This window comes from Streptomyces sp. NPDC001380, assembly GCF_042895785.1.
Taxonomy (GTDB): domain Bacteria; phylum Actinomycetota; class Actinomycetes; order Streptomycetales; family Streptomycetaceae; genus Peterkaempfera.
Genome location: NZ_JBIAWP010000003.1, coordinates 57,672 through 169,017 on the forward strand (window position 1 = coordinate 57,672; position 111,346 = coordinate 169,017).

The window sequence follows — 111,346 nt, forward strand, 5'->3', positions numbered from 1 at the left end:
CTGGCGGGTGTCGACCTTCGCGGCGGGGAAGAGCTTGGCCAGGTTGTTGCCGGAGGACTCCCCGGAGGTCAGCGCCACCCCGACCGGGGAGAACTTCCGCACCGAGGTGTCCCCCAGGGCGGAGACGTTGCCGTCGACGGCGGTGAGGACCAGGCGGATGCCCATGGCGCGGGTGGTGCGCATGGTCTTCTTCACCGCCTCCTGCAGGGCCTTCATCGTCGGGTCGCGGAAGGAGGTGGCGGACAGCAGCTCGGCGCCCTCGTCCACCACGATCATGATCTGCGGCACCTGGGCGGAGACCGGCAGCAGCGTGGTGTCCTCCCGGTCCATCAGGTCCTGGTAGCCGAGCTGCCGGGCGCCGTTGATGGCCAGCGCCGCGCGGAACATCCGCAGCGCCTCCTCCGGAGTGGCGGCCAGCCAGTCCACCCCGGGGCGGGTGTCCTCCGGGGGGCGCGCCGTCCCGGGCTTGGTCCGCGCGCGGCCCAGCGCCTCCAGCCAGGGGCGGACCCACGACATGCCCGCGGCGCCGGCCTTGAGGTCGACCAGGAAGGTCAGCACGTCGGTGCAGCGGGCGAACCCGGCCAGCACCACGTCGAGGAAGGTGGACTTGCCCGCCCCGGGCGGGCCGAGGATCAGCGCGCACGCCTCGCGCAGCACCACCTCGACGGTCTCGGAGTTGGGCAGCAGCCCCCACGGGATGCCGGTGAGGATCGACAGCGCCGAGTAGTCGTCGGGGTAGTCGTAGCTGCCCGCCATCACGTTGCGGGTCGCGATGTCCAGGACGACGCGGCCCTGCCGGTCGCCCTCCTCCACCCCGACCGTGCACCCCAGCGGCAGCCGCGCATCCGTTGCGAGCGCGCGGGCGGCGGCGGCGATGCGGTCCCAGGTGGCGGCGCCACCGGGCAGCTCGGCGGCCAGGGAGAACCCGGCGCCGGTCTTCCACTGCTCCACGGCAAACACCCGCACGTCGATGCCGGTGACCCGCTTGATGCGGGCCTCCCACTCCCGGGCGATCGCCTCGCGGCCGGCGGAGAGCTTGCGGGCGGCTTCGCGGGCCTCGGCGCTGATCCGCTCCTCCTCCACCGCCTCCTCCCAGATGGCGGCGTGGGAGGCCATCGCCCCGATCCCCACCCCGAGGGTCGCCAGCGTCCCGGCGGCGGCCCAGGACAGGGGTCCGGTGGCCATGGCCCAGGTGGTCCAGCCGCCGGCCAGCAGCCAGGACGCGGCGCGGGTGACCAGGGTCCGGCCGGTCATCCGCCGGATCAGGGTGTGCCCGACGCCGTGGCCCAGCGCCCCGGCGGCGCCGGCGGCCATCGGCCAGCCCGGCGGCATGGAGGTCGCGGCGCCGAACAGCGCGACAGCCGCGGCGCCGGTGGTCGCGGACAGGGCTCCGGTGACGGGACCGTGGCCGGCGGTCCAGTCCAGCGGCGGCATCCACTCCCGCCTGCGGCGGGACCGCTTGGGCGCGGGCTTGGGCAGGTTCGTCAGGTTCAGGGTGTGCTGCGGCTGTCCCATGCGGGTCTCCCGAGACGGGTCGTGGTGCCGGGAAGGGGGCGGGCCGCCCCGGTGCGCGGGGCGGCCCGTGGTGCTGGCGCTGTGCGGGTGGGGTGGGGTCACTGGTTGTTGTGGGTGTCCCACTTGTCCTCGCCGGTGCGGGGGTCCTCGTGGCGGGCGATGTCGCCCTCGTGCCGGGTGCGGAAGGTCTTGGCCACCTCCTCCGACGCGGTCACCGCCTGCATCAGCCGCTCGTAGACCTCGTTCAGCGCCTCGCCGACGGCCGAGTCGAGCGGGAACTCGGAGTCGCAGCGCTCGGCCAGGATGCGGAAGGTGTTCGCCACGGAGGTCAGGGCCTCGGGCATGGACTCCATGGAGGCCAGGACCTGCATCATGCCGTCGGGCTCGAAGGAGGTGGCCGCGGCGTACATCTCGGAGGCGGCCTCGTCGAAGTTGAAACCGGTGCTGGACACGTGCTCTCCCTGGGTGGACTGGGCGAGGTGGGCGGTGTGGTTCTTGGGGGCGCGCGGGACCTCCTCGCCGACGGGCGAGGCGTCCGTCTCCTGCGCGGCAGCGTCGGCGGCGGCCTCGGCGTCAGCGAGGTCGGCGCGGATCGCGGTGTCCCGCGCGGTGCGGGCGTCGCGGGCGGTGGCGGTCAGGCGGCGGTAGAGGCGGCGGCCGGGGTGCATCAGCCACGGCAGGTTCAGCCGGCGGCCGAGCATGGTGCTGAGGATGCCGAGCAGCCCGACCGGGCCGGCCAGCACCGCGGCCAGCAGGCGCCGGCCGTGGAAGCGGGCCGCGGAGCGGCGCAGCTGCTGGCGGGCGTACTTGCGGGCGGGGGCCTTGCGGGTCTCACCGCGAGCCGCGGCCACCTTGCCGAGCCGGCGCCGGTCGGCCGTCTCCCGGGCCTTGCCGCGGGCGGCCTCGGCGGCGCGGCGGGCGGCCCGCATCGGCTTGGCCAGGGTGCGGGCCGCCGCCCCGCGGGTGGCGGCCCGCTGGTCCCGGGCCTGGGCCTTGGCCGTGCGGCGGGCGTCCACCAGCTGGCGCCGCGCGGCGGTCTGCCGGGTACGGCGGTCCTGACGGGTCGGGGCCGCCGCCCGGTGGTCCCGACGCAGCGCCCGCACCGCCCCCACCGGGGTGCGGGCCGGCCGCCCGGTCCCGGTGCTTGCGGTCCGGTCGGCGGACCGGCGCCCGGCCGCGGTGCCGTTCTTGAGGGCGGAGAGCGGTCCGTGTCCGGCGGCGGACTTCCCGCCCGCCCGGGTCGGTGTGCGGTGGCCGGTGCTGGTGCTGATGGTGGGGCGGGCCTGCCGGGGCACGGTGCGGCTGCCCTGCCCGCCTCGGCCGGAGGGCCCGGCGGGGCGGCCCCCGGTCCGGACCGTCCCGGCGGGGGAGGCGGTGCGGTTCGCGGCGGCGCGGGTGGCGGTGCGGGTGAGGCGGGTGGCGGCGCGTCCGGTGCGGGCGCTGACTGCGGCGGTGGCCGCCGCCCCGGCCGCCGCCGTGAGGGCGGCGATCGGGCCGGTGGTCAGGGCGGCGGCGGAGGCCAGCGCGACGGCGGCGTTCGCGGTGGTCACCGCGAGCGGCACCGCGGGCAGCCCGCCCGTCGTCTGCCCGCGCGCCCCCTTCGGCGCGGATACGGCGACGGCCGGGGCGGCGGTCGCGGGATCGGCGGGCGGTGCCTCGGGTGTTGCGGTGCGCTCGGAGATGGTCTCTGTCATCGTGGGGAACGCCTCTCTCAGGAGGTAGCGGGGCCGGGGAGCCGGCAAGCGTCCGGCCCCGCACTGCCGGTCATCGTGTGGCGCTGTTTCATCAGGCCGCTGCTGCGGCGGAGTCCGCGCAGGGCAGGCAGGTGCCGTAGCGGGTGGGGAGCACGTAGCCCGCGTCCTGCCCGCACTGCGGGCAGGTGCGGCGGGCCCGCAGCGCCGCCGCGAGGGCGGTGGCGCGGGCGGGGGTCATCGGCCGGACCGGGCGGGCCCGGTCGACGCGGTAGAGGTAGGCGGCGCGCACGCCGCGGCGGCGGTTCTGCCAGAGGATCTGTGCGGCCACGTCCTGGCCGGCGGGCCGCAGCCCGGCGGCGCGGAGCTGGCGGCGGGTGGCCAGCCCTGCCGGGGCCATCCGCCACGGGTAGGTGGGCAGGCCGAACCGTTCCCCGTCGGGGTCCCAGAAGCGGGGGCGGCCCATCACTCACCGGCCGCGGCGACCGCCGCCGGCTCCGCGTTCGGGGCCGTGTCGGGGGCGGTGGTGTGCGGGTCGGTGACCAGGTGCAGTCCGGCGGGGGCGGCGGCGCGCTCGGCCTTCAGCGTCTCCCGCAGCACCCGCGCCTTGGCGGGCGAGGTGTGGACGGCCTCCCGGATGCGGTCGGCCGTCAGTCGCTCGACCGGCCACGCGGCGGTGGCGGTCCGGGCCTCGGTCAGCAGCTCCTCCGGCGTGCGGCGCGGTCGGGTGCTGCGGGCCGCGGCCGGGACCCTGCCGGTTGGTTTGCGCGGCCGTCGCGTGCGCGGCGCACCGGTCGGCCGATCGGCCGCCGCCGCCGGAACGCCGGCCTCGGGCTCCGCCGCCGGCCCCACCGGTGCCGCCTCGGTCGGGTCCGGTGCGGGCGCCGGGTCGGCCGACCGCTCGGCGGGCGCTCCGGCGGGCTGCCGCAGGTCAGCGGCAGACCGATCCGTGCCGGTTTGCGGTGCTTCGCCGGTCGCGGGGCGGTGGTGGAGGACCTTGGCGACCAGGTCGGAGCCGTAGAAGATGGAGCCGACCGGCAGCGAGGTGGCCAGCAGCACCAGGGCCCAGTTGGCGGGCGACCAGTCGGCCAGCCGCACCCGACCCGGGCCGTGCAGGCCGGGCACCAGACCGTGCACGTAGTTCAGCACCAGCGACGCCGCGGTGTACCCGGCCAGGATCCGCAGCGCGAACCGGCGGTCGCCCTCCGGCAGCACCAGGGCGGCGACCAGGGCGAGGGCCATCAGGCCGTCGACCACCAGGGGGTAGACGGTGGCGGCGACCGGGTCCGCGCCGATCGCGTGCGCGATGTCGCGCAGCGCGTTCCAGGAGACCCGGAACGCCATGCCGACCACGGCCAGCAGTCCGAGCACCAGCAGGATCTTCGGGCCGCGCTTCACCGGGCACCCCCGGTGGCGGCCTCGCGGGCCCGGCGGGCGGCCTCCGCCGCGGCGTGGGCGGCGGCAGCGGCGGCCCTGGCGGCCTCGGCGGCGCGGGCGGCGGCCTCGCGGGCGGCGGCGGTCATGCGGCCACCGCCGTCCGGGTCTGATAGCGCACGATCACGGCCGGGCGCTTGAGCGGCACCGGGGCCGTGGCCAGCAGGCGGGCGGCGTGGGCGGCCAGCTCCGGGTCCTCCCGGCGCAGGTCCGCCAGCACCGCGCCGGCCACGTCCAGCCTGGCCGCCCGCTCCTCGGGCGACTCGGGGCCGGCCGGGCCGGTGAACAGCTCGGTGTCGATGCCGAGCGCCAGCTCGGCGAACTCCGCCGCCGTAGCGGCATGCTGGCCTGAGACGATGTCCTTCATGGGTCGTGCGTCCTTTCGGCAGGAACGGCCCATACAGCGGCCCCGGTGTTGCAGCACCGGGGCCGCGCGCCGTTGAAGTCGGTCGATCCGGCTCCCCTCAGCGCCGCTCGTACGAGACGAGCGGCGGAGGCAACCGGCCGCAGCCACGCGGCTGCGGAGAGGTCGGGATGCGCTGTACCTCACGCGGGCAGAGCCCGCGTGGCCGCCTACTTGGCCGAGGAGAGGCGGCGTGATCCCCATGCAGTTGTCAAAGAGCCGGCGCTTCCTTCAGGGGGCTGTCACCCCACCCCTCCGGGCGCGTCTATGTGCAGGTCAGAGCAGCCCAAAGAAGGCGCCCTATCTCGCAGTCCTAGGACTGCGCTGCGACTGAGTAAGACGATGCACCATGAGCCCAGTGCTGTCAACAGTCCTAGGACTGTGCTTCACTTTGTCTAGGTGAGAGGAGCGGGTCATGGCACCCAAGTGGCGCGAACTGGCAGACAAGCTGGCCGAGCAGATCAAGAGTGGTGAGTACGGGCCGGGGCAGCAGCTTCCGCATATCCGGGTGCTCGTCGATGCAGGTGAGGGCTCTAAGGCAACAGTCCACGCCGCATACAAGGCACTGGAGGCAGAGGGGCTGGTCACCTCATCTCGCGGCCACGGAACCGTCGTGAGGCCGCAGACGCCGCTGAAGCGGCTCGGCATCGAGCGATACGACAAGGCCAAGTGGCGTGACGGGGACGAGGTGGCGTTTATCGCTGACCGTGTCGCCTCTGGGCGTGCTTACCGGAGGGGCGAGCAGACACAGACGGTCAGCCGCATCCTGGCTCCGCCGACTGTCGCTGCTGCTCATGGGCTGCCGGACGGTTCCGAGGTGTATGCGCGAGCCAGGCTCGTGAAGGAAGGCGAGCAGCCGACTCACGCACTGACCAGTTACTACCGACCCGAGCATGTCGAGGGAACGCGACTGGTCGACCCGACCCCGGGCCCGGCTGGTAGGGGCGGCGGCTTCAAGGTGCTATACGACGCTGGTTACGAGATCGACCGCATGACAGAGGAGCTGTTTGCGCGGGTGCCCACGTCGGAAGAGGTAAAGCTGCTCCAGTTGCCGGTGGGAGAGCCCGTGGTCGAGCTGCACCGAACCGCCTACACGGCCGACGGCACTGTGGTCGAGTTCGCCATTGGTGTGCATGCCGCCTCCCGCTTCGCATGGCGGTACGACTTCGAGGTTCCCGACTCGGCTCGCGGTAAAGGAGATGATCAGTGATCTCGACACAGGCGTGGGCAGATGCCCGGCTTCTGTGGGACTTCCATCAGATGGGCCACACGCCGCGACCCTGCTCGGTCGGCATCGGCCTCGGGAGTCACGATCTCGGCGTGGCCGACGCGGCGGTAGACCTCTACCGCCGCGGGATGATGCCGCTCATCGTCTTCACTGGCGCAACCAGCCGAACAACGCAGGCACTAATGCCTCGCGGAGAGGCCGCGCACTACCGGGAGAGGGCGCTAGAGCTAGGGGTTCCGGACTCAGCCATCCTTGTGGAGCTCCACGCCCGCAATACTGGCGAGAACATCACTCTGTCCCGAGCCTTGCTGGAAGAGGCCGGCGTCGAAGTTTCGTCGGTGCTTCTGATCAGCAAGCCCTACGAAGAGCGTCGAGCCTATGCCACAGCGCGCAAGCTCTGGCCCGAGGTGGAGTTCGTCATGGCGTCCACTCCCATGTCCTTCGAGGGCTATGTGGGGTCTATTGGGGATGCCCGGCTGGTCGTCGACATGCTGGTGGGGGCGCTGCAACGACTACTGATCTATCCGACGCACGGCTTCATGATCCGGCTGGCGGTCCCAGATCAAGTGAGGGAAGCCTATGAGCGGCTTCGTGAAGAAGGGTTCACCAGTCGACTGCTGATCGAGGACGAGGAAGCTAGATGTTAAATGCCAGCCAGCGGGGCGCAAACGGGGGCACGCTCCGAAGCAATGCGGATCGGGCTGGACGCTAGAGGATGGAAGCCGCCAAGGATCGCACGAAGTAGAAGGCATGGCGGGTAACAGTCTGCTGCGCGCTAGCGCGGGGGATGCATAGGGCCGTGCGGCTACACGAAAGCATTCGAGCAGGTCAAGGAATGCCCGCTCGAAAATCTGTAAAGCTGTCGTCGAGCCTGGGGTCAAGCTAGTAACCACTTTCTCTACGGATTCAAGCACCCGGCTGCGCTCCGCTCCGCCGGGCGGGCTTCCCGGCTCCGCTGGGGCGCCGCTCCTGCCTCCGGCCCGCTCCGCCCCCCGCTGCGCCCACGCCCGCCCCTGCGAGTGGGATAGGCCCAAAGGGCATGAGTCGAGACCGACGGCCGCCGGGTTCCTCTCTCGCCGAAGAGCTTCCGGCGGGGGTGCTCAGGCTCCAGGATGGAGGGACGCCACGCGCGAGTGCCGGCGGTGTCTGGCTGGGGGCGGGGAACTTCCATCCCGTCTGCCGTCGACCTAGGACAAGCTGAGCGGCCACGGCACCGAGCGTCAAGGTCGTTCGTACAGTGGCGCGCTCCACCTTGACGCCCGGCATCGCGGCCGCTCCACATGCGTGTGGGTCGACGGCAGGCGGGATGGGAGTGGGGGGCGAACTGTGGTGCCAGCTAGCCCCCGAAAGACCACTAGCCCCCTGACCTCGTATCTCGGCAGCTCAGATGTTATATGACAGCGAATCTTGAGTGCGTGCCCGGAAGGTCGCGTGGCTGTGTTATGCGCTTAGGCAAGCCACGACGAACTCGGTGAAACGGCCGGTGTCTGCGAAGTAGTTCGGGTACGCGTCGCGCAGCTGGCTGATCCGGGCGATGTTGATGAGCACCGCGTCCAGGTTATCGTCGTCCAATGCTTCCAACTCGGTGATCCGGTTCTCTGCGGCGGCCAGCGTCTCGTGTACCGTCACTGTGAGCCGTCCCTCGGTCCGCCAGAGCTCGAGGGTCAGAGTGTTCCGGCGGTCCGTCTTGGAGTGCTCGCCCACGATCGCCGCGTAGCTCCTTAGCCGCTCCAGAACGCCGACGTTCGCCTCCAGGCGCGCCAACTCGGCTGCCAACTCCTCTCGTGTCCCCTCGGCGCCGGGTACCTGAGTGGTACCTTCCTCGTACGCCATGAGCGAGCCGACCAGGACGAAGAATCTGAGCACGTCCGGGTCGCCCTTCCCGTACTTCAGCTCACTGCCCGAGAACAAATCCATGGTCTCGACGGCGGTCGCCCATGCGTGCTGGAGCAGCGTGCGCACCTGCAACTCGATCCGCAGTCCGTGGTATTCCTTTTTCGAGGCTCCGTACTCGTACACCAGGTGAACACCTCGGTAGCCAGAATCACGCGGCCCGGGGTCATCACGTAGGTAGTCGTAGACCTTCTTGACGCGGTTCTTGCTCCGTGGCAAGTCCACCAGGACGCTGACCAGCTTGTCCACCTCGGCGACGGTGCCGAAGACTACCCGGCAGCCCCCCAAGTCCTGCATGGTGGTCACGCTCATCGTGGGGTGGCGCTTCAGCTTGTCCAGGATCGTGGGCAGGCGCTTCCGGCGCTCGGCCACGACGGCGTTCGGGTTCACGTCGAGCGCTCGCTGGCGCACGGTCACGGTCACCGCGTTCAGAGGAAATGCGTGGGCGAGACGGTAGTTGCTCAGGACGTCCCGCGCCTCCCGGATCTCCTCCGGCGTGCCCGTCCCCTTACCGATCGTCCGGCTCGCGCGTTGGACGCGCTTGTTCGAGTTCTCAGGGACCACCCACTTCTTCATGGCCGCGACCGTACAGGGCCGCGCCGACACCCGCCTGCGGTTATCGCCGTATTCATCACGACCCCCTACGCGCCTGGCTTGATACAGCGGGCAGAACGCAGCGTAGAGCTGCCGCCCGGGCCGATCTGGGCAGTCGGGCAAAACCGTGACTGACTGCTTCCGCGGGGCAGGCACGGGGCGCCGCGTCTCCGAAGCCAAATCGCCGCTGGTCGGCGGGGTCTGGCGCGCGGTCTGTAAATCTGTCGCGCAAGCTACGCAGGTTCGAACCCTGCACCCGCCACTTGCAGCACGAAGGGCCCCTGACCGGCACCAACGGTCAGGGGCCCTTGGTATGCCCGTCGCCCGCTGCCTGCGGGCTCCCGCGTCTCCCTGCTGGATCCTGCGGCCACGGGCGCGCGGCGGGTACGTCTCGCCAGGAGGGCGCCGGCGGCCCGGCCCGCAGCCTCGGTCTCCATCGGCTCGGCAGCCTCCTCGTGCCCCGTCTCCCGCATGAGGCGCACAGCCTCCCCCGGAGCCGGGTCCGCGCCTCCGGCGAGCTGACGGATGGGCATGCACACGCCCGTCCCCGGCAGCGCAGCCTGTCACGGGACGGTTTACCGGGGCGTCCCCGGTCACTAGGGTTCCGCTGTCGTTCGCACGGGAGGGAGACCGCTGTGCCGCATGTCTCGATCAAAGCGCCCGTACCGGGCATCGGCGGACTGCTGGCCACCCGGCCGGACACGGCGCAGCCGTTGATGCTCCTGGCGGAGACCTTGCTGCGCGGTCCGTCGCCCCTGTCGCGCGGCGAGCGCGAGCTCATCGCCGCCTACGTGTCGGAGCGGAACGCCTGCCGCTACTGCGCGGACTCGCACGGTGCCTTCGCCGCCGAGCAGCTGGACGGGGGCATGGAGCTGGTCAAGGCCGTGCTCGCCGACTCCGCGACCGCACCGGTCGACGCACGCCTGCGTGCCCTGCTGCGCGTCGCGGACGAGGTGCGGGCGGAGGTGGCGCCGGTCTCCGACGAGGCGGTCGCCGCGGCCCGGGCGGCGGGTGCGGGGGACGCGGACCTCCACGACACGGTGCTGATCGCCGCCGCCTTCTGCATGTACAACCGCTATGTCAACGGTCTGGGAACGGAGCTCCCCTCCGATCCCGGGCACTACCGTGATTCGGCCCGCCGGATCGTCTCCCAGGGCTATCTGCCGCAGCAGCGCACCTGACCGCCGGGGCCGCCGGCGGAGCCGGCCGAGTAAGGCATTCACCCAGGCAGCCTCGGCGGCGGCCGGCTCCTGACTGCGGGGAGTGCGTGGGGCGATGCCGTCCCGGGACGGCATCCGGGCAGTTCAGGGGCAGTCCGGTGCGCGGTCTGGACATCGGTCGCGTCAGCTGCGCAGGTTCAAGATCTGTACCCGTCGCGGGCAGGGCGAAGGACTTCGGCCTCCGCGGTCGGGCCCTTCGCGCTGCCCTGGCTGCCGGTCCCCGCGGGCGGGAGCGTGCCACGGCTGCCGACGGGTGGTCCGGCGTCCGGTGCCTATCGGGGGAGCGGGCCTGCGCCGTCCGGGGCGGCCGTCCCTGTCTGCTGCGGGCGGGACCGGTCGGTGCGGCGTCCTCAGAAGAGCGTCGCGGCCGTCCCCCGGTGCTCGGCCACGCCGGGGAGCGGGTCCTGCCAGGCGGCCGCCTCGGAGAGCGCCATCTGCCGCATGCTGCCCTCGCACAGGAGGAGCGAGCGGCGGTCCTTCTTGTGGTCGTGGACGACGCCGTAGCCCGCCCGGCGTGTCGGCACGAGGGCGACCGGCCGTCCGCAGGTCGGGCACTGGACTCTGGGTGCGCGCATACCGACCAGGGTGCAGCAGGACACCGACAGGCGGCCAGGGGAGCCGCCCCGCCCGCAGGGGCGGGGTGCGGCCCGGTCCGTCGCACGGGCCGGCGGATCCGGGACCAACGGAACCTTGACGGGGCGGTCCTGGTCAGTACACGATCGGAATCCCGGGGACCACCACCGGGGCCTCCGGGAGAGGAGCAGGCCATGCACCGCAGCCGGCTCTCCGCGTCCGCCCCCTGCTTCGGGTCCGTCGTGGTCCTGCGGGGTGAACTGGACCTGCTGACCGCCCCTGCCGCCGACCGGCTGCTGCGGGAGGCCGCCGAGAGCCATCCCGGGTGCGACCTGCTGGTGGACATGCGCGAGGTGACCTTCGCCGACTGCGCGGGACTGGGCCCGCTGGCGTGCGCGGCGCGGCGGGCGCGGGAACGGGGCGGCACGGTGACCGCGATGGTCACCGCCCCCCGGCTCCTGGAACTGCTGGCCTGGACCCGTATCTCCGAGGTGGTGGCCGTCCTGCCCTCCCTCGACGGGACGCCGCAGACGGAGTCGCAGCCCCGACCGCAGCCGCAGCCCCGACCGCAGCCGCAGGGTCGGCAGCAGCCGCGGAAGCAGCCCCGGCCCGCATCCGCGGCCGGTCCCGCACCCGCGCCCGGCCCCGGGGCGCCGGCCCGGCGGCTTCCCGCGTAGGCCCGGCAGGGCCGCGCCCGGCATCCCGCCGCGCGCCCCCGCACGGCCGCGCGCCCCGGCGCAGCGGGGCCGTCCCGCAGAAACCGGCGCCGGGACCCGGCCGTACCGGCGCCCCCGCGCGTACAGAGGGCAGGGGGCGGAACGACGACTTCCGCGCGGTGGCCGGGCCCACGCCCCCGGGGGGAGGCACCCCCAGGGCCGGCTCCGCACAGTCTTTCGCTGCGCGCGGAGAGGAAGTACCGCATGTCCTCAGCCATGCCCTCCGGACCGGTCGACGACGGCGCACGTCCGGGAGGCGCCGATCCCGGACCGCCCGCACGCCGCCGCCGCCGCACCGCCTTAGCGGCCGCGTCGCTGCTGGCCTCCGGCCCGCTCGCCGCCGCCGCGCTGGTCGTCCTGCAGGCGACGCCCGCGGCGGCGTCCAGCCACCGCGAGGCTCCGCTGATCTCGGGTCAGCCGCAGTACGACAACACCGACCTCTACGCCTTCGTCAGCCCCGACAAGCCGGACACCACGACGCTGATCGCGAACTGGACCCCGTTCGAGGACCCGACGGGCGGTCCCAACTTCTACCCGTTCCCGACCGACGCCCGCTACGAGGTCAACATCGACAACGACGGGGACGCCCTCCCCGACCTCGTCTACCGCTGGTCGTTCCGGACCAGCACCCGCAACGGCAACACCTTCCTCTACAACACCGGCCCGGTCACCAGCCTGGACGACCCGGACCTCAACGTCCGGCAGACGTACGACCTGGAGCTCGTCCACCTCAGCCACGGCCACCGCACCTCCGTGCAGAAGCTCGCCGCCAACGCCCCGGTCGCCCCGTCCGACGTGGGCAGGGCGTCCATGCCCGACTACGCGTCGCTGCGCCACCACGCGGTCAGCAGGCTCTACGACGGCTCCACGGGCTTCGCCGGCCAGGCCGACGACCCGTTCTTCCTCGACCTGCGGGTCTTCGACCTGCTGTACGGCGGCGACCTCTCCGAGGTCGGGGACGACACCCTGCGCGGCTACAACGTCAACACGGTCGCCCTGCAGGTGCCCACGCACATGCTCACCGCCGACGCGCAGCACCCCGTGATCGGGATCTGGTCCACCACCTCCCGGCAGTCCGCTCTGAGCAAGGACTGGGAGCAGGTGTCCCGACTGGGGAACCCGCTGGTCAACGAGGTGGTCGTCCCGGTGGCCGAGAAGGACCGGTTCAACGCCTCCAAGCCGAGGGACGACGCGCAGTTCCTGCGCCGGGTCACCAACCCCGAGCTGCCGAAGCTGCTGGAGGCCGTCCACAGGATCCCGGCGCCCGCCGAGCCCCGCGACGACCTGGTGCAGGTCTTCCTCACCGGCGTGCCGAAGCTCAACGAGGTCGTGGGCGGCAGGCCGTCCGAGGTGCTGCGGCTCAACACCGCGGTCAGGCCCGCCGCCGAGCCCAGGCGGCTCGGCGTGCTGGACGGCGACACGGCCGGCTTCCCCAACGGGCGGCGGCTCACCGACGACGTGGTCGACATCGCTCTGCAGGCGGTGACCGGCGAGCTCAGGGGCGCCAGGAGCGACCTGGGCGACGCGGTCGACGCCAACGACGTCGACTTCGAGAAGGCGTTCCCGTACGTCGCCCTGCCGCACGCGGGCTCCGACGCACCCGGGGCCAGGGGCGCGTCGGCGGGCGGGGCCCCGCGGTCCGGCGCGTACGGGCAGGCGGCCGCCCCCGAGAGCGGCCTCGCCGCACTGGCCGGAGGCAGCGGCGGCAACGGGGTGGCCGTCGGCATCGGGCTGGGCGGCGCCGTGGGCGCGGTGCTCCTCGCCGGGCTCCTCGTGGGGCGCCGCAGGCGCCGCCGCAGCGGCGCGCACGCCCGCTGACCCGGTGGCGACCCGTCGCCCGGTGACGGTCCGCCGACGCGGTGAGGTCCGCCGACCCGGTGACGGGCCCGGGCGGCGCGGGTGCGGCCGGACCGCCGACCCGCGCTGCCCGGACCGCCGCACCCGCCTCCCGCCCGGGCCCGCCTCCCGCCCGGGCCCGCCTCCCGCCCGGGCCCGCCTCCCGCCCGGGCCCGCCTCCCGCCCGGGCCCGCCTCCCGCCCTGCCCTCGTCCTGCCCTCGTCCCCTGCCGGGCCCCGTCCGCCCGCCGAGCCCCGGCTGCCCGCCCCCGTGCGGAGCAGCACCGGGAGGAGACCCCGCATGCCGCCCCGCGCCGCCTCCGTCCGCCGCGCCGCCGCCCTGTGCGCCTCCGTCCGCCGCGCCGCCGCCCTCGCGGCCGCGGGCATCGCCGCAGCGGCCTCCGTGGCCGCCGTCGTCCTCGGTCCCGCGCCCGCTCCGCGGCCGCAGGCCGTCCGCCCGCCCGTCCCCGTCCGTGTCGCGCCCGCCGCGGCCCCCCTGGACCGCCTCGGCACGGGTGACCTGGCCCGGGGCATCGCCGCCCTGCAGGCCCGCCTCCGGGCCCGGCCCCGCGACGACGCCTCCTGGGCCGCCCTCGGCCAGGCGTACGTCGAGCAGGCCCGCACCACCGCCGACCCCGCCCGCTACCCGCAGGCCGAGCGCGCCCTGCACACTTCCCTGCGGCTGCGCCCGCAGGGCAACGACGCCGCCGTGGCCGGCCTCGCCTCCCTCGCCGCGGCCCGCCACGACTTCGCCCGCGCCCTGACCGAGGCCGACCGGGCGCTGGCCCTCAACCCGTACGGGGAGCGCGCCCTCGCCGTCCGCATCGACGCCCTGGTCGAGCTCGGCCGGTACGACGACGCCCGCCGCGCCGCCGAGGAGGCCGACCGCCGCCGCCCCGGCATCCCCGTCTTCACCCGCTGCGCGTACGTGCTGGAGCTGCGCGGCGACACCGCGGGAGCCCGCCGCGTCCTGCTGCGGGCCCGCGCGGCGGCCACCGCGCCGTCCGACGTCGCGTACACCGCGACGGCCCTCGGCGAACTCGCCCGCAGCCGGGCGGACCACCGGGAGGCGCTGCGCCGGTACGCCGAGGCGCTCCGCGCCGACCCCGGCCACCTCGCCGCCCTGGAGGGCCGGGCCCGCACCCGCGCCGCACAGGGGGACCTGAGGGCGGCCGCCGTCGACATGGCCGCCGTCGTGCGGCGCTTCCCGCTGCCCGACAGGCTGGCCTTCCTCGGGGACCTGGACACCGCCCTCGGCGACCGGGAGCAGGCCCGCCGCCAGTACGCCGTCACCGGCGCCTGGACCGCGCTCGCCCGGGCCGGCGGCGTCGCCACCGACCTGGAGACGGCCCTGGTGGCCGCCGACCACGGCGACCCGGCGGACGCCGTGCGGGCCGCCCGCGCCGAGTGGGGGCGGCGGCACGGCATCCACGTGGCGGACGCCTACGCCTGGGCCCTCCACCGGGCCGGCGACGACCGCCGCGCCCTGGACCTGGCCCGCCGCGCCACGGCCACCGGGTACCGCAACGCCCTCTTCCTCTACCACCGGGGGATCATCGAGAAGGCGCTCGGCCGCGACGCCGACGCCCGCCGCAGCCTGCGCGCCGCCCTCTCGCTCGACCCCGGCTTCGCCCCCCTGGACGCACCGCGCGCCCGGGCGGCCCTCGCCGCACTGGACGGCGCCGGCCCGGAGGGCACCGGGCCGAGGGGCGCCGGCCCGGGCCGTCCCGCCGAGGGGAGGACGCGGTGAGGAGGGCCGCGGCACGCGCGCTGCGGCTCGCCGGTGCCGCCGCGGCGGCGGCCGTGCTCACGGTCGCGGGCGCGGCGCCCGCCGTCGCCCACCCCCTGGGCAACTTCACCGTCAACCGCTACGACGGCCTGGCCGTCGGGGCCCGGCAGCTGGTCGTCGACCACGTCGAGGACCTCGCCGAGATCCCCGCCGCCCAGGTCCTGCCCGACGTCGACACCGACCACGACGGCACCGCGGCGCCGGCGGAGCTCGCCTCCTGGGCGCGGACGCGCTGCGCCGCGGCGGCCCGCGGCTCGGCCGTGGCCGTCGACGGCCGCCGGACCGTGCCGGTCGCCGTGGCCCGGTCCGCTGCCGAGCCGCGTCCCGGGCAGGCCGGACTCCGCACGCTGCGCGTCGAGTGCCTGCTCACCGCCGCCCTGCCCGCCGTGCCCGCCCCGTCCGGGACACGGGACGCGCCGGACGCGGAGCGTGCGCTGGTGTTCACCGCCGCCCGCGGCGACGGCGCGCCCGGCTGGCACGAGGTCACCGCCCGCGGCGACCGCACCGCGCTCACCGCCTCGGACGTCCCCTCCGCCTCCCGCACCGCCCGGCTCACCGCCTATCCCCGCGACGCCCTCTCCTCGCCGGCGGACGCCACCGGAGCGACGCTCCGGGTCCGCCCCGGCGGACCGGCGCTCGCACGGCCCGGAGCCCCTGCCGCGGCACCGGCCGGCATCCTGCCGCGCGGCGCCGACCGGCTGTCGGAGGCGCTGACCGGGCTGGTGGCCCGGCACCGCCTCACGCCCGGGTTCGCCCTGCTCGCGCTGGGCGCCGCGCTGGTCCTGGGCGCGCTCCACGCGCTCGCCCCCGGGCACGGCAAGACGATCATGGCCGCGGCGGCGGTCGCGGGCCGGGGGCGGCGGCGGACCCTGCGCGACGTGTCGGCCCTGGGCCTCACGGTCACCCTCACCCACACCCTGGGGGTGCTCGGCCTGGGCCTGCTGGTGGCCGCCGGCTCGGCCGCCGCGCCGTCGGTGCTGTCGTGGCTGGGCGTGGCGAGCGGACTCCTGGTCACCGCCGCCGGGGTCACCCTGCTCCGCACCGCGCTGCGGGACGGCGGCCACGGGCACGGGCATCACGACCACCACCACGACAGCCATGACGGCCACGGCCACGGCCACGACGGCCACGGCCACGACGGCCACGGCCACGGTCACGGCCACCGGGTCCTGGGCGGCGGCCGGTCCCTGCGCGGTGCCGTGGTGATGGGGCTGGCCGGCGGCATGGTGCCCAGCCCGTCCGCCGTCGTCGTGCTGGTGGGCGCGGCCGCCCTCGGGCAGGCGTGGTTCGGCGGACTGCTGGTCCTCGCCTACGGCGCCGGACTGGCGCTCACCCTCATCGGCGTCGGCCTGCTGGCCGTCCGCGCGGGGCACCGCCTCACCCGCTGGGCGCACGTCCGGACGCGCGCCCCCCGCCGCGCCCGTCTGCTGGGGGCCGCCTCCCGTCTGGTCCCGGTGGGCACGGCGGGGCTGGTCCTGGCGCTGGGCTGCGGTCTGGTGCTGCGGGGGGTGGCCGCCGCCGTCGGGTGACCGCGGTCCGCGCCGCCCCGCTGCTCCGGTCCGCCCCCGCCGATCCGCCGGCCGCCCTACGGCCGCGGCCTCCGGCGGGTACGGTGGCCGTGGCCCTCCCGCGCGGCACGTTTACTGACTGACCATCAGAAATAAACGTTCCCAGAGCATATGACGGTGCCGCATGGTAGAAAGCACCGCACGCGGGGAAGGCGCATGCTCGGAGGGGAGGCCGGGATGGGGGAGACCGTCGTGGTGCGGCAGGCCGGGCCCGCCGACGTGGCCGCCGCCGCCGACCTCTGGTACGCCTCCCACCAGGTGCGGCGAGGTGGCCGGGCGTTACCCGAGGAGCGGCACGAACTGGCCCAGGGCCGGATGGCGGACCCCGGCTGCCTCCTGCTGATCGCGGAGGACCTCGGCGCCCCCTGCCGGCCGGCCCCGCAGGACCCCGCGGCCGCCGGGCCGCCCCCGATCGTCGGATCCATCCTCGGCGAGCCCGCCCGCGAGGACGACGGGGCGGGCGGGCCGGTACCCGGCCTGCTGCACATCGCGCTGGTGTCCGTCCACCCCGACCAGTGGGGGCGGCACGTGGGACGGCTGCTCGTCGAGGCGATGCTCGCCCGCGCCGCGGTCCGCGGCTACCGCCAGGCCCAGCTGTGGGCGCACGCCGACAGCACCCGCGCCAACCGCCTGTACCGGGCGGTCGGCTTCCGCCGCACCGGACGCGCCCGCATCGACGACTGGGGCGAACTCGTGGTCCAGTACCGGCGCGACCTCGCACCCCGCCCGCCCGGCTGAGCGGACGGCCCGGACGGGCGGCCGCGCGGCCGGGCCCCGTCGGCGCACCCGTGTTCCGCGACCGCCGCCACCGCCTCCGCGACCGGTACGTCCCCGCCCACCAGTTCCAGCGTCAGCCCGGCCGTGCCCGGCTCGTCCAGGAGCGCCGCCAGCACCGCGGCGACGTCCTCCCGGTCCACCTCGCCGCGCCCCGTGGACCCGGCCAGCCGCACCCGCCCGGTCCCCGGACCGTCCGTCAGCCGTCCCGGCCGCAGCACCGTCCAGTCCAGCGCCGCCCGGCCCCGCACCGCGTCGTCGGCGGCGCCCTTGGCGCGCAGGTAGGCGCCGAAGACCGGGTCCCGGCCGTCGGGGGCCGCCGCGTCGGCGCCCATCGAGGAGACCATCAGGTACCGGCGCACCCCGGCCCGTTCGGCGGCGTCCGCGAGCAGCACCGCCGCGGCCCGGTCGACCGTCTCCTTGCGGGCCGTCCCGCTGCCGGGGCCGGCTCCCGCGGCGAAGACCACCGCGTCCGCCCCCTCCAGCAGGGCGGCCACCTCGTCGGCGGAGGCCTGCTCGAGGTCCAGGACGAGCGGTTCGGCCCCCGCGGCGCGGAGGTCGTCGGCGTGCCGCGGGTTGCGGACGATCCCGGCCACCGAGTCGCCGCGCCCGGAGAGGATCCGCTCCAGGCGCAGGGCGATCTGGCCGTGTCCGCCGGCGATGACGATGCGCATGGGGCCGAGCCTATGCGCGGGGCCTGCGCGCCGCCGTGCGCCGCGTCCGTCCGGCGCGTCGCCCCCCTCCCCACCCCGTCGCGCCACCCCGCGCCCGGAGGAGCGCCCGCCGGGGCCCGCCGTCCCGACCTGCCGCTCCTGCACACCGTTCCGACCTGCCGCTCCGACCTGCCGCTCCGGCTCAGCAGTCCGGCTCAGCGGTCCGGAGGCGTCCACTCCGGCGGCACGGCGCGGGTCTGCCTCGGGAGGGCGAGGGCCGTCGTGTCGGCGAACTCCCGGACCGCGCTCGTCCGGCTCGCCACCCGCCCGCCGTGCACCACCAGGCGGCTGTGGCCGCCCGCCAGCACCCCCGGCAGGCTGTCCCCGCGCACCGCCAGCAGCTCCGCCGGGAACCCGGCCTCCACCCGCACCTCCGGCAGCCCCAGGACCGCCCGGGCCCCCGTGCTCACCGTCTCGTACGCCGCCACCGCGTCCAGCCCGCCCGCGGCCGACAGCAGGAACGCCGCCTCCAGCGGGTCGGCGCGCCCCACCGGGTTGCTGGAGTCGCGCAGCGCCCCGCTGCCCGCGGCCACCGCCACGCCGGAGCGGCGCAGCACCCGGGTGGGGGAGGGGAAGGGGAACGCCGGCCGGGCGGGCGCGGGCGGCCCGCCGGACCCGGTGCAGGTGCCGCTCTGCGGCAGGCAGACCACGGCCACCCCGGCGGCGGCCAGCCGGTCGGCGCAGCGGGTGGCGGCCTCGTCGGGGAGCAGGCCGAGCCGGGTGCAGGGCCCGATGACGGCGCGCGGCCGCACCGAGCCCAGGACGCCCGCCAGCCGGGCGAGGCGCGCCGGGTCGCCGCCGTCGGTGTGCAGGTCGACCGGGCAGCCGAACTCGGCCGCGATGCCGGCCAGCTCCTCGACGTACCCGGTGGGGTCCGGGTCCAGGTCGGGGCAGCCGCCCACGGCGTGCGCGCCCAGTTTGAGCGCCTCCCGCAGCATCTCGCGCTCCGCCGCGCCCGCCGCGCCGGTCAGCAGCCGGGGCATCGCCACCGCCTGGAGGTCCACCAGGCCGCGCAGCGCCCGGCGGGCCTGGAGGACGGCCTCCAGCCGTGCCAGGCCGTGCACGTCGCCGATCCGGACGTGGGTGCGCTGGGCGGTGGCGCCGTACCCGAGCGCGGTGAGCGCCGCCTCGGTGACCCGGCGGAGCAGGTCGTGGCCGTCGTCGGGGGGCGGGCCGGCGTGGGCCGCGGAGTAGGCCGCGTCCAGGTGGGCGTGCGGTTCGGCGGGGGCGGGGAGCAGCAGGTAGCCGTCGAGGGCGACGCGCAGGGTGCGCGGCACGCCCGGCCCGGCGGGCGCGGGGCCGAGGCTCCCGGCCGTACCCACCGCCTGGATCCGGTCGCCGCTGATCCTGACGTCCACCACCCGGCCGTCCAGCAGCCGGGCACCGCTCAGCAGCAGGGTGTGCGGCGCGCCGTCCGCCGTCATGCGCGGCTCCTTCCGCCGTCCACCGGTGACCGGCCGGCGGGCCCCGGGAGGGGCCGGCCGGAAGATCGATGGGGCGAGCGTAGGGCGCGGGGTGCGCAACCGGCGGGAGGCGGGCATTAGTCGTACCGGTACGGGGCGCCCGGGCCCGGCGGCACCGTCCTGGCCTGGGAACCTGCGGGCCGGATACGGATTTCACCTTCGGCCCGGAACCGTGTAATCTCTTCCTCGGCCCGCCCCAATAGCTCAGTCGGCAGAGCGTCTCCATGGTAAGGAGAAGGTCTACGGTTCGATTCCGTATTGGGGCTCTGGTGACCAGGTCCTTCCTGGTCATCAAAGCGGTGTAGCTCAGTCGGTAGAGCAAGCGGCTCATAATCGCTGTGTCACCGGTTCAAGTCCGGTCACCGCTACCCCGCGTAGCCGGTCGGGGGGATCGCACTCCCGATCGGCTACTCTTGTTGCGTTCATCCGTCTGTTCCGAGGAAGGCACTCCTGTGGCTGCCACCGACGTCCGCCCGAAGATCACGCTGGCCTGCGTGGAGTGCAAGGAGCGGAACTACATCACCAAGAAGAACCGGCGCAACGACCCGGACCGTCTTGAGATGAAGAAGCACTGCCCCCGCTGCAACGCGCACACCGCGCACCGCGAGACCCGCTGACCCCAGCGTCAGGCCCAAGGCTCCAGGCCGTCCCCCGTGCGGGGGCGGTCTGGGGCCGTTTGGTGCGCCCGCGTCCGTACCGGTGCGCCCCGGCCCGATAGCCTCTGCCGCGGGTGCCGCGTGATCCGGGCGCCGGGGCCGTGTCCCCGGCGGCGCGGACCGCGGTGCCGCAGCCGTCACGCCGCAGGCGCCGTGCCGCAGCCGCCGCGGCCGTCGCACCGCAGTCCACAGCCAAGGGAGCTGCCCATGCCGCTGGACCCCTCCTTCATCGGGCGGTCCTACCCGCCCACCGCGCCGTACGAGGTGGGCCGCGAGAAGATCCGCGAGTTCGCCGACGCGGTCGGGGACGCCAACCCCGCCTACCGCGACCCGGAGGCCGCCAAGGCCCTCGGCCACGCGGACGTGGTCGCGCCGCCCACCTTCCCGTTCCTGGTCACCTACCGGGCCGCCGCCCAGGTGGTCGAGGACCCCGAGCTGGGGCTCGACTTCACCCGGGTGGTCCACGGCGACCAGCGGTTCGCCTACACCCGCCCGGTGCGGGCGGGCGACCGGCTGTCGGTGACGGTCTCCATCGACTCGATCAAGTCCCTGGCGGGCAACGACATCCTCTCGGTGCGCGGCGAGGTCCACGAGGCCTCCGGCGAGCACGTGGTGACGGCGTGGATGACGCTGGTGGCGCGCGGTACGGCAGGGGAGTGAGCGGAGCAGTGGCGACGAGCATCAGCTACGACGAGGTCGAGGTCGGCACCGAGCTGCCGGCGCGGTCCTTCCCGGTGACCCGGGCCGACCTGGTCCGGTACGCGGGGGCCTCGGGCGACTTCAACCCGATCCACTGGAACGAGCGGTTCGCCCGCGAGGTGGGCCTGCCCGACGTCATCGCCCACGGCATGTTCACCATGGCCGAGGCGGCCCGCGTGGTCACCGACTGGGCGGGCGACCCGGGTGCGGTCGTCGAGTACGGCGTGCGCTTCACCAGGCCCGTGGTGGTGCCCGACGACGGCGCCGGCGCGGTGGTGGAGGTGTCCGGGAAGGTCGCCGCCAAGCTGGACGGCCGGCGGGTGCGGGTGGACCTCACCGCGACCAGTGCGGGCCAGAAGGTGCTGGGCATGTCCCGGGCCGTGGTGCAGCTGGCCTGAGGGCCGGGCGTGCAGGCTCCGGGGGCCGGGGCGCAGCGGGGGAGGGGCCGGACGGCGGTCCCTCCCCCGTGTCCGTTCCGCCCCTCCCCTTGACGTCGTTAGTGATTGGCCAATAACTTGGGCGCATGGCGAGGACCACCACCCGGATGTCGGCCGAGGAGCGGCGCGAGAGCGTCGTCCGCGCGGCGATGACCGAGTTCGCCCGCGGCGGCTACCTCGGCACCTCCACCGAGGCCATCGCCCGCCGGGTCGGCGTCTCCCAGCCGTACCTGTTCCGCCTCTTCCCCAACAAGCAGGCGATCTTCCTGGCCGCCTCCCGCCTCTGCATGGAGCGCACCCGGCGCGCCTTCGAGGAGGCGGCCGAGGGCGTCCCGGACGACCGGGTCGCCGAGGCCATGGGCGCCGCGTACACGCAGCTGATCGCCGACCGCGAGGTCCTGCTGATGCAGATGCAGATGTACGTGGCGGCCGCCACCGGCGACGCGGCGGGGGAGCCCGAGGTGGGCGAGGCCGTCCGGGCCGGCTGGGCGGAGCTGTGGGACTGGGTGAACCTCCGGCTGGGCGCCGAGCCGGGCGCCGCCACCGACTTCATGGCCCACGGCATGCTGATCAACGTCCTGCTCGCCATGGGCTTCCCGCCGGACCACCGCGTGTGGGCCGGCTTCGAACCCGACTGCCTCTGACCGCGCGCCTCCGCGCGAGGCGCGTTCCGCACGCCCCCGAAAGTTATTGATCAATAACTAAGCAAGGGAGAACCGCGATGCGTTCCATGGTCTGGGCGCTGGTCATCACCAGCGTCGCCGGCTTCATGGCCGCCCTGGACAACCTCGTCGTCACCACCGCCCTCCCGGCCATCCGCCAGGACCTCGGCGGCGGTCTGACGGACCTCGAGTGGACGGTCAGCGCCTACACCCTCACCTTCGCCGTGCTGCTGATGACCGGCGCGGCCCTCGGCGACCGCTTCGGCCGCCGCCGCATGTTCCTCGCCGGCACCGCCGTCTTCACCCTCGGCTCCGCGGCCGCCGCCCTCGCCCCCGGCATGGGCGAGCTCATCGCCGCCCGCGCCGTCCAGGGCGTCGGCGCCGCCGTCCTGATGCCCCTCACCCTCACCCTGCTCACCGCGGCCGTCCCCGAGGGCCGCCGCGGCCTCGCCTTCGGCATCTGGGGCGCCGTCAACGGCCTCGCCGTCGCCACCGGCCCGCTCATCGGCGGGACCGTGGTCGAGCACATCTCCTGGCAGTGGATCTTCTGGCTGAACGTCCCCGTCGGCCTGCTCCTGCTGCCCTTCGCGCGGTTCCGCCTCGCCGAGAGCCGCGGCCCCGCCGGCCGCCTCGACATCCCCGGCACCGTCCTCGCCAGCGCGGGCCTCTTCGGCATCGTCTACGCCCTCGTCCGCGGCAACGCCGACGGCTGGACCAGCGGGCCGGTCCTCACCGGCCTGGTCGCCGGGTCCGCGCTGGTCGCCGCCTTCGTCGGCTGGGAGCTGCGGTCCCCCGCCCCGATGCTGCCGATGCGGCTCTTCCGCAGCCGCGCCTTCAGCGCCGTCAACGCCGCGAGCCTGCTGATGTTCCTCGGCATGTTCGGGTCCATCTTCCTGCTCAGCCAGTTCCTGCAGGGCGTCGGCGGCTACTCCCCGATGGAGGCCGGCGTGCGCATGCTGCCGTGGACCGGCATGCCGATGCTCGTCGCGCCGGTCGCCGGCGTCCTCAGCGACCGCGTCGGCGGCCGCCCCGTGGTCGCCGCGGGCCTGGCGCTCCAGGCGGCGGGCCTGGCGATGTTCGCCCTGATCGCCGCACCGGACGTCTCCTACGCCGCCGAGGTCCCCGCGCTGGTCGTCTGCGGCGTCGGCATGGCGCTCTTCTTCGCCCCCACCGCCAACCTGGTGATGGCCGGCGTCCGCCCCCACGAGCAGGGCATCGCCTCCGGCGCCAACAACGCCCTGCGCGAACTCGGCGGCGCCCTCGGCGTGGCCGTGCTCTCCGCCGTCTTCTCCGCCCGCGGCGGCTACACCTCGCCGCAGGCCTTCACCGACGGCCTCGTCCCCGCCCTGTGGACCGGCTCCGGCGCCATCGCCCTGGCCGCCGTCGCCGCCCTGCTGGTGCCCGGCCGGCGCCGCACCGCCCCCGCCCCGGCCGAGGCCGCGGCGGTGCCCCAGCCGGTCGCCTGAACGGCCCCGGACGGCCCGGCCGCCCCGGGCCGCCGGGCGGTGGGCCGGGGCCCCGGCACCCCCCGCCCGACCGCCCCCGACCCGCCCCCGCTCCGTCCCGGAGCGGGGGCGCGGCGTGCCCGTACGCTGTTCCCGTGCAGGTACTCCACGACGCCCCGCTCGCCCCGCTGACCACCTTCCGCCTCGGCGGCCCGGCCCGCCGGCTGGTCACCGCCACCACCGACGCCGAGGTCGTCGAGGCCGTGCGGGCCGCCGACCGCGCCGGCGAGCCGCTGCTGCTCCTCGGCGGCGGCTCCAACCTCGTCATCGGCGACAAGGGCTTCGACGGCACCGCGCTGCGGATCGCCACCACCGGCATCGAGCTCCGCGACGGCGTGCTGGAGCTCGCCGCCGGCGAGGTGTGGACCGACGCCGTCGCCCGCACCGTCGGGCTGGGGCTCGCCGGGATCGAGTTCCTGGCCGGCATCCCCGGCTCCGCCGGCGCGACCCCCGTGCAGAACGTCGGCGCGTACGGCCAGGAGGTCTCCGCCACCGTCACCGAGGTCACCGCCTACGACCGGCGCCTCGGCGGGACCGTCGCGATCCCCGGCGCGGAGTGCGGCTTCGCCTACCGGCACAGCCGCTTCAAGGCCGACCCGGAGCGGTACGTCGTGCTGCGCGTCCGCTTCGCGCTGGAGGACGCCGGCGGCCTCTCCACGCCCGTGAAGTACGCCGAGGTCGCCCGCGCCCTCGGCGTGGAGCAGGGCGAGCGGGTGCCGCTCGCCACCGCCCGCGACACCGTGCTGGCGCTGCGCGCCGGCAAGGGCATGGTGCTCGACCCCGACGACCACGACACCTGGTCCGCGGGCTCCTTCTTCACCAACCCCATCCTCGACGCGGCCGCCCATGCCGCCTTCCTCGACCGGGTCCGCGACCGCCTCGGCCCCGACACCGCGCCCCCCGCCTACCCGGCCGGGGACGGGCACGTGAAGACCTCCGCCGCCTGGCTGATCGACCGGGCCGGCTTCACCAGGGGCTGGGGCGCCGGCCCGGCCCGCATCTCCACCAAGCACACCCTCGCCCTCACCAACCGCGGGGACGCCACCACCGAGGACCTGCTGGCCCTCGCCCGCGAGGTGCGCGACGGCGTCCGCGCCGCGTTCGGCGTGGAACTGGTCAACGAGCCGGTGATGGTCGGCGTGGAGCTCTGAGGTCCGGGGCCGGGCCCCGGCCGCGTCCGCGGCCGGTCAGGACGTCAGCCAGGCGTCCACCCCGGCCAGCAGCCGGGCCCGCACGTCGTCCGGCGCCGTGCTCGCCCGCAGCGACTGCCGGGCCAGTTCGGCCAGCTCCGCGTCGGTGAAGCCGTGCGCCTCCCGCGCGAGGTCGTACTGGGCCGCCAGCCGCGAGCCGAACAGCAGCGGGTCGTCCGCCCCCAGCGCCATCGGCACGCCCGCCTCGAAGAGCCGCCGCAGCGGCACGTCCTCCGGCTTCTCGTACACGCCCAGCGCCACGTTGGAGGCCGGGCACACCTCGCAGGTGACCTGCCGGTCCGCCAGCCGCCGCATCAGCCGGTCGTCCTCGGCCGCCCGCACGCCGTGCCCGATGCGCGCCGCCCCCAGGTCGTCCAGGCAGTCCCGGACGCTCTCCGGGCCGGACAGCTCGCCGCCGTGCGGGGCCGCCAGCAGTCCGCCGCGCCGGGCGATGTCGAAGGCCCGGTCGAAGTCGCGGGCCAGTCCGCGCCGCTCGTCGTTGGAGAGGCCGAAGCCGACGACCCCCCGGTCGGTGTACCGGACCGCGAGCCGGGCGAGCGTCCGGGCGTCCATCGGGCTCTTCATGCGGTTGGCGGCCACCAGCACCCGGATGTGCACGCCGGTGGCGTCCGACGCCTCCCGGACGGCGTCCAGGATCAGCTCCAGCGCCGGGATCAGGCCGCCCAGCCGCGGCGCGTACGACGTGGGGTCCACCTGGATCTCCAGCCACGCCGAGCCGTCCGCCCGCTCGTCCTCCGCCGTCTCGCGCACCAGCCGGCGGATGTCCTCCTCGTCGCGCAGCACCGAGCGCGCCATGTCGTACAGCCGCTGGAAGCGGAACCACCCGCGCTCGTCGGTGGCCCGCAGCCTCGGCGGCTCGCCCGAGCTCAGCGCCTCCGGGAGGTGCACGCCGTGCTTGTCGGCCAGCTCCAGCAGCGTCGTCGGCCGCATGGATCCGGTGAAGTGCAGGTGGAGGTGGGCCTTGGGGAGGAGCCGTACGTCACGCCCGGGCGCGGGGGAGGAGTGCAGGTGGTCCATTGGGGGATTCTGCCGTGCCGGAGGCCCCCGCGGACACCGACCGCCCGAAAACCGGGGGCCCGGCGCCGCGTCCGGCGCCCCGGAAGGGCGGGCCCGGGAACGGCGGGGGCCCGCCGCCCCGGAGGACGGCGGGCCCCTGCGGGCGCGGGCGCGTCAGTCGCGCGCCTCGGCCAGCAGCTTCTGCAGCCGCGAGACGCCCTCGACCAGGTCGTCGTCGCCCAGCGCGTACGACAGGCGCAGGTAGCCGGGGGTGCCGAACGCCTCGCCCGGGACCACCGCGACCTCGGCCTCGTCCAGGATCAGGGCCGCCAGCTCCACGGAGGTCCGCGGCCGCTTCCCGCGGATCTCCTTCCCCAGCAGCGCCTTCACCGACGGGTAGGCGTAGAAGGCGCCCTCGGGCTCGGGGCACTCCACGCCGTCGATCTCGTTGAGCATCCGCACGATGGTGCGGCGGCGACGGTCGAAGGCGGTCTTCATCTCGTCCACCGCGGACAGGTCGCCGCTCACCGCGGCGAGCGCGGCCACCTGGGCCACGTTGCCCACGTTGGAGGTGGCGTGCGACTGGAGGTTGGTGGCCGCCCTGACGACGTCCTGCGGGCCGATCAGCCACCCCACGCGCCAGCCGGTCATGGCGTAGGTCTTCGCCACGCCGTTGACGACGATGCACTTGTCGGCGAGCTCGGGCACCAGCACCGGCAGGCTGTGGAACTCCGCCTCGCCGTAGACGAGGTGCTCGTAGATCTCGTCGGTGAGCACCCACAGGCCGTGCTCCGCCGCCCAGCGGCCGACCGCCTCGGCCTCGGCGCGGGTGTAGACGGCGCCCGTCGGGTTGGACGGGGAGACGAAGAGCAGCACCTTGGTGTCCGCGGTGCGCGCGGCCTCCAGCTGCTCCACGGAGACCTTGTAGCCGGTGGTCTCGTCGGCGACGACCTCCACCGGCACGCCGCCCGCCAGCCGGATCGACTCCGGGTAGGTGGTCCAGTACGGCGCGGGGACGATCACCTCGTCGCCCGGGTCGAGGATCGCGGCGAACGCCTCGTAGATGGCCTGCTTGCCGCCGTTGGTCACCAGGACCTGCGAGGGGTCCACCCGCCACCCCGAGTCGCGGAGGGTCTTCTCCGCGATCGCCTTCTTCAGCTCGGGCAGGCCGCCCGCGGGCGTGTAGCGGTGGTACCGCGGGTCGCGGCAGGCCTGCGCCGCCGCCTCGACGATGTAGTCCGGGGTGGGGAAGTCCGGCTCGCCGGCGCCGAAGCCGATCACCGGGCGTCCGGCCGCCTTGAGGGCCTTGGCCTTGGCGTCCACGGCGAGGGTCGCGGACTCCGCGATGGCGCCGATGCGGGCCGACACCCGGCGGTCGGCGGGCCGCGCGGCGGGGTCGGGCTGAGGAGCAGGGTGGGGGGAAGCAGCGCTCATGCCTGCATCGTCGCAGAACCGCCCCCGGCCGGGCACGGCCGTTCCACCATGCGTCCACGGGCGGGTGAACGGCCGGCCGGACGGGCGGCGCGCGGGAGGCCCCGCGCGCCCGTGAGCAGGCATCCCGACGCGCGGCCGTCGGGAACAGGTTCGACGCGGCGGCCCGGACCCCGTACACTCGTCGCTCGATGGCACCCCGTCACATGCAACCGGCCGGCGTACACCACGCAGCGGTGAGGATGCGGTAGGTTGGGAGGCATCTCGGCGCCGCGAGGCTCCGAAGGGCTATAGCTCAATTGGTAGAGCACTGGTCTCCAAAACCAGCGGTTGGGGGTTCGAGTCCCTCTGGCCCTGCAGCTGGATCCGCGCCGAGCCCGCCCGCTCCACCGAGCGTGCGGGCTCGCCGCGGAGATGGCCCCGACAGCACTGCGACCGGATTCAGGTGAGGACGAGTGACGGAGACCACGGGCTCCACCGCGACGCCTGAGCGCGGCCGTCCCGGGGAAGAGCAGAGCGAGCTGCCCTCGCGCCGCGACCGCAAGCGCGCCTCGAAGCAGAAGAAGGGCCTCTTCGCCCGTCTCGCCCTCTTCTACCGCCAGATCATCGCCGAGCTGCGCAAGGTCGTCTGGCCCACCCGCAACGACCTGGTGACCTACACCACCGTCGTGATCGCGTTCGTGGTGGTCATCATGCTGCTCGTCTCCGGCCTCGACTGGAGCTTCGCGAAGCTCAGCTTCTGGATCTTCGGCTGACCTGCCACGACCGCGCCGTCGGCACCGATCGGACAATCCCGCTACCGTTGACTCGGTACTGTTGAGTTTCCGAGCCGTACACGGACGCTGTTCGCATCGATCTGATTCGAGGATCCGATTCGAGGACTGGACAGGAGAAGGCAACGGCGCGGAACCGTTCCATCTCTCTCCAGGAAAGAAGCAGCCACCGTGTCTGAGTCCCCCCTGTACGACGCCGACGAGACCGTCCGCGAGGCGGACGACGCCGTGGAGCGCGACGCGGCCGGCTCGGCCGAGGCCGAGGGCGACACCGCGGAGCAGGTCGTCGACGCGGCCGACGCGGACGCGGACGAGGTCGAGGCTGCCGAGGCCGGCGCCCCGGCCGAGGAGGCCGCCCTGCACGTCGCCGGCGACGCCGAGACCGAGGCCGAGGAGGCCTTCGACGAGGGCCGCGACGCGGAGGCCGGCGAGTCCGGGGCCGCCGGGTCCGAGGGCGACGCCGAGGCCGCCGATGCGGAGGCCGGCGAGTCCGAGGCCGAGGACGTGGACCCCGTCGCCAAGTTCCGCGAGGAGCTGCGGCTCGCCCCCGGCGAGTGGTACGTCATCCACACCTACGCGGGCTACGAGAACCGCGTGAAGGCCAACCTGGAGCAGCGCGCCGTCTCGCTCAACGTCGAGGACTACATCTACCAGGCCGAGGTGCCCCAGGAAGAGGTCGTCCAGATCAAGAACGGCGACCGCAAGACCATCCGCCAGAACAAGCTCCCCGGCTATGTCCTGGTGCGCATGGACCTCACCAACGAGTCCTGGGGCGTCGTCCGCAACACGCCCGGCGTCACCGGCTTCGTGGGCAACGCCTACGACCCGTACCCGCTGACCCTGGACGAGGTCGTCAAGATGCTCGCCCCCGACGTGGAGCGCGCCGCGGCCAAGGAGGCCGGCAAGCCCTCGGTGTCCCGCCCGGTCGAGGTCCAGGTGCTCGACTTCGAGGTCGGCGACTCGGTCACCGTCACCGACGGCCCCTTCGCCACCCTCCAGGCGACCATCAACGAGATCAACCCCGACTCGAAGAAGGTCAAGGGCCTGGTCGAGATCTTCGGCCGGGAGACCCCGGTCGAGCTCTCCTTCGACCAGATCCAGAAGAACTAGCCGAACCAGGCCACAAAGAAGCCCCCGACCAGCGGCGTTCCGTTGGGCGGGGGCTTCTTCGTGCCTCAGGGGCCGTCTACGGGCCGTCCGGGTGCCTCCGGGCCGTCCGGAACATCTCATCCACGGCGCGCCGGGTGCGTGTCTCGCTGCTCGGCATCAGGTGCGTGTAGGTCCGCAGGGTGAATCCCGGGTCGGCGTGGCCCAGGTAGGCGCTGAGGGCCTTGATGTTCTCCCCGGCGTCGAGCAGCACCGAGGCGTAGAAGTGCCGCAGGGCGTGCATGCCGTCCTCCCGCGACTCCTTGTAGGGCTGGCCGGGCGCACGCTCGGGGATCACGCCGGCGGTGACCAGGGCGGGCTTCCATGCGTGGGTGTTGAAGTCGTTCCGGCGGATCGCTCCGAGTTCGGCCCCGGTGAAGTGCAGGAGCTTGGTCACCGGCGGGCCGTCCGGCCGCAGCCAGGGCAGGGTCACCTCCACGGGCGGGAAGGCCGTCATGTGCTCGGCCAGCACGGAGGCCACCGCATCGGGCAGAGGCACGTCCCGAAGCTTGCCGCCCTTCGGGGGAGCGAAGACCTGGCGGTGGCCGACCATCTTGACCTGCTGCGTGACATGCAGCACACCAGCGAGGGGGTCCACCTCGTCAACGGGCAGGCCGAAGATCTCACCCTGCCGGAGGCCGCACCCGGCTCCGAGATCCACCATGGCCCGGAAGCGGGCAGGCAGCCCGGCCCGGACGGCGAAGACCCGGTCGGCCGACCAGGGCTTGATCCGGCCGGGGGAGGGGGCCGGAGGCTTGATCGAGCCAGCACGGCAGGGGTTCCGGGCCAGGTGGCCGTCATCCACCGCAGCTGTGAGCGCAGCCGACACGTTGCCGAAGATCACGCGCCGGTAGGAGCTGGCCAGCCCCAGGTCTTCCAGAGTTCGGGCCCAGGCCCGGACGTGGGACGGCTGGAAGGAGCCCAGCGGCCGTGAGCCCAGGTGAGGGAAGGCGTGCAGTCTCAGCCGCCGCTCCACGGCCTCACGGGTGGACGGGTCGGTCGTCTGGGACGCCAGCCAGTCGAGGGCGTACTGCCGGAAGGTCACCCGCCCGGCCCGGGGGTCGATGTACTGGCCCCGGGACATGTCGGCCTCGATCTTCGCCAGCCATGCCTCTGCCTGCCGCTTCTGCCGGTCGGGGAAGGACTGGCTGCGTTCGGTGCCGTCCGGGCCGATGTAGCGGGCGCGGTAGCGCATGCCGGTGCCGTGCCGGTCGGTCTTGACCTTGACGGGCTTGCCGTCGGGGCCGGGCTCGGTCTTGTACCAGCGGTCCTGGACGTGCCCGGCCATCAGGCCACCTCCTCACTCAGCGACTCGATCCAGGCGTGCACCTTGGCGGGGTCGAAGCGCAGGTGCCGGCCGACGCGGAAGCCGGGCGGACCGATGCGCTTGCGCCGCCACTGGTAGACCGTCTCCACGCTCGGCAGGCACAGCAGGATGACCAGGTCCTCGGGGGTGAGGTACCGGTCCGGAAGTGCTCCCCTCACAGCCATGCGGATGCCTCCTCCTCTTGGGCCAGCAGTTGGGCCATCTCCTCTCGGGTGGTGGTGCGGTTCTCTTCGAGGTCCCGGGCGATGCTCGCGGCGAGCAGGGATTCCCCGGGGGTGTTGCCGGACCCGGCGAAGGCCCAGTGCGCGAGCACGAGGGTCTCGGTCTCGGGCAGGTCGTCCAGGTCGGGCAGTCCGGCGGCGAGCAGCCGTTCGCGGAGGTCTTCGCGGGCCTGGGCGGCGCGGTAGTCGGCGCGGACCTGGCGCAGGGCGCCGAGGGTGACCGAGTAGCGCGGGGACTTGCTGGAGAAGTGACCGCGGAAGCCGAGCATGTGCGACCACTGGGCCAGGCGCCGGTCCGGGTACAGGGCGTCGAGGTCCCAGCAGGCAGCGATCAGGCGCCGGGTGTGCTCGGGCACCTCCATGCGCTCCAGCTCGTGCCGCTCGACGATCCGGCGGTCCAGGGCGCCGGTGGCTTCGGTGGACTTGGTGGCGTACTTGGCCACGTACGCGGCTACCGCTTCTTCGGTCAGCTCACCGCTGGCCAGGGCGCCGATGGGCCGCACGTCCACCTGTGTCCCCCAGCGGAGCACCCGGGCCGGTTGGTTCCCGGCGGCCGCCACCGGGATGCCGGCGGAACGGGCGGCGGCGCGGATCGCGTCGTCCAGGAGCTGCACCGTGGCCCAGGCCGGGGGTGCGGTGTCGGCCCCGGCCGGGCCGTCGAGGCGGATCACGGCGTGGAAGTGGACGGCGCCCCGGCGCTGGTACTCGGCGACCTTGCCGAAGGACACCCGGGCGACCTCCCCGAGCCGGGAGCGGGGCACTCCGGCGCGGGCGGCGACCTCCCGCCGGAGGTAGATGGTGAAGCGGCGCCACAGGTCGGGGGCGTGGTTGTTCCACAGCGCCGCGTGCGCGTAGTCGTACCGGTCCACGTTCAGCGGCGTCCCCAACCGTGCATCGTGCTCGCCGTGGGTGGCGCCGCAGCGGCAGGTGCCCGTGTCGGGGCGGTTGTGGACCGGGCCGAACGACGGCGCCGTGAGCGTGGCGAACACCCGTGGGTGCTCCCGGACCGTGGCGGGCACGCCCTTGGACTCGTCGCCGATCAGCCCGGCGCGGACCAGGTGGAAGGTGTCGGCGGCGTAGGTGCGGGCGCACGAGGGGCAGCGCGAGGCCCGCCGGTTTCCGCAGGCCAGCTTGAGTCTGCCGCCGGGCTGGTTCTGGGTGGAGAATTCGTGCCACACGACCCCGGTCGGGGCGTGGATCAGCTTGCGCCAGCCTCGAACGTGGATCGGTTGGGCACAGCCGCCGGTGCGGCGGATCTGCTCATGAAGGGCGGCCAGGTCGCCCCGGGAGGCCAGACGCGCCAGGTCCAAGACCGTGAGGCGGTCGAGTCCCCCGGGGCGAATCGCTCGGTCGGTCACGCGGCCACCGCCAGCGGGACGGGGGCGGGGAGGGGCTCGGGTCCGGTGAGGGGTCCGAAGGTGGGGTCGGCCGGGCAGATCACGTCCCCGTCGTGGGTCAGCACCCGCACCCCGCCCTCACGCACCCAGCGCCAGCCCGGGGCGGGGGCGAGGCAGCGCGGGCAGCGGCCGGGAACTGTCACCCGGGCGCGGCGGGCCAGGCCCAGGAGGGCGGCGCGGTCGACGGCGGCCGGGGCGCTCACGCGGCCACCCCGGTTCCGGGCAGCGCCACCGTGGCGTGGACCGGGCAGGGCCGCAGGAACGGGCTGTCGTCGTCGAAGTCCTCCAGCGGAATCCTGACCCACCCGGTGAAGCCGCCGTTCTCCGGCCACACCGGCAGGTGGCACGGGCACAGGCCCCGCACCCCGAGGAGGGCGTCGGTGCAGCCGCACGGGACCATCGCCCCGGCCGTCCCGCACACCGACCCGTCCCGGTCGGGGTACCGCAGCGTTCCGGCGCAGTCCTCGCACAGGTCCACGTCCCGCCGGGAGAGCGGAGCCGTGAGCATTGCGTGCATGATGGAAGCTCCCTTGAGAGAGGGACCGGGGCGGCGCACTGGCTTGGCGGTTGGGGCGCCGCCCTTGGTGTGTCCGGAGACCCCCGGGAGCGGGCATCTCTAGACATCTACAGTGAAGGTGAGGTCTCTAGAGATGTCAATACCTCTCTAGAGATCTGTCAGTGGTGTGCGCTTGGGTAGATGCCGGGCGCTCACTTCGCCGGGCACGGCGAGGCGCCCTAGGATGTCTAGAGAAGAGGAGGTGTGGAGTGATGGCCACCAGCAGCGACGGCAATCAGCCCAAGTACCAGCGGATCGCCGACGCGCTCACGGCAGCCATCGAGTCCGGCGAGTACAGCCCCGGCGACCGCCTGCCGGGAGAGAACGACCTGATGGAGACCTACGGCGTGGCGCGGATGACCGCCCGCCAGGCCCTCAACGTGCTCAAGGAGGAAGGCATCGTTGAGGCCCGCCGAGGCGCCGGCGTCTTCGTCCGCGACTTCCGCCCGCTTCGACGCCGCGGCATTCAGCGGCTCTCCCACGAACGGTGGGGCTCCGGCCAGTCCATCTGGTCCGCCGACTTCGACATCGAGAGCCGCAACCTCGTCGTGGACCAGATCACCGTGAGCGAGGAGCCCGCACCCGAGCGGATCGCACGAGTCCTCGGCATCGGCACCGGTGACCCGACCTGTGTGCGCAGGCGCCGTTTCGTCCTGGACGGCAAGCCGGTCATGTTCGCCACCTCCTACCTCGCAGCCGAACTCGTCGCAGGCTCCGCCATCACCCAGGAGGACACCGGCCCCGGCGGCACGTACGCGCGTCTGGCCGAGCTGGGGCACAAGCCGGTGCACTTCCGCGAGGAGATCCGCTGTCGCATGCCCCGGCAGAGCGAGGCCGCGAGTCTGGCGCTCAGCTCCGGCACGCCGGTCATCGTGCTGTGCCGCACGGCGTTCGAGGACGCAGGCAACGCGGTCGAGGTCAACGAGATGACCTTGGACTCCGGCTCCTACGTCCTGGAGTACGACTTCGACGCCTAGGGCCGGGACAGAGGTGGAGTGGTTACGGATTTCGCTACTTCATCAAGGCTCGCTGCGCTCGCAGCGGCGCCGCGCGGCGCCGCTCGCCGTCGCTCCTGTCTTCGCCCCGCTCCCGGCGGCGGCCCGCTCCGCGCCGCAAGGCGGGAGTGGGATTGGCCGGCCGGTGGCTGGGGCGGGCGCCGACACGATCTTTAGCCACCTCCCCGGTCCGGAACCCGACGTCGAGCAAGACCAGGGGGCCGATCGGGCTAGATGCGGGCAGGCAGGAGCCAGCCCGATTCGCGGCCAGCGTACGGCCCCCTGGCCATGCCCGACCCCAGCCCGGGCAGGCCACCGGCCAAAGATCGCGCCAACGCCCGCGTGCGCCACAGCGGCTCGTACGATGCTCCCGTGAAAAGACGGATCTCGTCATCCACGATCACGTGGCTGGCCGCATGCTGGGTGATAACCACCCTCGTGATGTGGGGAGTCGGCGTCTTACTGGGTCTCTCTTTCCCGCTGTGGGGAATCGGTGGCTATGTAGCAGCAATGATGTTGGTCAAGGAGTGCGGAGACTGGGTGCGAGAACGACGGCGCATGCGGCGTGAGAGCAATGACCGAATGTGACGCGGAGTCCTTCGGGCCGTCTGTGGGCCGTTCGATGCTGCTCACGACCGGCCGACGATGACAGCCGTTGACGGCTCAGCCGCAGGTCAGCCAGAACCTCGCGCGTAACGTCGCAGATCCGGGCGATGGGGGTTCAGATCCAGAAGAACTGACGCGGATCCCCGCGCAAGGCCCCCGTCCGGCGGAAGACCGCCCGGCGGGGGCCTCCGCGTTCCGGGCGGGGCGCCGCCGCCGGGCGTCCGGCGGCGCCCCGCACCCCGCATCCCGGGGCGTGCGCGGGGCGGCCGGGCGCCGGGCCGGGGAATCCGTTTTTGGTGCGGGGGCCGGTTCGCGTTACCGTGGTCCGATGTGTGTGCGTGACCCCGGGCGCCGCCCGGTACCCCGCACACGCTGCCACTCAAGGCCCTGACGGCCGTCCGCGACGCCTCGCGCGTCCGGTCCCGTCCGTCGGGAAACACCTCTCAGAAGGACCCGGAGAGACATGCCTCCCAAGAAGAAGAAGGTCACGGGGCTCATCAAGCTCCAGATCAACGCAGGCGCGGCCAACCCCGCGCCGCCGGTCGGCCCCGCCCTGGGCCAGCACGGCGTCAACATCATGGAGTTCTGCAAGGCGTACAACGCCGCCACCGAGTCGCAGCGCGGCATGGTGGTGCCGGTGGAGATCACGGTCTATGAGGACCGCACCTTCACCTTCGTCACCAAGACTCCGCCGGCCGCGCGCCTCATCCTGAAGGCCGCGGGCGTGGAGAAGGGCTCCGGCGAGCCGCACAAGACCAAGGTCGCGAAGATCACCCGCGACCAGGTCCGCGAGATCGCCACCACCAAGATGCCCGACCTGAACGCCAACGACCTGGACCAGGCCGAGAAGATCATCGCCGGCACCGCCCGGTCGATGGGCATCACCGTCGAGGGCTGAGAACCCTTCCGGTTCTCGCAGTGGTAGGGCCAGGCGCTGGCCCGTCGCCACCACGACTCCACACAGATCACTCAGGAGCAGCAGTGAAGCGCAGCAAGGCTCTGACTGCCGCGGCCGGCAAGGTCGACCGCGAGCGTCTCTACGCCCCCCTGGAGGCCATCCGCCTGGCCAAGGCGACCTCCACCACCAAGTTCGACTCGACCGTCGAGGTCGCCATGCGCCTGGGTGTCGACCCGCGCAAGGCCGACCAGATGGTCCGCAGCACCGTGAACCTGCCGCACGGCACCGGCAAGACCGCTCGGGTCCTGGTCTTCGCGACCGGTGAGCGTGCGGCGGCCGCGGAGGCTGCGGGCGCCGACATCGTCGGTGCCGACGAGCTGATCGACGAGGTGTCGAAGGGCCGTCTGGACTTCGACGCCGTCGTCGCCACCCCGGACCTCATGGGCAAGGTCGGCCGCCTGGGCCGCGTGCTCGGTCCCCGTGGCCTCATGCCGAACCCGAAGACCGGCACTGTGACCCCGGACGTGGCCAAGGCCGTGACCGAGATCAAGGGCGGCAAGATCGAGTTCCGCGTCGACAAGCACTCGAACCTGCACTTCATCATCGGCAAGTCGTCCTTCTCCGACGAGCAGCTCGTCGAGAACTACGCGGCTGCCCTCGACGAGGTGCTGCGGGCCAAGCCGTCCGCCGCCAAGGGCCGCTACATCAAGAAGACCACCGTGTCGACCACCATGGGCCCCGGCGTCCCGGTCGACCCGAACCGCACCCGCAACCTCCTCGTCGAGGAGGACCCCGCGGCGGTCTGACGCCCCGAGGCGCCATCGCGGCAGCGCAGTACGGCGGGCCCGCACCCCTGGTCGACAGGGGTGCGGGCCCGCCGCCGTCCCCGGGTCGGTAGAGTCCCGGGCCATGCGCGCCCTCCTCCGCACCGCCGCCGCGGCCGCCACCGCCGCCGCGGTGCTGGCCGGTGCCGCGGCGTGCGCGGACCACCGGGAGCGGACCCCCGCGGAGGCGTTCCTGGCGGCCTCCCGGGTCATGCGGAAGGCCGGCGCCGCCCGGGTGGCCCTGCAGCGGCAGGACCCGGGGCAGGGCGCGGTGGGCGGCCGCGGGGTGCTCTCCTGGGGCGGCAGGCCCGCGATGGACCTCGTCCTGCGCGGCCCCTCGGGCACCACCGAGGTCCGGACCCTCGACGGCACCGTCCACCTCGGCCCGGACGGCGGCGACTGGACGGAGTACGACCCGGAGGACCCCGCGGCCGGCGGGCCCGGCGCGGCGGCGGCCGCCGTGTACTCCACCTGGAGCGAGCAGCTCGACCCGGTCGCCGACCTGGAGGCGCTGGCCGAGGTGGGGACGCTGGAGCGGATCGGCACGGAGCGGGTGGGCGGCGACGACGCCGTCCACTACCGGGGCACCGCCACGGTGAGGGCCCTCGTGGGCGCCTCCGGCGGCCTCCCGGCCGCGCAGCGGGTCTCCGTCCTCGGCGCGTACCTCAGGCAGGGGGCGACCGGCATCACCGCCGACGTCTGGATCAACGGCCGCGACGAGGTCGTCCAGGAGCGCAAGACCTGGCGGATGCCCCGCGGCGCGGCGACGACCACCACCCGCTACACGGACCTCGGCACCGAGGTGGACATCCAGGCCCCGCTTCCCGGCGAGACCGTCGACGCCGCGAAGGCGGAGAAGGACGCAACCGGATGAGCCCGGAGCGTGTCCTGAAAGGACGGGTGGCCGAACGGCCACGGCGGGCAGGAGCCCGTGCGGCCGGTCCGCCGGACCGGCGGCCCTGACGGCGGACGGCGGCGGACAGACAGCGACCCGACGAGCAGCAGCCGAGCAGGCAGACCCAGGGGGATCCCTTTGAAGCACATCCGTCCGAAGCACGTCCGTCCGATAGCCGCCGGCCTGGCGGTCGCCGCGCTGGCCGCCACCGCGGCGTGCTCCACCGTCGCGGAGAAGACGACGCAGAAGGCCGCGCAGCTGGCCCCGGCCGCCCTGCTGGACCTGGCCGGCCGCAACGCCGGCAGCGCCGGCACCGCCCGCGTCTCCATGACCATGGGGATGCCCGGCATGGCGGGCGCGGTGACCGCCGACGGCGTCATGGGCTGGGGCTCCAAGGCCGGGATGGACATCCAGTACTCGGGCAACGACGCCCTGAAGGGCCTGGACCCCGACGGCTCGGTGCACGCCCTCGGCAAGGGCCCGGTGGTCTACTACGAGCTGCACGGGCCCGCGATCTCCCGCTTCGGCGGCAAGCACTGGATGAAGTTCGACATGTCGGCCCTGGCCGGGGCGGCGGGCGCGGGCTCCGACGGCCAGCTCTACCAGGACCCCTCCGCGTCCGCGCGGGCGCTCACCGACGCCGGGGGCCTCAAGGAGGTCGGCAAGGAGACCATCGCCGGTGCCGAGACCACCCACCTCTCCGGCACGGTCGCGGCGCAGAAGCTGGTCGCGGCCCGCACCGGGCTGACCGCGGCCCAGCGGCGGCAGCAGCTCAAGGCCCTCGCCGCGGCGGGCATCGAGCAGACCGCCATCGACGTCTGGGTGGACGCGAAGCGGCTGCCGGTCCGGATCAACCAGTCGATGCCGACCAAGCGCGGCACCATCACGGTGAAGGCCGACTTCTCCGACTACGGGGCGCCGCTGAACGTCGCCGTCCCGCCCGCGTCCGACACCGCGGACCTCGCCGGCCTGCTGAAGAAGATCAAGAAGCAGGCCTGAGCGGTCGCGGGAAGCGGTCCTGAGCAGCGGTCGGCCCGCCCACCGGCGTGACCGGGGGCGGCCCCGGGAGGCGATTTGCCCGGGGCCGCCCCCGTCGCCTACTGTGGGCACTGCCAAAGACCGCTGGTTGTCGGCGTGCGCCCGCAAGGACCGCACGACGGCCGAAGGATCTGCGAACGAAGTGCAGACGGCCCGCGCAGGTGCGATTGGAGTTCGATCTCCGGCCCCGCGGGGCCGTCGAGGTCATGCGAGCCCCGTGCGCCTGCGCGCCGGGGCTCTTCTCGTTCTCCCAGCCCCCTTCCCGCGGAACCGGCGCACCAGGTCGACTCCCGAACGGTCGGCCGAGCATCGACATCACGGAAGGAGGCGTAAGCCTATGGCGAGGCCCGACAAGGCTGCCGACGTCGCGGAGCTGACGGACAAGTTCCGCACCTCCAACGCGGCCGTGCTGACCGAGTACCGCGGTCTGACCGTGGGGCAGCTCAAGACGCTGCGCCGCTCGCTGGGCGCGAACGCCCAGTACGCCGTGGTGAAGAACACGCTGACCAAGATCGCTGCCAACGAGGCCGGGATCACCGAGCTGGACGACCTGTTCGCGGGTCCGACGGCTGTCGCCTTCGTCACCGGTGACCCGGTGGAGTCGGCGAAGGGTCTGCGTGACTTCGCCAAGGAGAACCCCGCTCTCATCATCAAGGGCGGTGTCCTTGACGGCAAGGCGCTGTCCGCCGATGAGATCAAGAAGCTCGCGGACCTCGAGTCCCGCGAGGTGCTGCTCGCCAAGCTTGCCGGTGGCATGAAGGCGTCCATGGCCAAGGCCGCGGCGACCTTCCAGGCCCCGCTCTCGAAGTTCGTCCGCACCGCGGACGCCCTTCGCAGCAAGGTCGAGCAGGGCGGTGCCGGTACGCCGGCTCCCGCCGCCGAGGAGGAGGCCGCCGAGTAATCGGCGGGCTCACGCCCTCGCAGCGGGCCCGTACGCCCGCCGTTATGTACATCCGGCACCAGCCGAATTAGTGGAAGGACGCCCATCATGGCGAAGCTGTCGCAGGACGAGCTGCTCGAGGTCTTCGGCGAGATGACCCTCATCGAGCTCTCCGAGTTCGTGAAGGCCTTCGAGGAGAAGTTCGACGTCGAGGCTGCCGCCCCGGTCGCCGTCGCCGGTGTCGCCGGTCCGGCCGCCACCGCCGAGGCCGTCGAGGAGCAGGACGAGTTCGACGTCATCCTCGAGTCCGCCGGTGACAAGAAGATCCAGGTCATCAAGGAGGTCCGCGCCCTGACCTCCCTCGGCCTGAAGGAGGCCAAGGACCTGGTCGACGGCACCCCGAAGCCGGTCCTGGAGAAGGTCAAGAAGGAGGACGCCGAGAAGGCGAAGGCCGCCCTCGAGGGCGCCGGCGCCAAGGTCACCGTCAAGTGACCTCGGTCTCCTGACCGCAGTCCCGCAGACTGCAGCCCCCTCGCGGGGCGGGCCGGGGCGGCCACCCTCCGGGGTGGCCGCCCCGGCCTTCTGCGTGCCCCGGCCTTCTGCGTGCCCCGGCCTTCTGCGTGCCCCGGCCGCCCCTGTGCCCGGCCCCGCCGGCCCGTCGGCCCCCGCCGCCCCGCACCGCCGCCCTCCGGCGTCCCGGGGGCACGGGCCCTGCTTTTCCCCGCCGCCCGGCCCCGCGGGCCCTCCTGCGGCCCTGACGGCCCGCGGCGGGCCCCTTCCCGGACCGCCGCGCCCCTCCCGGCCCCTCCGCCCTCCGGGCCCGCCCCGCGCCCCGTGCGCCCCCCCCGGCGGCCACCGGGGGCGCTCCCGTCCCGGTTCCGTCCCGGTGCCCCGGCCCGCCGTCCCCGCCTCCGTCGGCGCCGCCCGGTATGGTGAGCGCAGTCCCGGCCGCACCGCCCCCACCACGGGTTCTCTGTCGGCACGGGGGCACCGCCGACCGGCGCCCGCGGCGATCCCCGCAGCGTCCGGCCCTTGACGAACCGCACGCCGCGCGCGATTCTCAGGACGCGCGGTCACTCCGTCCGGTCCGGCGTGCATGAACCGGGCCCGTGACGGGAAGTGAACACGGCGTGAGGTGTACGGCCTTTCCGAGGGGCCGTACGACAGGCAGGAACCGCCCTGCGGACCGCCCCGACGGGGGCGGTCGGCACGAGGGAGGGAGTCTCCGATTCGGCCTCCGGATCAGAGCTGGACAGCAGTGTGCCGAATGGCTACACTGTCCCTTTGCGCTGCCTGTTAGCTGCTCCGTGACTCGTCGCCCGGAGTTCGCACTGCCCTGAACAGGGGTGGCATCCCGACCGAAACTCTTCCCGACCAGGAGAAACCTCCTGGTGGTGAGGGGTCTGCGAGGTCGGGGGCCGGTCCTGGGAAGGTCGGGCCCGGTACGCGCGTAGTGAGTCCGAGCCCTCGGAAGGACCCCCTCTTGGCCGCCTCGCGCAACGCCTCGAACAACTCCGCCTCCACCGCACCCCTGCGTGTCTCCTTCGCGAAGATCCGCGAGCCTCTCGAGGTACCCAACCTCCTCGCCCTGCAGACCGAGAGCTTCGACTGGCTGCTCGGCAACGCGGCGTGGAAGGCCCGTGTCGAGAGCGCCCTCGCGAACGGACACGACGTCCCCACCAAGTCCGGCCTCGAGGAGATCTTCGAGGAGATCTCGCCGATCGAGGACTTCTCCGGCTCCATGTCGCTGACCTTCCGCGACCACCGTTTCGAGCCGCCGAAGAACTCCATCGACGAGTGCAAGGAGCGCGACTTCACCTACGCCGCGCCGCTCTTCGTCACCGCCGAGTTCACCAACAACGAGACCGGCGAGATCAAGTCGCAGACGGTCTTCATGGGCGACTTCCCGCTCATGACCAACAAGGGCACCTTCGTCATCAACGGCACCGAGCGTGTCGTGGTGTCGCAGCTGGTCCGCTCCCCGGGCGTCTACTTCGACTCGTCGCTCGACAAGACCTCCGACAAGGACGTCTTCTCCGCCAAGGTCATCCCCTCCCGCGGTGCCTGGCTGGAGATGGAGATCGACAAGCGCGACATGGTCGGCGTCCGCATCGACCGCAAGCGCAAGCAGTCCGTCACCGTGCTGCTGAAGGCCCTCGGCTGGACCAACGAGATGATCCTCGAGGAGTTCGGCGAGTACGAGTCGATGCGCGCCACCCTGGAGAAGGACCACACCCAGGGCCAGGACGACGCGCTGCTGGACATCTACCGCAAGCTGCGCCCGGGCGAGCCGCCGACCAAGGAGGCCGCCCAGACCCTGCTGGAGAACCTCTACTTCAACCCGAAGCGCTACGACCTCGCCAAGGTCGGCCGCTACAAGGTCAACCGCAAGCTCGGCATCGACGAGTCCCTGGACTCCGGCGTGCTCACCGAGCAGGACGTCATCGCCACCATCAAGTACCTGGTCAAGCTGCACGCCGGCGAGACCGAGTGGGTGGACGCCGAGGAGGGTCGCGACATCGTCGTCGAGGTCGACGACATCGACCACTTCGGCAACCGCCGCCTGCGCAACGTCGGCGAGCTCATCCAGAACCAGGTCCGCACCGGCCTGGCCCGCATGGAGCGCGTCGTCCGCGAGCGGATGACCACCCAGGACGTCGAGGCGATCACGCCGCAGACCCTGATCAACATCCGGCCGGTCGTCGCCTCCATCAAGGAGTTCTTCGGCACCAGCCAGCTGTCCCAGTTCATGGACCAGACGAACCCGCTGTCGGGCCTGACCCACAAGCGCCGTCTCTCCGCGCTGGGCCCCGGCGGTCTGTCCCGTGAGCGGGCCGGCTTCGAGGTCCGCGACGTGCACCCGTCGCACTACGGCCGCATGTGCCCGATCGAGACCCCCGAAGGCCCGAACATCGGCCTGATCGGCTCGCTCGCCTCCTACGGCCGGGTCAACGCCTTCGGCTTCGTCGAGACCCCGTACCGCAAGGTCGTCGACGGTGTGGTCACCGAGCAGGTGGACTACCTCACCGCCGACGAGGAGGACCGCTTCGTCATCGCGCAGGCCAACGCCCCGCTGACCGACGAGCTGACCTTCGCCGAGCCCCGTGTCCTCGTCCGCCGCCGCGGCGGCGAGATCGACTACATCCCGGGCACCGAGGTCGACTACATGGACGTCTCGCCGCGCCAGATGGTGTCGGTCGCGACCGCCATGATCCCCTTCCTCGAGCACGACGACGCCAACCGCGCGCTCATGGGCTCGAACATGATGCGCCAGGCCGTCCCGCTGCTGAAGAGCGAGGCGCCGCTGGTCGGCACCGGCATGGAGTACCGCGCCGCCGTCGACGCCGCCGACGTCATCGCCGCCGAGAAGGCCGGTGTGGTCCAGGAGGTCTCCGCGGACTACATCACCGTCGCCAACGACGACGGCACCTACACCACCTACCGGGTGGCCAAGTTCACGCGCTCCAACCAGGGCACCGCCTTCAACCAGAAGGTGATCGTGGACGAGGGCGCCCGCATCGAGGTCGGCCAGGTGCTGGCCGACGGTCCCTGCACCGACGAGGGCGAGATGGCCCTCGGCAAGAACCTGCTCGTGGCGTTCATGCCGTGGGAGGGCCACAACTACGAGGACGCGATCATCCTGTCGCAGCGCCTCGTGCAGGACGACGTCCTCTCCTCGATCCACATCGAGGAGCACGAGGTCGACGCCCGCGACACCAAGCTGGGCCCCGAGGAGATCACCCGGGACATCCCGAACGTCTCCGAGGAGGTCCTCGCCGACCTCGACGAGCGCGGCATCATCCGCATCGGCGCCGACGTCGTCACCGGCGACATTCTGGTCGGCAAGGTCACGCCCAAGGGCGAGACCGAGCTGACCCCGGAGGAGCGCCTCCTCCGCGCGATCTTCGGCGAGAAGGCGCGCGAGGTCCGCGACACCTCGCTGAAGGTGCCGCACGGCGAGTCCGGCAAGGTCATCGGCGTCCGCGTCTTCGACCGCGAGGAGGGCGACGAGCTTCCCCCCGGCGTCAACCAGCTGGTCCGCGTCTACGTGGCCCAGAAGCGGAAGATCACCGACGGTGACAAGCTCGCCGGCCGCCACGGCAACAAGGGCGTCATCTCCAAGATCCTCCCGGTCGAGGACATGCCGTTCCTCGAGGACGGCACCCCGGTCGACATCGTCCTCAACCCGCTCGGCGTCCCGTCCCGGATGAACCCGGGACAGGTCCTGGAGACCCACCTCGGCTGGCTGGCCAAGCAGGGCTGGGACGTCTCCGGCATCGCCGACGAGTGGGCCCGCCGCCTCCAGGCGATCGACGCGGACCAGGTCGAGCCCGGCACCAACCTGGCGACCCCGGTCTTCGACGGCGCCCGCGAGGACGAGATCACCGGCCTGCTGGAGAACACCATCCCCAACCGGGACGGCAACCGCATGGTCGGCGCCTCCGGCAAGGCGCAGCTCTTCGACGGCCGCTCCGGCGAGCCGTTCCCGCACCCGATCTCCGTCGGGTACATGTACATCCTCAAGCTGCACCACCTGGTCGACGACAAGCTCCACGCCCGTTCGACCGGCCCGTACTCCATGATCACCCAGCAGCCGCTCGGTGGTAAGGCGCAGTTCGGCGGTCAGCGCTTCGGCGAGATGGAGGTGTGGGCCCTGGAGGCGTACGGCGCGGCCTACGCCCTGCAGGAGCTGCTCACCATCAAGTCCGACGACGTGCTCGGCCGCGTGAAGGTCTACGAGGCCATCGTCAAGGGCGAGAACATCCCGGAGCCCGGCATCCCCGAGTCCTTCAAGGTCCTCATCAAGGAGATGCAGTCGCTCTGCCTGAACGTGGAGGTGCTGTCGTCCGACGGCATGTCCATCGAGATGCGTGACTCCGACGAGGACGTGTTCCGCGCCGCCGAGGAGCTCGGTATCGACCTGTCCCGGCGCGAGCCGAGCAGCGTCGAAGAGGTCTGACGGAGGTCGGCGGGGCCCCGCCCAGGCGAGGCCCCGCCACCCCCAAGGCCCCCATCAGACCAGACGAAAGACTCGACCCCTGAAAGAGGGCTTGACGAAAAGTGCTCGACGTCAACTTCTTCGATGAGCTGCGCATCGGCCTGGCCACCGCCGACGACATCCGCCAGTGGTCCCACGGCGAGGTCAAGAAGCCCGAGACCATCAACTACCGCACCCTGAAGCCGGAAAAGGACGGGCTCTTCTGCGAGAAGATCTTCGGCCCCACCCGGGACTGGGAGTGCTACTGCGGCAAGTACAAGCGCGTCCGCTTCAAGGGCATCATCTGTGAGCGCTGCGGCGTCGAGGTGACCCGCGCCAAGGTGCGCCGCGAGCGGATGGGCCACATCGAGCTGGCCGCCCCCGTCACGCACATCTGGTACTTCAAGGGCGTGCCGAGCCGGCTCGGCTACCTCCTCGACCTGGCGCCGAAGGACCTCGAGAAGGTCATCTACTTCGCCGCCTACATGATCACCTGGGTGGACGACGAGCGCCGCACCCGCGACCTGCCGTCGCTGGAGGCCCACGTCTCCGTCGAGCGCCAGCAGATCGAGCAGCGCCGCGACTCCGACCTGGAGGCCCGCGCCAAGAAGCTCGAGTCCGACCTGGGCGAGCTGGAGGCCGAGGGCGCCAAGGCCGACGTGCGCCGCAAGGTGCGCGAGGGCGCCGAGCGCGAGATGAAGCAGCTGCGCGACCGCGCCCAGCGCGAGCTGGACCGCCTCGACGAGGTGTGGAGCCGCTTCAAGAACCTCAAGGTCCAGGACCTCGAGGGCGACGAGCTGCTCTACCGCGAGCTGCGCGACCGCTTCGGCACCTACTTCTCCGGTGCGATGGGCGCCGCGGCGCTGCAGAAGCGCCTGGAGTCCTTCGACCTCGAGGAGGAGGCCGAGCGCCTCCGCGAGATCATCAAGACCGGCAAGGGCCAGAAGAAGACCCGCGCGCTCAAGCGCCTCAAGGTCGTCTCCGCGTTCCTGCAGACCCGCAACAAGCCCAACGGCATGGTGCTGGACTGCGTCCCGGTCATCCCGCCGGACCTGCGTCCGATGGTGCAGCTGGACGGCGGCCGCTTCGCGACCTCCGACCTGAACGACCTGTACCGCCGCGTGATCAACCGGAACAACCGCCTCAAGCGGCTCCTCGACCTCGGCGCGCCCGAGATCATCGTCAACAACGAGAAGCGCATGCTGCAGGAGGCCGTCGACGCGCTGTTCGACAACGGCCGCCGCGGCCGGCCGGTCACCGGCCCGGGCAACCGCCCGTTGAAGTCGCTCTCCGACATGCTCAAGGGCAAGCAGGGCCGCTTCCGGCAGAACCTGCTCGGCAAGCGCGTCGACTACTCGGCCCGCTCCGTCATCGTCGTCGGCCCGCAGCTCAAGCTGCACCAGTGCGGCCTGCCCAAGGCCATGGCGCTGGAGCTCTTCAAGCCGTTCGTGATGAAGCGCCTGGTGGACCTCAACCACGCGCAGAACATCAAGTCGGCGAAGCGCATGGTCGAGCGCGCCCGCCCCGTGGTGTGGGACGTCCTCGAAGAGGTCATCGCCGAGCACCCGGTCCTCCTGAACCGTGCGCCCACCCTGCACCGCCTCGGCATCCAGGCCTTCGAGCCGCAGCTGGTCGAGGGCAAGGCCATCCAGATCCACCCGCTCGTCTGCACCGCGTTCAACGCGGACTTCGACGGCGACCAGATGGCCGTCCACCTGCCGCTGTCGGCGGAGGCCCAGGCCGAGGCCCGCATCCTGATGCTGTCCTCGAACAACATCCTCAAGCCGGCCGACGGCCGCCCGGTGACCATGCCCACCCAGGACATGGTGCTCGGCCTGTTCTTCCTCACCTCCGACCGCGAGGACGTGAAGGGCGGCGGCCGCTCGTTCACCTCGACCGCCGAGGCCATGATGGCCTTCGACGCCCGCGAGCTGGACCTCCAGGCCCCGATCGACGTCCGCCTGCCCGCCGGCACCGTGCCGCCGCGCGGCTGGACCCCGCCGCTCGACGAGGACGGCGCCCCTACCTGGGTCGACGGCGAGCCCTTCCGGCTCTCCACCACCCTGGGCCGCGCCCTCTTCAACGAGCTGCTGCCCGAGGACTACCCCTTCGTCGACTACGAGGTCGGCAAGAAGCAGCTCTCGGCGATCGTCAACGACCTGGCCGAGCGGTACCCCAAGGTCACCGTCGCGGCGACGCTGGACAACCTCAAGTCGGCCGGCTTCCACTGGGCGACCCGCTCCGGCGTCACCGTCTCGATCTCCGACGTCGTCGTGCCGCCGAGCAAGCCCCAGATCCTCGAGGGCTACGAGGCGCAGGCCGAGAAGATCCAGAAGCAGTACGAGCGCGGTCTGATCACCAACGACGAGCGCAAGCAGGAGCTCGTCGCGATCTGGACCAAGGCGACCAACGAGGTCGCCGAGGCGATGAACGCGAACTTCCCGAAGACCAACCCCATCTTCATGATGGTGGACTCGGGCGCCCGCGGAAACATGATGCAGATGCGCCAGATCGCCGGTATGCGCGGTCTGGTGTCCAACGCCAAGAACGAGACCATCCCGCGTCCCATCAAGGCCTCGTTCCGCGAGGGCCTCACCGTGCTGGAGTACTTCATCTCCACCCACGGTGCCCGTAAGGGTCTCGCCGACACCGCCCTGCGGACCGCCGACTCGGGCTACCTCACCCGTCGTCTGGTCGACGTCTCGCAGGACGTGATCATCCGCGAGGAGGACTGCGGCACCGAGCGCGGCCTCAAGCTGGAGATCGCCTCCGTGGGCGCCGACGGCGTGCTGCGCAAGGCCGACGACGTCGAGACCAGCGTCTACGCCCGCATGCTCGCCGAGGACATCACCGTCGACGGCAAGGTGCTGGCGCAGGCCAACACCGACCTGGGCGACGTGCTGATCGACGAGCTGGTCCGCCACGGTGTCTCCACCGTCAAGACCCGCTCGATCCTCACCTGCGAGTCGGCGGTCGGCACCTGCGCCATGTGCTACGGCCGCTCCCTGGCCACCGGCAAGCTGGTGGACATCGGCGAGGCCGTCGGCATCATCGCCGCCCAGTCCATCGGTGAGCCCGGCACCCAGCTCACGATGCGCACCTTCCACACCGGTGGTGTGGCCGGTGACGACATCACCCAGGGTCTGCCCCGTGTCGTCGAGCTCTTCGAGGCCCGCACCCCCAAGGGTGTCGCCCCGATCAGCGAGGCGGCCGGCCGGGTCCGCATCGAGGACACCGAGAAGACCCGCAAGATCGTCGTCACCCCCGACGACGGCAGCGAGGAGATCGCGTACCCGGTCTCCAAGCGCGTGAAGCTGCTCGTCGGCGAGGGCGACGCGGTCGAGGTCGGCCAGAAGCTGACCATGGGCGCCACCAACCCGCACGACGTGCTGCGCATCCTGGGTCAGCGGGCCGTCCAGGTCCACCTGGTCCAGGAGGTCCAGAAGGTCTACAACTCGCAGGGCGTGTCGATCCACGACAAGCACATCGAGATCATCATCCGGCAGATGCTGCGCCGCGTGACGATCATCGAGTCCGGCGACGCGGAGCTGCTGCCCGGCGAGCTCGTCGAGCGCGGCCGCTTCGAGACCGAGAACCGCCGCGTGGTGTCCGAGGGCGGCCACCCCGCCTCCGGCCGTCCGCAGCTGATGGGTATCACCAAGGCCTCGCTGGCCACCGAGTCCTGGCTGTCGGCCGCCTCCTTCCAGGAGACGACCCGGGTGCTCACCGACGCGGCGATCCACGCCAAGTCGGACCCGCTGCTGGGCCTCAAGGAGAACGTCATCATCGGCAAGCTCATCCCGGCCGGTACGGGTCTGCCCCGCTACCGCAACATCCGGGTCGAGCCCACCGAGGAGGCGAAGGCCGCGATGTACTCGGCCGTCGGCTACGACGACTACGACATCTCGCCGTTCGGCGCCGGCTCCGGCCAGGCCGTCCCGCTGGAGGACTACGACTACGGGCCGTACACCGGCTGAGTCGCCCGACAGCACCGCACGACCGCGAGGGCGGCCGCTCCCGAGAGGGGGCGGCCGCCCTCGCGGCATGCGCGGGGACCTCACCGGCACCGCGTGGCACCGCGCGGTCGCGGGCGCCATCATCGGGTCATGGAGACGCCCCCCCCGGCCCGATGAGGCCGACGACAGGCTCCCCATCGAGCGGGCGGCCCCGGAACGGCGCTCCGAGGAGGAGGCCGCCGCCGAGGCCGTCCCCCGCCACCCGACCCGGCGGTCCGCGCGCTTCACCGAGGCGCTGGACCGGATCACGGCGGAGGACGGGGAGCTGCTGCGGAGACTGGCCGGTCGGTGACCCCGAGCACCGGCCCGTCCGCCCGCCGGAGCACCCGGCCTCCCGGTCTCAGCGGCCCAGCAGCTTCGCCGCCAGGGCCTCGGCGCTGTGCGGGCCGGGGCCGCCGCGCCGCACCGCGCGGGAGAGCGGCGGCATGGTGGAGGGGGCGCGTTGCCCGGGCACCCGCTCCACCACGGTGGTGCCCGACGCCGCCTCCAGCACCGGGGCGTACCCGGCGGCCCGCAGGGCGGCCAGTGCGGCGTCCGGCTCGGCGGCGCTGACCAGGACGGTCGGGGCGATCCGGCGCAGGCCCAGCCTCGCGAGGACGCGGGAGCGGGACAGCTCCAGCACCAGCGCCTCGTCGTCGGACCGGACGCAGCAGGCGGAGCGGACCACCCGCATCCGGCCGTGGGTGCGGGCGGCGTCCTTGACCAGGTACTCCAGCGGCTGCGGCAGCGCCCGCCCGTCGGCGGAGGCCGCCGCGAGCCGCTCCAGCAGGTCGGCCGCGTCGAGGCCGCCGTCCAGGGCACGGCGCACCGAGGCGGCGCTGATCCGCCACACCATGGCGTGGCCCTCCGACTCGCGGACCGCGCAGGAGGAGAGCAGGTCGGTCAGCTCGGGGGAGGCGGCCCCCGCAACGACGGCCGTCAGGTCCGCCTGGAAGCGCGCCGTGGTCTGCGGCGGGGGCAGCAGCTCCGCGAGCGCCTCGGTGAGCCGCCGCACCGCGGCGTCGACCGCCGGCTCCGCGTCCAGCCGGGGCCCGGCACCGGGAACGGCGGGGAACCACCGGTCCGCGCCGGAGTCCAGCAGCCCGCGCACGGCGTGCCCGACCGGGGTGAGCGCCCCGTGGGCGACCACGCCCAGCAGCTCCGCCTCGGCGAGGGTCGCCCGCGCCCGCTCCTCCGGGAAGGCCCCGGCGAACTCCAGCGGTCGCCGCCACGCCACCGCGTCCCGCAGGGAGTCCGCCCCCGCCGGTCCCAGTCCGCGGCCGCCGGGGAGGTCGGCCAGGGCGTCCAGCAGCACCCTGCGCACGGTCACCGCGCCCGGGTCCTGCGGGCCGACCAGCGCCACCGGGGTACCGTCCTCCTCCGGCCAGTGGGTGAAGACCTCCGGCACCACCGCCCAGGTCGCCAGCAGCGGCAGCAGCCGCCCGGCCGGCGGCTCCGCCAGCCACGCGTCGTACCGCGCGGTCGGCAGCAGCCGGGCCGCGGGCTGCGGCGGCGGCGCGGACCGGCGGCCGCGGGTCCTCGGCGGCGGCTCCTCCTCCACGGGGGCCAGCAGGTCGGCGTTGGCCGCCAGGTCCAGCCACAGCCTCGCCTGCTCCTCGGGGACGCCGGCCGCCTTCGCCAGCCGCCGGGTGTCCCGCACCGCGATCCCGCCCGCCTTCCGCAGCGAGGGCGGCTGCTCCGCCACCGCCCGCAGCAGCAGCTCCGCCCGGGCGGCCGCCGCGGCTGCGGCGGCCTGTGCCTCGTCCGCGGCCCGCGCGGGCAGCGGCACCAGCCCGGCTGCCCGGGGCGGAAGGGCGTCGAACGTCCAGGCGTCCCCGTCCTCGCGCAGTGCCTCGGCGACCTCGCGCACCAGCTCCACCAGGTCGGTGCCTACGGGGACCACCATGCCCCGTGCCGCCAGCCAGTCTGTGCCCGGGTCGCCGGACCCGCCGGGCCGGAACGCGAACTTCGTGCGGCCCGCGACGTAGTAGCCGTACTGCGCCGTGAAGCAGCGGGTCAGCAGCGCCGGCGGCCCGGGCACCAGCTGCTCCAGCAGGTCCAGCGCCTCCTGCGGTGCCTCGGAGACGAGCGCCCGCACCGCCGTCCGGTCACCGAGCACCGCCGCGACCGCCCGCTGCGCCTCGTCCCGGTTGCGGGCCTTCGGCAGCCCCAGTTCGGCCGCGATCGCGTGGATCTCGCCCGCGTTGAAGGCATCGCCCAGCAGGGCGGCGGCCGGCCTGCCGAGTCCCCGCAGCCGCGCGGACCGGCGGTGCACCAGTGCGGGCACCGCCACGTCGGCGCCGTGCGGCGGCAGGACGAGCGCCCGCGCCGCCAGGCGGTCGAGGCACTCCTCCGCGGCCTGCCGGGAGGGCCTGTCCCGGGCCAGGGCGTCCAGCAGTGCGGCACGGGGGACGGCCCGCTCCGCGGGGTCGGTGCCGCTCGCGTCCCACGGCCCGTACCGCCGGTCGGCCAGCCCCGCCGCGGCCGTGAGCACCTGCAGCTCCGGCAGGGTGAGCAGGCCGAGGGCCGCGGCCGTGGAGTGGTCGCCGAGCAGGTGGGCGGCGAGCCCCCGGAGGCTGCCGAGCGCCTGCGGCTCGTACGCGGCCGCCGCGGGCAGTCCACGCTCCCGCAGCAGGACGGTGAGCTGGTCGGGAGTGCGGTCGGCGAGCCAGGACGTGAGGGCGGCGGCGCTTCTGTGCATGGCACGACCCTAGGCCCGGTGAGGCCGCCGGAGTGCCGCTTCCCGGCGGCGGCCGCACCCCGGGGTGGTGCTGGCACCACCCCCGCCGAGGGGTCCCAGGGCCAGTGACCCGGCGGAGGCGGGCGCGGCAGACTGGCGCGCGACAGCGGCAGGGACGGTCGTACGGACGGGGAGCGGTGCATGAGCGTGGGGGAGCCGGTGGCGGGGGAGGGCCCGAGGGCCGAGCTGGAGCGGGTCCGGGTGTGGACGGCGGAGCGGCTGACGGCGCTGTGGCGGTGCGCCCTGCTCTGCCTCCGGGCGTTCCTCGGACCGGCGGTCCTGCTGGCGGTCCTGGCCGTCCTGCTGGCGTTCGCCGTCCAGGGCTTCGTGGGCCGCCTCACCGTCCTGCCGTACCTCGCGGTCGCAGGCTGCGCCCTGGCGGCCGCCGCCTTCGGCCTCGGCCGGCGCAACGCCCGGTGGTCCCGGCGGCAGGCCGCGCAGTGGTTCGGCGTCCGCCTCCCCGAGTCCTACGACCCGCTGCCCCCGCTGGAGCAGGGCGACCGCGGCCACTGGTGGAGCGGCCACGCCTACCACCGCCGCCGCTGGACCGCGCAGGTCTCCCGCCACGTCCACCGGGCGCTGCGCGACCCGGGCACCTGGCGCGACCAGGCGTGGCTGCTCGCCAACCCGGTGGCCGCCGGACTGACCGCCGGGGTGGCCGCCGGCCTGTTCGCGGCGGGCGTCCCGGTCACCGGACTGGCCTTCGTGAACCTCCTGGACAGCTACCCCTTCGAGAAGCCGGGGATCGCCCAGGCCCTGCTCCTGGGCCTGGCCGCCGCGGCCGCGGGCCTGGTGCTGGCCCCGTACGCGCTGCGCCTGCACACCCGCTGGATGCGGCACTTCCTCGACCCCGGGGACGGCGCCACCCGCGCGGAGCTCGCCGAGCGGGTGCAGCACCTCACCGCCAGCCGCGCCGACGCCGTCGGCGACCAGGCCGCCGAGCTGCGGCGCATCGAGCGCGACCTGCACGACGGCGCCCAGGCCCGCCTGGTGGCCATCGGCATGACGCTGGGCACCATCGAGCACCTGATGGACACCGACGCGCCCGCCGCCCGCGCCCTCCTCGCCGACGCCCGGCAGGCGTCCCACAAGGCCCTGCAGGAGCTGCGGGACCTGGTGCGGGGCATCCACCCGCCGGTCCTGGCCGAGCGCGGCCTCGCCGACGCCGTCCGCGCCCTGGCGCTGGACAGCCCGCTGCCCGTGGAGGTCTGCGCGGACCTGCCGGAGCGCCCGCCGGCCCCGGTGGAGGCCGCCGCCTACTTCTGCGTCTGCGAGCTGCTGGCCAACGCGGCCAAGCACTCCGGCGCCCGCCAGGTCTGGGTGGACCTGCTCCACCGCGCCGGGTCCCTGCGGATCACCGTGACCGACGACGGCCGCGGCGGCGCCGACCCGGCGCGCGGCAGCGGGCTGCGCGGGATCGGGCGCCGGCTCGGTACCTTCGACGGAGTCCTCGCCCTGAGCAGCCCGCCGGGCGGCCCGACCACCGTGACCATGGAGCTGCCGTGCGCGTCGTCCTCGCCGAGGACCTCTACCTCCTCCGGGAAGGCCTGACCCGGCTGCTGGAGGCCCACGGCTTCACCGTCGTGGCCGCCGTGGAGACCGGCCCCGACCTGCTGGCCGCGCTCCTGGAGCAGCGGCCGGACGTCGCCGTGGTGGACGTCCGGCTGCCGCCCACCCTCACCGACGAGGGCCTCCAGGCGGCGCTGGCCGCACGCCGGGAGATCCCGGGCCTGCCGGTGCTCGTCCTGTCCCAGCACGTGCAGCAGCTGTACGCCCGCGAGCTGCTGGCGGACGGCACCGGCGGTGTCGGCTACCTGCTCAAGGACCGGGTCTTCAACGCCGGCCAGTTCGTCGACGCCGTGCGCCGGGTGGCGGCCGGCGGCACCGCCATGGACCCCGACGTCATCGCCCGGCTGCTGGAGCGCGGGGAGCGCTCCCGGCCGGTGGGCCGGCTCACGCCCCGCGAGCGGGAGGTGCTGGAGCTGATGGCGGAGGGCTGCTCCAACTCGGCGATCGCCGCCCGGCTGACCGTCAGCGACGGCGCCGTCGCCAAGCACATCGCCAACATCTTCGCCAAGCTGGGGCTGGCCCCCACCGACGACGCGAACCGCCGGGTCCAGGCCGTCCTGGCGCACCTCGACGCGGTGCGCTGACGGACGGCCCGGGCGCCCGGCCGCTCCGGTACGGCGCTGCTCAGCGCTCCACCACGGCGGCCAGCACCTCCGGCAGCCGCCGGGGCAGCAGCCGGCCCGCCAGCCGGACGCCGAGCGCCGCCATCCCGGCGCCGTAGAGCGCACCGGCCGGGAGCACGGTCCAGGTCGGCCCGTCCGCCAGGTGCAGGGCCACCGCCGCCACGCCCAGCGGCACCGTCAGCACCACCACCCCGAGCATGGACCCGAACATGTTGCCCAGGACCAGCCCGGCCTGCCCGGGGGCGGCGTTCTGCATGGGGTTGCCGCCCGCCGGCATGGCGTACGGCAGCAGCACGCTCAGCACCGCGCCGACGCCCGCGCCGCCGCCCAGCAGGCCCCAGGTGAGCCCCAGCGCCTCCGGGAGGTCCGCCCAGCCCCCGCCGAACGCGGCCAGCACCGCCCCCAGCAGCGCCGTGGACGGCACGGCGTACGCGGCCACCGCCCGGACCCGCCCGCGCAGTTCGGCCCTGGCGTCCGCCGGACCGGCGATCGTGGCCGCCACCATCCAGAACGCGGACCCGTCCATGCCGAACAGGTTGAGCGTCTGCAGCCCCAGCACCAGGCCGCCGAACGCCACCGTGTACACGCTCATGCCGCCCTGCACCGCGGCGAGCACGGACAGGGCGGCCATCATGCCGATGCCGCTGAACACGGCCGCCCTCGCCCGCGGCTCCCGCCGGACGTAGCGCAGCTGCCGCTGCAGGGCCGCCCCGGACCGGTCCGCGGGCAGCAGCCGCGAGGAGAGGCCCCCACCGCGCCGCGCCGCGCGCACCTCGGGGGCGGCGGCGAGCGTGGAGGAGTCCGCGGTGACCATGAGCCGCTGCAGGGAGGCCCGCCACCAGCGGAGCAGCAGCACCAGCAGGCCCGCGGCCGCCGCCAGCTGCACCGCGGCCGCCGCCCACGCGCCGCCGCCCGCCGAGCGGACCGCGCCGAGCGCGCTCACCGGCGGCACCCAGCGCAGCACGGCGCCCGCCGGCTCCAGCGCCGAGAGGTCGACGCCTCCCGTGCCCGGCCTGCCGAGGACGCCCTGGAAGGCGATGTTGGCGCTCTGGATCAGCACCGCGAACAGCAGGCCGCCGAAGACGGCGAGGTCGCGGCCGCGCCGGCTGGAGAGCATCCGGGCGTTGCCCGCCGCCACCGCGCGGGACAGCACCACCAGGGTGAGCACCGCCAGCGGCACCGCCGCCACCGCCGTCGCGGCCCCGGCCGCCCCGGACGCCGCGGCCGCCGCCGCACCGCCCAGCACCACCGCGCTCAGCAGCGGGCCCGGGCCGACGAGCGCCGCCAGCAGCATCCCCCGCAGCAGGGGCGACGGCCGCAGCGGCAGCATCGTCAGGCGGGTGGGGTCGGCGCTCTCGTCGCCGGCGAAGAGGAAGAGCGGCACGCCCGCCCAGCCCAGCGCCAGCCCGGTGGCGACGACCACCGCCGCGTCGCCCGCGCCCCGGTGGCCGTGCAGGGCGGCCAGCGCGACCGCGGTCCCGGACGCCAGCAGCAGGCCCAGGGCGGAGCCGACGACGTAGGCGACGGCCCGGCCGCCGTTGCGCCGCAGGCCGTTGCGGAGCAGCCGCACCTTCAGCGAGACCACCGCCCGCACCACGTCCCGGTCGGCGGCCGCCCCCCGGGCGGGCGCCGCGACCCCGGCGGAGGCGACCCCGGCCGGCGTGTCCCCGGCCGGCGTGTCCCCGGCAGGCGTGTCCGCGGCGGTCACCGTGCGTCCCCGGGGCGTGCGCCGAGCCAGCCCAGCGAGGCGCCGGCGCCGTCGTCGCGCGCCCCGACCAGGTCGAGGAACGCCTCGTGCAGGCTGCGGCCGCCGCGCACCTCGTCCAGCGGCCCCCGGGCGACCACCCGTCCGGCGTTCATCACCGCCACCCGGTCGCACAGCTGCTCCACCAGCTCCATGACGTGGCTGGAGAGGACCACGGTGCCGCCGGACGCCGCGTACCGCTTCAGCACGCCCCGGACGGTCTGGGCGGAGACCGGGTCCACGCCCTCGAAGGGCTCGTCCAGGAAGAGCACCCGCGGGTTGTGCAGCAGCGCCGCCGCCAGCCCGACCTTCTTCCGCATGCCCGTGGAGTAGTCCGCGACCAGCCTGCCCCCGGCGCCGTCCAGGCCGAGGACCCGCAGCAGCTCGTCGGCGCGCCGGTCCACCTCCGCCGCGGGCAGCCCCCGCAGCCGCCCGCCGTACTGCAGCAGCTCCCGCCCGCTCAGCCGCTCGAACATCCGCAGCCCCTCGGGGAGGATCCCGATCCCCGCCTTGACCGCGACGGGGTCGCGCCACACGTCGGCGCCGTGGACCAGGACCGTGCCGTGGTCGGGCCGCAGCAGTCCGGTGGCCATGGACAGCGTGGTGGTCTTGCCCGCGCCGTTCGGCCCCACCAGGCCGAAGAAGCTGCCGGCGGGGATCTCCAGGTCGACACCCGCCACGGCGACCTGCTGCCCGAACCTCTTCCAGAGGCCGCATATCCCCACCGCGGCCGGTGGTGCTGCGTCCATGTGCCGCCCCTTCGCCCTCGTCCCCGACGCCCGCTGACGGGCCGTCGGCCGTCATCCTTCCCGAACGGCCCACCCGCCGGGCGCCGCCGCGTGTCACAGGTCCTCGACGGTTTCCGCTGCGGGAACGCGCGGCGGCGCCCCGTCGTCCACTATGAGGGGGACACTGGGGCGGGATCCGGAGGTGACCGATGGCCGTTCAGCCGGGGCGGGGCGCCCCTCAGCCGTGGGGGCCCTGGCAGCCAGCCCAGCAGTCCGTCCAGTCGCCGCAGGCGGTGATGCGCGCGGCGCACGCCGACCGCGAGCGCACCGTCGACGTGCTCAAGGCCTCCTACGCCGAGGGCAGGCTGACGCCCGACGAGTACGGCCAGCGGGTCGAGGCCGCCTACCGCGCGCTGACGTACGGTGAGCTCACCGCGCTGGTCGCGGACCTGCCCACCGGTCCGATGGGCGTGCCGGGGGGCATGGTGCCCGCGGCCTTCGGGCCGCCGCAGCCCCTCGTCCACCCCCAGCCGTACGTCTTCGTCCCGCCGTACCGGCCCGCGCCGCCGACCAACGGCATGGCGGCGGCCTCGATGGTGCTGGGCCTGCTCGGCTTCATGCCGTTCGGCATCGCCTCCCTGCCGGCGGCGGTGCTCGGGCACGTCGCCCGGTCCCGGATCCGGGAGTCGGGGGAGCAGGGGGACGGCATGGCCACGGCCGGCCTGGTGCTGGGCTGGATCGGCACCGCGTTCTGGGCGCTCGTCCTCCTCTTCTCCACGGCGGCCTGAGGCGCGGGGCCCGGGACGGCGGGTCCGGTCCGTGCGGTCCGGGCCGTGCGGCCGCCCGCGCACCGGCCCGTCCGTCCGTGCCGGACCGCCCGAGCCGGTCCGCCCGAGCCGGACCGCCCGTGCCCGCCGGGCAGGCACCCGCCGGACCGGCCGCAGCGCCGCCGGTCGGACCGGGGCCGGTCGGGAGGGGTTTCGCACCGCGCCGCACCGGGTTACCGTGGGCCTGCCCGGAACCCGCCGCGGCGGCCGGTCCGGCGGACCGCGCCGTGCCGCCCCGGGCCGGGCCTGTGCCCGGCGGCGCCCCGCGACCTGCGGCTGCCCATTTGTTTTGACCCGCGCCCATGCGGTAGGTACGCTCTGACCTTGTGCCTGGGGTGTCCCCGGGTCTCTTGTGCGTGCATGCACACCGGCCGCCGCGCGGCCGGAACCGCCCCGCGGGTCCGCCCGAGCGGGCGCGGCGGCGGCACACCGCACCTTGGGATTCCGTGATTCCTCGTCCCGAGCCCGCAGTCGCGGGCCACAGGATCGGAAGAGGCCCGACACGCCCGACCTCGTGGGTCGGACGGGGCGGGAGCGCCAGGTTAGTTCCACCAAGCCTTGGCACACAGAAAACGGAGAAACGGTGCCTACGATCCAGCAGCTGGTCCGAAAGGGCCGGCAGGACAAGGTCGAGAAGAACAAGACGCCCGCACTGAAGGGTTCGCCCCAGCGCCGCGGCGTCTGCACGCGTGTGTACACGACCACCCCGAAGAAGCCCAACTCGGCTCTCCGCAAGGTCGCCCGTGTGCGCCTCACCAGCGGGATCGAGGTCACCGCCTACATCCCGGGCGAGGGCCACAACCTGCAGGAGCACTCCATCGTGCTCGTGCGCGGCGGTCGTGTGAAGGACCTGCCGGGTGTGCGCTACAAGATCATCCGCGGCTCCCTCGACACCCAGGGTGTCAAGAACCGCAAGCAGGCCCGCAGCCGCTACGGCGCCAAGAAGGAGAAGTAAGAATGCCTCGCAAGGGCCCCGCCCCGAAGCGCCCGGTCATCATCGACCCGGTCTACAACTCCCCCCTGGTGACCTCGCTCGTCAACAAGGTCCTCCTGCACGGCAAGCGCTCCACCGCCGAGCGCATCGTGTACGGCGCCCTCGAGGGCATCCGTGAGAAGAGCGGCAACGACCCGGTCGTCACCCTCAAGCGCGCCCTGGAGAACGTGAAGCCGACCCTCGAGGTCCGCTCCCGCCGCGTCGGCGGCGCCACCTACCAGGTGCCGGTCGAGGTCCGCCCGGGCCGCTCCACCACCCTGGCGCTGCGCTGGCTGGTCGGCTACTCCCGCGCCCGCCGCGAGAAGACCATGACCGAGCGCCTGCTCAACGAGATCCTCGACGCCTCCAACGGCCTCGGCGCCTCCGTGAAGCGCCGCGAGGACACCCACAAGATGGCCGAGTCCAACAAGGCCTTCGCGCACTACCGCTGGTAGTCGACCCGCCTACGACGCAAACGAGAGAGAAGACGAGCCACCATGGCTACTACCTCCCTTGACCTGGCCAAGGTCCGCAACATCGGGATCATGGCCCACATCGACGCGGGCAAGACCACCACCACCGAGCGGATCCTGTTCTACACCGGTGTGAGCTACAAGATCGGTGAGGTCCACGACGGCGCCGCCACGATGGACTGGATGGAGCAGGAGCAGGAGCGCGGCATCACCATCACGTCCGCCGCGACGACCTGCCACTGGACCGTGGACGGTGCCGACCACACCATCAACATCATCGACACCCCGGGCCACGTCGACTTCACCGTCGAGGTGGAGCGCTCGCTGCGCGTGCTCGACGGTGCCGTGACGGTGTTCGACGGTGTCGCCGGTGTGGAGCCCCAGTCCGAGACCGTGTGGCGCCAGGCCGACCGCTACAACGTCCCGCGCATCTGCTTCGTCAACAAGCTGGACCGCGTGGGCGCGGAGTTCCACCGCTGCGTCGACATGATCGTCGACCGCCTCGGTGCGACCCCGCTGGTCATGCAGCTCCCGATCGGTGCCGAGGCGGACTTCCGCGGCGTCGTCGACCTGGTCCGCATGAAGGCGCTGCTGTGGTCCGAGGACGCCCCCAAGGGCGAGATGTACGACGTCGTCGACATCCCGGACACCCACGTGGACGTCGCCCAGGAGTGGCGCGACAAGCTGCTCGAGACCGCGGCCGAGGCCGACGACCAGCTGATGGAGCTGTACCTGGAGGGCACCGAGCCCACCATGGAGCAGCTGAAGGCCGGCATCCGCCGCGCCACCATCGCCGGCAGCCTGACCCCGGTCTTCTGCGGCACCGCGTTCAAGAACAAGGGTGTCCAGCCCCTGCTCGACGCGATCGTGGAGTACCTCCCCTCCCCGACCGACGTCGAGGGCGTCACCGGCCACAAGGTCGGCGACGAGGAGACCGAGATCTTCCGCAAGGCCTCCGACGAGGAGCCCCTCTCGGCCCTGGCCTTCAAGATCATGAGCGACCCGCACCTCGGCAAGCTCACCTTCGTCCGGATCTACTCCGGCCGTCTCGAGTCCGGCACCCAGGTGCTGAACTCGGTGAAGGGCCGCAAGGAGCGGATCGGCAAGATCTACCGGATGCACGCGAACAAGCGTGAGGAGATCCCCAGCGTCGGTGCCGGCGACATCATCGCCGTCATGGGCCTGAAGGACACCACCACCGGTGAGACCCTGTGCGACGCCGCGAACCCGGTGATCCTCGAGTCCATGAACTTCCCGGCCCCGGTGATCCAGGTCGCCATCGAGCCGAAGTCCAAGGGCGACCAGGAGAAGCTGGGCGTCGCGATCCAGCGCCTGGCCGAGGAGGACCCGTCCTTCCAGGTCCACACGGACGAGGAGACGGGCCAGACCATCATCGCGGGCATGGGCGAGCTGCACCTCGAGGTGCTGGTCGACCGCATGAAGCGCGAGTTCCGGGTCGAGGCCAACGTCGGCAAGCCGCAGGTGGCGTACCGCGAGACCATCCGCAAGGGTGTCGAGCGGATCGACTACACGCACAAGAAGCAGACCGGTGGCTCCGGCCAGTTCGCGAAGGTCCAGATCGCCATCGAGCCTCTCGAGGGCGGCGAGGGCTACGAGTTCGTGAACAAGGTCACGGGCGGCCGCGTGCCGAAGGAGTACATCCCCTCGGTCGACGCCGGTGCCCAGGAGGCCATGGAGTTCGGCGTCCTGGCCGGCTACCCGATGGTGGGCGTGCGCGTCACCCTGCTCGACGGTGCCTACCACGAGGTCGACTCCTCCGAGCTCGCCTTCAAGATCGCCGGCTCCATGGCGTTCAAGGAGGGTGCCCGCAAGGCCAGCCCGGCCCTGCTCGAGCCCATGATGGCCGTCGAGGTCACCACGCCCGAGGACTACATGGGCGACGTGATCGGCGACATCAACTCCCGCCGCGGCCAGATCCAGGCCATGGAGGAGCGCAGCGGAGCCCGGGTCGTCAAGGCCCTCGTCCCGCTGTCCGAGATGTTCGGCTACGTCGGTGACCTGCGCAGCAAGACCTCTGGCCGCGCGAGCTACTCGATGCAGTTCGACTCGTACGCCGAGGTTCCGCGGAACGTGGCGGACGACATCATCGCCAAGGCCAAGGGCGAGTGACGATCCGGATTTTCCGGACCAACCGCAAGCCTTAGGCTGTAAGGAGGCATCCCCGGCACCCCCCTCCCAGGGGGACGGGTGCCGGGGGGCCTCCGGCCCCCACCCGCGGGCCGGGTCCGTTCGCAGACCAGCGTCCGGAGCCGTCCCGACCAAGACCAACTGACGTCGTACGGCGTACAGAACCAGTCCCACAGGAGGACCCCAGTGGCGAAGGCGAAGTTCGAGCGGACTAAGCCGCACGTCAACATCGGCACCATCGGTCACATCGACCACGGTAAGACCACCCTTACCGCGGCGATCACCAAGGTGCTGCACGACGCGTACCCGGAGATCAACCCCTTCACGCCGTTCGACCAGATCGACAAGGCGCCGGAGGAGCGGCAGCGCGGTATCACCATCTCCATCGCGCACGTCGAGTACCAGACCGAGGCGCGTCACTACGCCCACGTCGACTGCCCGGGTCACGCGGACTACATCAAGAACATGATCACCGGTGCCGCCCAGATGGACGGCGCCATCCTCGTGGTCGCCGCCACCGACGGCCCGATGCCGCAGACCAAGGAGCACGTCCTCCTGGCCCGCCAGGTCGGCGTCCCCTACATCGTCGTCGCCCTGAACAAGGCCGACATGGTGGACGACGAGGAGATCCTGGAGCTCGTCGAGCTCGAGGTCCGCGAGCTCCTCTCCGAGTACGAGTTCCCGGGCGACGACCTCCCGGTCGTGCGCGTCTCGGCGCTCAAGGCGCTCGAGGGCGACAAGGAGTGGGGCGAGAAGCTCCTCGGCCTCATGCACGCGGTGGACGAGAACATCCCCACCCCCGAGCGTGACGTCGACAAGCCGTTCCTGATGCCGATCGAGGACGTCTTCACGATCACCGGTCGTGGCACCGTCGTCACCGGCCGCATCGAGCGCGGTGTCCTCAAGGTGAACGAGACCGTCGACATCGTCGGTATCAAGCCCACCAAGACCACCACCACGGTCACCGGCATCGAGATGTTCCGCAAGCTGCTCGACGAGGGCCAGGCGGGCGAGAACGTCGGTCTGCTCCTCCGCGGCATCAAGCGCGAGGACGTCGAGCGCGGCCAGGTCATCATCAAGCCGGGTTCGGTCACGCCGCACACCGACTTCGAGGCCCAGGCCTACATCCTGTCGAAGGACGAGGGTGGCCGCCACACCCCGTTCTTCAACAACTACCGCCCGCAGTTCTACTTCCGTACCACGGACGTGACCGGCGTCGTGACCCTCCCCGAGGGCACCGAGATGGTCATGCCGGGCGACAACACCGCCATGACGGTCGCGCTGATCCAGCCGGTCGCCATGGAGGAGGGCCTGAAGTTCGCCATCCGCGAGGGTGGCCGCACCGTCGGCGCCGGCCAGGTCACCAAGATCGTCAAGTGACGACCTGAGGGACCTGCCTGCCCGTCAGGCACACCCCGAGGGCCCCGCACCCCGTCCGTGAGGACGGCGGTGCGGGGCCCTCGGGCTTTTCCGTGCGGAGGGCGCCTGCCGCCCGGACTCCCCGCCCCGCGTGCGGGGCGGGGAGTCCGGGCGGCCCCGCACGCTCAGCGGCGGGGCCAGGCGGGGTGGCTCTCCCAGGACGCGCCGGTGGTGAGCTCCCGCGCGCCGGTGCCGTCGGCGCGGACCGCCCAGATCCGGGGCTCGGGGATCGGCCCGCGGACGTAGGCGATCCACGCGCCGTCGGCCGACCAGGACGGGTCCATCTCGTGGTCGGCGCTCGCGGCCACGGTCCGGTCGCCCCGGCCGTCCGCGCCCACGACGTGGATGTCCCCCTTGCCCGGCCCGCTGGTGGTGCTGCCGCTGGTGTACGCGATCCGCCTGCCGTCCGGCGACCACGCGGGGTCCAGGGCCCGTACGGGCGCGTGCGTCACCTGGCGGGGGGCACCGTCCTGCGTGTACGGGTCCGTCAGGTAGACCTGCCAGGTGCCGCTGCGCTGCCTGCAGAAGGCGACGGACCTCCCGTCGGGGGACCAGGCGGGGTCCTCGATCCTCTCCGTGCCGGTGGTGAGCGACCGGCTGCTCCCGTCGGAGACCGTGACCACCACCAGCTGCTGCACGCCCTTCACGACCTGAAGGGCGGCGAGCCGCGTCCCGTCCGGCGACCAGGAGACCCGGCTGCCCTTCGCGATGGACGCGATCCTCCGCGCGCCGGTGCCGTCCCTGCGGGCGGTCCACACCGCCGAGCTGTCGCCGTCGGTGCGGGTGAAGGCGAAGGACCGCCCGTCGGGCGCCCACTGGGGGAGGCTGTCGCAGCTGCCGTCCCGGACGAGCGGGGACGGGTCGTCCCGCCCGGTGCGCCGCGTGCCGATCACGGAGCGGCAGTGCTTCCCGAGGACGTTGCCGGGCAGGTCCAGCCGGATCAGCAGCTGCGTGTCGGGCGGCCCCGCCGGGGCGGAGGCGGAGGCCCTCGGTGACGGGGGCCCGGAGCCCGCGTCCTTCCCCTTCCCGCCGCCGAACGGGTCGAGGGCCATGGTGACGGCGGAGGCGGCCAGGACCGCGACGGCGGCCGCCGCCAGGGGCAGCCGCCGCCGGGTACGGCCCGGCGGCGGGGGCGCGGGGCTCCACGGCGCGGTCGCGGCCTGTGACGGCCCGGCGGCGGCACCCGGCCCGCCGGCCGTACCGGCGGCCCCACCGGGGGCGGATCCTCCTGGCGGCGGGGCGTCCGCACCGCCGGGGACCGGCCGTGCGCCGCCGCCGGGGACCGGCTGCTGGGTGCCCCGGTCGGCGGCGGTCGGGCGAGGGGGCGCCGGGAGCGACGGCGCCGTGGGCGTCGCCGCCACCGCCGGGCCTGCCGTCAGGTCCGCCGCCCGATCCGTCGCCCGCCCGGCCGTCTGACCCGCCGTCGGGCCCGCCGCCTGACCCGCCGTCGGCCGCGGGGCCGGGCCCGCTCCCGGCCCCGTCCCGGCCGCCGGACCCGGCCCGGGACCCGGCCCGGGGCCCGCTCCCGGTGCCGCCGCGGGGGCGGCCTCCGCCGGCGGGCGGGACGAGGCCTCCGCCGGCGTCCCGGCCCCCGCCCCGGCCCCGGTCCCGGCCGGGCGGCGGGCGCCCGGGACCCGCGCCGCGTGCTCGGCGAGGAGGGCCCGCACGTCCTCGGGCAGCCAGTCGCCCTCGTCGTCGCGGTCCGGCACCACCAGCCGGTCCAGCAGGGCCCGCGGCGACGGCCGCGCCGCGGGGTCCTTGGCCAGGCAGGCGGCGACGGTCCCGCGCAGCCCCTCCGGCACGGCCCGGAGGTCGGGCTCCTCGTGGACGGTCCGGTACAGCACGGAGGCCGACGGTCCGTCACCGAAGGGCAGGGCGCCCGCCGCGCGGCAGAGCACGATGCCGAGGGCGAAGACGTCCACGGCGGGGCTCACGGCGCCGCCGGTGAGCTGCTCGGGCGCGAGGAAGCCGGGGGTGCCGACCTGGAGGCCGGTCAGGGTGAGCGAGGTGTGGTCCAGGGCGCGGGCGATCCCGAAGTCGATGACGCGCGGGCCGTCGTCGGCCACGATGATGTTGGCGGGCTTGAGGTCGCGGTGCACGACGCCTGCCCCGTGGACCGCCTCCAGGGCCTCGGCCAGTCCGGCGGCGAGCACGGTCAGCGTGTCGGCCGGCAGCGGGCCGCACCTGCCCACCACCTCGTGCAGGGAGGGCCCCGGCACGTACGCGGTGACCAGCCACGGCGGGTCGCCGTCGGGGTCCGCGTCCACGACGGGCGCGGTGTGGAAGCCGCCGACCCGCCGTGCCGCCGCGACCTCCTGGGCGAACCGCCGCCGGAAGCCGCGGTCCTCGGCGAGCTGCGGCCGCACGACCTTGACGGCGACCGTCCGTCCGGAGGGGGACCGCCCGAGGTAGACCACCCCCATGCCGCCGCTGCCCAGCCGGGCGGTGATCCGGTACCTTCCCCCGCCCACCGTCTCCGGGTCGCCTGCCTGAAGCGGCTTCATGGTCCCGTCCCCATCGGTCCGCACCGCCTGCGCGCGGTGACGTCTCTCAGTACCGCCGGTGAGGACTGCCGTCAAGCGTCCGCCGGTTGCGCGCGGCCCCGGCGGGGCCCGGGGGCGTGCGGACGCCGCGGCGGCTGCGCGGGCGGGAGGGCGCGGAGAGGAGGCGGGAGCCGGGGCGGCGGGGGAGGCGAGGGGGCGCGGGAGGAGCCCCGGTACGCCGGGGGTTTGACAGTCGGCACCGTGCGGGTAGTGTCATGCGCTCCGATTGGCCCCCGGCGCGCCCGGTGTGGCACACTGTCCGAGTTGCTCGGTTGAGTGCCGATGCTGCGCGCCTCCCGCCGGGAGGACCGGAAGCGAGTCCCACAGTACTCGTCGCCCCCGTGATGCCTGCTGTTGCAGTAGCTGCGAGGGCGGACGTACGGGAATCTTCCGGGAAGCGTGGGCGGGGCCTCGACCCGGCGCCTGAAGGCCGTCCGCGGCCCGGAGCAGAAGCCTCCTGGGGATTCTTCCAAGGGTTTACTGCGAGCGGGAGTGCGACACACCCGACCGCGTGGGTCGGACAAGCGGCCGATCGGGCGCCGTAGTGGCAAGACGACAGACAAGGACTACGAAGTAGCCATGGCGGGACAGAAGATCCGCATCCGGCTCAAGGCCTACGACCACGAGGTGATCGACTCCTCGGCGAAGAAGATCGTCGAGACCGTCACCCGTACTGGTGCGCAGGTCGCGGGCCCGGTGCCGCTGCCCACTGAGAAGAACGTGTACTGCGTCATCCGCTCGCCGCACAAGTACAAGGACTCGCGCGAGCACTTCGAGATGCGTACGCACAAGCGCCTGATCGACATCCTCGACCCCACCCCGAAGACGGTTGACTCGCTGATGCGTCTCGACCTGCCGGCCGGTGTCGACATCGAGATCAAGCTCTGAGAGGCGCACCGAAGATGGCTAAGCAGATTAAGGGCATCCTGGGCGAGAAGCTCGGCATGACCCAGGTCTGGGACGAGAACAACCGGATCGTTCCGGTCACCGTCGTCAAGGCCGGGCCGAATGTCGTGACCCAGGTCCACACCGCTGACACCACCGGCTACGACTCGGTGCAGATCGGCTTCGGCGAGATCGACCCGCGCAAGGTGAACAAGCCCCTCCAGGGCCACTTCTCCAAGGCCGGCGTCACTCCCCGCCGTCACCTGGTCGAGCTGCGCACCGCTGACGCGTCCGAGTACACCCTGGGCCAGGAGATCACCGCCGAGGTGTTCGACGCCGGTGTCAAGGTCGACGTGACCGGCACCAGCAAGGGCAAGGGCACCGCCGGTGTCATGAAGCGCCACGGCTTCAAGGGCCTGGGCGCCGGACACGGCACGCAGCGCAAGCACCGCTCGCCCGGCTCCATCGGTGGCTGCGCCACCCCGGGCCGCGTGTTCAAGGGCCTCCGTATGGCGGGCCGCATGGGCAACGAGCGTGTGACCACCCAGAACCTGACCGTTCACGCCGTTGACGCGGAGAAGGGCCTGCTGCTCATCAAGGGCGCAATCCCTGGTCCGAACGGCGGCCTCGTCCTGGTCCGCACCGCGGCCAAGGGGGCCTGAAGCAGATGAGCACCATTGACATCCTCTCGCCCGTGGGCGAGAAGGCCGGCTCCGTCGAGCTGCCCGCCGAGATCTTCGACGCCAAGGTCAGCATTCCGCTGATCCACCAGGTCGTCGTCGCCCAGCTGGCCGCTGCCCGCCAGGGCACCCACAAGACGAAGACCCGCGGCGAGGTCCGCGGCGGCGGCAAGAAGCCGTACCGCCAGAAGGGCACCGGCCGCGCCCGTCAGGGCTCGACCCGCGCGCCGCAGTTCGCCGGTGGTGGCGTCGTGCACGGTCCCGTGCCGCGCGACTACTCGCAGCGGACCCCGAAGAAGATGAAGGCCGCCGCCCTGCGCGGTGCCCTCACCGACCGGGCCCGCCACAACCGCATCCACGTCGTCACCGGTGTGGTCGCGACCGAGCAGCCCTCCACCAAGGCTGTCCGTGAGCTGTTCGGCAAGATCAGCGAGCGCAAGAACGTCCTCCTCGTCGTCGAGCGCGACGACGAGCTGGCGATCAAGTCGGCTCGCAACCTGCCGTCGGTGCACATCCTGGACGCGGGCCAGCTGAACACGTACGACGTGCTCGTCTCCGACGATGTGGTCTTCACCCAGGCCGCCTTCGAGCGCTTCGTGGCCGGTCCGGCCGCGTCCGCCAAGGCCGTCGCGTCCGAGGGCGAGCTCGAAGGGAGCGCCGCCTGATGAGCGAGCAGATCACCTCCAAGACCTTCACGGACCCCCGTGACGTCCTGGTGAAGCCGGTCATCTCCGAGAAGAGCTACAGCCTCCTCGACGAGAACAAGTACACGTTCATCGTGTCGCCGGGCGCGAACAAGACCCAGATCAAGCAGGCGGTCGAGTCCGTCTTCTCGGTCAAGGTCACCGCGGTCAACACGATCAACCGGCAGGGGAAGCGCAAGCGCTCCAAGACCGGTTTCGGCAAGCGCAAGGACACCAAGCGCGCCGTCGTGACCCTGGCCGAGGGCAGCCGCATCGACATCTTCGGTGGTCCGGTCTCCTAACGGAGCATCGGATCGTCGATACGGACGAGGACGAAAGAAGCCATGGGCATCCGCAAGTACAAGCCGACGACCCCGGGCCGTCGTGGTTCCAGCGTCGCCGACTTTGTCGAGATCACGCGGTCCACGCCGGAGAAGTCGCTGGTTCGCCCCCTGCACAGCAAGGGCGGCCGTAACAACGCCGGTCGTATCACCGCTCGCCACCAGGGTGGCGGACACAAGCGCGCCTACCGCGTGATCGACTTCCGTCGCCACGACAAGGACGGCGTGCCGGCCAAGGTCGCGCACATCGAGTACGACCCCAACCGCACCGCCCGCATCGCGCTGCTCCACTACGCGGACGGCGAGAAGCGCTACATCCTGGCCCCGGCCAAGCTGCAGCAGGGCGACCGGGTCGAGAACGGCCCCGGCGCCGACATCAAGCCGGGCAACAACCTCTCGCTCCGCAACATCCCGGTCGGCACCGTCGTGCACGCCGTGGAGCTGCGTCCGGGCGGCGGCGCCAAGATGGGCCGCTCCGCCGGCGCCAGCATCCAGCTGCTGGCGAAGGAGGGCCGCTTCGCGACCCTCCGCATGCCGTCGGGTGAGATCCGCCAGGTCGACGTGCGCTGCCGCGCCACCGTCGGCGAGGTCGGCAACGCCGAGCAGTCGAACATCAACTGGGGCAAGGCCGGCCGTATGCGCTGGAAGGGCGTCCGCCCGACCGTCCGCGGTGTGGCCATGAACCCGATCGACCACCCGCACGGTGGTGGTGAGGGCAAGACCTCCGGTGGTCGCCACCCGGTCTCGCCGTGGGGCAAGCCCGAGGGCCGTACCCGTCGCCCGAACAAGGCCTCGGACAAGCTCATCGTGCGCCGCCGCAAGACCAACAAGAAGCGCTAGGAGCAGGTTCGATGCCGCGCAGCCTCAAGAAGGGCCCCTTCATCGACGACCACCTCGCCAAGAAGGTGGACGCCCAGAACGAAGCGGGTACCCAGAACGTCATCAAGACCTGGTCCCGGCGCTCCATGATCGTGCCGTCCATGCTCGGGCACACGATCGCGGTGCACGACGGCCGCAAGCACGTCCCGGTGTTCGTCACCGAGTCGATGGTCGGCCACAAGCTCGGTGAGTTCGCGCCGACCCGCACCTTCCGCGGCCACGAGAAGGACGACCGCAAGTCGCGTCGTCGCTGATCTGCGGAAATAGCGAAGACCGATGACTGACACCATCAACAAGGGGACAACCATGGAAGCCAGGGCCCAGGCGCGGTACATCCGCGTCACGCCCATGAAGGCCCGCCGCGTGGTGGACCTCATCCGTGGCATGAGTGCCACGGAGGCCCAGGCGGTCCTGCGTTTTGCTCCGCAGGCCGCGACCGTGCCGGTCGGCAAGGTGCTGGACAGCGCCATCGCCAACGCCGTGCACAACTACAACCACAACAACGTGGACGACCTCTACGTCTCCGAGGCGTACGTCGACGAGGGCCCGACCCTGAAGCGGTTCCGGCCGCGCGCCCAGGGCCGCGCCTACCGGATCCGCAAGCGGACCAGCCACATCACCGTGGTCGTCAGCAGCAAGGAAGGGACCCGGTAATGGGCCAGAAGGTTAACCCGCACGGGTTCCGGCTCGGCATCACCACGGACTTCAAGTCCCGCTGGTACGCCGACAAGCTGTACAAGGACTACGTCAAGGAAGACGTCGCCATCCGCCGGATGATGACGAAGGGCATGGAGCGGGCCGGCATCTCCAAGGTGGAGATCGAGCGCACCCGCGACCGCGTCCGCGTCGACATCCACACCGCCCGGCCGGGCATCGTCATCGGCCGCCGCGGCGCGGAGGCCGACCGCATCCGCGGCGACCTGGAGAAGCTCACCGGCAAGCAGGTGCAGCTGAACATCCTCGAGGTCAAGAACCCCGAGATGGACGCTCAGCTGGTCGCCCAGGGCGTCGCCGAGCAGCTCTCCTCCCGCGTGTCCTTCCGCCGTGCCATGCGCAAGTCGATGCAGGGCACCATGAAGTCGGGCGCCAAGGGCATCAAGGTCCAGTGCTCCGGCCGTCTCGGCGGCGCCGAGATGTCCCGCTCGGAGTTCTACCGCGAGGGTCGCGTGCCGCTGCACACCCTGCGCGCCAACGTGGACTACGGCTTCTTCGAGGCCCGTACCACCTTCGGCCGCATCGGTGTGAAGGTCTGGATCTACAAGGGCGACGTCAAGAACATCGCCGAGGTCCGCGCCGAGAACGCCGCCGCCCGCGCCGGCAACCGCCCGGCCCGCGGCGCCGCCGACCGTCCGGCCCGTGGCGGCCGCGGTGGCGAGCGCGGTGGCCGCGGTGGCCGCCGTCCGCAGCAGGGTGCCGAGGCCCAGGCCTCGACCGCCCCCGCCGAGACGCCGGCCGCCGAGGCGCCGGCTTCCAACAACGCTGGAACGGAGGCCTGACCCAATGCTGATCCCTCGCAGGGTCAAGCACCGCAAGCAGCACCACCCCAAGCGGCGTGGCGCTGCCAAGGGCGGCACTGAGCTCGCGTTCGGCGAGTACGGCATCCAGGCCGTCACCCCGGCCTACGTGACGAACCGGCAGATCGAGTCCGCTCGTATCGCCATCACCCGTCACATCCGCCGTGGCGGCAAGGTCTGGATCAACATCTACCCGGACCGCCCGCTCACGAAGAAGCCCGCCGAGACCCGCATGGGTTCCGGCAAGGGTTCGCCGGAGTGGTGGGTTGCGAACGTCCACCCGGGACGGGTGATGTTCGAGCTGTCCTACCCCAACGAGAAGGTGGCTCGTGAGGCGCTGACCCGCGCTGCTCACAAGCTCCCGATGAAGTGCCGGATTGTCCGGCGCGAGGCAGGTGAGAGCTGATGTCGGCCGGCACCAAGGCTGCTGAGCTTCGCGGTCTGGCCGACGACGAGCTCGTCGGCAAGCTCCGTGAGGCCAAGGAGGAGCTGTTCAACCTCCGCTTCCAGGCGGCGACCGGGCAGCTCGAGAACCACGGTCGGCTTCGCGCCGTCCGGAAGGACATCGCGCGGATCTACACCCTGATGCGCGAGCGCGAGCTGGGCATCGAGACGGTGGAGAACGCCTGATGACTGAGAACGAGAAGAACACCGAGGCACGCGGCTTCCGCAAGACCCGCGAGGGTCTGGTCGTCAGCGACAAGATGGACAAGACCGTCGTCGTCGCCGTTGAGGACCGCGTCAAGCACGCGCTGTACGGCAAGGTCATCCGCCGTACGAACAAGCTGAAGGCGCACGACGAGCAGAACGCCTGTGGCGTCGGCGACCGCGTCCTCCTCATGGAGACCCGGCCGCTGTCCGCGACGAAGCGCTGGCGCGTCGTCGAGATCCTCGAGAAGGCCAAGTAACGAACGCGATTGGGTGCGGCCGTATGTGCCCGGTGCCGTCAGGCGACCGGGTGAGCAGCGGCCGGCCCGGTCCCGATCGTTGACGATCAGGAGAAAGACGTGATCCAGCAGGAGTCGCGACTGCGAGTCGCCGACAACACGGGTGCCAAGGAGATCCTCTGCATCCGCGTTCTCGGTGGCTCCGGCCGGCGCTACGCGGGCATCGGGGACGTCATCGTGGCTACCGTCAAGGACGCGATCCCCGGTGGCAACGTGAAGAAGGGCGACGTCGTCAAGGCCGTCGTCGTGCGGACCGTGAAGGAGCGCCGTCGTCCCGACGGTTCCTACATCCGCTTCGACGAGAACGCCGCGGTCGTCCTCAAGAACGACGGTGACCCCCGTGGTACCCGCATCTTCGGCCCCGTGGGCCGTGAGCTGCGCGAGAAGAAGTTCATGAAGATCATCTCGCTCGCGCCGGAGGTGCTCTAACCGATGGCTGACAGCATGAAGATCAAGAAGGGTGACCTGGTCCAGGTCATCACCGGCAAGGACAAGGGCAAGCAGGGCAAGGTCATCCAGGCCTTCCCCGCCGAGCAGCGCGTCCTGGTCGAGGGTGTCAACCGGGTCAAGAAGCACACCAAGGTCGGCCAGACCGCCCGTGGTTCCCAGACCGGCGGCATCGTGACCACCGAGGCCCCCGTCCACGTCAGCAACGTTCAGCTGGTCGTGGAGAAGGACGGCAAGAAGGTCGTCACCCGCGTCGGCTACCGCTTCGACGACGAGGGCAACAAGATCCGCGTTGCCAAGCGGACCGGTGAGGACATCTGATGAGCGAGACCACTGTCGAGAAGGTGCAGCCGCGCCTCAAGGAGCGGTACCGCGCTGAGATCAAGGGCCAGCTGCAGGAGCAGTTCTCGTACGAGAACCCCATGCTGATCCCCGGCCTGGTCAAGGTCGTCGTCAACATGGGTGTCGGCGAGGCCGCCCGTGACAGCAAGCTGATCGAGGGCGCCATCCGCGACCTCACCGCGATCACCGGCCAGAAGCCGGCTGTCACGAAGGCCCGCAAGTCCATCGCGCAGTTCAAGCTGCGCGAGGGCCAGCCGATCGGCACCCACGTCACCCTCCGGGGCGACCGCATGTGGGAGTTCGTGGACCGTCTGGTGTCGCTGGCGCTCCCGCGCATCCGCGACTTCCGCGGTCTGTCGCCGAAGCAGTTCGACGGCCGTGGCAACTACACGTTCGGTCTGACCGAGCAGGTCATGTTCCACGAGATCGACCAGGACAAGGTCGACCGTCAGCGGGGCATGGACATCACCGTTGTCACCACCGCCCAGACTGACGACGAGGGCCGGGCGCTGCTGCGCGCCCTCGGCTTCCCGTTCAAGGAGAACTGACCGTGGCGAAGAAGTCCCTCATCGCGAAGTCGGAGCGCAAGCCGAAGTTCGCTGTCCGCGGCTACACCCGCTGCCAGCGCTGCGGCCGCCCGCACTCCGTGTACCGCAAGTTCGGCCTCTGCCGTGTGTGCCTCCGTGAGATGGCCCACCGCGGCGAGCTGCCGGGCGTGACCAAGAGCTCCTGGTAGCACACGGGGCGCCCCGACCCCGACGCGTTTGGGACTCCGTAGCACAGTCCCGTAAAGTGTTGGGGTCGGGCGCCCTGCTGCCCGGAATTCGTCTTACTACACCGTAGGTCCCTGCCGCGCCTATCGCGCCCCTCGCGGGGCGGGCTGCGCGCTGTCGGAAACCGCGGTGAGAGAGGCCTAAGGCCATCATGACCATGACCGACCCGATCGCAGACATGCTGACGCGTCTGCGGAACGCGAACTCGGCTTACCACGACTCCGTGGCCATGCCGGCGAGCAAGATCAAGGCGCACATCGCCGAGATCCTCCAGCAGGAGGGCTACATCTCCGGCTGGAAGGTCGAGGAGCCGCAGGAGAACGAGGTCGGCAAGAAGCTGACCATCGAGCTCAAGTTCGGCCCCAACCGCGAGCGCTCGATCGCCGGCATCAAGCGCATCAGCAAGCCGGGCCTGCGGGTCTACGCAAAGTCCACCAACCTGCCGAAGGTCCTCGGTGGCCTGGGTGTCGCGATCATCTCGACGTCCCAGGGCCTCCTGACGGGCCAGCAGGCCGCCAAGAAGGGTGTGGGCGGGGAAGTCCTCGCCTACGTCTGGTAATTCGGGAAACGGAGGTATAGCCATGTCGCGAATTGGACGGCTGCCCATCCCGGTTCCCGCCGGCGTGGACGTCACCATCGATGGCCGGACGGTCTCGGTGAAGGGCCCCAAGGGTTCCCTCTCCCACACCGTCGCTGCGCCGATCGAGATCGGCAAGGGCGAGGACGGCAACCTGGTCGTCACGCGTCCCAACGACGAGCGTCAGTCGAAGGCCCTGCACGGCCTGAGCCGCACGCTGGTGGCGAACATGATCACCGGCGTGACCGCGGGCTACCGCAAGTCGCTCGAGATCAGCGGTGTCGGTTACCGCGTGGCCGCGAAGGGCTCCTCGATGGAGTTCTCCCTCGGCTACAGCCACCCGATCCTGGTCGAGGCCCCTGAGGGCATCACCTTCCAGGTCGAGTCGCCCACCAAGTTCCACGTGGACGGCATCGACAAGCAGAAGGTCGGCGAGGTCGCCGCGAAGATCCGCAAGCTGCGCAAGCCCGACCCGTACAAGGCCAAGGGCGTGAAGTACGCGGGCGAGGTCATCCGCCGCAAGGTCGGAAAGGCTGGTAAGTAAGCCATGGCAGTCGGTGTGAAGATCGGCAAGGGCAACGCCTACAAGGGCACCGCCCGCAAGCGCCGCGCCATCCGCGTTCGCAAGCGCGTCGTCGGCAGCGAGGTGCGTCCGCGCCTCGTCGTGACCCGCTCGAACCGCCACATGGTGGCCCAGGTCATCGACGACGCCCAGGGTCACACCCTGGCGTCGGCGTCCACCCTCGACGTGTCGATCCGCGGCAACGAGGGCGACAAGACCGAGCAGGCCAAGAAGGTCGGAGCCCTGGTCGCCGAGCGTGCCAAGGCCGCCGGCATCGAGCAGGTCGTCTTCGACCGCGCGGGCAACCGCTACGCCGGCCGCATCGCGGCCCTGGCGGACGCGGCCCGTGAGGCCGGGCTCGACTTCTGAGCCGTTCGTCGCAAGCTAGCGGACGTAAACGAGAGAGGTAATTCCAATGGCTGGACCCCAGCGCCGCGGTGGCGGCGCCGGTGGCGGCGAGCGGCGTGACCGTAAGCGGGACGGTCGGGACGGCGGCCAGGCCGCCGAGAAGACCGCCTACGTCGAGCGTGTCGTCGCGATCAACCGCGTCGCCAAGGTTGTCAAGGGTGGTCGTCGCTTCAGCTTCACCGCGCTGGTCGTGGTGGGCGACGGCGACGGCACCGTCGGTGTCGGCTACGGCAAGGCCAAGGAGGTGCCGGCCGCCATCGCCAAGGGTGTGGAGGAGGCCAAGAAGCACTTCTTCAAGGTCCCCCGTATCCAGGGCACCATCCCGCACCCCATCCAGGGTGAGAAGGCCGCGGGCGTCGTGCTGCTGAAGCCGGCCTCCCCCGGTACCGGCGTCATCGCCGGCGGCCCGGTGCGCGCCGTCCTGGAGTGCGCCGGCGTCCACGACATCCTGTCGAAGTCGCTCGGCTCCGACAACGCCATCAACATCGTGCACGCCACGGTGGAGGCTCTGAAGGGGCTCGTCCGCCCCGAGGAGATCGCCGCCCGCCGCGGCCTGCCGCTCGAGGACGTCGCCCCCGCCGCACTGCTGCGGGCGCGCGCTGCGGGGGCGAGTGCCTGATGGCTCGCCTGAAGATCACGCAGACCAAGTCCTACATCGGCAGCAAGCAGAACCACCGCGAGACGCTGCGCTCGCTGGGTCTCAAGCGCATGCACGATGTGGTCGTGAAGGAGGACCGTCCCGAGATCCGCGGGATGGCCCAGACCGTGCGTCACCTCGTCACGGTCGAGGAGGTGGACTGACATGGGCGACAACCCGATCAAGATCCACAACCTGCGGCCCGCCCCGGGCGCCAAGACCGCCAAGACCCGCGTGGGTCGTGGTGAGGCGTCCAAGGGCAAGACCGCCGGTCGTGGCACCAAGGGCACCAAGGCCCGCTACCAGGTTCCGCAGCGCTTCGAGGGTGGCCAGATGCCCCTCCACATGCGCCTGCCGAAGCTGAAGGGCTTCAAGAACCCCTTCAAGGTCGAGTTCCAGGTCGTGAACCTGGACAAGCTCGCGGCCCTCTACCCGCAGGGTGGCGAGGTCACCGTGGCCGACCTGGTCGCGAAGGGCGCGGTTCGCAAGAACCAGCTCGTCAAGGTGCTCGGCACCGGCGAGGTCTCCGTGGCGCTGCAGGTGACGGTCGACGCCGTCTCCGGCTCCGCCAAGGAGAAGATCACCGCCGCCGGCGGTACCGTGACCGAGCTCATCTGAGCCCTCGGCCGGAAGCATGAGAACGGGGCCGTCCCTCCTCCGAGGGGCGGCCCCGTCCCATTTGCGGGTGGCATCCGCCGCTGAGCGGGCCACGCGCTTCATCAGGGTGGCCACGCACTGTTAGAGTCCGTGGAGTCCACCCTTACGCCCCTTCATCACCGACCCTTCCGCCGACGACGCGCGGGAGGCGCAGGAGGCACCCGTGCTCAGTGCGTTCGCGCGGGCGTTCAAGACGCCCGACCTGCGCAAGAAGCTGCTGTTCACACTGGGCATCATGGTGCTGTTCCGGATGGGCGCGCACGTACCCGTGCCGGGGGTCAGCTTCGAGAACGTCCAGACGTGCATCGACGAGAGCAAGGGCAGCCAGGGCCTGTTCGGCCTGGTGAACCTGTTCAGCGGCGGTGCGCTGCTCCAGCTGACGATCTTCGCCCTCGGCATCATGCCGTACATCACCGCCAGCATCATCCTCCAGCTCCTCACCGTGGTGATCCCGCGGCTGGAAGCGCTGAAGAAGGAGGGCCAGGCGGGCACGGCGAAGATCACCCAGTACACCCGGTACCTCACCATCGCCCTCGCCGTGCTCCAGGGCACCGGCATCGTGGCGACGGCCTCCAGCGGCGCGCTCTTCAGCGGCTGCTCGGTGGGCAGCCAGATCGTGCCGGACACCGGCGTCTTCCGGATCGCCACCATGGTCATCACCATGACCGCCGGCACCACCGTGATCATGTGGCTCGGCGAGCTCATCACCGACCGCGGCATCGGCAACGGCATGTCGATCCTGATCTTCACCTCGATCGCGGCCGGCTTCCCGACCTCCCTGTGGGCGATCAAGCTCCAGGGCAAGATCGGCGACGGCTGGGTGGAGTTCCTCAGCGTCATCGCCATCGGCCTGGTCGTGGTCGCGCTCGTCATCTTCGTCGAGCAGGCCCAGCGCCGGATCCCGGTCCAGTACGCCAAGCGCATGATCGGGCGCCGCGCCTTCGGCGGCACCTCGACCTACATCCCCCTCAAGGTGAACCAGGCCGGCGTCATCCCGGTCATCTTCGCCTCGTCGCTGCTCTACATCCCGTCGCTGGCGGCCCAGCTGACCGGGAGCACCGCCGGGTGGGCGGTCTGGATCAAGGACAACTTCACCCGCGGCGACCACCCGATCTACATGGTCGTCTACTTCGTGCTGATCGTCTTCTTCGCCTTCTTCTACGTCGCGATCTCCTTCAACCCCGAGGAAGTCGCCGACAACATGAAGAAGTATGGTGGTTTCATCCCGGGCATCCGGGCAGGCCGCCCCACCGCGGAGTACCTGAACTACGTCCTCACCAGGATCACCTGGCCCGGTTCCCTCTATCTGGGCATCATCGCGCTGATCCCGATGATCGCCCTGGTGGCGTTCAAGGCCAACCAGAACTTCCCGTTCGGCGGCACCAGCATCCTCATCGTCGTGGGTGTCGGCCTCGAAACTGTCAAGCAGATCGAGAGCCAGCTCCAGCAGCGCAACTACGAAGGGTTCCTCCGCTGATGCGAATCGTCCTCGTCGGACCGCCCGGGGCCGGGAAGGGGACCCAGGCCCATCTCCTGGCCAAGACCCTCTCGATCCCGCACATCTCCACCGGCGACCTGTTCCGCGCCAACATCAGCCAGGGCACCCCGCTGGGGCTCGAGGCGAAGGCGTACATGGACGCGGGCAAGCTGGTGCCGGACGAGATCACCATCGGCATGGCCAAGGACCGCATGACCCAGCCGGACGCCGCCAAGGGCTTCCTGCTGGACGGCTTCCCGCGGAACCTCGGCCAGGCCAAGGCGCTCGACGAGATCCTGGCCGACGCCGGGATAGCGCTGGACGGCGTGCTCGACCTCGAGGTCCCCGAGGAGGAGGTCGTCAAGCGCATCGCCGGCCGCCGGCTGTGCCGCAACAACGGCAGCCACGTCTTCCACGTGGACTACAACCCGCCGGCGCGGGACGGCGTCTGCGACGAGTGCGGCGGCGAGCTGTACCAGCGCACGGACGACACCGAGGAGGCCGTCCGGGTCCGCCTCGAGGAGTACCACAGCAAGACCGAGCCGATCATCGGCTACTACGCGGACCAGGGCCTGCTGGTGGCCATCCCGGCACTGGGCAGGGTCTCCGAGGTCACGGAGCGCGCCATCGAGGCGCTCCGCAGGTAGCGCACGCACGCACGACCGGGCCGCGGCCGCCGCAGGGCGGTGCCGCGGCCCGGTGTGCTTCCCGGGTGCGGCGAGGCCGTACCGTGGAGGGGCCGGGCGGACCGCCCGACCGGCCAGGGCATGGAGAACACGCAGTGGTGCTGGGAAGGCGAGACCGCATGGTAGAGATCAAGACCCCCGAGCAGATCGCGAAGATGCGTGAGGCCGGGCTGGTCGTCGCCGAGGCGCTGAAGGCGTGCCGCGAGGCGGCCGTCCCCGGCGTCACCACGAAGGAGCTCGACGCCGTCGCGGCGAAGGTGATCGCCGACCACGGCGCCACCTCCAACTTCCTCGGCTACCACGGCTTCACCGGCACCATCTGCTCCTCGGTGAACGACGTGGTCGTCCACGGCATCCCGGGCGACCTGGAGCTGCGGTCCGGCGACGTCATCTCCATCGACTGCGGCGCGATCGTCGACGGCTGGCACGGCGACGCCGCGGTCACCGTGCTCGTCGGCGACGGCCACGGCGAGGAGCTCCACGAGCTGAGCCGCGTCACCGAGGCCTCGATGTGGGCCGGCATCGCCGCGGTGCGCAAGGGCAACCGGCTCCAGGACGTGAGCCGCGCCATCGAGTCGTACATCCGCCGCCAGCCGCTGCCGCCCAAGGGCAAGTACGGCATCGTCGAGGGCTACGGCGGCCACGGCATCGGCACCGCCATGCACATGGACCCGCACGTGCTGAACTACGTCGACCGCGGCCGCGGCCGGGGCCCGAAGCTGGTGGAGGGCCTCTGCATCGCCATCGAGCCGATGGTGAGCCTGGGTACCCCGCACACCCACGTCCTCGAGGACGACTGGACGGTCAAGACCAACGACGGCACCTGGGCCGCGCACTGGGAGCACTCGGTCGCGCTCACCGAGCAGGGCCCGCTCGTGCTCACCGCCTTCGACGGCGGCCGGGCCGAGCTCGCCGCGCTGGGCGTCACCGCCGCCCCCGACCCGCTGGGCTGAGCCTCCCGCCGGCCCGACCGGCCCGACCGGCCCGACCGGCCCGACCGGCCCGGACCCGCCGGTCCGGGCCGGTTTCGCGTTTGGTTGCCCCCTGAAGTAGACTGACGCGTCGGCTCATTCCTGGCTTCGGCGCGGCCGTGCCCGGGATGAGACGATCACGGTAGTCGAGCCCGGAAGGCGATCAGCGAACCTTATGCCCAAGAAGCAAGGGGCCATCGAGATCGAGGGCACCGTCATCGAGTCTCTGCCGAACGCGATGTTCAAGGTGGAGCTCCAGAACGGGCACAAGGTCCTCGCGCACATCAGCGGCAAGATGCGGATGCACTACATCCGCATCCTCCCGGACGACCGCGTCGTCGTCGAGCTCAGCCCGTACGACCTCACCCGCGGGCGCATCGTCTACCGCTACAAGTAGGACCCAGACAGATCTCGCGCCGTGACGGCCGCGCCCTCGAGGGGGTGCGGCCCTCTCGTGGCGCACGACCCGGAGAACCTGAATCCCATGAAGGTCAAGCCGAGCGTCAAGAAGATCTGCGACAAGTGCAAGGTGATCCGCCGCCACGGCCGGGTCATGGTGATCTGCGAGAACCTGCGCCACAAGCAGCGCCAGGGCTGATCATCCCCCTTCTGCACCTGCCGTAACTCTTCGCGCGACGCGAATTTCCCACGCGGTGCCCGTCCCCTCCCGGGGGCGCCACCCCCGGCGGAGGCCGGGGCCTCCTGCAGCAGCGGGAGAGGCGGCACCGCGCCAAACCTCCGAAGAACCACAGGAGCCACTCCATGGCACGCCTTGTCGGCGTCGACCTCCCCCGCGAGAAGCGGATCGAGATCGCCCTCACCTACATTTTCGGCATCGGCCGCACCCGTGCCCAGCAGACGCTGGCCGAGACCGGCGTGAACCCGGACGTCCGCGTCCGTGACATCGCCGAGGACGACCTGGTCAAGCTCCGCGACTGGATCGAGGCCAACTACAAGATCGAGGGCGACCTCCGCCGCGAGGTCCAGGCCGACATCCGCCGCAAGGTCGAGATCGGCTGCTACGAGGGTCTGCGCCACCGCCGCGGCCTCCCGGTCCACGGTCAGCGCACCCACACCAACGCCCGTACCCGCAAGGGCCCGCGTCGCGCCATCGCCGGCAAGAAGAAGCCGGGCAAGAAGTAGTCCGCTCCCAGAACCGGACTTCCCATCCGGCCCGCTGGTAGCGGACCGACCACCTCATCAGGAGATTCAGACTTATGCCTCCGAAGGGCCGTCAGGCTGCGGGCGCCAAGAAGGTGCGCCGCAAGGAGAAGAAGAACGTCGCTCACGGGCACGCCCACATCAAGAGCACGTTCAACAACACGATCGTCTCGATCACCGACCCGACCGGCAACGTGATCTCGTGGGCGTCCGCCGGCCACGTCGGCTTCAAGGGCTCCCGCAAGTCCACGCCGTTCGCCGCGCAGATGGCCGCCGAGGCCGCCGCCCGCCGCGCCCAGGAGCACGGCATGCGCAAGGTCGACGTCTTCGTCAAGGGCCCCGGCTCCGGCCGTGAGACCGCGATCCGCTCCCTCCAGGCCACCGGCCTCGAGGTCGGCTCGATCCAGGACGTCACCCCGACCCCGCACAACGGCTGCCGCCCGCCGAAGCGCCGCCGCGTCTGACCTTTCGGTCGGACCAGGGTCCGCCCGACCCCGTACGGGCTCCCCTCCACCGGGGGAGCCCGTACGCTTGAGTCCATCGGCATCAAATAGCGGGTGCCGAAGACAACTGGAGGAACACCTCTCATGCTGATCGCTCAGCGTCCCTCGTTGACCGAAGAGGTCGTCGACGAGTTCCGCTCCCGGTTCGTGATCGAGCCGCTGGAGCCGGGCTTCGGCTACACCCTCGGCAACTCGCTCCGCCGCACGCTCCTCTCCTCGATCCCGGGTGCCGCCGTCACCTCGATCCGGATCGACGGCGTCCTGCACGAGTTCACCACCGTGCCGGGCGTCAAGGAGGACGTCACCGACCTCATCCTCAACATCAAGCAGCTGGTCGTCTCCTCGGAGCACGACGAGCCGGTCGTGATGTACCTGCGCAAGCAGGGCCCGGGTGTGGTCACCGCCGCCGACATCGCGCCCCCGGCCGGTGTCGAGGTGCACAACCCCGAGCTGGTCCTCGCCACCCTGAACGGCAAGGGCAAGCTGGAGATGGAGCTGACCGTCGAGCGCGGTCGCGGCTACGTCTCCGCCGTGCAGAACAAGCAGTCCGGCCAGGAGATCGGCCGGATCCCGGTCGACTCGATCTACAGCCCCGTGCTGAAGGTCACCTACAAGGTCGAGGCGACCCGTGTCGAGCAGCGCACCGACTTCGACAAGCTGATCGTCGACGTCGAGACCAAGCCCGCCATGCGTCCCCGCGACGCCATGGCCTCGGCCGGCAAGACCCTCGTCGAGCTGTTCGGCCTCGCCCGCGAGCTGAACGTCGACGCCGAGGGCATCGACATGGGCCCGTCCCCCACGGACGCCGCCCTGGCCGCCGACCTGGCGCTGCCGATCGAGGAGCTGGAGCTCACGGTCCGCTCCTACAACTGCCTCAAGCGTGAGGGCATCCACACCGTGGGTGAGCTCGTCGCCCGCTCGGAGGCCGACCTGCTCGACATCCGCAACTTCGGTGCGAAGTCGATCGACGAGGTCAAGGCGAAGCTGGCCGGCATGGGCCTGGCCCTCAAGGACAGCCCGCCCGGGTTCGACCCGACCGCCGCCGCCGACGCGTTCGGCGCCGACGACCTCGACGACTCCGGCTACGCGGAGACCGAGCAGTACTGAGCCCCGGCTCCGTACGCAGCACCACCCCGCCGGGCGGCGTCCGCGCCGCCCGGCACCCCTGAGCCAAGTCCTGCGGGCACCGTGCCCGCAGGCCCTCTCCGGTACCTGGTACGGCCGGAGCAGGAGATATGAGGAGATCGATCCCCATGCCGCGTCCCACCAAGGGAGCCCGCCTCGGCGGCGGTCCGTCGCACGAGCGCCTGCTGCTGGCCGGTCTGGCCCGCGAGCTGTTCCAGTACGGCCGCATCACCACCACCGAGGCCAAGGCCCGCCGCCTGCGCCCGGTGGCGGAGAAGCTGATCACCAAGGCGAAGAAGGGCGACCTGCACAACCGTCGCCTGGTGCGCCAGACCATCACCGACGTGTCGGTGCTGCACACCCTCTTCACCGAGATCGCGCCGCGCTACGAGAACCGCCCCGGCGGTTACACCCGCATCACCAAGATCGGCCCCCGTCGCGGCGACAACGCCCCGATGGCCGTGATCGAGCTGGTCGAGGCGCTGACCGTCGCGCAGAACGCGGTGGGCGAGGCCGAGGCCGCCACCAAGCGCGCCGTCAAGGAGGCCGACGAGGCCAAGGCCGCCAAGGCCGAGGGCTCCGAGGACGCCACCTCCGAGCAGGCCACCGAGGCTTCGGCCAAGGAGCAGGCCGAGGGCGACGCCAAGGACGCCTGAGCCCCTCGCAGGGTTCGCAGCGGACGGGCCCGTTCCCCCCACCCGGGGGAGCGGGCCCGTCCCGCCGTATCGGGGCCCGGTGCCCCGACCGCCGTACAGGGAGAGTCGAGCAGTGGTGAACGAGTGCGCCGAGACGCCCGCCGTGCCGGACGGGCCGGCCGACGGCGCCGTCCGGGTCCGGCTGGACCTCGCGTACGACGGGACGGACTTCTCCGGCTGGGCCCGGCAGCCCGGCCGGCGGACCGTGCAGGGCGAGGTCGAGGACGCCCTGCGCACGGTGCTCCGCACCGGCCTGCCGGTGGAGCTCACGGTCGCCGGCCGCACCGACGCCGGGGTGCACGCACGCGGGCAGGTGGCCCACGTCGACCTCCCGGCGGAGCTGTGGGAGGCGCACCGGGAGAATCTGCGCCGCCGGCTCGCCGGGCGGCTGCCCGCGGACGTCCGGGTCTGGTCCCTCACCGAGGCGCCGCACGGCTTCGACGCCCGCTTCGCCGCGGTCTGGCGCCGGTACGCCTACCGGGTCGCCGACCACCCGGGCGGGGTCGACCCGCTGCGGCGCGGGCACGTCCTGTGGCACGACCGCCCGCTGGACGTCGACGCCATGAACGAGGCCGCCGCCCTGCTGCTGGGCGAGCACGACTTCGCCGCCTACTGCAAGAAGCGGGAGGGGGCCACCACGGTGCGCACCCTGCTGGAGCTGGGCTGGGAGCGCACGCCCGCCGACCCCCACGCCGCTCCGGCCACCGGCCCGGCGGGGCCCGCGGCCACCGGCCTCGTGGTCGCCACCGTCCGCGCGGACGCCTTCTGCCACAACATGGTCCGCGCCCTGGTCGGCGCGATGCTGCTGGTCGGCGACGGGCGGCGGCCGGTCGGCTTCCCCGGCGAGGTGCTGACCGGGCGGGTGCGCAACTCCGCGGTCAACGTGGTCCGGCCGCACGGCCTGACCCTGGAGGAGGTCGGCTACCCGGCCGACGGCCTGCTGATGGAGCGCAACCGCACCGCCCGCCGGATGCGCACCCTGCCGGGCGCGGCCCCCGCCGGGCCCGCCCCGCGGGTCTGAGGCCCCCGCGGGGGTGCCGGCCGGCCCGCCGCGGCGGGCCGGCGGCGGTCAGCCCGTCGGGGCGACCGTGACCGTGCGCTGCGCGGCGGTCAGCCGGCCGCGCTGGAGCAGCGTGAAGCGGGCCAGCTGGGCGATGTCCGCCGAGGCGCGCCCGACGGCCTTGTCCTTCTGGGTCGCCGGCTTCCCGCTCCGGTAGCCGCCCGTGGTGAGGTAGGCGTACCGGCCCGCCGACCCGTAGGTGAGCACGCACTTCACGTCCCGGCAGAACGGGCGGATGGTCCGGTACAGCGAGTAGATGTTGCCGGTCTGCTTCTTCGCGACGGCCTGGGCCTGCTCGGGGGTGTCGAACTCGACGATGCCGACGGTCACCGCGATGTCCCTGGTGATGTACGTCGCCCGGTACACGGCCCGGCACTTGTTGCGGACCAGGATCTCGCCGAGGCCGCTCGAACCCGCCTTGATGCACTCGCCGGTCCCGTGCGGACGGCCGTCCCGGTCGTAGGTGCGGCCGTTGACCGACACGCGGGCGTCCGGGAAGAGCGTGCGGGGGCTGAGCGGGGCGGTGTCCTTGTTCTTGTCGCCGATGATCTCCAGCGGGTCCACCGGCGGCGGGGGCGGCGTGGGGCTCGGCCTCACCGAGGAGACCGACGGTGACGGGCTCGCCGAGGGGCCCGACGCCACGTCCTTGCCGCCGCCGACGTTCAGGGCGACCGCCACGATCCCGGCGACCGCGGCGGCGGCCAGCACGCCGCCGCCCGCCAGGAACAGGCGCCGGCGCCTGCGGGCCGCGGCGTCGTTGCGGTCCGCGAGCGCCGCCCAGTCCGGCTCGGAGGGGTTGCGGGGCAGCGGGTCCGGCGCGGTGTAGGGGCCGGACTGCGGCAGGCCCTGCTGCGGCGCGCCCTGCCCGCCGGGGTGGCCGTAGCCCCCCTGCTGCGGGTAGCCGTAGCCGCCCGGCTGGCCGGTGGCGTGCGCCGGGAACGCGGAGCCCTGCTGCGATCCGGGCTGCTGGGGCCCGGGCTGCTGGGGGTGGCCCTGCTGGCCCCCCACCGCGCGCTGCGGCAGGCCCTGCGGTGTCGTCCCGGCGGGGGCCGACGCCTGCGGACCGCCCTGCTGAGCCCCCGGCCACGGCGCGCCGCCCTGCGGATGCCCGGCCGCGGGCCCCTCCTGCGGCTGCCCGCCGCCCGTCCCCGGAGCAGATCCCCACCCATCGTTCATGGGCCCGAATCCTAGGGCATCCGGGCGGACGCATCCCCGGCCAGGTCGGCGTCCGCCGGTCCGGCCGGCGACGGCGCGGCCCCCGCCGCCCGGGGTGAAAAGCGTTTGGGCGCGGCCCCGCCCTGCGCGCACAATCCCTGCCATGGGACACGTCGAGATCTCGCACCTGGAGTACTACCTGCCGGACGGGCGGGTGCTGTTCGACGACGCGTCCTTCCGTGTCGGCGAGGGTGCCGCGGTGGCGCTGGTCGGCGCCAACGGCGCCGGCAAGACCACCCTGCTGCGGCTGCTCGCCGGCGACGTCCAGCCGCACGGCGGGACCGTCACGGTCGGCGGCGGCCTGGGGGTGATGCGCCAGTTCGTCGGCACCACCGGCCGCGGCCCGGACGGCGGCGCGCTGCCGTCCGACGCCTCCGTCCGCGACCTGCTGGTCTCCGTCGCCCCGCCGCGGATCAGGACCGCCGCGCGGGCGGTGGACGCCGCCGAGCTGGCGATGATGGCGCAGGACGACGAGCCCGCCCAGCTGGACTACGCGCAGGCGCTGGCCGACTGGGCCGACGCCGGCGGCTACGAGTACGAGACCGTCTGGGACGTGTGCACCACCGCCGCCCTCGGCGTCCCCTTCGAGCGCGCCCAGTGGCGCGCGCTCACCACCCTCTCCGGCGGCGAGCAGAAGCGGCTCGTCCTGGAGGCGCTGCTGCGCGGCCCGGACGAGGTGCTGCTGCTGGACGAGCCGGACAACTACCTGGACGTCCCGGGCAAGCGCTGGCTGGAGGAGCAGATCCGGGCCACGCCCAAGACGGTCCTCTTCGTCTCGCACGACCGGGAGCTGCTGGCCCGCACCGCGGACAAGGTCGTCAGCGTGGAGCCCGGCCCGGCGGGCAGCCGGGTGTGGGTGCACGGCGGCGGCTTCGCCTCGTACCACGAGGCGCGCAGGGAGCGCTTCGAGCGGCTGGAGGAGCTGCGCCGCCGCTGGGACGAGGAGCACGCCAAGCTGAGGCAGCTGGTGAACACCCTCAAGACCAAGGCCGCCTTCAACGACGGGCTCGCCTCCCGCTACCAGGCGGCGCAGACCCGGCTGCGGAAGTTCGAGGAGGCCGGGCCGCCGGAGGTGCCGCCGCGCGAGCAGCAGATCTCCATGCGGCTGAAGGGCGGCCGTACCGGCGTGCGGGCCGTGACCTGCGAGGGCCTGGAGCTCACCGGGCTGATGAAGCCGTTCGACCTGGAGGTCTTCTACGGCGAGCGGGTCGCGGTGCTGGGCTCCAACGGCTCCGGGAAGTCGCACTTCCTGCGGCTGCTGGCCGGCGACGCCTCGGTGCGGCACACGGGGGAGTGGCGGCTGGGCGCCCGGGTCGTCCCGGGCCACTTCCGGCAGACGCACGCCCATCCGGAGCTGAGGGGCCGCACGCCCCGGGAGATCCTGGAGACCGAGCACGCGAAGGACCGGGGCCAGGCGATGTCCGCGCTGCGCCGGTACGAGCTGCACGGCCAGGCCGACCTGCGCTTCGAGTCGCTGTCGGGCGGTCAGCAGGCGCGGCTGATGATCCTGCGGCTGGAGCTGTCGGGGGTCACCGCGCTGCTGCTGGACGAGCCCACCGACAACCTGGACCTGGAGAGCGCCGAGGCGCTGCAGGAGGGGCTGGAGTCCTTCGACGGGACGGTGCTCTGCGTCACCCACGACCGGTGGTTCGCCCGGTCCTTCGACCGCTTCCTGGTCTTCGGGCAGGACGGGCGGGTGCGGGAGGCGCCGGAGCCGGTCTGGGACGAGGCCAGGGTGGCCCGCGAGCGGTGACCGCCGCGGTCCGGCCGCCGTGCGGGGGCGGCGGCCGGGGCGGACGGAGGGACGACCGGCGGGGACGCCCGGCGGGGCCGTCCGGAGGGGACGTCTGGCAGAGATGACCCGTACGCCGTACGGGTCGTTTTGACCCGTCCGCCGTCCGGCCGGTATTCTGCGAGCTTGTTGTGCGTATTGGCTCGCTCCATCTCACGTGAGAGGTCGGTACGCCGGTTCACCGGGCCGATGACCAGCGGACCCGTCCTGTTGCGTCCAGGGCGGCACGTCCAGGCTGATCGTGATCGTCCGGGTGGCCCTGTCAGGACACACTCACTGAAAAGCGAAGGCTACGACCGTGCGTACGTACAGCCCTAAGCCCGGCGACGTCCAGCGTCAGTGGCACGTCATCGACGCGACCGACGTCGTGCTGGGCCGCCTGGCCTCCCAGGCAGCCTCTCTCCTCCGGGGCAAGCACAAGCCGGTGTACGCGCCTCACGTCGACACCGGTGACTTCGTCATCATCGTCAACGCCGACAAGGTGCACCTCTCCGGCAACAAGCGGACCCAGAAGCTGGCCTACCGTCACTCCGGCTACCCGGGCGGTCTCCGCTCGGTCCGCTACGACGACCTCCTCGCGAACAACCCCGAGAAGGCCGTGGAGAAGGCGATCAAGGGCATGCTGCCGAAGAACTCCCTCGGCCGCCAGATGCTCTCCAAGCTCAAGGTGTACTCGGGCGACCAGCACCCCCACGCTGCCCAGCAGCCGGTGCCGTTCGAGATCACCCAGGTCGCGCAGTAATTCCGGCCACCAAACCCCCAACTGAGTAGCAGGAGCTGAGGATCACCGTGGCCGAGACTGCCATCGAGACCCCCCTCGAGGTCGACGAGACCGTCGAGGAGAACTACACCACCGAGTCGCTGGCCTCCCGCTTCGGCGAGGCCATCCCGGGCGCCGGCCTCGGCCGCCGCAAGGAGGCGATCGCCCGCGTGCGCATCGTCCCCGGCACCGGTGTGTGGAAGATCAACGGCCGCACCCTGGAGGAGTACTTCCCCAACAAGGTGCACCAGCAGATCGTCAACGAGCCCTTCAAGGTGCTCGAGATCGACGGCCGCTACGACGTCATCGCCCGCATCAGCGGCGGCGGCGTCTCCGGCCAGGCCGGCGCCCTGCGCCTCGGCGTGGCCCGCGCCCTCAACGAGGCGGACGTGGACAACAACCGCGGCCCGCTCAAGAAGGCCGGGTTCCTGACCCGCGACGCCCGCGCCACCGAGCGCAAGAAGGCCGGTCTGAAGAAGGCCCGCAAGGCGCCGCAGTACAGCAAGCGCTAAGCACAGCCGTCGTACGACGCCCCGGGGGCTCCCGCCCCCGGGGCGTCGTGCATCCTGAGCAGCATCGCCGGGCGTGGCAGGTACGCCCGATGGAGTAGTCGTACGGAATGCGGAACCCGGGCGCGGGCAGGTGCACGAGCACTGTGCCGCCTGCCCCCGGAGGGCGCTCCCGCGCGGCGACGAGCCACGGAGGATGAACAAGTGGGACGACTCTTCGGCACGGACGGCGTTCGGGGCGTCGCCAACGCGGACCTGACCGCCGAGCTGGCGCTGGGGCTGTCGGTGGCCGCCGCGCACGTGCTCGGCGACGCCGGGGCCTTCGAGGGCCACCGGCCGGTCGCGGTGGTCGGCCGCGACCCGCGGGCCTCGGGCGAGTTCCTGGAGGCCGCCGTCATCGCCGGCCTCGCCAGCTCCGGCGTGGACGTGCTGCGGGTCGGCGTGCTGCCGACGCCCGCCGTCGCGTACCTCACCGGCGCGCTCGGCGCGGACCTCGGCGTGATGCTGTCCGCCAGCCACAACCCGATGCCCGACAACGGCATCAAGTTCCTCGCCCGCGGCGGCCACAAGCTCGCCGACGAGATCGAGGACGCCATCGAGGAGCAGTACCGGCAGCACGCCGCCGACGCGTCCTGGACCCGCCCCACCGGCGCGGCCGTCGGCCGGGTCCGCGACTACGACGAGGGCGTCGACCGCTACATCGCCCACCTGGTCGCCGTGCTGCCGAACCGCCTGGACGGGCTGAGGGTCGTCATCGACGGCGCCCACGGCGCCGCCGCCCGCATCTCGCCCGACGCCTTCGCGCGCGCCGGCGCCGAGGTCGTCCACACCCTGGGCGCGGACCCCGACGGCCTCAACATCAACGACGGCGTCGGCTCCACCCACCTCGACCGGCTGCGCGCCGCCGTCGTCGAGCACCGCGCCGACCTGGGCCTCGCCCACGACGGCGACGCCGACCGCTGCCTGGCCGTGGACGCCGAGGGCAACGAGGTGGACGGCGACCAGATCCTCGCGATCCTGGCCGTCGGCATGCGCGAGGCCGGCACGCTGCGCAAGAACACCGTGGTCGCCACCGTCATGTCGAACCTCGGCTTCAAGCTGGCGATGGAGCGCGAGGGCATCGACCTGGTGCAGACGGCGGTCGGCGACCGCTACGTCCTGGAGGCGATGAAGGAGCACGGCTACTCGCTGGGCGGCGAGCAGTCCGGCCACGTCATCCTGCTGGACCACGCCACGACCGGCGACGGCACCCTCACCGGCCTCATGCTGGCCGCCCGGGTCGCCGCCACCAAGCAGCCGCTCGCGGACCTCGCCGCCGTGATGACCCGGCTGCCGCAGGTCCTCGTCAACGTCAAGGGCGTCGACAAGGCGCGGGCGCACACCTCCGAGGGCCTGGCGGAGGCCGTCGCGGCCGCCGAGGCCGAACTGGGCTCCACCGGGCGGGTCCTGCTGCGCCCCTCGGGCACCGAGCCGCTGGTGCGCGTCATGGTGGAGGCCGCGGAGGCGGGCCAGGCGCGGGCCGTCGCCGAGCGGCTGGCCGAGGCCGTCCGCACCCACCTGGGCTGACCGCCGTACGGACGGTGCGGGGCGCCCCTCCCGGAGGGGCGCCCCGCACCGTCGCGTGCCCCGCCGGGCCGTCAGGACCCGCGCCGGGCCCTCAGAGCTTGCGCAGGCGCGCCCGCCGCACCTTGTGGTCGGACCCCTTCTGCAGCACGAGGGTGGCCCGGCCGCGGGTGGGCAGCACGTTCTCCACCAGGTTGGGCCTGTTGATGGTCCGCCAGACGGTGCGCCCGTACTCCAGGGCCTCCTCCTCCGGCACGTCGGTGAACCGGCGGAAGTACGACGACGGGTCCTGGAAGGCGGTCTGCCGCAGCTTGCGGAAGCGGGAGAGGTACCACTCCTCGATGTCGTCGGTGCGGGCGTCGACGTAGATGGAGAAGTCGAAGTAGTCGGAGACCGCGAGCCGGGTCCGGCCGTCCTTGCCCGGCAGCGCGGGCTGCAGCACGTTCAGCCCCTCGACGATGAGGATGTCGGGCCGGCGCACCGTCAGCCGCTCGCCCGGCACGATGTCGTAGACCAGGTGCGAGTAGACCGGCGCCGTCACCTCGTCGCGGCCCGCCTTGACGTCGGCCACGAAGCGGGTGAGCGCCCGGCGGTCGTACGACTCGGGGAAGCCCTTGCGGGCCATCAGACCGCGCCGCCGCAGCTCCGCGTTGGGCAGCAGGAAGCCGTCGGTGGTGACGAGCTCCACCCGGGGGTGCTCCGGCCAGCGGGCCAGCAGGGCGCGCAGCACGCGGGCGGTGGTGGACTTGCCGACCGCGACCGACCCGGCGACGCCGATGACGAACGGGGTGCGGGCGGCCTCCGCGCCGGGGCCGTCCACCAGGTGGGGGCGGTCGAGGAAGGTCCCGACCGCGCCGCGCAGCTCCCGGGTGGCGTGGACGTACAGGTTGAGCAGCCGGGAGAGCGGCAGGTAGACGTCGACGACCTCGTCGAGGTCCATGGCGTCGCCGAGGCCGCGCAGGCGCTCCACCTCGTCCGCGGTGAGCGGCAGCGGGGTGCGGTCGCGCAGGGCGCTCCAGCCGGCCCGGTCGAGGTCGACGTAGGGGGTCGGCGAGGGCGGCGCCGGGGTCTGCGCGGCCGGGGCGGGGGCGCCCTGGGGGAGGGCTTCGGTCGTCAGCACGTGCTCCATTGTCGTCCGTGCCCGGCGACCGGGACCGTGTGGGTTCCGTCACGGCGCGGGGCCCCCGCGGTCCCTCCTGCGGTGTGACGAGTCGTACCGGTGGGCCCGGGGCCGCTTATGCTGGCGGCCATGTGCGGAATCGTTGGTTACGTGGGCGGGCAGCCCGCGCTTGATGTAGTGATCGCCGGCCTGAAGAGACTGGAGTACCGCGGCTACGACTCGGCGGGTGTCGCCGTGCAGACCGAGAGCGACGGAACGCTGGCCGTCGACAAGCGGGCGGGCAAGCTCGCCAACCTGGAGAAGTCCCTCGCGGACACCCCGCTGCCCGGCGGCACCACCGGCATCGGCCACACCCGCTGGGCCACCCACGGCGGTCCCACGGACGCCAACGCCCACCCCCACCTGGACGACACCGCCAAGGTCGCCGTCGTCCACAACGGGATCATCGAGAACTTCGCCGCCCTGCGCGCCGAGATCGCCGAGCGCGGCCACCAGCTGCGCTCCGAGACCGACACCGAGGTCGTCGCCCACCTGCTGGGCGAGGAGTACGAGGGCGACCTCGCCGAGGCCATGCGGAAGGTCTGCCGCCGCCTGGACGGCGCGTTCACCCTGGTGGCCGTGCACGCGGACTCCCCCGGCGTGGTCGTCGGCGCCCGCCGCAACTCGCCGCTGGTCGTCGGCCGCGGCGAGGGCGAGAACTTCCTCGCCTCCGACGTCGCCGCCTTCATCGCCCACACCCGCGAGGCCGTCGAGCTCGGCCAGGACCAGGTCGTGGAGCTGCGGGCCGGCTCCGTCACGGTGACGGACTTCGACGGCGCCCCGGCCGAGGTGCGCGAGTACCACGTGGACTGGGACGCCTCCGCCGCCGAGAAGGGCGGCTACGACTACTTCATGCTCAAGGAGATCGCCGAGCAGCCCAAGGCGGTCGCCGACACCCTCCTCGGCCGCATCGGCACCGACGGCCGCCTCACCCTGGACGAGGTCCGGATCGAGGACCGGGTGCTGCGCGCGGTCGACAAGATCGTCATCGTGGCCTGCGGCACCGCCTTCCACGCGGGCATGATCGCCAAGTACGCGATCGAGCACTGGACCCGGGTGCCCTGCGAGGTCGAGCTCGCCAGCGAGTTCCGCTACCGCGACCCGATCCTGGACCAGCAGACCCTGGTCATCGCCATCTCCCAGTCCGGCGAGACCATGGACACCCTGATGGCCCTGCGGCACGCCCGCGAGCAGGGCGCCAAGGTGCTGGCCATCTGCAACACCAACGGCTCCACCATCCCGCGCGAGTCCGACGCGGTGCTGTACACCCACGCGGGCCCCGAGGTCGCGGTCGCCTCCACCAAGGCGTTCCTCACCCAGCTGGTCGCCTGCTACCTGGTCGCCCTCTACCTGGGCCAGGTGCGCGGCACCAAGTGGGGCGACGAGATCAACGAGGTCATCCGCCAGCTGGCCGACGCCCCCCGCCAGGTGGAGGAGGTGCTGGGCACCATGGAGCCGGTCCGCGAGCTGGCCCGCTCCCTCGCGGACGCCCCCGCCGTGCTCTTCCTCGGCCGCCACGTGGGCTACCCGGTGGCGCTGGAGGGCGCGCTCAAGCTCAAGGAGCTGGCGTACATGCACGCCGAGGGCTTCGCGGCCGGCGAGCTGAAGCACGGCCCGATCGCCCTCATCGAGCAGGACCTGCCGGTCGTCGTGGTGGTGCCCTCGCCGCGCGGCCGCTCGGTGCTGCACGACAAGATCGTCTCCAACATCCAGGAGATCCGCGCCCGCGGTGCCCGCACCATCGTGGTCGCGGAGGAGGGCGACGAGGCGGTGGCCCCCTACGCCGACCACCTCATCCGCATCCCGGCGACGCCGACGCTGCTCCAGCCGCTGGTCTCCACGGTGCCGCTGCAGGTCTTCGCCTGCGAGCTGGCGACCGCCAAGGGCCACGAGGTGGACCAGCCGCGCAACCTCGCCAAGTCGGTGACGGTGGAGTAGCCGCCGCCCGCCGCACCGGGCCGGGCCGTCCCCTGGGGGGACGGCCCGGCCTGCCCTTTCCCCGCCGGTGCGGAATGCTGTTCGGAAGGCGGGCGCACGGCGCGCCGGTCCGGGAGGAGCAGGCGGATGATCATAGGCGTGGGCATCGACGTCGCGGCCATCGACCGGTTCGGGGAGTCGCTGGAGCGCACGCCCCGGATGGCCGAGCGGCTCTTCACCGAGGTCGAGCTGTACCTGCCGTCCGGCGAGCGGCGCGGCACCGCCTCCCTGGCCGCCCGGTTCGCCGCCAAGGAGGCCCTGGCCAAGGCGCTCGGGGCGCCCGCCGGGCTCAACTGGCTCGACGCCGAGGTGCACAGCGAGCCGTCCGGGCGGCCGGTGCTGAAGGTGGCGGGCACGGTCGCCGCCCGCGCCGCCGAGCTCGGCGTGACGGCCTGGCACGTGTCGCTCAGCCACGACGGGGGCGTGGCGTCGGCGGTGGTGGTCGCCGAGGGGTGAACCGGCCCGGGACGACCCGTCCGGGGGAACCCCGCCGGAGGGGGTACCCGTCCGAGGGGGCATCCGTCCGGCGCAGGGCGGACCATCGCTGAGGGAGGCTCGGATGCGGTACGCGCACACGGTGGAGCGGGTGCGGGCGGCGGAGGCGGCGCTGATGGCGCGGCTGCCGGAGGGCACGCTGATGCAGCGCGCCGCCGCGGGGATCGCCGCCACCTGCGCGGCGGCCCTGTCGGACCGGCGCGGCGGCGTGTACGGCAGCCGCGTCGCCGTCCTGGCCGGCGGCGGGGACAACGGCGGCGACGCCCTGTACGCCGCCGCCCGCCTCGCCCGCCGCGGCGCGGGCGTCACCGCCGTGCTGCTCGCCCCGGGGAGGGCCCACCCCGGCGGCCTGGCCGCGCTGCGCGCCGCCGGCGGCACCGCCGTCGACCGCGGCGGCGAGGGCCTCGTCGAGGCCGCGGACCTGGTCCTCGACGGCATCACCGGCATCGGCGGCCGCGGCGGGCTCCGCCCGGAGGCGCTCCCGTACGCGGCGGCGGCGCAGCGGGCCCGCGGGCGCCGCGGCGCGCTGGTGGTCGCCGTCGACCTGCCCAGCGGCGTCGACGCGGACACCGGGGAGGTGCACGGTGCCGCCGTGCGGGCCGACGTCACCGTCTGCCTCGGCACCCACAAGCCGGGGCTGCTGGTCGACCCCGGCGCCGGGTACGCGGGCGTCGTGCGCCTCGTCGACATCGGGCTCGGCCCCGAACTGGGGGAGGGCCGCCCCGGCGGCCGCGCCGCCTGCGAGGCGCTCCAGCACGCCGACGCCGCCGCCCTGCTGCCCCGCCCCACCGGCGAGAGCGACAAGTACCGGCGCGGCGTGGTCGGCATCGCCGCCGGGTCCGCCCGCTACCCCGGCGCGGCCGTGCTCGCCACGGCGGGCGCGCTGCACGGCGGCGCGGGCGCCGTCCGGTACGCGGGCAGCGCCGCCGAGGAGGTCGTGCGGCGCTTCCCCGAGGCCCTGGTCTCCGCGGGCGGGCCCGCGGAGGCGGGCCGCGTCCAGGCGTGGGTGGTCGGCCCCGGGCTCGGCGACGGGCCCGAGGCGCACCGGGCGCTGGACGAGGCGCTGGCCTCGGACGTGCCGGTCCTCGTCGACGCCGACGGCCTCACCCTGCTGGCGCGGCGCGGTCCGGCCGCCCTGGAGGGCCGCCGCGCCCCGGTGCTGCTCACCCCGCACGCCGGGGAGGCGGTGCGGCTGCTCGCGGCCGCGCACCGGCCCGACCCGGCCGCCGAGGTCGCCGCGGCCCGGCTGCGGCACGCGGTGCGGATCGCGGAGGCGTACGGGGCGGCGGTGCTGCTCAAGGGCTCCACCACGGTCGTCGTGCCCGCCCCGGCGGAGTCGGCGCGGGTGCACTCCGCGGAGTACCGCGAGTGGCCGGTCTTCCCGGTCGCCGCCCGCACCCCGGTCCGGGTGAACCCGACCGGCACCCCCTGGCTGGCCACCGCGGGCAGCGGCGACGTGCTCTCCGGACTCGCCGGGTCGCTCCTCGCCTCCGGGCTGGACCCGGTGGACGCCGCCTCCTGCGCCGCCTACCTGCACGGCCTGGCCGCCCGCACCGCCGCCGCCGGGCACGCTCCCGGCGGCGGGGACGCCGCGGGCGCCCCGGTCTCGGCGCTGGACGTCGCCGCGGCGCTGCGGGCGGCCTGGCGGAGCGTGCGGTCCGCCCCCTGAGCCGGGCGGCCTCCCGCAACGGCCCGTCCGGCCCGCCCTGCCCGTCCGGTCCGTCCGGCCCGTTCTCCGAACCGGACCGGTCACGGCTGCGTAACACCCGCGCACCCCTGCAACCACTGCTCCGTCCGGGTGGTCTTCAGAGGTGTGCGGGTGGGGAGCACGCCCTCGTCCGAGCGGCGGCCGCCCGCACGACCCTCAGGGGGAGAGGCGAGGCGAGAGCATGCAGAACGAGCAGAGGGCCGCGCGGCGGCCACGCGCGGCCGCCCTCGGCCGGCGGGCCGGCGCGGCACTGGCCGTCGCGGGCCTGGCGGCCCCGGTGACCCTCCTCGCCGGCGGCCAGGCGCAGGCGGCGACGTCCTGCACCACGCAGACCGGCCCGTACCAGCGGCAGGTGGAGTCCTACCTGAAACTGAAGGTCGACGGGAGGCAGTCGCCCACCGACTGCCGCGCCATCCAGAGCTTCCAGGTCAGGTACGGCATCACCCCGCACATCGGCTACGCCGGCCCGATCACCTGGGGGAAGATGCAGGAGCTCCAGGCCCGCGCCAACCCCAACGCCTCCGGCGCCTGCCCGGTCAACAAGGGGCGCATCGCCTGCGTCGACCTCAAGCGGCAGCTCGTGTGGGTCCAGTACGGCAAGAAGGTGATCTTCAACCCGGTGAGGATCCGCTCCGGGCGCGACGGCTACGAGACCCGCACCGGCCTCAAGCGCGTCTACTGGCGGCACATCGACCACTACTCGACGCTGTACCACGTGGCCATGCCGTACAGCCAGTTCTTCGACGGCGGCCAGGCCTTCCACGGCGTCTCCATCCCGATCTCCCAGCCGCCCGGCTCGCACGGCTGCGTCAACATGACCAACGGCGACGCCAGGCGCCTGTGGGGCGTGCTCAAGCTCCACGACTACGTCTACGTCTGGGGCAAGCGCCCGGGCACCTGACCCGCCCTGCCGCGCGGCGCCCGCCCCGGGCCGGACCCGGGACGGGCGCCGCGCGTCTCCCGGCCACGTGTCCCGATCACGTGTCCCGGCCGTGCCGCGCGGCCACGTGTCCCCGACCACGTGTCCCGGGTCACCTCGCGCGGGAACCGGGGCGCCGGGATGGGAGACTGGCAGGCGATGAGAACAGCGATGCGAGCCGAAGCGACGGTGGACCTGGCGGCGCTGCGGTCCAACGTCGAGACCCTGCGGGCCCGCGCGTCCGGCGCCGCGCTGATGGCCGTGGTCAAGGCCGACGCCTACGGGCACGGCGCCCTGCCCTGCGCCCGCGAGGCCCTGCTGGCCGGTGCGACCTGGCTCGGCACCGCCACCCCCGAGGAGGCGCTCGCGCTGCGCGCCGCCGGCATCGGCCCGGAGCAGGCCCGGGTGCTGTGCTGGCTGTGGACGCCCGGCGGCCCCTGGGCCGAGGCGCTGCGCGCCTCCGTCGACGTCTCCGTCAGCGCCCGCTGGGCCCTGGACGAGCTGCTCGCCGCCGTCGGGGAGACCGGCGTACCGGCCCGCGTCCACCTCAAGGCCGACACCGGCCTCGGCCGCAACGGCTGCCAGCCCCACGACTGGCCCGACCTGGTCGTCGCCGCCCGCCGCGCCGAGGCCGGCGGCCTGCTGCGCATCGCCGGCGTCTGGTCGCACCTCGCCGCCGCCGACGAGCCCGGCCACCCCTCGATCCGGGCCCAGCTCACCGCGTTCGACGAGGCCGTGGGCCACGCGGAGGCCCAGGGGGCCCGCCTGGAGGTCCGCCACCTCGCCAACTCGCCCGCCACCCTGCTGCTGCCCGAGACCCACCACGACCTCGTCCGCACCGGGCTCGCCCTGTACGGGCTCTCACCGGTGCCGGAGGTCGGCTCCCCGGCCGACTTCGGGCTGCGGCCGGTGATGACGCTGGAGGCCCGGCTGGCCTCGGTCAAGCGGGTTCCCGGCGGCCACGGCGTGAGCTACGGCCACCACTACACGACCCCGGGCGAGACCACGCTCGGCCTGGTGCCGGTCGGCTACGCCGACGGCATCCCCCGGCACGCCAGCGGCACCGGGCCCGTCCAGGTCGCCGGAAAGTGGCGCACGGCCGCCGGGCGGGTCGCCATGGACCAGTTCGTCGTCGACCTGGGCGGCGACAGCGCCGAGCCCGGCGACACGGCGGTGCTCTTCGGCCCCGGGGACCGGGGCGAGCCCACCGCCGAGGACTGGGCGCGGGCCTGCGGGACCATCGCCTACGAGATCGTGACCCGGATCGGGGTAAGAGTCCCGCGCAGGCATGTGAACGGGACGGCCGGCACCGGAGCCGGCGGGCAGGAGGGCACCCCCCGACATGGGCAGTGACGCGGGCAGGGCGGTGGACGCGGCCTCCGGGGCCGCGGAGTCCGCGGTGCGGGCGGTCCAGGCGGTCGGCGACGCCGCCGGGGCCGTGGCCGACGGGATGCTGGTCCGGGCGGGGCGCCGGGCGGGCCTGCTCGGCCTGTCCGTCGGCGTGGTCGCCGCCGGCGCCGCGGCCGGCGTGGCGCTGGAGCGCCTCACCGTCGGCCGCGCCATGCGCCTGCGGGCCCGCGCCGAACTGGACGCCGCCGCCCCCTTCGGCTCGCTGCGCGGCGTCTCCCGCCAGGTCACCGCCGACGACGGCACCCGCCTGTACGTGGAGCTCGACGGCACCGCCCGGCCCGCCGTCCCCGCCGGACAGGACACCGCCGCCGGTCCGGCCGGGGCCGCCGCCGGCCCCGGGGCCGTGCCGGACGCCGGGCCGCAGGCCGGTCCCGGGGAGGCCGCCGGCGCCGCGGTGCGCCGCGGCTGGTTCGGCCGCCGGCGCGTCCAGCGCACGCCGGTCCTCGCCACCGCCCCCGCCGGCCCCGACGCCGCGCCGCCGGGCCCCTCCGGCGCGCCGCCCCTGACCGTCGTCTTCTGCCACGGCTACTGCCTCAACCAGGACAGCTGGCACTTCCAGCGGGCGGCGCTGCGCGACGGTGTGCGGATGGTGTTCTGGGACCAGCGCAGCCACGGCCGCTCCGAGCGGGGCCGCTCCTACCAGGCGGGCGAGCCCGCCACCATCGACCAGCTCGGCGCCGACCTGCGGGCCGTGATCGACGCGGCCGCCCCCGAGGGCCCGCTCGTCCTGGTCGGCCACTCCATGGGCGGCATGACCGTCATGGCCCTCGCCGATCAGCACCCCGAGCTGTTCCGGGAGCGGGTCGCGGGCGTCGCCCTCATAGGCACCACCGCCGGCCGGTGGAACGAGGTCACCCTCGGCCTGCCCGCCTACGGCGCCCGGGTGCTGCACCGCGTCGCGCCGGGCGTGCTGCGGGCGCTCGGCCGCCAGGTGGAGCTCGTCGAGGCCACCCGGCGGGCCGGCAGCGAGCTGACGGCGGTGCTGTACCGGAAGTTCTCCTTCGGCAGCGGCGGCGTGGACCCGGCGGTCGCCCGCTTCGCCGAGCAGATGCTGGAGGCCACGCCCATCGACGTGGTCGCCGAGTTCTACCCGGCCTTCGGCCTGCACGAGAAGGCCGCCGCCCTGGCGGGCATGGACGGCATCCCCTCCCTCGTCCTGGGCGGCACCCGCGACCTGCTCACGCCGCCCGCGCACAGCGAGGCGATAGCCGACGCGCTGCCCGGGGCCGAGCTGGTGCTGGTCCCCGACGCGGGCCACCTGGTGATGCTGGAGCACCCCGAGGTGGTCAACGCCCACCTCGCCGCCCTGCTGGAGCGGGCCGCCCGCCGCAGCGGCGTCCCGCTCGGCGGCCTGGGCGGACTCGACGGCGCGGGCGACCCGGACGGCTCCGGCGTGCGACCCTGAGACCCTGGAGGCCCCCGGACCCCGAACGCCCGGGGGCCGGACCCGGCACGCACCCCCGGAAGGACCGCGACACACCCATGGGCTCGTACGCCACCCTCACCGTGCCCACGCCCGACCGCATGCAGCGGCTCGGCCGCGAGCTGGCCGCGCTGCTGCGGCCCGGCGACCTGGTGCTGCTCTCCGGAGAGCTGGGCGCGGGCAAGACCACCCTCACCCGCGGCCTGGGGGAGGGCCTGGGCGTGCGCGGCGCCGTGACCTCCCCGACCTTCGTCATCGCCCGGGTGCACCCCCCGCTGGGCGGCGGCCCGGCCCTGGTGCACGTCGACGCGTACCGGCTGGGCGGCGGCCTGGAGGAGATGGAGGACCTCGACCTGGACGTCTCGCTGCCGGAGTCGGTGGTGGTCGTCGAGTGGGGCGAGGGCAGGGTCGAGGAGCTCTCCGAGGACCGGCTGGAGGTCCGCATCGAGCGGCAGCTCGGCGGCGACGGCCCGGAGGGGGACGCGGCGGAGCCTGCGGCGGACGGCGCGGCGGACGGGGACGCCGACGGCGCCGGGGACGTGCGCCGGGTCGTGCTCTGCGGCGTGGGCCGCCGCTGGGACGGCGCCGACCTCTCCGCGCTCGCCGACCGCCTGCACTGACCGGGGGCCGTGCCCGACCGGGCCCTGCCGGGCCGGATCGGGCCCGGCGGTCCGTGACCGGGGACACCCCCGTCGCGGGCTGGGGCGGCCGCGCCGACACGTCGTCCGCATGCTGTTGCGCCTTCCGGGGAAGGCATGGTCACATGGAGCAAGCGGTTAGGTGTACCTAACTCCGGGAGGCGCCATGTCGAGCAGCACCCCGCCGGACCGTGCGGACGAGCCCCGGCCCGCCCCGCCCGCGCGCGCCGCCGCCGGGACGCCCGAGGCGCCCGCCGTCTGCGCGCGGGAGCTCCTGGCCTCCTGCGCCGCCGCGGCCGCCGTCTCCACGCCCCCCACCGCCGCACCCGCCCCCGGCACCGGCCCGGACCCGCTCGACCCCGGCCCGCTCGACCCGGACCCGGTCGGCAGCGCCGCCTGATGAGCCCGCGCACCGGCGGGACCGGCAGTCACCGCCGGTGACCGGCCGCCGCGCCGGTCCACCCTCGCGTCAGGGCGGCACCGCGCCAGGGCGGCACCGTGTCAGGGCACCACCGCGTCAGGGCACCACCACGACCCGGCTCTGCAGCGGGGCGAACCGCCACAGCGCGGCGCCGTCCGCCCGTGTCTCCCGGATCCCGCCCGTGCGGCTCCCCGGGACGGGCGTCGGCAGACTGCCGTCCACCGCCGCGCTGAACCCCACCGGGACCCCGGACGACCGGGCGAAGAGCAGCACGTGCTCGATCGGCCGCCCGTCCGAGCCGGTGACGGCCGGGCGGCGCGAGAAGACGCCGTAGGTGCCGGGCGCCGGGTCGACGGCGCTGGGCCGCACCCGGAAGCTCCGCACCACCTGCGGTGTGCGCGCCGGGTCCACCAGCCACACCCGGTCGGCGCCGAGGGAGTAGACCACCCGGCGGCCGGTGCCCGAGGCGGCGGGCAGCGCCGGGACGGGCGGGGCCTGCGCCGCCCCCGGGCGGGGGGACGCCGAGGCTCCGGAGGGCGGCGGGGGAGAGGCCGGGGCGGCCTTCCGCCCGGTCCCCTGCGCCTGCACCGCGAGGGCCGCGACCACCGCCATCGCCCCCAGGGTGAGTCCGGTGACGACCGTCCCCGAACCGATCTTCGCCACGAGCGCTCCTCGTCCTCTGCCGCCTGTCGTGTCCCATCGTGCCAGCACCCTCCGGACGCGCCGCCGCGACCCGGCGCCGCACGGCCGTACGCGCCGTCCCGGCGGGCCGCGCGGACGTGCCGCCGGACCGGCCGCGCGGACCTGCCGGGCGGACCGGCCGCCCGGCCGGAGCCGCGCCCGGGACGTCCGGACCGCACGTCCGGACCGGATGCCCGGACAGGGTCCGCCCGGGACGCTCTAACCTGGATCCGTGCTCCTCCTCGCCTTCGACACCGCCACCCCCGCCGTCACCGCCGCCCTGCACGACGGGACGACCGTGGTCGCCGAGTCCACCCGGATCGACGCCCGGCGCCACGGCGAGCTGCTGCTGCCCGCGATCGACCGGGTGCTGCGCGACGCCGGCGCGGCCAAGGGGGACCTGACCGCCCTCGCGGTCGGCGTCGGCCCCGGCCCGTACACCGGGCTGCGCGTCGGCCTGGTCACCGCCGCCGCCCTCGGCCACGCCCTCGGCATCCCGGTCCACGGCGTCTGCACCCTCGACGGACTGGCGCGCGCCGCCCGCGCGGAGGGCGTCACCGGCCCCTTCGCCGCCGTCACCGACGCCCGCCGCAAGGAGGTCTACTGGGCCGCCTACGACGAGCACGGCGCCCGGGTCTCCGGTCCCGACGTCGACCGGCCCGCCGACATCGCCGACCGGCTGGCAGGAGCGCCCGCCGTCGGCGCCGGAGCGCTGCTCCACGCCGGCGTCCTCACCGGCGCGCGCGGCCCCGAGCACGTCTCCGCCGGGCACCTCGCCGCCCACGCCGCCGAGCGCCTCGCCGCCGGCGGGGACCTGCTGCCGCCGGTCCCGCTCTACCTGCGCCGCCCCGACGCGCAGGTGCCCGCCGGGTACAAGGCGGTGCTGCCGGCGTGAGCGGTCCGGCCGGAGTGCTGCTGCGGCCCATGCGCTGGTGGGACATCGCGCCGGTGCTGGAGCTGGAGCGGGAGCTCTTCCCCGAGGACGCCTGGTCGGCGGGCATGTTCTGGTCCGAGCTCGCCGACACCCGCCACCCCGGTGCGACCCGCCACTACACGGTGGCCGAGGACACCGCCGGCCGCGTCGCCGGCTACGCCGGGCTGATGGCGGTCGGCGCGGAGGGCGACGTGCAGACCATCGCGGTGGCCCGCGGGCACTGGGGGAGCGGCCTCGGCTCGCTGCTGCTGGCCGACCTCGTCCGCGAGGCGGGACGGCGCGGCTGCGCCGACCTGCTGCTGGAGGTCCGCGTCGACAACCTGCGGGCCCAGCGCCTGTACGAGCGGTTCGGCTTCGAGCCGGTGGGCGTGCGCCGCAACTACTACCAGCCCGCGGGCGTGGACGCCCTGGTGATGCGCCTGGAGGACCCCGCGCACGCCCCGCTGCCCGACCCCGCACACCCCCGCCCCGCCGGACCCCCGGCAGCCGCCGGACCCGCCGAACCCGCCGAACCCGCCGACCGAGGAAGCACCACTCATGGCTGACGAGCCCCTTGTCCTGGGCATCGAGACCTCCTGCGACGAGACCGGCGTCGGCGTCGTCCGCGGCACCACCCTGCTCGCCGACGCGGTCGCCTCCAGCGTCGACGAGCACGCCCGCTTCGGCGGCGTCGTCCCGGAGGTGGCCAGCCGCGCCCACCTGGAGGCCATGGTCCCCACCGTGCAGCGCGCCCTGGACCGGGCCGGCGTCACCGCCGCCGACCTCGACGGCATCGCCGTCACCGCCGGTCCCGGACTGGCCGGCGCGCTCCTGGTCGGCGTCTCCGCCGCCAAGGCGTACGCGTACGCGCTCGGCAAGCCCCTGTACGGCGTCAACCACCTGGCCTCGCACATCTGCGTCTCCCAGCTGGAGCACGGCCGCCTGCCCGAGCCCACCATGGCGCTGCTGGTCTCCGGCGGCCACTCCTCGCTGCTGCTGACGGAGGACATCACCTCCGACGTGCGGCCGCTGGGCGCCACCATCGACGACGCGGCCGGCGAGGCCTTCGACAAGGTGGCGCGCGTGCTCGGCCTCGGCTTCCCCGGCGGCCCGGTGGTCGACCGGATGGCGCGGGAGGGCGACCCGGAGGCGATCCGCTTCCCCCGCGGCCTCACCGGCCCCCGCGACCCCGAGTACGACTTCTCCTTCTCCGGCCTGAAGACCGCCGTCGCCCGCTGGGTCGAGCAGAAGCGGCGGGCCGGCGAGGACGTGCCGGTCGCGGACGTCGCCGCCTCCTTCCAGGAGGCCGTCACCGACGTCCTCACCCGCAAGGCCGTGAAGGCGTGCCGCGCCAACGGCGTCGACCACCTGATGATCGGCGGCGGCGTGGCGGCCAACTCCCGGCTGCGGGCCATGGCCGAGGAGCGCTGCGAGCGGGCCGGCATCCGGCTGCGGGTGCCCCGGCCGGGCCTGTGCACCGACAACGGCGCCATGGTGGCCGCGCTCGGCGCCGAGATGGTGCGGCGCGGGCGCGACGCCTCCGCCCTGGACCTCTCCGCCGACTCGTCCCTCCCGGTCACCGAGGTCTCGGTGCCCGACCCGCACGGCGCCGTGCACGCGCACGCCCACCACTCCCTGGGAGGCGGGGCATGACCACCACCCTCATGTGGGAGGCGCGGGCGGCCGAGGGCCGCGGCGCCGTCCTGCTCGACTGGGTGCTCCAGCACGCCCTGCCCGACCTCACCGACTCCGTCGCCGGCCTGGAGCGGGCCGAGGTCTTCACGGCGGACGACGACCGGGTCCTGGTGGTCACCTGGTGGTCGGCCGCGCCGGGCGCCGCGCAGGAGCCGGAGCAGCGCGTCCTGCCGGAACTGCCGGACCCGCCCGCCGGGCTGCTGCGGCGGGAGCCGCACCGCTGGCGCTTCCGGCGGGTCGAGAGCTACCCCTGATCCCCGGCCCCCTGCTCCCGGCTCCCTGCTCCCGGCCCCGTGACCGCCGGCCGCCCGACCCCGGTCCCCGTGACCGCCGGCCGCCCGACCCCGGTCCCCGTGACCGCCGGCCCCTGCCCCGTGCCTCCGCCCTGCCCGGCCGCCGCCGCGGCCGGGCATCCGCACGCCCGGATCCCTCCGGTCGGACAACCGTTCGCCTCCCGCGGACGTCCCTCCAGGTGCCGCCGACCACGAGGAGGAGCAGCCGTGCCCGGCACCGCCCGCAGGAGCACCCGCGCCGCCGCCGCGACCGCCGCCGCAGCCCTGGCCGCCTCCCTGGCGGCGTGCGGCGGGGGAGCGGGCCGCAGCCCGGCCCCGGCCGCCCCCGTCCCGTCCGCCTCCGCGCCCGCCACCACGGCCCGCGCCGGACTCCCGGCCCCCGCCGCCGAGGCCCGGCGCCGCGCCGCGCTCTGGCGCGCCTGGGGCCTGGCGCCGCTCCCCCCCGGCGCCCCCGCCGCCCGCCGCGCCCGTGCCGCCGAGGCGCACCGGCGCCGGACCGGTCCCGGTCGTCAGCCGCATCCCCACCCGTGACCGGGTCGTCTTCCTCACGATCGACGACGGCACGGAGAAGGACCCGGAGTTCGTCCGGATGCTCCGCGAGCTGCGGGTGCCGGTGACGATGTTCCTCACGGACGCGGCCATCCGCTCCGACTACGGCTACTTCCGCCGCATCCAGGCGCTCGGCGACACCGTCCAGAACCACACCCTCACCCACCCGTACCTGCCCGGCCTCGGCGCCGCCGCCCAGCGGGCCGAGATCTGCGGCCAGCAGCGCCGCCTCACCCGCGAGTACGGCGCCGCGCCCGCGCTCTTCCGGCCCCCGTACGGCGCCTACGACGCGGCGACCCTGGAGGCGGTCCGGGCGTGCGGGCTGCGGGCCCTGGTGCTCTGGAGGGAGTCCATGCAGATCAGGGACATGCAGTACCAGGACCCCGGCCGCAGGCTGCACCCCGGCGACATCGTCCTCGTCCACTTCCGCGGCCCGGCCGAGCTCAAGCACCGCACCATGACGGAGATGTTCGCGGCCCTGCTGCGCCGGATCGGCGGCCAGGGCTTCGCCGTCGGCCGCCTCGACGACTACCTCCCCGCACCGGACGGGCACCCGGGCGCCGCCGGCTGACCCCGGAAAACCCGAATACCTGTTCCCCGGAACAGGTCTGTACCACTAGGCTCCTGACGCCGCCGTCGCGGAGGACTCCCTCCGCGCGAGCCCGCGCGACGCGGGCGGTCCGGCGGCCCAGTGCCCGCGTGCCCCGCGCACGCACCATCCCCTGGGGGTCCTTTTTGAACCACCGCCTGCGCCGCGCGTCCGCGGCGCTCGCCTCCGTCCTGGCGGTCTCCGCCGGTGCGCTCACCCTGTCCGCCGCCCCTGCGGCGGCCGCCGGCTCGTGGCCGGCCTCCGACGGCCGCCTGCTCGGCTCGGACGGCTCCAACCTCTTCCGCACCTGGCCCGGCGGCTCCGGCTACGGCTACCTGCGCCCGGGCAGCGCCCCGGCCTGGTCGCCCGACGGCAGCCGGGCGGTCCTCGTCGACGCGTACCAGGACAACCGCCTGGTGACGATCCGCCAGGACGGCAAGTACGAGCAGTTCATCACGCAGAAGGGCGGCGGCGGCCGGGTCGCCGACCCGACCTTCTGGTACAACGGCGACTCCGTCGTCTTCCAGACCGGCGGCCGCCTGCACGTCGGCGCGTCCGACGGCTCCACCTGGCCGCAGCCGCTCCTCGCCGCCGACAAGGACGGCTGCGACTCGCAGCCCAGCGGATCCGGCCGCCTGCTCGCCTTCGTGCGCACCGGCCCGGACTGCTCCCACACCGGGGCGCCCGCGGTCTGGCTGTACGACGGCACCAGCCACGCCTTCCGCAAGCTGGCCTCCGACGCCTACCAGCCCTCGCTCTCCGCGGACGGCACCAAGGTCGCCTTCGTGCGCACCGTCGCCGGCGTCCGCCAGCTGTTCTCGGTCTCCGCCGACGGCACCGGGCTGAAGCAGCTCACCTCGGACGGCGTCCAGCACACGCACCCCGCCTGGTCGCCCAAGGGCGACCGGATCGCCTACGCGGGCGGTGCGGGCCTGGCCGTGCTCACCCCCGGCACCGGCGGCACCGCCGCCGTGCCGAACAGCGCCGGGCTCACCGACGTCGCCTGGCAGCCCCTGCGCTACAACTACGTCCAGCGCGTCTACGGCTCGGGCAGCACCACCACCAACGTCGCCGCCTCCCGCTGGACGTGGGACACCGCCGGCGGCGTCCACGTGCCCGGCCTCCTGGCCGCGAAGAGCGCCGTCCTCGTCAACAGCGGCTCGGCCCCCTACGGACTGACCGCCCCCGCCCTGGCGGGGTACAAGCAGGGCCCGGTGCTCAGCACCGGCGGCGGCTCGCTCGCCGCGGGCGCCTCCGCCGAGCTGCGCCGCGTCCTCCCCAAGGGCGCGACGGTCTACCTGGTCGGCGGCACCCAGATCCTCGGCAGCAAGGTCGCGAGCCAGGTCCAGGCCCTCGGCTACCGGCCGGTCCGGCTGGCCGGCGCCGACCGCTGGTCCACCTCGGTGGCGGTCGCCAAGGCGTCCACCAGCGCGCCGACGTGGGTCTTCCTGGCCTCCGGCACCGACTACCACGAGGCGCTGGCGGCCGCCGCCGCGGCCGGCGCCTCCGCGGGCAACCGCGCCGTGGTGGTCCTCACCAACGGCCGCAGCCTCACCTCCTCGGTCGCCTCGTACCTCAACGGGCTCAACCCGGGCACCAGCCACATCACGCCGGTCGGCTACGACGCCAAGCAGGCCCTGTTCAGCGCCTACGACCGCAACATGATGCCGCGCTGGCCCGGCAGCCTGGACTACTGGTACATCGGCGGCACCACCCACGAGGCGATCGCCGCCAACCTGGCCTCCTTCTGGTGGTCCTGGTCCACCGACGTGGTCCTGGCCCCCAGCAACGACTGGCAGGCCGGGATGAGCGCCGGCGCCGCGATGAACCGCTTCGGCCCGCTCCTGTGGAGCGGCACCTCCGCGCTCCCCGGCCCGACGTGGAACTACCTGGTGAACCGCGCCGCGGGCATCAACCAGCCGGTGGTCATCAGCCCGTTCAACGAGGTGCCCTCCGGGGTGGTCGCCTCGATCGGCACCGCGGTCAGCGCCGACGGCTCCTGGTACAAGTCCGCGTACTACCCGGCCGGCGCCGTCCCGATGAGCGCGGCCGTCCGCCGGTCCGCCGCCGTGGGGACCGCCCCGGCCGGCGCCGGGGGCCGGGGCCTGACCGCCCCGGACCCCTCCGGCGCGCAGCACCTGACCCGGCGCTGAGCCCCCGCGGCCCGGACCGGCGGACCCCGCCGGTCCGGGCCGCGGTGCGTCCGCGCCCGGCCCCCCGGCCCCGGCGGGGCCTCAGACCGGGTGCCCCAGCAGCATCGCCGGCGCCCCCGCCACCCGGGTGAGGAAGACCGTGCAGGACTCCGGCCCCTCGGGCCGCAGCCTGCGCCGCAGCTCCTCGGGCTCCACCGCCGACCCCCGCTTCTTGACCACGACCGTCCCGACCCGCCGCTCCCGCAGCAGCGCCCTGAGCCGCTTGAGGTTGAAGGGCAGCGCGTCGGTGACCTCGTAGGCGGTCGCGAAGGGGGTGCGGACCAGCGCGTCGGAGGTCAGGTAGGCGATCGCCGGGTCGACCAGGGCGCCCCCCACCTGCTCCGCGACCTCGGCCACCAGGTGCGCCCGGATCACCGCGCCGTCCGGCTCGTACAGGTACCGCCGCACCGGGCCCGCCGCCACGTCGGGCAGCCGGCCGCCGGTCAGCGTGGCGCCGCCGGGCAGCAGCGTGGCGCGGTGCGGCTGCGCCGCCCCCGTGCCGAACCAGAGCACCGCCTCCTTGACGTCCCCGCCGTCGGAGACCCACTCCGCCTCGGCGTCCTCCGGCACCGCCTCGTGCGGGATCCCGGGGGCGACCTTCAGCGCCGCGTACCGGGTGCGCCGGCCCGCGGCCACCGCCCAGGACAGCGGCGGCGAGTACGCCTCCGGGTCGAAGATCCGGCCCCGGGCCCCCCGGCGCGCCGGGTCGGTGAAGACCGCGTCGAAGCCCGCGAGGTCCACGTCGGCGACGTCCGCGCACCGCACCTCGACCAGGCCGGCCAGTCCCAGCGCGCGGGCGTTGGCCTCCGCGGCGGCGCAGGCCTCCGGCGAGCGGTCCACGGCGAGGACGGAGATGCCGGCGCGGGCCAGCGCCACCGCGTCGCCCCCCACCCCGCAGCACAGGTCGGCCAGCCGCCGCACCCCCAGCTCCGCGAAGCGCCGGGCCCGCCACTCGGCCACGGAGGTGCGGGTGGCCTGCTCCACGCCGTCGGCGGTGAAGTACATCCGGTCCGCGTCCGTGCCGAACTTCGCCCGGGCCCGCTGCCGCAGCCGCGCCTGGCCGAGCGCGGCCGACACCAGCTCCGCGGGGTGCTCCCGGCGCAGCCGGGTCGCCAGGGCCAGCTCCTCCCCGGGGTCGTGGTCCCGCAGCAGTTCCAGCAGGTCCTGGCCCTCGTCGGTCAGCAGCGTCGCGATCTCCACCCGCCCATTCTCCCGCCCCGCCCGGCCCGCCCCGCACCGCCCGCCCGGCCGTGCGCCGCCCGGCCCGCCCCGGCTCCCGAGACGCGGCCTCCCGCCCCCGGCCCCCCGCCGTGCCCGGCCGGCCCCCTCCCGGACGACACGCCCGGCGGAAAAACCGCTTTCCCCGCCCCCGCACCGGACCGGAGGCCCCGCCGCGCGCCCCCAACTCCCCACCCGCAGAGGCGAAGGGAACCCCCCGCCCGCCCCCGTCGCCCTCCCCGGCCACGCACCTGCAGCCGCCACTGGTTGGCACTCTGGTTGACTGAGTGCTAACCGCCCCCTATGGTCGTCCTTGGCACTCTCCCCAGGAGGGTGCTAACGCGACGAGGCAGGTCCGGCACCCGCGACGACGGACCGGCCAGGTCGCCACCTACCTATAGACAACCCCGTGAGATCTCCGAAGGGGGAGGTCGGACGTGACGACCGCCAGCACCAAGGTTGCCATCAAGCCGCTCGAGGACCGCATCGTGGTCCAGCCGCTCGACGCCGAGACCACCACGGCCTCCGGCCTGGTCATCCCGGACACCGCCAAGGAGAAGCCCCAGGAGGGCGTCGTCCTGGCTGTGGGCCCGGGCCGCTTCGAGGACGGCCAGCGTCTCCCGCTGGACGTCGCCGTTGGCGATGTCGTGCTCTACAGCAAGTACGGCGGCACCGAGGTCAAGTACAACGGCGAGGAGTACCTCGTCCTCTCGGCTCGCGACGTCCTCGCGATCATCGAGAAGTAGTTCCGACGCTGACCGCAGAGTCGTGACCCGCCCCGGGATCCGTGTCCAAGAGACCCGGGGCCCGGGGCGCGGTTGTTGAGAGGGAAAGACGTACTGATGGCGAAGATCCTGCAGTTCAACGAGGATGCCCGCCGCTCGCTGGAGCGCGGCGTCAACAAGCTCGCGGACACCGTGAAGGTGACGATCGGCCCCAAGGGCCGCAACGTCGTCATCGACAAGAAGTTCGGTGCGCCCACCATCACCAACGACGGTGTGACCATCGCCCGCGAGGTGGAGCTGGACGACCCGTACGAGAACCTTGGCGCGCAGCTCGTCAAGGAGGTCGCCACCAAGACCAACGACGTCGCGGGCGACGGCACCACCACCGCCACCGTGCTCGCCCAGGCCCTGGTGAACGAGGGCCTGCGCAACGTCGCCGCGGGCGCGAGCCCCGCCGGCCTGAAGAAGGGCATCGACGCGGCCGTCGCCGCCGTCTCCGAGCACCTGCTCGGCGTGGCCCGCGAGATCGAGGGCAAGGACGACATCGCCGCCGTGGCCGCGCTGTCCGCCCAGGACCCGCAGGTCGGCGAGCTGATCGCCGAGGCGATGGACAAGGTCGGCAAGGACGGTGTCATCACCGTCGAGGAGTCGAACACCTTCGGCCTGGAGCTCGACTTCACCGAGGGCATGCAGTTCGACAAGGGCTACCTGTCGCCCTACATGGTGACCGACCAGGAGCGCATGGAGGCCGTCCTCGACGACCCCTACATCCTGATCCACCAGGGCAAGATCTCCTCGATCCAGGACCTGCTGCCGCTGCTGGAGAAGATCCTGCAGGGCGGCGCCGCCAAGCCGCTGCTGATCATCGCCGAGGACGTCGAGGGCGAGGCCCTGTCGACCCTGGTCGTCAACAAGATCCGCGGCACCTTCAACGCCGTCGCGGTGAAGGCCCCGGGCTTCGGCGACCGCCGCAAGGCGATGCTGGGCGACATCGCGACCCTGACCGGCGCCACCGTCATCGCGGAGGAGGTCGGCCTCAAGCTCGACCAGGCCGGCCTGGACGTGCTCGGCACCGCCCGCCGCGTCACCGTCACCAAGGACGACACCACGATCGTCGACGGCGCGGGCTCCTCGGAGGAGGTCGCCGGCCGGGTCGCCCAGATCAAGGCCGAGATCGAGACCACCGACTCCGACTGGGACCGCGAGAAGCTGCAGGAGCGCCTGGCCAAGCTGGCCGGCGGCGTCTGCGTCATCCGGGTCGGCGCCGCCACCGAGGTGGAGCTCAAGGAGAAGAAGCACCGCCTGGAGGACGCCATCTCGGCGACCCGTGCCGCGGTCGAGGAGGGCATCGTCGCCGGCGGCGGCGCCTCCCTGGTGCACTCCGCCAAGGTCCTGGCCGACGGCCTCGGCCTCTCCGGCGACGAGGCCACCGGTGTCGCGGTCGTCCGCCGCGCCCTGGTCGAGCCGCTGCGCTGGATCGCCCAGAACGCCGGCCTGGAGGGCTACGTCATCACCTCCAAGGTGTCCGAGCTGGACGCCGGGCAGGGCTACAACGCCGCCACCGGCGAGTACGGCGACCTGGTCAAGGCCGGCGTCATCGACCCGGTGAAGGTCACCCGCTCCGCCCTGGAGAACGCCGCCTCCATCGCCTCCCTGCTCCTCACCACCGAGACCCTCGTGGTGGAGAAGAAGGAGGAGGAGCCGGCCGCCGCGGGCCACTCGCACGGCGGCCACGGCCACTCCCACTGAGGCACGCCCCCCGGGGCACACCGTCGGGGCCCGGTCCCGCCGCTTCCAAGCGGCGCGGCCGGGCCCCGGTCCTTCCCCCAAGACCTGCTTATGCTGGGGGCGTGATCGAGGCACGCCATCTCAGGGTCCTGCGCGCCGTGTCCCGCACCGGCTCGTACTCCGCCGCAGCCCGCGAGCTCGGCTGCACGCAGCCCGCGGTGAGCCAGCAGATGAAGGCGCTGGAGAAGTCCGTCCGCACGCCGCTGGTCGTCCGCTCCGGCCGGGGGATGCAGCTCACCGAGGCCGGCGGGGCGCTGCTGCGGCACGCCAACGGCATCCTCGCGGGGCTCGCCGCCGCCGAGGAGGAGGTGGCCGCCATCGCCGGGCTGCACGCCGGCCGGGTCCGGCTGGTCTCCTTCCCCACCGCGAGCTCCACCCTGGTGCCGCGGGCGGTCGCCGAACTGCGCGCGGGGAACCCCGGGATCCGGGTCTCCCTCGTCGAGGCCGAGCCGCCTGAGTCGCTGGCGATGCTGCGCGGCGGGGAGTGCGAGGTCGCGCTCGCCTTCCGCTACCCGGACGCACCCGCCGCACCCCTTCCCCCCGCCGTGCCCGCCGCACCCTCCGTGTCCGCGGTCCCCGCACCGCCCGTCGGCCACGGCTCCCGCGCCGCGCGGGCCGAGGCGGTGCTGGAGGCGGCCGCCTCGGCCGCCGCCACCGACTGGTCGGACCTGGTGGTGCGCCCGCTCCTGGACGACCCGATGACGGCCCTGGTCCCGGCCGGCCACCCCCTCGCCGGGCGCGGCGCGGACCGCCCGGCGGACCTGGCCGAGCTGGCGGGGGAGCAGTGGATCGCCGGCTGCCCGCAGTGCCGCGGGCACCTGGTGGAGCTGTGCGCCCGGTCCGGCTTCGAGCCGCGGATCGACTTCGCCACCGACGACTACCCGGCGGTGGTCGGCCTCGTCGCGGCCGGGCTCGGGGTGGCCGTGCTCCCCGGCCTGGCGCTGGAGTCGGTGCGGCACGCCGGGGTGGCGGCGGTGTCCCTGGACCCGCCCGCGGCCCGGCAGGTCGTGGCGCTCACCCTGCCCGACCTCGCGGCGGTGCCCGCGGTGGGGCTGATGCTGGACCGGCTGGCCGACGCGGCCGCGGGGCGCGCCGGGCGGTCCGCCGGCTGACCGGCCCGCGCCCCCGTACCCGCCCCCCGCGGCCGCCTCCCCGTCCCCCGCGCCGCCGTCCGCGCCGTGCCCTGTGTCCCGTGCCCTGTGTCCTGTGTCCCGGCCCCTGTGCGCCCCCGCCGCCCTCAGGCCCGCCTCCCGGGCGCGCCCCTGCGCCCGGCGCGCCCGCCGCCACCGGGAGCAGAAACGATCCAGCAGGGGGGGCTACCCCTCTGCAGAAACGATCCTGCAGTGCCGGTGACCCACGCTGCTCAGCGCGCGCCGGCGGCCGGCGTCCCCACCTGGACCTCCACCAGCCGGTGCCGGGCCCGCCCCTGCAGCTCCTCGCGCTCGTCCTCCGTCAGCCCGCCCCACACCCCGTACGGCTCCCGGACGGTCAGGGCGTGGGCCGCGCACTGCGCCCTGACCGGGCAGCGCATGCACACCTCCTTCGCCGCCTGCTCCCGGGAGCTACGGGCGGCGCCGCGCTCCCCCTCGGGGTGGAAGAACAGGGAGCTGTCCACACCGCGGCAGGCCGCCGAGAGCTGCCAGTCCCACAGGTCGGCGTTGGGGCCGGGAAGGCGAGAGAAGTCGGCCATGGCTCATCCCCTCAAGGATTTTGGGGCTCCGGTGCCGGTGCGTCGTCGGCCGTCGCGGCGAGGCTCCGGGGCGTCAGTGCGAACACCTGGAAATATGACCTACAGAGATCTATAGGACAAGATGCCCACACAGTTGCACAACAGGCTTGCCCCTCCCAAATCACGCGAAAACGGACCAATGGGACTCGACAGGTCGCGGCGTGTCCTGGCGTCGGGTGCACTCGTTGGGAGTACGCCGGGCCCGCCGCCCGCCGGGTGCGGCGCGCGGGCGGTGGCGGGCGGCCCTCCGTGACGACCCGACCACGTACAGTGGTGGAGGTGGCTGCCGTCACCCCGTAACTCATTCGAGTGACGGTCGTTGGGAGTGCGGAGGCGGTTAGCGGGCGCCGGGCGCCGGGAACGATCGCGACGGATGCGAGCGGTCGGGAACGCAGCCCGTCGTCATTGGCCGTGTCGGTGACGATTCGTACCAGCCAGGAGGCTCAACGTGACGCGGTTCTGCAGCGGAGGGCGGTCATGACATCCGTTCTCGTGTGCGACGATTCCCCGCTCGCCAGGGAGGCGCTCCGCCGCGCGGTGGCGACCGTGCCCGGCGTCGACCGGGTGACCACTGCCACCAACGGCGAGGAGGTCCTCCGCCGCTGGGTGGCCGACCGCTCCGACCTCGTCCTGATGGACGTCCGGATGCCCGGCCTCGGCGGTGTCGAGACCGTCCGGCGGCTCCTGTCGGCCGACCCCGGCGCCCGCATCATCATGCTCACGGTGGCCGAGGACCTCGACGGGGTCGCCCTCGCCGTCGCCGCCGGCGCCCGCGGCTACCTGCACAAGGACGCCTCCCGCGCCGAGCTCCGGGCGACGGTCACCCAGGCGCTCGCCGACCCCACCTGGCGGCTCGCCCCGCGCCGGCTGCGCTCCCCCGACATGGGTGCCGCCCCGACGCTCACCGCCCGCGAGATCCAGGTCCTGGAGGGTATGAGCCACGGCCGCAGCAACGCCGAGATCGGCCGCGAGCTGTTCCTCTCCGAGGACACCGTCAAGACCCACGCCCGCCGGCTGTTCAAGAAGCTCGGGGCCTCCGACCGCGCCCACGCGGTCGCCCTGGGCTTCCGCTGGGGCCTGGTCCGCTGAGCATTCGCAGGACGGGGGTCGCCGACCGGCCCGCGGCCCCCCCGCCGCCGCACGACGGCGGGTCCGCGCACGGCGCTCCGGCGGCTCCGGCGCGACGGGATGGTGTCAGCGGCCGCCCGAGGACGCACCATAGGGGTATGGAGCACCTCGGGGACCAGCCGCCGGACAGGGCACCGCAGGCAGCGGCCGCGGAGGGCGGTGCGGCGCATAACGTTCCGGTGCACAAGTCCGGAGCCGGTGCCGCGTTCTCCCGGTCGAACAGGCACCATGGACCGATGCGCGACGACGAGGCAGCCCTCCCCGGAGATGCGGACCCCGGTCCCGTGCCCGGGGCGCCGGGGCCCGCGGAGCCCCGTCCCGCCGCCGGCGACGGCCGGGGCGGCCTCCCCGTCCGGCGGTCGGGGGAGCGTGCCGCGGCCGAGCGGTCGGCGGCGGTCGGCGAGCTGGTCGGCCGGGCCGCACGGGGCGACGGCCGTGCCACGGACGCCCTCCTGGCCCACGTCCACCCGCTGGTCCTGCGCTACTGCCGGGCGCGGCTCGCCCGGCTGCCCGGCGGGGCCCGCC

General features: G+C 73.6%; 113 protein-coding genes, 3 tRNA genes and 1 pseudogene (2 of these 117 only partly in view). 91 read left to right on the forward strand and 26 right to left on the reverse strand.

The genetic code is table 11. The features are described 5' to 3' along the window. From ACFY07_RS05095 to ACFY07_RS05120, 6 genes are all read right to left on the reverse strand, one after another. Positions 1-1,515, reverse strand: partial view of a hypothetical protein gene (locus tag ACFY07_RS05095; RefSeq protein WP_390867462.1) — the 5' portion only. 717 nt of this gene lie to the left of the window's left edge; the window shows 1,515 of its 2,232 coding nt (coding positions 1-1,515); its start codon is at positions 1,513-1,515; its stop codon lies beyond the left edge, outside the window. 98 nt (positions 1,516-1,613) lie between these two features. Beyond that, a complete protein-coding gene (locus ACFY07_RS05100) occupies positions 1,614-3,209 on the reverse strand; it encodes a hypothetical protein (protein ID WP_390867463.1) in 1,596 nt (531 codons plus the stop codon). Positions 3,210-3,300: 91 nt separating this feature from the next. Continuing rightward, entirely contained in the window at positions 3,301-3,672 is a 372-nt protein-coding gene (locus ACFY07_RS05105) for an RRQRL motif-containing zinc-binding protein (RefSeq protein WP_390867464.1), read from the reverse strand. Beyond that, positions 3,672-4,604 (reverse strand): DUF2637 domain-containing protein, encoded by a 933-nt coding sequence (locus ACFY07_RS05110; protein ID WP_390867465.1) that lies wholly within the window; start codon positions 4,602-4,604, stop codon positions 3,672-3,674. The genes ACFY07_RS05105 and ACFY07_RS05110 overlap by 1 nt, the downstream gene beginning before the upstream one ends. Beyond that, a complete protein-coding gene (locus ACFY07_RS05115) occupies positions 4,601-4,729 on the reverse strand; it encodes a hypothetical protein (RefSeq protein ID WP_255744274.1) in 129 nt (42 codons plus the stop codon). Before ACFY07_RS05115 ends, ACFY07_RS05110 begins: the two co-directional genes overlap by 4 nt. After that, positions 4,726-5,007, reverse strand: a complete 282-nt coding sequence (locus ACFY07_RS05120) for a hypothetical protein (protein WP_390867466.1) — start codon at positions 5,005-5,007, stop codon at positions 4,726-4,728. The genes ACFY07_RS05115 and ACFY07_RS05120 overlap by 4 nt, the downstream gene beginning before the upstream one ends. 451 nt (positions 5,008-5,458) lie before the next feature. On the opposite strand from ACFY07_RS05120, the gene ACFY07_RS05125 reads away from it, so the two are divergent. Continuing rightward, on the forward strand, positions 5,459-6,253 hold the full coding sequence (locus ACFY07_RS05125; protein WP_390867467.1) for a GntR family transcriptional regulator: 795 nt from the start codon (positions 5,459-5,461) through the stop codon (positions 6,251-6,253). Then, on the forward strand, positions 6,250-6,918 hold the full coding sequence (locus ACFY07_RS05130) for a YdcF family protein (RefSeq protein ID WP_390867468.1): 669 nt from the start codon (positions 6,250-6,252) through the stop codon (positions 6,916-6,918). The genes ACFY07_RS05125 and ACFY07_RS05130 overlap by 4 nt, the downstream gene beginning before the upstream one ends. A 793-nt stretch (positions 6,919-7,711) precedes the next feature. Here the strand turns inward: ACFY07_RS05130 and ACFY07_RS05135 are convergent. Next, on the reverse strand, positions 7,712-8,740 hold the full coding sequence (locus ACFY07_RS05135) for a RelA/SpoT domain-containing protein (protein ID WP_390867470.1): 1,029 nt from the start codon (positions 8,738-8,740) through the stop codon (positions 7,712-7,714). Between the two features lie 653 nt (positions 8,741-9,393). On the opposite strand from ACFY07_RS05135, the gene ACFY07_RS05140 reads away from it, so the two are divergent. After that, a complete protein-coding gene (locus tag ACFY07_RS05140; protein ID WP_390867471.1) occupies positions 9,394-9,939 on the forward strand; it encodes a carboxymuconolactone decarboxylase family protein in 546 nt (181 codons plus the stop codon). A gap of 389 nt (positions 9,940-10,328) precedes the next feature. Here ACFY07_RS05140 and ACFY07_RS05145 read toward each other — a convergent pair whose 3' ends face one another. Next, a complete protein-coding gene (locus ACFY07_RS05145; protein ID WP_390867473.1) occupies positions 10,329-10,553 on the reverse strand; it encodes a hypothetical protein in 225 nt (74 codons plus the stop codon). A gap of 192 nt (positions 10,554-10,745) precedes the next feature. Between ACFY07_RS05145 and ACFY07_RS05150 the strand changes: the two genes are divergently transcribed. From ACFY07_RS05150 to ACFY07_RS05170, 5 genes are all read left to right on the forward strand, one after another. Beyond that, a complete protein-coding gene (locus tag ACFY07_RS05150; RefSeq protein ID WP_390867474.1) occupies positions 10,746-11,228 on the forward strand; it encodes an STAS domain-containing protein in 483 nt (160 codons plus the stop codon). Between the two features lie 243 nt (positions 11,229-11,471). Next, positions 11,472-13,085 (forward strand): DUF4331 domain-containing protein, encoded by a 1,614-nt coding sequence (locus ACFY07_RS05155; RefSeq protein WP_390867475.1) that lies wholly within the window; start codon positions 11,472-11,474, stop codon positions 13,083-13,085. Between the two features lie 318 nt (positions 13,086-13,403). Next, positions 13,404-14,852 (forward strand): hypothetical protein, encoded by a 1,449-nt coding sequence (locus ACFY07_RS05160; RefSeq protein WP_390867476.1) that lies wholly within the window; start codon positions 13,404-13,406, stop codon positions 14,850-14,852. After that, a complete protein-coding gene (locus ACFY07_RS05165; protein ID WP_390867477.1) occupies positions 14,849-16,420 on the forward strand; it encodes a nickel transporter in 1,572 nt (523 codons plus the stop codon). The genes ACFY07_RS05160 and ACFY07_RS05165 overlap by 4 nt, the downstream gene beginning before the upstream one ends. A gap of 216 nt (positions 16,421-16,636) precedes the next feature. Then, positions 16,637-17,197, forward strand: coding sequence for a GNAT family N-acetyltransferase (locus ACFY07_RS05170; protein ID WP_390867478.1), 561 nt, complete (start codon positions 16,637-16,639; stop codon positions 17,195-17,197). A 56-nt stretch (positions 17,198-17,253) separates the two neighbouring features. On the opposite strand, the pseudogene ACFY07_RS05175 reads toward ACFY07_RS05170, so the two are convergent. Together ACFY07_RS05175 and ACFY07_RS05180 are read right to left on the reverse strand one after the other, a co-directional pair. Then, positions 17,254-17,907 (reverse strand): annotated as a pseudogene (locus tag ACFY07_RS05175) (SDR family oxidoreductase); the annotation flags it as partial. A 194-nt stretch (positions 17,908-18,101) separates the two neighbouring features. Next, positions 18,102-19,370: an amidohydrolase family protein gene (locus ACFY07_RS05180; protein ID WP_390867479.1), complete on the reverse strand. Its 1,269-nt coding sequence runs from the start codon at positions 19,368-19,370 to the stop codon at positions 18,102-18,104. A 232-nt stretch (positions 19,371-19,602) separates the two neighbouring features. On the opposite strand from ACFY07_RS05180, the gene ACFY07_RS05185 reads away from it, so the two are divergent. The 8 genes from ACFY07_RS05185 to ACFY07_RS05220 all read left to right on the forward strand — a co-directional run bounded on the left by ACFY07_RS05185 (position 19,603) and on the right by ACFY07_RS05220 (position 24,519). Then, a tRNA-Thr gene (locus ACFY07_RS05185) sits at positions 19,603-19,675 on the forward strand. Positions 19,676-19,704: 29 nt separating this feature from the next. Continuing rightward, positions 19,705-19,777 (forward strand) — tRNA-Met (locus ACFY07_RS05190). Between the two features lie 84 nt (positions 19,778-19,861). Continuing rightward, on the forward strand, positions 19,862-20,026 hold the full coding sequence (rpmG, locus tag ACFY07_RS05195; protein ID WP_004571794.1) for a 50S ribosomal protein L33: 165 nt from the start codon (positions 19,862-19,864) through the stop codon (positions 20,024-20,026). 246 nt (positions 20,027-20,272) lie between these two features. Continuing rightward, a complete protein-coding gene (locus ACFY07_RS05200) occupies positions 20,273-20,725 on the forward strand; it encodes a MaoC family dehydratase N-terminal domain-containing protein (protein WP_230648841.1) in 453 nt (150 codons plus the stop codon). Positions 20,726-20,733: 8 nt separating this feature from the next. After that, positions 20,734-21,162, forward strand: a complete 429-nt coding sequence (locus tag ACFY07_RS05205; protein WP_390867666.1) for a MaoC family dehydratase — start codon at positions 20,734-20,736, stop codon at positions 21,160-21,162. 125 nt (positions 21,163-21,287) lie between these two features. After that, entirely contained in the window at positions 21,288-21,845 is a 558-nt protein-coding gene (locus ACFY07_RS05210; RefSeq protein ID WP_390867480.1) for a TetR/AcrR family transcriptional regulator, read from the forward strand. Between the two features lie 77 nt (positions 21,846-21,922). Next, positions 21,923-23,329: a DHA2 family efflux MFS transporter permease subunit gene (locus ACFY07_RS05215; RefSeq protein ID WP_390867481.1), complete on the forward strand. Its 1,407-nt coding sequence runs from the start codon at positions 21,923-21,925 to the stop codon at positions 23,327-23,329. A 134-nt stretch (positions 23,330-23,463) separates the two neighbouring features. Then, on the forward strand, positions 23,464-24,519 hold the full coding sequence (locus ACFY07_RS05220) for a UDP-N-acetylmuramate dehydrogenase (RefSeq protein ID WP_390867482.1): 1,056 nt from the start codon (positions 23,464-23,466) through the stop codon (positions 24,517-24,519). A gap of 36 nt (positions 24,520-24,555) precedes the next feature. On the opposite strand, the gene ACFY07_RS05225 is transcribed toward ACFY07_RS05220, so the two are convergent. Together ACFY07_RS05225 and ACFY07_RS05230 are read right to left on the reverse strand one after the other, a co-directional pair. Continuing rightward, the gene (locus ACFY07_RS05225; RefSeq protein WP_230648834.1) at positions 24,556-25,596 is read right to left on the reverse strand and encodes an adenosine deaminase; all 1,041 of its coding nucleotides are present in this window, start codon (positions 25,594-25,596) and stop codon (positions 24,556-24,558) included. Positions 25,597-25,749: 153 nt separating this feature from the next. Continuing rightward, complete coding sequence (locus ACFY07_RS05230) at positions 25,750-27,009, reverse strand: pyridoxal phosphate-dependent aminotransferase (RefSeq protein WP_230648832.1); 1,260 nt, start codon at positions 27,007-27,009, stop codon at positions 25,750-25,752. A gap of 281 nt (positions 27,010-27,290) precedes the next feature. Between ACFY07_RS05230 and ACFY07_RS05235 the strand changes: the two genes are divergently transcribed. The 3 genes from ACFY07_RS05235 to nusG all read left to right on the forward strand — a co-directional run bounded on the left by ACFY07_RS05235 (position 27,291) and on the right by nusG (position 28,889). Next, positions 27,291-27,363, forward strand: a tRNA-Trp gene (locus ACFY07_RS05235). 98 nt (positions 27,364-27,461) lie between these two features. Continuing rightward, positions 27,462-27,761, forward strand: a complete 300-nt coding sequence (gene secE, locus ACFY07_RS05240; RefSeq protein ID WP_230648830.1) for a preprotein translocase subunit SecE — start codon at positions 27,462-27,464, stop codon at positions 27,759-27,761. A gap of 189 nt (positions 27,762-27,950) precedes the next feature. Further along, on the forward strand, positions 27,951-28,889 hold the full coding sequence (gene nusG / locus ACFY07_RS05245) for a transcription termination/antitermination protein NusG (RefSeq protein WP_390867483.1): 939 nt from the start codon (positions 27,951-27,953) through the stop codon (positions 28,887-28,889). Between the two features lie 76 nt (positions 28,890-28,965). Here nusG and ACFY07_RS05250 read toward each other — a convergent pair whose 3' ends face one another. Genes ACFY07_RS05250 through ACFY07_RS05270 form a run of 5 tightly spaced genes read right to left on the reverse strand, consistent with a single transcriptional unit; the run spans position 28,966 to position 32,387 of the window. Continuing rightward, positions 28,966-30,213, reverse strand: coding sequence for a tyrosine-type recombinase/integrase (locus ACFY07_RS05250; protein WP_390867484.1), 1,248 nt, complete (start codon positions 30,211-30,213; stop codon positions 28,966-28,968). Beyond that, complete coding sequence (locus ACFY07_RS05255; protein WP_390867485.1) at positions 30,213-30,416, reverse strand: helix-turn-helix transcriptional regulator; 204 nt, start codon at positions 30,414-30,416, stop codon at positions 30,213-30,215. Before ACFY07_RS05255 ends, ACFY07_RS05250 begins: the two co-directional genes overlap by 1 nt. After that, positions 30,407-31,831, reverse strand: a complete 1,425-nt coding sequence (repSA, locus tag ACFY07_RS05260; protein WP_390867486.1) for a replication initiator protein RepSA — start codon at positions 31,829-31,831, stop codon at positions 30,407-30,409. Before repSA ends, ACFY07_RS05255 begins: the two co-directional genes overlap by 10 nt. Next, positions 31,828-32,073 (reverse strand): hypothetical protein, encoded by a 246-nt coding sequence (locus tag ACFY07_RS05265; RefSeq protein WP_390867487.1) that lies wholly within the window; start codon positions 32,071-32,073, stop codon positions 31,828-31,830. Before ACFY07_RS05265 ends, repSA begins: the two co-directional genes overlap by 4 nt. After that, positions 32,070-32,387: a hypothetical protein gene (locus ACFY07_RS05270; RefSeq protein WP_390867488.1), complete on the reverse strand. Its 318-nt coding sequence runs from the start codon at positions 32,385-32,387 to the stop codon at positions 32,070-32,072. The genes ACFY07_RS05265 and ACFY07_RS05270 overlap by 4 nt, the downstream gene beginning before the upstream one ends. 251 nt (positions 32,388-32,638) lie before the next feature. Here ACFY07_RS05270 and ACFY07_RS05275 point away from each other — a divergent pair, with 251 nt between their 5' ends. The 10 genes from ACFY07_RS05275 to ACFY07_RS05320 all read left to right on the forward strand — a co-directional run bounded on the left by ACFY07_RS05275 (position 32,639) and on the right by ACFY07_RS05320 (position 47,848). Then, the gene (locus tag ACFY07_RS05275; RefSeq protein ID WP_390867489.1) at positions 32,639-33,403 is read left to right on the forward strand and encodes a GntR family transcriptional regulator; all 765 of its coding nucleotides are present in this window, start codon (positions 32,639-32,641) and stop codon (positions 33,401-33,403) included. A gap of 1,087 nt (positions 33,404-34,490) precedes the next feature. Further along, positions 34,491-34,925: a 50S ribosomal protein L11 gene (gene rplK / locus ACFY07_RS05280; RefSeq protein WP_230648826.1), complete on the forward strand. Its 435-nt coding sequence runs from the start codon at positions 34,491-34,493 to the stop codon at positions 34,923-34,925. An 83-nt stretch (positions 34,926-35,008) separates the two neighbouring features. Further along, positions 35,009-35,731: a 50S ribosomal protein L1 gene (rplA, locus tag ACFY07_RS05285; RefSeq protein WP_230648823.1), complete on the forward strand. Its 723-nt coding sequence runs from the start codon at positions 35,009-35,011 to the stop codon at positions 35,729-35,731. A gap of 103 nt (positions 35,732-35,834) precedes the next feature. After that, entirely contained in the window at positions 35,835-36,623 is a 789-nt protein-coding gene (locus tag ACFY07_RS05290; RefSeq protein ID WP_390867490.1) for a hypothetical protein, read from the forward strand. Positions 36,624-36,782: 159 nt separating this feature from the next. Beyond that, positions 36,783-37,643, forward strand: a complete 861-nt coding sequence (locus tag ACFY07_RS05295) for a hypothetical protein (RefSeq protein ID WP_390867491.1) — start codon at positions 36,783-36,785, stop codon at positions 37,641-37,643. Between the two features lie 376 nt (positions 37,644-38,019). Continuing rightward, positions 38,020-38,583 carry a 50S ribosomal protein L10 gene (rplJ, locus tag ACFY07_RS05300; RefSeq protein WP_230648817.1) on the forward strand — a complete coding sequence of 188 codons (564 nt, stop codon included), beginning with the start codon at positions 38,020-38,022 and terminating at the stop codon, positions 38,581-38,583. A gap of 87 nt (positions 38,584-38,670) precedes the next feature. Continuing rightward, complete coding sequence (gene rplL, locus ACFY07_RS05305; RefSeq protein WP_390867492.1) at positions 38,671-39,054, forward strand: 50S ribosomal protein L7/L12; 384 nt, start codon at positions 38,671-38,673, stop codon at positions 39,052-39,054. Between the two features lie 991 nt (positions 39,055-40,045). Continuing rightward, positions 40,046-43,522 carry a DNA-directed RNA polymerase subunit beta gene (gene rpoB, locus ACFY07_RS05310; protein ID WP_230648813.1) on the forward strand — a complete coding sequence of 1,159 codons (3,477 nt, stop codon included), beginning with the start codon at positions 40,046-40,048 and terminating at the stop codon, positions 43,520-43,522. A gap of 101 nt (positions 43,523-43,623) precedes the next feature. After that, entirely contained in the window at positions 43,624-47,517 is a 3,894-nt protein-coding gene (locus tag ACFY07_RS05315) for a DNA-directed RNA polymerase subunit beta' (RefSeq protein WP_230648811.1), read from the forward strand. 67 nt (positions 47,518-47,584) lie between these two features. After that, positions 47,585-47,848 (forward strand): hypothetical protein, encoded by a 264-nt coding sequence (locus ACFY07_RS05320; protein ID WP_390867493.1) that lies wholly within the window; start codon positions 47,585-47,587, stop codon positions 47,846-47,848. Positions 47,849-47,896: 48 nt separating this feature from the next. On the opposite strand, the gene ACFY07_RS05325 is transcribed toward ACFY07_RS05320, so the two are convergent. After that, a complete protein-coding gene (locus tag ACFY07_RS05325; protein ID WP_390867494.1) occupies positions 47,897-50,236 on the reverse strand; it encodes a helicase-associated domain-containing protein in 2,340 nt (779 codons plus the stop codon). Between the two features lie 180 nt (positions 50,237-50,416). On the opposite strand from ACFY07_RS05325, the gene ACFY07_RS05330 reads away from it, so the two are divergent. Continuing rightward, complete coding sequence (locus tag ACFY07_RS05330; protein WP_390867495.1) at positions 50,417-51,826, forward strand: sensor histidine kinase; 1,410 nt, start codon at positions 50,417-50,419, stop codon at positions 51,824-51,826. Continuing rightward, positions 51,778-52,428, forward strand: coding sequence for a response regulator transcription factor (locus ACFY07_RS05335; protein ID WP_230648802.1), 651 nt, complete (start codon positions 51,778-51,780; stop codon positions 52,426-52,428). Before ACFY07_RS05330 ends, ACFY07_RS05335 begins: the two co-directional genes overlap by 49 nt. 40 nt (positions 52,429-52,468) lie before the next feature. On the opposite strand, the gene ACFY07_RS05340 is transcribed toward ACFY07_RS05335, so the two are convergent. Both ACFY07_RS05340 and ACFY07_RS05345 read right to left on the reverse strand, forming a co-directional pair. After that, positions 52,469-54,175 carry a transporter gene (locus tag ACFY07_RS05340; RefSeq protein ID WP_390867496.1) on the reverse strand — a complete coding sequence of 569 codons (1,707 nt, stop codon included), beginning with the start codon at positions 54,173-54,175 and terminating at the stop codon, positions 52,469-52,471. After that, positions 54,172-54,960, reverse strand: a complete 789-nt coding sequence (locus tag ACFY07_RS05345; protein WP_390867497.1) for an ABC transporter ATP-binding protein — start codon at positions 54,958-54,960, stop codon at positions 54,172-54,174. Before ACFY07_RS05345 ends, ACFY07_RS05340 begins: the two co-directional genes overlap by 4 nt. 188 nt (positions 54,961-55,148) lie before the next feature. On the opposite strand from ACFY07_RS05345, the gene ACFY07_RS05350 reads away from it, so the two are divergent. The 5 genes from ACFY07_RS05350 to tuf all read left to right on the forward strand — a co-directional run bounded on the left by ACFY07_RS05350 (position 55,149) and on the right by tuf (position 60,740). Beyond that, positions 55,149-55,727 (forward strand): DUF1707 and DUF4190 domain-containing protein, encoded by a 579-nt coding sequence (locus ACFY07_RS05350; RefSeq protein ID WP_390867498.1) that lies wholly within the window; start codon positions 55,149-55,151, stop codon positions 55,725-55,727. A 622-nt stretch (positions 55,728-56,349) separates the two neighbouring features. Then, complete coding sequence (rpsL, locus tag ACFY07_RS05355; RefSeq protein ID WP_014144289.1) at positions 56,350-56,721, forward strand: 30S ribosomal protein S12; 372 nt, start codon at positions 56,350-56,352, stop codon at positions 56,719-56,721. 2 nt (positions 56,722-56,723) lie between these two features. Next, positions 56,724-57,194, forward strand: a complete 471-nt coding sequence (rpsG, locus tag ACFY07_RS05360) for a 30S ribosomal protein S7 (RefSeq protein ID WP_055588949.1) — start codon at positions 56,724-56,726, stop codon at positions 57,192-57,194. 42 nt (positions 57,195-57,236) lie between these two features. Then, positions 57,237-59,342 (forward strand): elongation factor G, encoded by a 2,106-nt coding sequence (gene fusA, locus ACFY07_RS05365; RefSeq protein ID WP_230648796.1) that lies wholly within the window; start codon positions 57,237-57,239, stop codon positions 59,340-59,342. A 204-nt stretch (positions 59,343-59,546) separates the two neighbouring features. After that, complete coding sequence (gene tuf / locus ACFY07_RS05370) at positions 59,547-60,740, forward strand: elongation factor Tu (protein WP_230648794.1); 1,194 nt, start codon at positions 59,547-59,549, stop codon at positions 60,738-60,740. A gap of 164 nt (positions 60,741-60,904) precedes the next feature. On the opposite strand, the gene ACFY07_RS05375 is transcribed toward tuf, so the two are convergent. After that, complete coding sequence (locus tag ACFY07_RS05375) at positions 60,905-63,283, reverse strand: protein kinase (RefSeq protein WP_390867499.1); 2,379 nt, start codon at positions 63,281-63,283, stop codon at positions 60,905-60,907. A gap of 618 nt (positions 63,284-63,901) precedes the next feature. On the opposite strand from ACFY07_RS05375, the gene rpsJ reads away from it, so the two are divergent. From rpsJ to truA, 31 genes are all read left to right on the forward strand, one after another. Next, a complete protein-coding gene (gene rpsJ, locus ACFY07_RS05380) occupies positions 63,902-64,210 on the forward strand; it encodes a 30S ribosomal protein S10 (protein ID WP_020549238.1) in 309 nt (102 codons plus the stop codon). A gap of 14 nt (positions 64,211-64,224) precedes the next feature. Next, positions 64,225-64,869 (forward strand): 50S ribosomal protein L3, encoded by a 645-nt coding sequence (gene rplC, locus ACFY07_RS05385; protein WP_230648790.1) that lies wholly within the window; start codon positions 64,225-64,227, stop codon positions 64,867-64,869. Positions 64,870-64,874: 5 nt separating this feature from the next. Continuing rightward, positions 64,875-65,552 carry a 50S ribosomal protein L4 gene (gene rplD / locus ACFY07_RS05390; RefSeq protein WP_230648788.1) on the forward strand — a complete coding sequence of 226 codons (678 nt, stop codon included), beginning with the start codon at positions 64,875-64,877 and terminating at the stop codon, positions 65,550-65,552. Beyond that, positions 65,552-65,872 carry a 50S ribosomal protein L23 gene (rplW, locus tag ACFY07_RS05395; RefSeq protein ID WP_230648785.1) on the forward strand — a complete coding sequence of 107 codons (321 nt, stop codon included), beginning with the start codon at positions 65,552-65,554 and terminating at the stop codon, positions 65,870-65,872. The genes rplD and rplW overlap by 1 nt, the downstream gene beginning before the upstream one ends. Positions 65,873-65,914: 42 nt before the next feature. Continuing rightward, the gene (rplB, locus tag ACFY07_RS05400; protein WP_230648782.1) at positions 65,915-66,751 is read left to right on the forward strand and encodes a 50S ribosomal protein L2; all 837 of its coding nucleotides are present in this window, start codon (positions 65,915-65,917) and stop codon (positions 66,749-66,751) included. Positions 66,752-66,762: 11 nt separating this feature from the next. After that, positions 66,763-67,044, forward strand: coding sequence for a 30S ribosomal protein S19 (gene rpsS / locus ACFY07_RS05405; protein WP_230648779.1), 282 nt, complete (start codon positions 66,763-66,765; stop codon positions 67,042-67,044). A gap of 52 nt (positions 67,045-67,096) precedes the next feature. Beyond that, on the forward strand, positions 67,097-67,444 hold the full coding sequence (gene rplV / locus ACFY07_RS05410; RefSeq protein ID WP_230649076.1) for a 50S ribosomal protein L22: 348 nt from the start codon (positions 67,097-67,099) through the stop codon (positions 67,442-67,444). After that, positions 67,444-68,286, forward strand: a complete 843-nt coding sequence (rpsC, locus tag ACFY07_RS05415; protein ID WP_230648776.1) for a 30S ribosomal protein S3 — start codon at positions 67,444-67,446, stop codon at positions 68,284-68,286. Before rplV ends, rpsC begins: the two co-directional genes overlap by 1 nt. Before the next feature lie 4 nt (positions 68,287-68,290). Next, the gene (gene rplP / locus ACFY07_RS05420; protein WP_055585134.1) at positions 68,291-68,710 is read left to right on the forward strand and encodes a 50S ribosomal protein L16; all 420 of its coding nucleotides are present in this window, start codon (positions 68,291-68,293) and stop codon (positions 68,708-68,710) included. Next, complete coding sequence (rpmC, locus tag ACFY07_RS05425) at positions 68,710-68,934, forward strand: 50S ribosomal protein L29 (protein ID WP_230648773.1); 225 nt, start codon at positions 68,710-68,712, stop codon at positions 68,932-68,934. Before rplP ends, rpmC begins: the two co-directional genes overlap by 1 nt. Continuing rightward, entirely contained in the window at positions 68,934-69,212 is a 279-nt protein-coding gene (gene rpsQ, locus ACFY07_RS05430) for a 30S ribosomal protein S17 (protein WP_230648771.1), read from the forward strand. The genes rpmC and rpsQ overlap by 1 nt, the downstream gene beginning before the upstream one ends. Before the next feature lie 99 nt (positions 69,213-69,311). Beyond that, the gene (rplN, locus tag ACFY07_RS05435) at positions 69,312-69,680 is read left to right on the forward strand and encodes a 50S ribosomal protein L14 (RefSeq protein ID WP_230648770.1); all 369 of its coding nucleotides are present in this window, start codon (positions 69,312-69,314) and stop codon (positions 69,678-69,680) included. Between the two features lie 15 nt (positions 69,681-69,695). Next, positions 69,696-70,019 (forward strand): 50S ribosomal protein L24, encoded by a 324-nt coding sequence (gene rplX, locus ACFY07_RS05440; protein ID WP_230649075.1) that lies wholly within the window; start codon positions 69,696-69,698, stop codon positions 70,017-70,019. Further along, the gene (gene rplE / locus ACFY07_RS05445; protein WP_230648768.1) at positions 70,019-70,588 is read left to right on the forward strand and encodes a 50S ribosomal protein L5; all 570 of its coding nucleotides are present in this window, start codon (positions 70,019-70,021) and stop codon (positions 70,586-70,588) included. The genes rplX and rplE overlap by 1 nt, the downstream gene beginning before the upstream one ends. 2 nt (positions 70,589-70,590) lie before the next feature. Continuing rightward, positions 70,591-70,776 carry a type Z 30S ribosomal protein S14 gene (locus ACFY07_RS05450; protein ID WP_104816571.1) on the forward strand — a complete coding sequence of 62 codons (186 nt, stop codon included), beginning with the start codon at positions 70,591-70,593 and terminating at the stop codon, positions 70,774-70,776. A 188-nt stretch (positions 70,777-70,964) separates the two neighbouring features. After that, the gene (rpsH, locus tag ACFY07_RS05455) at positions 70,965-71,372 is read left to right on the forward strand and encodes a 30S ribosomal protein S8 (protein ID WP_111489788.1); all 408 of its coding nucleotides are present in this window, start codon (positions 70,965-70,967) and stop codon (positions 71,370-71,372) included. A 22-nt stretch (positions 71,373-71,394) separates the two neighbouring features. Continuing rightward, positions 71,395-71,934 (forward strand): 50S ribosomal protein L6, encoded by a 540-nt coding sequence (rplF, locus tag ACFY07_RS05460; RefSeq protein ID WP_230648765.1) that lies wholly within the window; start codon positions 71,395-71,397, stop codon positions 71,932-71,934. Positions 71,935-71,937: 3 nt separating this feature from the next. Then, a complete protein-coding gene (gene rplR, locus ACFY07_RS05465; RefSeq protein ID WP_230648762.1) occupies positions 71,938-72,321 on the forward strand; it encodes a 50S ribosomal protein L18 in 384 nt (127 codons plus the stop codon). A gap of 46 nt (positions 72,322-72,367) precedes the next feature. Further along, complete coding sequence (gene rpsE / locus ACFY07_RS05470; RefSeq protein WP_230648760.1) at positions 72,368-72,979, forward strand: 30S ribosomal protein S5; 612 nt, start codon at positions 72,368-72,370, stop codon at positions 72,977-72,979. Beyond that, positions 72,979-73,161, forward strand: coding sequence for a 50S ribosomal protein L30 (gene rpmD, locus ACFY07_RS05475; protein ID WP_030300409.1), 183 nt, complete (start codon positions 72,979-72,981; stop codon positions 73,159-73,161). The genes rpsE and rpmD overlap by 1 nt, the downstream gene beginning before the upstream one ends. Position 73,162: 1 nt before the next feature. After that, complete coding sequence (rplO, locus tag ACFY07_RS05480; RefSeq protein ID WP_230648757.1) at positions 73,163-73,615, forward strand: 50S ribosomal protein L15; 453 nt, start codon at positions 73,163-73,165, stop codon at positions 73,613-73,615. Positions 73,616-73,817: 202 nt separating this feature from the next. Beyond that, a complete protein-coding gene (secY, locus tag ACFY07_RS05485) occupies positions 73,818-75,131 on the forward strand; it encodes a preprotein translocase subunit SecY (RefSeq protein WP_390867500.1) in 1,314 nt (437 codons plus the stop codon). Beyond that, a complete protein-coding gene (locus ACFY07_RS05490; protein ID WP_390867501.1) occupies positions 75,131-75,778 on the forward strand; it encodes an adenylate kinase in 648 nt (215 codons plus the stop codon). The genes secY and ACFY07_RS05490 overlap by 1 nt, the downstream gene beginning before the upstream one ends. A 158-nt stretch (positions 75,779-75,936) precedes the next feature. After that, a complete protein-coding gene (gene map / locus ACFY07_RS05495; RefSeq protein WP_390867502.1) occupies positions 75,937-76,770 on the forward strand; it encodes a type I methionyl aminopeptidase in 834 nt (277 codons plus the stop codon). A 193-nt stretch (positions 76,771-76,963) separates the two neighbouring features. Further along, complete coding sequence (gene infA, locus ACFY07_RS05500) at positions 76,964-77,185, forward strand: translation initiation factor IF-1 (protein WP_014144336.1); 222 nt, start codon at positions 76,964-76,966, stop codon at positions 77,183-77,185. Between the two features lie 87 nt (positions 77,186-77,272). Further along, on the forward strand, positions 77,273-77,386 hold the full coding sequence (rpmJ, locus tag ACFY07_RS05505; protein ID WP_009740505.1) for a 50S ribosomal protein L36: 114 nt from the start codon (positions 77,273-77,275) through the stop codon (positions 77,384-77,386). Between the two features lie 164 nt (positions 77,387-77,550). Continuing rightward, positions 77,551-77,931, forward strand: a complete 381-nt coding sequence (gene rpsM, locus ACFY07_RS05510) for a 30S ribosomal protein S13 (protein WP_230648746.1) — start codon at positions 77,551-77,553, stop codon at positions 77,929-77,931. Between the two features lie 74 nt (positions 77,932-78,005). Beyond that, positions 78,006-78,413 (forward strand): 30S ribosomal protein S11, encoded by a 408-nt coding sequence (gene rpsK, locus ACFY07_RS05515; RefSeq protein ID WP_037575384.1) that lies wholly within the window; start codon positions 78,006-78,008, stop codon positions 78,411-78,413. 123 nt (positions 78,414-78,536) lie between these two features. After that, a complete protein-coding gene (locus ACFY07_RS05520) occupies positions 78,537-79,559 on the forward strand; it encodes a DNA-directed RNA polymerase subunit alpha (protein ID WP_055585118.1) in 1,023 nt (340 codons plus the stop codon). Positions 79,560-79,705: 146 nt separating this feature from the next. Then, on the forward strand, positions 79,706-80,233 hold the full coding sequence (rplQ, locus tag ACFY07_RS05525; RefSeq protein WP_230648744.1) for a 50S ribosomal protein L17: 528 nt from the start codon (positions 79,706-79,708) through the stop codon (positions 80,231-80,233). A gap of 142 nt (positions 80,234-80,375) precedes the next feature. Next, positions 80,376-81,293 (forward strand): tRNA pseudouridine(38-40) synthase TruA, encoded by a 918-nt coding sequence (gene truA / locus ACFY07_RS05530; RefSeq protein ID WP_390867667.1) that lies wholly within the window; start codon positions 80,376-80,378, stop codon positions 81,291-81,293. Between the two features lie 48 nt (positions 81,294-81,341). Here the strand turns inward: truA and ACFY07_RS05535 are convergent, their stop codons facing one another. Continuing rightward, complete coding sequence (locus tag ACFY07_RS05535) at positions 81,342-82,508, reverse strand: hypothetical protein (RefSeq protein WP_390867503.1); 1,167 nt, start codon at positions 82,506-82,508, stop codon at positions 81,342-81,344. Positions 82,509-82,650: 142 nt separating this feature from the next. On the opposite strand from ACFY07_RS05535, the gene ACFY07_RS05540 reads away from it, so the two are divergent. From ACFY07_RS05540 to glmM, 4 genes are all read left to right on the forward strand, one after another. Beyond that, entirely contained in the window at positions 82,651-84,300 is a 1,650-nt protein-coding gene (locus ACFY07_RS05540; protein ID WP_390867505.1) for an ABC-F family ATP-binding cassette domain-containing protein, read from the forward strand. A gap of 337 nt (positions 84,301-84,637) precedes the next feature. After that, complete coding sequence (gene rplM, locus ACFY07_RS05545; protein WP_230648735.1) at positions 84,638-85,081, forward strand: 50S ribosomal protein L13; 444 nt, start codon at positions 84,638-84,640, stop codon at positions 85,079-85,081. Between the two features lie 47 nt (positions 85,082-85,128). Further along, positions 85,129-85,611, forward strand: coding sequence for a 30S ribosomal protein S9 (rpsI, locus tag ACFY07_RS05550; protein ID WP_230648732.1), 483 nt, complete (start codon positions 85,129-85,131; stop codon positions 85,609-85,611). Positions 85,612-85,812: 201 nt separating this feature from the next. After that, entirely contained in the window at positions 85,813-87,174 is a 1,362-nt protein-coding gene (gene glmM, locus ACFY07_RS05555) for a phosphoglucosamine mutase (protein WP_230648729.1), read from the forward strand. Between the two features lie 91 nt (positions 87,175-87,265). Here glmM and coaA read toward each other — a convergent pair whose 3' ends face one another. Beyond that, positions 87,266-88,300, reverse strand: coding sequence for a type I pantothenate kinase (gene coaA, locus ACFY07_RS05560; RefSeq protein ID WP_230648726.1), 1,035 nt, complete (start codon positions 88,298-88,300; stop codon positions 87,266-87,268). A gap of 120 nt (positions 88,301-88,420) precedes the next feature. Between coaA and glmS the strand changes: the two genes are divergently transcribed. The 8 genes from glmS to ACFY07_RS05600 all read left to right on the forward strand — a co-directional run bounded on the left by glmS (position 88,421) and on the right by ACFY07_RS05600 (position 97,300). Next, positions 88,421-90,268 (forward strand): glutamine--fructose-6-phosphate transaminase (isomerizing), encoded by a 1,848-nt coding sequence (gene glmS / locus ACFY07_RS05565; protein WP_390867507.1) that lies wholly within the window; start codon positions 88,421-88,423, stop codon positions 90,266-90,268. Between the two features lie 126 nt (positions 90,269-90,394). Beyond that, on the forward strand, positions 90,395-90,763 hold the full coding sequence (locus ACFY07_RS05570) for a holo-ACP synthase (protein ID WP_390867508.1): 369 nt from the start codon (positions 90,395-90,397) through the stop codon (positions 90,761-90,763). A gap of 103 nt (positions 90,764-90,866) precedes the next feature. Continuing rightward, positions 90,867-92,471 (forward strand): NAD(P)H-hydrate epimerase, encoded by a 1,605-nt coding sequence (locus ACFY07_RS05575; RefSeq protein ID WP_390867510.1) that lies wholly within the window; start codon positions 90,867-90,869, stop codon positions 92,469-92,471. Between the two features lie 220 nt (positions 92,472-92,691). Beyond that, positions 92,692-93,411 carry a L,D-transpeptidase gene (locus ACFY07_RS05580; protein WP_230648714.1) on the forward strand — a complete coding sequence of 240 codons (720 nt, stop codon included), beginning with the start codon at positions 92,692-92,694 and terminating at the stop codon, positions 93,409-93,411. A gap of 189 nt (positions 93,412-93,600) precedes the next feature. Next, complete coding sequence (gene alr, locus ACFY07_RS05585) at positions 93,601-94,782, forward strand: alanine racemase (RefSeq protein WP_390867511.1); 1,182 nt, start codon at positions 93,601-93,603, stop codon at positions 94,780-94,782. 97 nt (positions 94,783-94,879) lie between these two features. Continuing rightward, positions 94,880-96,244, forward strand: coding sequence for an alpha/beta fold hydrolase (locus tag ACFY07_RS05590; RefSeq protein ID WP_390867668.1), 1,365 nt, complete (start codon positions 94,880-94,882; stop codon positions 96,242-96,244). A gap of 77 nt (positions 96,245-96,321) precedes the next feature. Then, positions 96,322-96,882 carry a tRNA (adenosine(37)-N6)-threonylcarbamoyltransferase complex ATPase subunit type 1 TsaE gene (gene tsaE / locus ACFY07_RS05595; RefSeq protein WP_390867512.1) on the forward strand — a complete coding sequence of 187 codons (561 nt, stop codon included), beginning with the start codon at positions 96,322-96,324 and terminating at the stop codon, positions 96,880-96,882. 184 nt (positions 96,883-97,066) lie between these two features. Further along, complete coding sequence (locus tag ACFY07_RS05600; RefSeq protein ID WP_390867513.1) at positions 97,067-97,300, forward strand: hypothetical protein; 234 nt, start codon at positions 97,067-97,069, stop codon at positions 97,298-97,300. A gap of 117 nt (positions 97,301-97,417) precedes the next feature. Here ACFY07_RS05600 and ACFY07_RS05605 read toward each other — a convergent pair whose 3' ends face one another. After that, a complete protein-coding gene (locus ACFY07_RS05605) occupies positions 97,418-97,984 on the reverse strand; it encodes a hypothetical protein (protein WP_390867514.1) in 567 nt (188 codons plus the stop codon). 250 nt (positions 97,985-98,234) lie between these two features. Here ACFY07_RS05605 and tsaB point away from each other — a divergent pair, with 250 nt between their 5' ends. The 7 genes from tsaB (at position 98,235) to ACFY07_RS05640 (ending at position 104,194) form a co-directional block, all read left to right on the forward strand. Beyond that, positions 98,235-98,897: a tRNA (adenosine(37)-N6)-threonylcarbamoyltransferase complex dimerization subunit type 1 TsaB gene (gene tsaB / locus ACFY07_RS05610; RefSeq protein ID WP_230648700.1), complete on the forward strand. Its 663-nt coding sequence runs from the start codon at positions 98,235-98,237 to the stop codon at positions 98,895-98,897. Between the two features lie 29 nt (positions 98,898-98,926). After that, the gene (gene rimI, locus ACFY07_RS05615) at positions 98,927-99,481 is read left to right on the forward strand and encodes a ribosomal protein S18-alanine N-acetyltransferase (protein WP_390867669.1); all 555 of its coding nucleotides are present in this window, start codon (positions 98,927-98,929) and stop codon (positions 99,479-99,481) included. Further along, entirely contained in the window at positions 99,474-100,568 is a 1,095-nt protein-coding gene (gene tsaD, locus ACFY07_RS05620; protein ID WP_390867515.1) for a tRNA (adenosine(37)-N6)-threonylcarbamoyltransferase complex transferase subunit TsaD, read from the forward strand. The genes rimI and tsaD overlap by 8 nt, the downstream gene beginning before the upstream one ends. Then, positions 100,565-100,864 (forward strand): hypothetical protein, encoded by a 300-nt coding sequence (locus ACFY07_RS05625; RefSeq protein ID WP_390867516.1) that lies wholly within the window; start codon positions 100,565-100,567, stop codon positions 100,862-100,864. The genes tsaD and ACFY07_RS05625 overlap by 4 nt, the downstream gene beginning before the upstream one ends. A 246-nt stretch (positions 100,865-101,110) precedes the next feature. Further along, positions 101,111-101,434, forward strand: a complete 324-nt coding sequence (locus ACFY07_RS05630; protein ID WP_390867517.1) for a hypothetical protein — start codon at positions 101,111-101,113, stop codon at positions 101,432-101,434. Beyond that, positions 101,373-102,023: a polysaccharide deacetylase family protein gene (locus ACFY07_RS05635; RefSeq protein WP_390867518.1), complete on the forward strand. Its 651-nt coding sequence runs from the start codon at positions 101,373-101,375 to the stop codon at positions 102,021-102,023. The genes ACFY07_RS05630 and ACFY07_RS05635 overlap by 62 nt, the downstream gene beginning before the upstream one ends. A 128-nt stretch (positions 102,024-102,151) precedes the next feature. Then, complete coding sequence (locus ACFY07_RS05640; RefSeq protein ID WP_390867519.1) at positions 102,152-104,194, forward strand: cell wall-binding repeat-containing protein; 2,043 nt, start codon at positions 102,152-102,154, stop codon at positions 104,192-104,194. 81 nt (positions 104,195-104,275) lie between these two features. Here the strand turns inward: ACFY07_RS05640 and ACFY07_RS05645 are convergent, their stop codons facing one another. Further along, positions 104,276-105,433 carry a methyltransferase domain-containing protein gene (locus ACFY07_RS05645; protein WP_390867520.1) on the reverse strand — a complete coding sequence of 386 codons (1,158 nt, stop codon included), beginning with the start codon at positions 105,431-105,433 and terminating at the stop codon, positions 104,276-104,278. A 455-nt stretch (positions 105,434-105,888) separates the two neighbouring features. Between ACFY07_RS05645 and groES the strand changes: the two genes are divergently transcribed. The 3 genes from groES to ACFY07_RS05660 all read left to right on the forward strand — a co-directional run bounded on the left by groES (position 105,889) and on the right by ACFY07_RS05660 (position 109,076). Next, complete coding sequence (gene groES / locus ACFY07_RS05650; protein WP_055586200.1) at positions 105,889-106,197, forward strand: co-chaperone GroES; 309 nt, start codon at positions 105,889-105,891, stop codon at positions 106,195-106,197. Between the two features lie 96 nt (positions 106,198-106,293). Next, complete coding sequence (gene groL / locus ACFY07_RS05655) at positions 106,294-107,925, forward strand: chaperonin GroEL (RefSeq protein WP_230648683.1); 1,632 nt, start codon at positions 106,294-106,296, stop codon at positions 107,923-107,925. A 101-nt stretch (positions 107,926-108,026) separates the two neighbouring features. Further along, the gene (locus ACFY07_RS05660) at positions 108,027-109,076 is read left to right on the forward strand and encodes a LysR family transcriptional regulator (RefSeq protein ID WP_390867521.1); all 1,050 of its coding nucleotides are present in this window, start codon (positions 108,027-108,029) and stop codon (positions 109,074-109,076) included. Between the two features lie 251 nt (positions 109,077-109,327). On the opposite strand, the gene ACFY07_RS05665 is transcribed toward ACFY07_RS05660, so the two are convergent. Further along, positions 109,328-109,654, reverse strand: coding sequence for a WhiB family transcriptional regulator (locus ACFY07_RS05665; RefSeq protein ID WP_230648678.1), 327 nt, complete (start codon positions 109,652-109,654; stop codon positions 109,328-109,330). A gap of 516 nt (positions 109,655-110,170) precedes the next feature. Here ACFY07_RS05665 and ACFY07_RS05670 point away from each other — a divergent pair. Both ACFY07_RS05670 and shbA read left to right on the forward strand, forming a co-directional pair. Continuing rightward, positions 110,171-110,782, forward strand: coding sequence for a response regulator transcription factor (locus ACFY07_RS05670; protein ID WP_014136228.1), 612 nt, complete (start codon positions 110,171-110,173; stop codon positions 110,780-110,782). A gap of 275 nt (positions 110,783-111,057) precedes the next feature. Beyond that, positions 111,058-111,346 carry the 5' portion of an RNA polymerase sigma factor ShbA gene (gene shbA / locus ACFY07_RS05675; protein WP_390867522.1) on the forward strand. Its footprint extends 449 nt past the window's final position, so the window shows 289 of its 738 coding nt (coding positions 1-289); the start codon lies at positions 111,058-111,060; its stop codon lies off the right edge, out of view.

Bases quoted from the DNA above. Each gene is read 5' to 3' on its own strand.
- rplX (WP_230649075.1), top strand. From the start codon at position 69,696: ATGAAGATCAAGAAGGGTGACCTGGTCCAGGTCATCACCGGCAAGGAC.
- ACFY07_RS05180 (WP_390867479.1), bottom strand. From the start codon at position 19,370: ATGACGGCGGACGGCGCGCCGCACACCCTGCTGCTGAGCGGTGCCCGG.
- groL (WP_230648683.1), top strand. From the start codon at position 106,294: ATGGCGAAGATCCTGCAGTTCAACGAGGATGCCCGCCGCTCGCTGGAG.
- ACFY07_RS05345 (WP_390867497.1), bottom strand. From the start codon at position 54,960: ATGGACGCAGCACCACCGGCCGCGGTGGGGATATGCGGCCTCTGGAAG.
- ACFY07_RS05145 (WP_390867473.1), bottom strand. From the start codon at position 10,553: ATGCGCGCACCCAGAGTCCAGTGCCCGACCTGCGGACGGCCGGTCGCC.
- ACFY07_RS05665 (WP_230648678.1), bottom strand. From the start codon at position 109,654: ATGGCCGACTTCTCTCGCCTTCCCGGCCCCAACGCCGACCTGTGGGAC.
- coaA (WP_230648726.1), bottom strand. From the start codon at position 88,300: ATGGAGCACGTGCTGACGACCGAAGCCCTCCCCCAGGGCGCCCCCGCC.
- rplK (WP_230648826.1), top strand. From the start codon at position 34,491: ATGCCTCCCAAGAAGAAGAAGGTCACGGGGCTCATCAAGCTCCAGATC.
- rplD (WP_230648788.1), top strand. From the start codon at position 64,875: ATGAGCACCATTGACATCCTCTCGCCCGTGGGCGAGAAGGCCGGCTCC.
- rplC (WP_230648790.1), top strand. From the start codon at position 64,225: ATGGCTAAGCAGATTAAGGGCATCCTGGGCGAGAAGCTCGGCATGACC.
- rplO (WP_230648757.1), top strand. From the start codon at position 73,163: ATGGGCGACAACCCGATCAAGATCCACAACCTGCGGCCCGCCCCGGGC.
- ACFY07_RS05540 (WP_390867505.1), top strand. From the start codon at position 82,651: ATGGGACACGTCGAGATCTCGCACCTGGAGTACTACCTGCCGGACGGG.
- alr (WP_390867511.1), top strand. From the start codon at position 93,601: ATGCGAGCCGAAGCGACGGTGGACCTGGCGGCGCTGCGGTCCAACGTC.
- rplJ (WP_230648817.1), top strand. From the start codon at position 38,020: ATGGCGAGGCCCGACAAGGCTGCCGACGTCGCGGAGCTGACGGACAAG.
- ACFY07_RS05580 (WP_230648714.1), top strand. From the start codon at position 92,692: ATGCAGAACGAGCAGAGGGCCGCGCGGCGGCCACGCGCGGCCGCCCTC.
- rplR (WP_230648762.1), top strand. From the start codon at position 71,938: ATGGCAGTCGGTGTGAAGATCGGCAAGGGCAACGCCTACAAGGGCACC.
- rpmD (WP_030300409.1), top strand. From the start codon at position 72,979: ATGGCTCGCCTGAAGATCACGCAGACCAAGTCCTACATCGGCAGCAAG.
- ACFY07_RS05375 (WP_390867499.1), bottom strand. From the start codon at position 63,283: ATGAAGCCGCTTCAGGCAGGCGACCCGGAGACGGTGGGCGGGGGAAGG.
- ACFY07_RS05125 (WP_390867467.1), top strand. From the start codon at position 5,459: ATGGCACCCAAGTGGCGCGAACTGGCAGACAAGCTGGCCGAGCAGATC.
- ACFY07_RS05330 (WP_390867495.1), top strand. From the start codon at position 50,417: ATGAGCGTGGGGGAGCCGGTGGCGGGGGAGGGCCCGAGGGCCGAGCTG.
- rpsG (WP_055588949.1), top strand. From the start codon at position 56,724: ATGCCTCGCAAGGGCCCCGCCCCGAAGCGCCCGGTCATCATCGACCCG.
- rpmC (WP_230648773.1), top strand. From the start codon at position 68,710: ATGTCGGCCGGCACCAAGGCTGCTGAGCTTCGCGGTCTGGCCGACGAC.
- ACFY07_RS05160 (WP_390867476.1), top strand. From the start codon at position 13,404: ATGCCGCCCCGCGCCGCCTCCGTCCGCCGCGCCGCCGCCCTGTGCGCC.
- ACFY07_RS05215 (WP_390867481.1), top strand. From the start codon at position 21,923: ATGCGTTCCATGGTCTGGGCGCTGGTCATCACCAGCGTCGCCGGCTTC.
- rpsS (WP_230648779.1), top strand. From the start codon at position 66,763: ATGCCGCGCAGCCTCAAGAAGGGCCCCTTCATCGACGACCACCTCGCC.
- ACFY07_RS05290 (WP_390867490.1), top strand. From the start codon at position 35,835: ATGCGCGCCCTCCTCCGCACCGCCGCCGCGGCCGCCACCGCCGCCGCG.
- rplL (WP_390867492.1), top strand. From the start codon at position 38,671: ATGGCGAAGCTGTCGCAGGACGAGCTGCTCGAGGTCTTCGGCGAGATG.
- ACFY07_RS05225 (WP_230648834.1), bottom strand. From the start codon at position 25,596: ATGGACCACCTGCACTCCTCCCCCGCGCCCGGGCGTGACGTACGGCTC.
- fusA (WP_230648796.1), top strand. From the start codon at position 57,237: ATGGCTACTACCTCCCTTGACCTGGCCAAGGTCCGCAACATCGGGATC.
- ACFY07_RS05105 (WP_390867464.1), bottom strand. From the start codon at position 3,672: ATGGGCCGCCCCCGCTTCTGGGACCCCGACGGGGAACGGTTCGGCCTG.
- ACFY07_RS05570 (WP_390867508.1), top strand. From the start codon at position 90,395: ATGATCATAGGCGTGGGCATCGACGTCGCGGCCATCGACCGGTTCGGG.
- ACFY07_RS05590 (WP_390867668.1), top strand. From the start codon at position 94,880: ATGCTGGTCCGGGCGGGGCGCCGGGCGGGCCTGCTCGGCCTGTCCGTC.
- ACFY07_RS05535 (WP_390867503.1), bottom strand. From the start codon at position 82,508: ATGAACGATGGGTGGGGATCTGCTCCGGGGACGGGCGGCGGGCAGCCG.
- glmS (WP_390867507.1), top strand. From the start codon at position 88,421: ATGTGCGGAATCGTTGGTTACGTGGGCGGGCAGCCCGCGCTTGATGTA.
- infA (WP_014144336.1), top strand. From the start codon at position 76,964: ATGCCCAAGAAGCAAGGGGCCATCGAGATCGAGGGCACCGTCATCGAG.
- rpsE (WP_230648760.1), top strand. From the start codon at position 72,368: ATGGCTGGACCCCAGCGCCGCGGTGGCGGCGCCGGTGGCGGCGAGCGG.
- rpmJ (WP_009740505.1), top strand. From the start codon at position 77,273: ATGAAGGTCAAGCCGAGCGTCAAGAAGATCTGCGACAAGTGCAAGGTG.
- ACFY07_RS05120 (WP_390867466.1), bottom strand. From the start codon at position 5,007: ATGAAGGACATCGTCTCAGGCCAGCATGCCGCTACGGCGGCGGAGTTC.
- rplF (WP_230648765.1), top strand. From the start codon at position 71,395: ATGTCGCGAATTGGACGGCTGCCCATCCCGGTTCCCGCCGGCGTGGAC.
- ACFY07_RS05255 (WP_390867485.1), bottom strand. From the start codon at position 30,416: ATGGCTGTGAGGGGAGCACTTCCGGACCGGTACCTCACCCCCGAGGAC.
- rplB (WP_230648782.1), top strand. From the start codon at position 65,915: ATGGGCATCCGCAAGTACAAGCCGACGACCCCGGGCCGTCGTGGTTCC.
- ACFY07_RS05135 (WP_390867470.1), bottom strand. From the start codon at position 8,740: ATGAAGAAGTGGGTGGTCCCTGAGAACTCGAACAAGCGCGTCCAACGC.
- ACFY07_RS05670 (WP_014136228.1), top strand. From the start codon at position 110,171: ATGACATCCGTTCTCGTGTGCGACGATTCCCCGCTCGCCAGGGAGGCG.
- rplE (WP_230648768.1), top strand. From the start codon at position 70,019: ATGAGCGAGACCACTGTCGAGAAGGTGCAGCCGCGCCTCAAGGAGCGG.
- rimI (WP_390867669.1), top strand. From the start codon at position 98,927: ATGCGCTGGTGGGACATCGCGCCGGTGCTGGAGCTGGAGCGGGAGCTC.
- rpsM (WP_230648746.1), top strand. From the start codon at position 77,551: ATGGCACGCCTTGTCGGCGTCGACCTCCCCCGCGAGAAGCGGATCGAG.
- ACFY07_RS05200 (WP_230648841.1), top strand. From the start codon at position 20,273: ATGCCGCTGGACCCCTCCTTCATCGGGCGGTCCTACCCGCCCACCGCG.
- ACFY07_RS05600 (WP_390867513.1), top strand. From the start codon at position 97,067: ATGTCGAGCAGCACCCCGCCGGACCGTGCGGACGAGCCCCGGCCCGCC.
- ACFY07_RS05230 (WP_230648832.1), bottom strand. From the start codon at position 27,009: ATGAGCGCTGCTTCCCCCCACCCTGCTCCTCAGCCCGACCCCGCCGCG.
- ACFY07_RS05155 (WP_390867475.1), top strand. From the start codon at position 11,472: ATGTCCTCAGCCATGCCCTCCGGACCGGTCGACGACGGCGCACGTCCG.
- rpsH (WP_111489788.1), top strand. From the start codon at position 70,965: ATGACCATGACCGACCCGATCGCAGACATGCTGACGCGTCTGCGGAAC.
- rpsJ (WP_020549238.1), top strand. From the start codon at position 63,902: ATGGCGGGACAGAAGATCCGCATCCGGCTCAAGGCCTACGACCACGAG.
- ACFY07_RS05350 (WP_390867498.1), top strand. From the start codon at position 55,149: ATGGCCGTTCAGCCGGGGCGGGGCGCCCCTCAGCCGTGGGGGCCCTGG.
- ACFY07_RS05625 (WP_390867516.1), top strand. From the start codon at position 100,565: ATGACCACCACCCTCATGTGGGAGGCGCGGGCGGCCGAGGGCCGCGGC.
- ACFY07_RS05325 (WP_390867494.1), bottom strand. From the start codon at position 50,236: ATGCACAGAAGCGCCGCCGCCCTCACGTCCTGGCTCGCCGACCGCACT.
- ACFY07_RS05320 (WP_390867493.1), top strand. From the start codon at position 47,585: ATGCGCGGGGACCTCACCGGCACCGCGTGGCACCGCGCGGTCGCGGGC.
- ACFY07_RS05115 (WP_255744274.1), bottom strand. From the start codon at position 4,729: ATGACCGCCGCCGCCCGCGAGGCCGCCGCCCGCGCCGCCGAGGCCGCC.
- rpsK (WP_037575384.1), top strand. From the start codon at position 78,006: ATGCCTCCGAAGGGCCGTCAGGCTGCGGGCGCCAAGAAGGTGCGCCGC.
- ACFY07_RS05170 (WP_390867478.1), top strand. From the start codon at position 16,637: ATGGGGGAGACCGTCGTGGTGCGGCAGGCCGGGCCCGCCGACGTGGCC.
- ACFY07_RS05275 (WP_390867489.1), top strand. From the start codon at position 32,639: ATGGCCACCAGCAGCGACGGCAATCAGCCCAAGTACCAGCGGATCGCC.
- ACFY07_RS05270 (WP_390867488.1), bottom strand. From the start codon at position 32,387: ATGCACGCAATGCTCACGGCTCCGCTCTCCCGGCGGGACGTGGACCTG.
- rplP (WP_055585134.1), top strand. From the start codon at position 68,291: ATGCTGATCCCTCGCAGGGTCAAGCACCGCAAGCAGCACCACCCCAAG.
- ACFY07_RS05520 (WP_055585118.1), top strand. From the start codon at position 78,537: ATGCTGATCGCTCAGCGTCCCTCGTTGACCGAAGAGGTCGTCGACGAG.
- rplV (WP_230649076.1), top strand. From the start codon at position 67,097: ATGGAAGCCAGGGCCCAGGCGCGGTACATCCGCGTCACGCCCATGAAG.
- tsaE (WP_390867512.1), top strand. From the start codon at position 96,322: ATGGGCTCGTACGCCACCCTCACCGTGCCCACGCCCGACCGCATGCAG.
- rpsQ (WP_230648771.1), top strand. From the start codon at position 68,934: ATGACTGAGAACGAGAAGAACACCGAGGCACGCGGCTTCCGCAAGACC.
- rplW (WP_230648785.1), top strand. From the start codon at position 65,552: ATGAGCGAGCAGATCACCTCCAAGACCTTCACGGACCCCCGTGACGTC.
- rplQ (WP_230648744.1), top strand. From the start codon at position 79,706: ATGCCGCGTCCCACCAAGGGAGCCCGCCTCGGCGGCGGTCCGTCGCAC.
- tsaD (WP_390867515.1), top strand. From the start codon at position 99,474: ATGGCTGACGAGCCCCTTGTCCTGGGCATCGAGACCTCCTGCGACGAG.
- ACFY07_RS05490 (WP_390867501.1), top strand. From the start codon at position 75,131: ATGCGAATCGTCCTCGTCGGACCGCCCGGGGCCGGGAAGGGGACCCAG.
- ACFY07_RS05210 (WP_390867480.1), top strand. From the start codon at position 21,288: ATGGCGAGGACCACCACCCGGATGTCGGCCGAGGAGCGGCGCGAGAGC.
- map (WP_390867502.1), top strand. From the start codon at position 75,937: ATGGTAGAGATCAAGACCCCCGAGCAGATCGCGAAGATGCGTGAGGCC.
- rpsC (WP_230648776.1), top strand. From the start codon at position 67,444: ATGGGCCAGAAGGTTAACCCGCACGGGTTCCGGCTCGGCATCACCACG.
- ACFY07_RS05100 (WP_390867463.1), bottom strand. From the start codon at position 3,209: ATGACAGAGACCATCTCCGAGCGCACCGCAACACCCGAGGCACCGCCC.
- ACFY07_RS05250 (WP_390867484.1), bottom strand. From the start codon at position 30,213: ATGGCCGGGCACGTCCAGGACCGCTGGTACAAGACCGAGCCCGGCCCC.
- ACFY07_RS05150 (WP_390867474.1), top strand. From the start codon at position 10,746: ATGCACCGCAGCCGGCTCTCCGCGTCCGCCCCCTGCTTCGGGTCCGTC.
- ACFY07_RS05575 (WP_390867510.1), top strand. From the start codon at position 90,867: ATGCGGTACGCGCACACGGTGGAGCGGGTGCGGGCGGCGGAGGCGGCG.